Annotated in this window: 88 protein-coding genes, 1 tRNA gene, 3 rRNA genes and 1 pseudogene (1 of these 93 only partly in view); 63 read left to right on the forward strand and 30 right to left on the reverse strand. The window is 70.4% G+C overall.

Annotated features, from left to right (window positions below):
• The 3 genes from G9272_RS32500 to G9272_RS32510 all read right to left on the reverse strand — a co-directional run.
• Positions 1-1026, reverse strand: the 5' portion of a protein-coding gene (locus G9272_RS32500; protein ID WP_171399811.1) for a sulfotransferase family protein. Its footprint begins 162 nt before the window's first position; only the first 1026 of its 1188 coding nucleotides appear in the window; the start codon lies at positions 1024-1026; its stop codon lies beyond the left edge, outside the window.
• A 162-nt stretch (positions 1027-1188) separates the two neighbouring features.
• On the reverse strand, positions 1189-3231 hold the full coding sequence (locus G9272_RS32505) for a glycoside hydrolase family 31 protein (RefSeq protein WP_171399812.1): 2043 nt from the start codon (positions 3229-3231) through the stop codon (positions 1189-1191).
• Between the two features lie 75 nt (positions 3232-3306).
• Positions 3307-4320 carry a LacI family DNA-binding transcriptional regulator gene (locus tag G9272_RS32510; protein WP_171399813.1) on the reverse strand — a complete coding sequence of 338 codons (1014 nt, stop codon included), beginning with the start codon at positions 4318-4320 and terminating at the stop codon, positions 3307-3309.
• Positions 4321-4733: 413 nt separating this feature from the next.
• Between G9272_RS32510 and G9272_RS32515 the strand changes: the two genes are divergently transcribed.
• Positions 4734-6668, forward strand: a complete 1935-nt coding sequence (locus G9272_RS32515) for an acyl-CoA dehydrogenase family protein (RefSeq protein ID WP_171399814.1) — start codon at positions 4734-4736, stop codon at positions 6666-6668.
• A 38-nt stretch (positions 6669-6706) separates the two neighbouring features.
• Here the strand turns inward: G9272_RS32515 and G9272_RS32520 are convergent, their stop codons facing one another.
• Genes G9272_RS32520 through G9272_RS32540 form a run of 5 tightly spaced genes read right to left on the reverse strand, consistent with a single transcriptional unit; the run spans position 6707 to position 9963 of the window.
• Positions 6707-7426, reverse strand: coding sequence for a hypothetical protein (locus G9272_RS32520; protein ID WP_171399815.1), 720 nt, complete (start codon positions 7424-7426; stop codon positions 6707-6709).
• On the reverse strand, positions 7423-8439 hold the full coding sequence (locus G9272_RS32525) for a hypothetical protein (protein WP_171399816.1): 1017 nt from the start codon (positions 8437-8439) through the stop codon (positions 7423-7425). Before G9272_RS32525 ends, G9272_RS32520 begins: the two co-directional genes overlap by 4 nt.
• A gap of 11 nt (positions 8440-8450) precedes the next feature.
• Positions 8451-9308, reverse strand: coding sequence for a ThiF family adenylyltransferase (locus G9272_RS32530; protein WP_171399817.1), 858 nt, complete (start codon positions 9306-9308; stop codon positions 8451-8453).
• A gap of 33 nt (positions 9309-9341) precedes the next feature.
• Complete coding sequence (locus G9272_RS32535) at positions 9342-9782, reverse strand: ubiquitin-conjugating enzyme E2 (protein ID WP_171399818.1); 441 nt, start codon at positions 9780-9782, stop codon at positions 9342-9344.
• 1 nt (position 9783) lies between these two features.
• A complete protein-coding gene (locus G9272_RS32540) occupies positions 9784-9963 on the reverse strand; it encodes a hypothetical protein (RefSeq protein ID WP_020128630.1) in 180 nt (59 codons plus the stop codon).
• 244 nt (positions 9964-10207) lie between these two features.
• Between G9272_RS32540 and dxr the strand changes: the two genes are divergently transcribed.
• The 6 genes from dxr to G9272_RS32570 all read left to right on the forward strand — a co-directional run bounded on the left by dxr (position 10208) and on the right by G9272_RS32570 (position 17760).
• A complete protein-coding gene (gene dxr, locus G9272_RS32545) occupies positions 10208-11461 on the forward strand; it encodes a 1-deoxy-D-xylulose-5-phosphate reductoisomerase (RefSeq protein ID WP_171399819.1) in 1254 nt (417 codons plus the stop codon).
• Positions 11458-12762: a M50 family metallopeptidase gene (locus G9272_RS32550; RefSeq protein WP_171399820.1), complete on the forward strand. Its 1305-nt coding sequence runs from the start codon at positions 11458-11460 to the stop codon at positions 12760-12762. The genes dxr and G9272_RS32550 overlap by 4 nt, the downstream gene beginning before the upstream one ends.
• Positions 12763-12976: 214 nt before the next feature.
• A complete protein-coding gene (ispG, locus tag G9272_RS32555) occupies positions 12977-14134 on the forward strand; it encodes a flavodoxin-dependent (E)-4-hydroxy-3-methylbut-2-enyl-diphosphate synthase (protein ID WP_171399821.1) in 1158 nt (385 codons plus the stop codon).
• Positions 14135-14586: 452 nt separating this feature from the next.
• Entirely contained in the window at positions 14587-15435 is an 849-nt protein-coding gene (locus G9272_RS32560; RefSeq protein ID WP_171399822.1) for a GNAT family N-acetyltransferase, read from the forward strand.
• A gap of 21 nt (positions 15436-15456) precedes the next feature.
• On the forward strand, positions 15457-15987 hold the full coding sequence (locus G9272_RS32565) for a GNAT family N-acetyltransferase (RefSeq protein WP_171399823.1): 531 nt from the start codon (positions 15457-15459) through the stop codon (positions 15985-15987).
• A 72-nt stretch (positions 15988-16059) separates the two neighbouring features.
• Positions 16060-17760, forward strand: coding sequence for a proline--tRNA ligase (locus G9272_RS32570; protein WP_171399824.1), 1701 nt, complete (start codon positions 16060-16062; stop codon positions 17758-17760).
• Positions 17761-17805: 45 nt separating this feature from the next.
• Here the strand turns inward: G9272_RS32570 and G9272_RS45535 are convergent, their stop codons facing one another.
• Entirely contained in the window at positions 17806-18336 is a 531-nt protein-coding gene (locus G9272_RS45535; RefSeq protein ID WP_253268005.1) for a hypothetical protein, read from the reverse strand.
• A gap of 15 nt (positions 18337-18351) precedes the next feature.
• Here G9272_RS45535 and G9272_RS32580 point away from each other — a divergent pair, with 15 nt between their 5' ends.
• The 5 genes from G9272_RS32580 to G9272_RS32600 are packed head-to-tail and all read left to right on the forward strand — an operon-like array spanning position 18352 to position 21827.
• Entirely contained in the window at positions 18352-19326 is a 975-nt protein-coding gene (locus G9272_RS32580; RefSeq protein WP_171399825.1) for an FAD:protein FMN transferase, read from the forward strand.
• Positions 19323-19904, forward strand: coding sequence for a ferric reductase-like transmembrane domain-containing protein (locus G9272_RS32585; protein ID WP_171399826.1), 582 nt, complete (start codon positions 19323-19325; stop codon positions 19902-19904). The genes G9272_RS32580 and G9272_RS32585 overlap by 4 nt, the downstream gene beginning before the upstream one ends.
• Positions 19901-21118, forward strand: a complete 1218-nt coding sequence (locus G9272_RS32590) for an NADH-ubiquinone oxidoreductase-F iron-sulfur binding region domain-containing protein (RefSeq protein ID WP_171399827.1) — start codon at positions 19901-19903, stop codon at positions 21116-21118. Before G9272_RS32585 ends, G9272_RS32590 begins: the two co-directional genes overlap by 4 nt.
• A gap of 3 nt (positions 21119-21121) precedes the next feature.
• Positions 21122-21337 (forward strand): ferredoxin, encoded by a 216-nt coding sequence (locus G9272_RS32595; RefSeq protein WP_171399828.1) that lies wholly within the window; start codon positions 21122-21124, stop codon positions 21335-21337.
• Between the two features lie 55 nt (positions 21338-21392).
• Positions 21393-21827, forward strand: coding sequence for a VOC family protein (locus G9272_RS32600; RefSeq protein ID WP_171399829.1), 435 nt, complete (start codon positions 21393-21395; stop codon positions 21825-21827).
• Between the two features lie 66 nt (positions 21828-21893).
• Here G9272_RS32600 and G9272_RS32605 read toward each other — a convergent pair whose 3' ends face one another.
• The 3 genes from G9272_RS32605 to G9272_RS32615 are packed head-to-tail and all read right to left on the reverse strand — an operon-like array spanning position 21894 to position 23921.
• Positions 21894-22793, reverse strand: coding sequence for an aminoglycoside phosphotransferase family protein (locus tag G9272_RS32605; RefSeq protein WP_171399830.1), 900 nt, complete (start codon positions 22791-22793; stop codon positions 21894-21896).
• A gap of 28 nt (positions 22794-22821) precedes the next feature.
• Positions 22822-23340, reverse strand: coding sequence for a ferritin-like domain-containing protein (locus tag G9272_RS32610; RefSeq protein WP_171399831.1), 519 nt, complete (start codon positions 23338-23340; stop codon positions 22822-22824).
• On the reverse strand, positions 23337-23921 hold the full coding sequence (locus G9272_RS32615; RefSeq protein WP_171399832.1) for a hypothetical protein: 585 nt from the start codon (positions 23919-23921) through the stop codon (positions 23337-23339). Before G9272_RS32615 ends, G9272_RS32610 begins: the two co-directional genes overlap by 4 nt.
• A 225-nt stretch (positions 23922-24146) precedes the next feature.
• Here G9272_RS32615 and rimP point away from each other — a divergent pair, with 225 nt between their 5' ends.
• From rimP to G9272_RS32660, 9 genes are all read left to right on the forward strand, one after another.
• Positions 24147-24704, forward strand: coding sequence for a ribosome maturation factor RimP (gene rimP / locus G9272_RS32620; RefSeq protein ID WP_171399833.1), 558 nt, complete (start codon positions 24147-24149; stop codon positions 24702-24704).
• Between the two features lie 2 nt (positions 24705-24706).
• Positions 24707-25693 (forward strand): transcription termination factor NusA, encoded by a 987-nt coding sequence (gene nusA / locus G9272_RS32625; protein WP_171399834.1) that lies wholly within the window; start codon positions 24707-24709, stop codon positions 25691-25693.
• 124 nt (positions 25694-25817) lie between these two features.
• Positions 25818-26114, forward strand: coding sequence for a YlxR family protein (locus G9272_RS32630; protein ID WP_171399835.1), 297 nt, complete (start codon positions 25818-25820; stop codon positions 26112-26114).
• Between the two features lie 147 nt (positions 26115-26261).
• Positions 26262-29411 carry a translation initiation factor IF-2 gene (infB, locus tag G9272_RS32635; protein ID WP_171399836.1) on the forward strand — a complete coding sequence of 1050 codons (3150 nt, stop codon included), beginning with the start codon at positions 26262-26264 and terminating at the stop codon, positions 29409-29411.
• 187 nt (positions 29412-29598) lie between these two features.
• The gene (locus tag G9272_RS32640) at positions 29599-29892 is read left to right on the forward strand and encodes a DUF503 domain-containing protein (protein WP_062641530.1); all 294 of its coding nucleotides are present in this window, start codon (positions 29599-29601) and stop codon (positions 29890-29892) included.
• Between the two features lie 44 nt (positions 29893-29936).
• A complete protein-coding gene (gene rbfA / locus G9272_RS32645; RefSeq protein WP_054239652.1) occupies positions 29937-30386 on the forward strand; it encodes a 30S ribosome-binding factor RbfA in 450 nt (149 codons plus the stop codon).
• On the forward strand, positions 30386-31291 hold the full coding sequence (gene truB, locus G9272_RS32650) for a tRNA pseudouridine(55) synthase TruB (protein WP_171399837.1): 906 nt from the start codon (positions 30386-30388) through the stop codon (positions 31289-31291). Before rbfA ends, truB begins: the two co-directional genes overlap by 1 nt.
• 349 nt (positions 31292-31640) lie before the next feature.
• On the forward strand, positions 31641-35456 hold the full coding sequence (locus G9272_RS32655) for a trypsin-like peptidase domain-containing protein (RefSeq protein ID WP_437184326.1): 3816 nt from the start codon (positions 31641-31643) through the stop codon (positions 35454-35456).
• 157 nt (positions 35457-35613) lie between these two features.
• Complete coding sequence (locus G9272_RS32660) at positions 35614-36558, forward strand: bifunctional riboflavin kinase/FAD synthetase (RefSeq protein ID WP_171399839.1); 945 nt, start codon at positions 35614-35616, stop codon at positions 36556-36558.
• A gap of 76 nt (positions 36559-36634) precedes the next feature.
• On the opposite strand, the gene G9272_RS32665 is transcribed toward G9272_RS32660, so the two are convergent.
• The 4 genes and pseudogenes from G9272_RS32665 to eccE form a co-directional block, all read right to left on the reverse strand.
• On the reverse strand, positions 36635-39553 hold the full coding sequence (locus G9272_RS32665) for a MinD/ParA family ATP-binding protein (protein ID WP_171402266.1): 2919 nt from the start codon (positions 39551-39553) through the stop codon (positions 36635-36637).
• A gap of 810 nt (positions 39554-40363) precedes the next feature.
• Positions 40364-40444: pseudogene (locus tag G9272_RS46465) on the reverse strand (SCO5717 family growth-regulating ATPase); the annotation flags it as partial.
• A gap of 321 nt (positions 40445-40765) precedes the next feature.
• Positions 40766-41542, reverse strand: a complete 777-nt coding sequence (locus tag G9272_RS32670; protein WP_171399840.1) for a hypothetical protein — start codon at positions 41540-41542, stop codon at positions 40766-40768.
• On the reverse strand, positions 41539-42843 hold the full coding sequence (eccE, locus tag G9272_RS32675) for a type VII secretion protein EccE (protein ID WP_437184327.1): 1305 nt from the start codon (positions 42841-42843) through the stop codon (positions 41539-41541). Before eccE ends, G9272_RS32670 begins: the two co-directional genes overlap by 4 nt.
• Positions 42844-43066: 223 nt before the next feature.
• Here eccE and eccB point away from each other — a divergent pair, with 223 nt between their 5' ends.
• The 12 genes from eccB (at position 43067) to G9272_RS32735 (ending at position 53845) form a co-directional block, all read left to right on the forward strand.
• Positions 43067-44593, forward strand: coding sequence for a type VII secretion protein EccB (gene eccB / locus G9272_RS32680; protein ID WP_171399842.1), 1527 nt, complete (start codon positions 43067-43069; stop codon positions 44591-44593).
• Between the two features lie 125 nt (positions 44594-44718).
• Positions 44719-45951, forward strand: coding sequence for a type VII secretion-associated serine protease mycosin (gene mycP, locus G9272_RS32685; RefSeq protein ID WP_171402267.1), 1233 nt, complete (start codon positions 44719-44721; stop codon positions 45949-45951).
• 66 nt (positions 45952-46017) lie between these two features.
• The gene (locus tag G9272_RS32690; RefSeq protein ID WP_171399843.1) at positions 46018-46584 is read left to right on the forward strand and encodes a hypothetical protein; all 567 of its coding nucleotides are present in this window, start codon (positions 46018-46020) and stop codon (positions 46582-46584) included.
• 281 nt (positions 46585-46865) lie between these two features.
• Positions 46866-47411, forward strand: coding sequence for an SAV_915 family protein (locus G9272_RS45540; protein WP_253268007.1), 546 nt, complete (start codon positions 46866-46868; stop codon positions 47409-47411).
• Entirely contained in the window at positions 47408-47710 is a 303-nt protein-coding gene (locus G9272_RS32700; RefSeq protein WP_171399844.1) for a DUF6317 family protein, read from the forward strand. The genes G9272_RS45540 and G9272_RS32700 overlap by 4 nt, the downstream gene beginning before the upstream one ends.
• Positions 47710-48984, forward strand: coding sequence for a WXG100 family type VII secretion target (locus tag G9272_RS32705; RefSeq protein ID WP_171399845.1), 1275 nt, complete (start codon positions 47710-47712; stop codon positions 48982-48984). Before G9272_RS32700 ends, G9272_RS32705 begins: the two co-directional genes overlap by 1 nt.
• Positions 48962-49501 (forward strand): hypothetical protein, encoded by a 540-nt coding sequence (locus G9272_RS32710; protein ID WP_171399846.1) that lies wholly within the window; start codon positions 48962-48964, stop codon positions 49499-49501. Before G9272_RS32705 ends, G9272_RS32710 begins: the two co-directional genes overlap by 23 nt.
• Before the next feature lie 162 nt (positions 49502-49663).
• Positions 49664-50098, forward strand: a complete 435-nt coding sequence (locus G9272_RS32715) for a hypothetical protein (RefSeq protein ID WP_253268008.1) — start codon at positions 49664-49666, stop codon at positions 50096-50098.
• Between the two features lie 71 nt (positions 50099-50169).
• Positions 50170-51810, forward strand: a complete 1641-nt coding sequence (locus G9272_RS32720; protein WP_171399847.1) for a WXG100 family type VII secretion target — start codon at positions 50170-50172, stop codon at positions 51808-51810.
• A 124-nt stretch (positions 51811-51934) separates the two neighbouring features.
• Positions 51935-53110 carry a S8 family serine peptidase gene (locus G9272_RS32725; RefSeq protein WP_253268009.1) on the forward strand — a complete coding sequence of 392 codons (1176 nt, stop codon included), beginning with the start codon at positions 51935-51937 and terminating at the stop codon, positions 53108-53110.
• Between the two features lie 42 nt (positions 53111-53152).
• Positions 53153-53491, forward strand: a complete 339-nt coding sequence (locus tag G9272_RS32730; protein ID WP_171399849.1) for a WXG100 family type VII secretion target — start codon at positions 53153-53155, stop codon at positions 53489-53491.
• Positions 53492-53542: 51 nt separating this feature from the next.
• On the forward strand, positions 53543-53845 hold the full coding sequence (locus tag G9272_RS32735) for a WXG100 family type VII secretion target (RefSeq protein ID WP_020128583.1): 303 nt from the start codon (positions 53543-53545) through the stop codon (positions 53843-53845).
• A 54-nt stretch (positions 53846-53899) separates the two neighbouring features.
• Here the strand turns inward: G9272_RS32735 and G9272_RS32740 are convergent, their stop codons facing one another.
• The 5 genes from G9272_RS32740 to eccCa form a co-directional block, all read right to left on the reverse strand.
• Positions 53900-54496 carry a hypothetical protein gene (locus tag G9272_RS32740; RefSeq protein ID WP_171399850.1) on the reverse strand — a complete coding sequence of 199 codons (597 nt, stop codon included), beginning with the start codon at positions 54494-54496 and terminating at the stop codon, positions 53900-53902.
• Positions 54496-55068: a hypothetical protein gene (locus G9272_RS32745; protein ID WP_253268010.1), complete on the reverse strand. Its 573-nt coding sequence runs from the start codon at positions 55066-55068 to the stop codon at positions 54496-54498. Before G9272_RS32745 ends, G9272_RS32740 begins: the two co-directional genes overlap by 1 nt.
• A 66-nt stretch (positions 55069-55134) precedes the next feature.
• On the reverse strand, positions 55135-57420 hold the full coding sequence (locus tag G9272_RS32750) for a DUF6571 family protein (RefSeq protein ID WP_171399851.1): 2286 nt from the start codon (positions 57418-57420) through the stop codon (positions 55135-55137).
• Entirely contained in the window at positions 57420-57938 is a 519-nt protein-coding gene (locus tag G9272_RS32755) for a hypothetical protein (protein WP_171399852.1), read from the reverse strand. The genes G9272_RS32750 and G9272_RS32755 overlap by 1 nt, the downstream gene beginning before the upstream one ends.
• 253 nt (positions 57939-58191) lie before the next feature.
• The gene (gene eccCa / locus G9272_RS32760) at positions 58192-62157 is read right to left on the reverse strand and encodes a type VII secretion protein EccCa (RefSeq protein WP_171399853.1); all 3966 of its coding nucleotides are present in this window, start codon (positions 62155-62157) and stop codon (positions 58192-58194) included.
• A gap of 287 nt (positions 62158-62444) precedes the next feature.
• Between eccCa and eccD the strand changes: the two genes are divergently transcribed.
• On the forward strand, positions 62445-63956 hold the full coding sequence (eccD, locus tag G9272_RS32765) for a type VII secretion integral membrane protein EccD (protein ID WP_171399854.1): 1512 nt from the start codon (positions 62445-62447) through the stop codon (positions 63954-63956).
• 149 nt (positions 63957-64105) lie between these two features.
• Here eccD and G9272_RS32770 read toward each other — a convergent pair whose 3' ends face one another.
• Entirely contained in the window at positions 64106-64402 is a 297-nt protein-coding gene (locus tag G9272_RS32770; protein WP_171399855.1) for a DUF397 domain-containing protein, read from the reverse strand.
• 370 nt (positions 64403-64772) lie between these two features.
• On the opposite strand from G9272_RS32770, the gene rpsO reads away from it, so the two are divergent.
• The 5 genes from rpsO (at position 64773) to G9272_RS32795 (ending at position 70334) form a co-directional block, all read left to right on the forward strand.
• Positions 64773-65060 carry a 30S ribosomal protein S15 gene (gene rpsO / locus G9272_RS32775; protein WP_020128575.1) on the forward strand — a complete coding sequence of 96 codons (288 nt, stop codon included), beginning with the start codon at positions 64773-64775 and terminating at the stop codon, positions 65058-65060.
• Positions 65061-65476: 416 nt separating this feature from the next.
• Positions 65477-67696 carry a polyribonucleotide nucleotidyltransferase gene (locus G9272_RS32780; protein WP_171399856.1) on the forward strand — a complete coding sequence of 740 codons (2220 nt, stop codon included), beginning with the start codon at positions 65477-65479 and terminating at the stop codon, positions 67694-67696.
• Positions 67693-69072, forward strand: a complete 1380-nt coding sequence (locus tag G9272_RS32785; protein ID WP_171399857.1) for a M16 family metallopeptidase — start codon at positions 67693-67695, stop codon at positions 69070-69072. Before G9272_RS32780 ends, G9272_RS32785 begins: the two co-directional genes overlap by 4 nt.
• A gap of 46 nt (positions 69073-69118) precedes the next feature.
• Positions 69119-69871: a 4-hydroxy-tetrahydrodipicolinate reductase gene (gene dapB / locus G9272_RS32790; RefSeq protein WP_171399858.1), complete on the forward strand. Its 753-nt coding sequence runs from the start codon at positions 69119-69121 to the stop codon at positions 69869-69871.
• A 7-nt stretch (positions 69872-69878) separates the two neighbouring features.
• Positions 69879-70334 (forward strand): hypothetical protein, encoded by a 456-nt coding sequence (locus G9272_RS32795; protein WP_020128571.1) that lies wholly within the window; start codon positions 69879-69881, stop codon positions 70332-70334.
• 87 nt (positions 70335-70421) lie between these two features.
• Here G9272_RS32795 and G9272_RS32800 read toward each other — a convergent pair whose 3' ends face one another.
• Together G9272_RS32800 and G9272_RS32805 are read right to left on the reverse strand one after the other, a co-directional pair.
• The gene (locus G9272_RS32800; RefSeq protein ID WP_171399859.1) at positions 70422-70973 is read right to left on the reverse strand and encodes a hypothetical protein; all 552 of its coding nucleotides are present in this window, start codon (positions 70971-70973) and stop codon (positions 70422-70424) included.
• A 90-nt stretch (positions 70974-71063) separates the two neighbouring features.
• Positions 71064-71300: a hypothetical protein gene (locus G9272_RS32805; protein ID WP_171399860.1), complete on the reverse strand. Its 237-nt coding sequence runs from the start codon at positions 71298-71300 to the stop codon at positions 71064-71066.
• Between the two features lie 188 nt (positions 71301-71488).
• On the opposite strand from G9272_RS32805, the gene thyX reads away from it, so the two are divergent.
• The 8 genes from thyX to G9272_RS32845 all read left to right on the forward strand — a co-directional run bounded on the left by thyX (position 71489) and on the right by G9272_RS32845 (position 81778).
• A complete protein-coding gene (gene thyX, locus G9272_RS32810; protein WP_171399861.1) occupies positions 71489-72229 on the forward strand; it encodes an FAD-dependent thymidylate synthase in 741 nt (246 codons plus the stop codon).
• Between the two features lie 217 nt (positions 72230-72446).
• Positions 72447-73346 (forward strand): 4-hydroxy-tetrahydrodipicolinate synthase, encoded by a 900-nt coding sequence (gene dapA / locus G9272_RS32815; protein WP_171399862.1) that lies wholly within the window; start codon positions 72447-72449, stop codon positions 73344-73346.
• A 127-nt stretch (positions 73347-73473) separates the two neighbouring features.
• Complete coding sequence (locus tag G9272_RS32820; protein WP_171399863.1) at positions 73474-75159, forward strand: ribonuclease J; 1686 nt, start codon at positions 73474-73476, stop codon at positions 75157-75159.
• 522 nt (positions 75160-75681) lie between these two features.
• Positions 75682-77207, forward strand: a 16S ribosomal RNA gene (locus G9272_RS32825).
• 313 nt (positions 77208-77520) lie between these two features.
• Positions 77521-80643 (forward strand): 23S ribosomal RNA (locus G9272_RS32830).
• 90 nt (positions 80644-80733) lie between these two features.
• A 5S ribosomal RNA gene (gene rrf / locus G9272_RS32835) occupies positions 80734-80850 on the forward strand.
• Together the 16S, 23S and 5S rRNA genes form the textbook arrangement of a ribosomal RNA operon.
• Before the next feature lie 114 nt (positions 80851-80964).
• Entirely contained in the window at positions 80965-81627 is a 663-nt protein-coding gene (locus G9272_RS32840) for a DegT/DnrJ/EryC1/StrS family aminotransferase (RefSeq protein ID WP_171402271.1), read from the forward strand.
• A gap of 75 nt (positions 81628-81702) precedes the next feature.
• Positions 81703-81778, forward strand: a tRNA-Thr gene (locus G9272_RS32845).
• Positions 81779-81837: 59 nt separating this feature from the next.
• Here the strand turns inward: G9272_RS32845 and G9272_RS32850 are convergent.
• A complete protein-coding gene (locus tag G9272_RS32850) occupies positions 81838-84579 on the reverse strand; it encodes a SpoIIE family protein phosphatase (protein WP_171399864.1) in 2742 nt (913 codons plus the stop codon).
• 374 nt (positions 84580-84953) lie between these two features.
• On the opposite strand from G9272_RS32850, the gene G9272_RS32855 reads away from it, so the two are divergent.
• The 9 genes from G9272_RS32855 (at position 84954) to G9272_RS32895 (ending at position 99452) form a co-directional block, all read left to right on the forward strand.
• Positions 84954-90416: a HAMP domain-containing protein gene (locus G9272_RS32855; RefSeq protein WP_171399865.1), complete on the forward strand. Its 5463-nt coding sequence runs from the start codon at positions 84954-84956 to the stop codon at positions 90414-90416.
• A gap of 279 nt (positions 90417-90695) precedes the next feature.
• Positions 90696-91385, forward strand: coding sequence for a response regulator (locus G9272_RS32860; protein ID WP_171399866.1), 690 nt, complete (start codon positions 90696-90698; stop codon positions 91383-91385).
• Between the two features lie 164 nt (positions 91386-91549).
• Complete coding sequence (locus tag G9272_RS32865) at positions 91550-94273, forward strand: DNA translocase FtsK (RefSeq protein ID WP_171399867.1); 2724 nt, start codon at positions 91550-91552, stop codon at positions 94271-94273.
• Positions 94274-94528: 255 nt separating this feature from the next.
• The gene (locus G9272_RS32870; RefSeq protein ID WP_171399868.1) at positions 94529-95368 is read left to right on the forward strand and encodes a helix-turn-helix domain-containing protein; all 840 of its coding nucleotides are present in this window, start codon (positions 94529-94531) and stop codon (positions 95366-95368) included.
• 89 nt (positions 95369-95457) lie between these two features.
• Positions 95458-96927, forward strand: coding sequence for a 30S ribosomal protein S12 methylthiotransferase RimO (gene rimO / locus G9272_RS32875; protein ID WP_171399869.1), 1470 nt, complete (start codon positions 95458-95460; stop codon positions 96925-96927).
• Positions 96924-97742: a CDP-diacylglycerol--glycerol-3-phosphate 3-phosphatidyltransferase gene (pgsA, locus tag G9272_RS32880; RefSeq protein WP_171399870.1), complete on the forward strand. Its 819-nt coding sequence runs from the start codon at positions 96924-96926 to the stop codon at positions 97740-97742. The genes rimO and pgsA overlap by 4 nt, the downstream gene beginning before the upstream one ends.
• On the forward strand, positions 97739-98284 hold the full coding sequence (locus G9272_RS32885) for a CinA family protein (RefSeq protein ID WP_171399871.1): 546 nt from the start codon (positions 97739-97741) through the stop codon (positions 98282-98284). The genes pgsA and G9272_RS32885 overlap by 4 nt, the downstream gene beginning before the upstream one ends.
• A 109-nt stretch (positions 98285-98393) precedes the next feature.
• Complete coding sequence (locus G9272_RS32890) at positions 98394-98774, forward strand: helix-turn-helix domain-containing protein (RefSeq protein WP_171399872.1); 381 nt, start codon at positions 98394-98396, stop codon at positions 98772-98774.
• A gap of 207 nt (positions 98775-98981) precedes the next feature.
• The gene (locus G9272_RS32895; RefSeq protein ID WP_171399873.1) at positions 98982-99452 is read left to right on the forward strand and encodes a Dps family protein; all 471 of its coding nucleotides are present in this window, start codon (positions 98982-98984) and stop codon (positions 99450-99452) included.
• A 1231-nt stretch (positions 99453-100683) separates the two neighbouring features.
• Here G9272_RS32895 and G9272_RS32900 read toward each other — a convergent pair.
• The 3 genes from G9272_RS32900 to G9272_RS32910 form a co-directional block, all read right to left on the reverse strand.
• On the reverse strand, positions 100684-101448 hold the full coding sequence (locus tag G9272_RS32900; protein WP_171399874.1) for an SDR family NAD(P)-dependent oxidoreductase: 765 nt from the start codon (positions 101446-101448) through the stop codon (positions 100684-100686).
• Positions 101449-101555: 107 nt separating this feature from the next.
• Entirely contained in the window at positions 101556-102398 is an 843-nt protein-coding gene (locus G9272_RS32905; RefSeq protein WP_171399875.1) for an Fpg/Nei family DNA glycosylase, read from the reverse strand.
• Between the two features lie 44 nt (positions 102399-102442).
• Positions 102443-107437 (reverse strand): ATP-dependent helicase, encoded by a 4995-nt coding sequence (locus G9272_RS32910; protein WP_171399876.1) that lies wholly within the window; start codon positions 107435-107437, stop codon positions 102443-102445.
• A gap of 174 nt (positions 107438-107611) precedes the next feature.
• Between G9272_RS32910 and G9272_RS32915 the strand changes: the two genes are divergently transcribed.
• The 3 genes from G9272_RS32915 to G9272_RS32925 are packed head-to-tail and all read left to right on the forward strand — an operon-like array spanning position 107612 to position 109547.
• Positions 107612-108586: an AraC family transcriptional regulator gene (locus G9272_RS32915; protein WP_171399877.1), complete on the forward strand. Its 975-nt coding sequence runs from the start codon at positions 107612-107614 to the stop codon at positions 108584-108586.
• Positions 108487-109242 carry an AzlC family ABC transporter permease gene (locus G9272_RS32920; RefSeq protein ID WP_171399878.1) on the forward strand — a complete coding sequence of 252 codons (756 nt, stop codon included), beginning with the start codon at positions 108487-108489 and terminating at the stop codon, positions 109240-109242. The genes G9272_RS32915 and G9272_RS32920 overlap by 100 nt, the downstream gene beginning before the upstream one ends.
• Positions 109239-109547: an AzlD domain-containing protein gene (locus tag G9272_RS32925; RefSeq protein ID WP_171399879.1), complete on the forward strand. Its 309-nt coding sequence runs from the start codon at positions 109239-109241 to the stop codon at positions 109545-109547. Before G9272_RS32920 ends, G9272_RS32925 begins: the two co-directional genes overlap by 4 nt.
• A 54-nt stretch (positions 109548-109601) precedes the next feature.
• Here G9272_RS32925 and G9272_RS32930 read toward each other — a convergent pair whose 3' ends face one another.
• A complete protein-coding gene (locus tag G9272_RS32930; RefSeq protein ID WP_171399880.1) occupies positions 109602-110546 on the reverse strand; it encodes a hypothetical protein in 945 nt (314 codons plus the stop codon).
• Between the two features lie 79 nt (positions 110547-110625).
• Between G9272_RS32930 and G9272_RS32935 the strand changes: the two genes are divergently transcribed.
• Both G9272_RS32935 and G9272_RS32940 read left to right on the forward strand, forming a co-directional pair.
• The gene (locus G9272_RS32935) at positions 110626-110820 is read left to right on the forward strand and encodes a DUF3046 domain-containing protein (RefSeq protein WP_171399881.1); all 195 of its coding nucleotides are present in this window, start codon (positions 110626-110628) and stop codon (positions 110818-110820) included.
• Between the two features lie 60 nt (positions 110821-110880).
• Entirely contained in the window at positions 110881-112134 is a 1254-nt protein-coding gene (locus G9272_RS32940; RefSeq protein ID WP_171399882.1) for an AI-2E family transporter, read from the forward strand.
• A 13-nt stretch (positions 112135-112147) separates the two neighbouring features.
• Here G9272_RS32940 and G9272_RS32945 read toward each other — a convergent pair whose 3' ends face one another.
• Entirely contained in the window at positions 112148-113002 is an 855-nt protein-coding gene (locus G9272_RS32945; protein WP_171399883.1) for a hypothetical protein, read from the reverse strand.
• Between the two features lie 356 nt (positions 113003-113358).
• Here G9272_RS32945 and recA point away from each other — a divergent pair, with 356 nt between their 5' ends.
• Both recA and recX read left to right on the forward strand, forming a co-directional pair.
• Positions 113359-114489 (forward strand): recombinase RecA, encoded by a 1131-nt coding sequence (gene recA, locus G9272_RS32950; RefSeq protein ID WP_171399884.1) that lies wholly within the window; start codon positions 113359-113361, stop codon positions 114487-114489.
• A 3-nt stretch (positions 114490-114492) separates the two neighbouring features.
• Complete coding sequence (gene recX / locus G9272_RS32955) at positions 114493-115284, forward strand: recombination regulator RecX (RefSeq protein ID WP_171399885.1); 792 nt, start codon at positions 114493-114495, stop codon at positions 115282-115284.
• The last annotated feature ends 59 nt before the right edge of the window (positions 115285-115343 follow it).

Below are 115343 nucleotides of genomic sequence, written 5' to 3' on the forward strand. Positions count from 1 at the left end.
GCGGGCGCCGACGGCCGCGTAGAGCTTCGGGGCGCCGGCGGCCGGAACGGAGCCCAGCCAGGAGTAAGGGACGTCCACGAGCGCCTCGCGGGCGACGGCGGCCCGGGCCGCGAGGCCGCGCCGCACCGAGCGGCTCAGCAGCTCCAGCCAGGTGGCCCCGAGCCCGTGCAGGTCGAGGGGGCGCAGGGTGATGGCCATCCCGTGCTCGATCAGGCTACAGAAGGACGCCACGACGGCGGCCGGGTCGCGGTGGGTCCACACCAGGGTGGCGTCCGGGAAGACCGTGAGCAGCGCGTCGAGGTTCCCGGTGTGCAGGGGCGACTTCAGCACCCAGCGGCGGCGGGGCCGGCCGTACTGGAGCACCTGGTAGATCTGCTTGAGGTACGCGTAGTCGGGGACGTAGTCCCGCTCGTCGAGCGCGGCCCGGTAGGCCGGGATGCGGGCCTGGGACAGGGGCATGACGGTGTGCGGGAGGGCGAAGGTGCACTCCTCGGGGCCCTCGGCGACCAGGGGGTGGATGTCGCGGTAGCGCGGGGCGAACAGGTCGATGCCGCCGACCATCAGACGCGCGGCGGTGACCGCCTTCCCGCGCAGCCGGGCCGGTCCCTCCAGGTCCGGTGTCAGTAACTCCCACAACAGGGGACATCGGTGCTGCTCCGAGAGGGACAGCACGCCGTGCGTGAGGGTGGTGGCGGTGCGTGGCAGGCCCACCACGAACACCGGCCTCTCGATGGGCTCCCGTGCGATCCCGGGGTGCTCGGCGATGAGCCGCCGGACCCGGGCGCGGTTGGCGAGATGCCTGCGGACATGGCCCTGCGCGGACCACCAGCCGACCGGCGTGAGGTTCTCGTCCCGGGACCAGTGGCGCAGCAGCAGCCGGAGGTCGTCGACGAACCGCTGATCGCCGTCGGCCTGTCCGGTCCCGGCGAGGAGTCGGCCGAAGGCGCGGTCGGGGGTGCGACGGGAGCCGTGGCCCGGCCGGAGCAGCAGATTGGCCAGGGTGAGGGCGAGCGGGGGTGAGGACATGGGCGGGACACCCTTCGAAGCGGGGACGGGCAGTGGACGGGGGTCCCTTACCCAGCCAACTCACCTTTGCTTCAACGGGAGTTCACCGATGACTCAGGTTTTACGGACGGCCGGTCCCTCCCCTGGACCGGACCGGCCGCCCGTGTTCCCTTCCCCCTGCGGCTACTCCGCCACCGGCAGCCGCGCCCCGTCCCGCAGGAACAGCGGGAGGCGGTCCAGCGGGGCGTCGACCGTCACGGCCGCGCCGCCCTCGTACGTCTCGCCCGTCCACGCGTCCGTCCAGGTGGCGCCCGCCGGGAGGTAGGCCGTGCGGGCCGTGGCGCCCGCCGTCAGTACCGGGGCGACGAGCAGGTCCCGGCCGAAGAGGTAGGAGTCGTCCACCGACCAGGTCGCCTGGTCCTCCGGGAACTCCAGGAACAGCGGCCGCATCGGCGGCAGCCCCTCCTCATGGGCCTCCCGCATGACCGTCAGGACGTACGGCTTGAGCCGCTCGCGCAGCCGCAGGTACTTCTCCAGGACCGCGCCGGCCTCCTCGCCGTACGACCACACCTCGTTCGGGCCGCCGGTCATGTCCGGGCCCAGCGGCATGCCCGGGTCGCGGAAGCCGTGCAGCCGCATCAGCGGGGACAGCGCGCCGAACTGGAACCAGCGGACCATCACCTCCTGGTACGCCGGGTCGCTCGGGTCGCCGCCGTGGAAGCCGCCGATGTCGGTGTTCCACCACGGGATGCCCGACAGCGCGGTGTTCAGTCCGGCCGCGATCTGCCGGCGCAGGGTCGCGAAGTCGGTGCCGATGTCACCGGACCACAGGGCCGCGCCGTAGCGCTGGCTGCCTGCCCACGCCGAGCGGTTGAGGCTGATGATCTCCTCCTCGCCGGAGGCCCGCAGACCCTCGTAGAAGGTGCGGGCGTTCTCGGCCGGGTAGATGTTGCCGACCTCCAGGCCCGGACCCGCCCAGTAGCGCAGGTTCTCCTGGAAGCCGGGCTTCAGCTCCGGCTCGCAGGCGTCCAGCCAGAAGGCCGTGATCCCGTACGGGGCCAGGTAGTTGTCGCGGATCTTCGACCACACGAACTCCCGGGCGTCGGGGTTCGTCGCGTCGTAGAACGCCACCTGGACCGTCGACGCGACGCCCTTGTCCGGCCAGTCGGCGTGGGCCATCGGGCCGTACTGGGTGCCGATGAACCAGCCGCGCTGCTCCATCACCGGATGGTTCTCGCTCAGCGGCGACACCGACGGCCAGACGCTCACCACCAACTTGACGCCCAGCTCCTCGAGTTCACGGACCATCGCCGCCGGGTCGGGCCACTCGGCCAGGTCGAACTTCCACTCGCCCAGGTGGGTCCAGTGGAAGAAGTCGCAGACGATGACGTCGAGCGGCAGGCCCCGGCGCTTGTACTCCCGTGCCACGCCGAGGAGTTCGTCCTGGGTGCGATAGCGCAGCTTGCACTGCCAGAAGCCCGCCGCCCACTCCGGCAGCATCGGGGTACGGCCGGTGGCCGCGCTGTAGCGGCGCTGGGCGTCGGCCGGGGCCCCGGCGGTGATCCAGTAGTCGATCTGCCGGGCCGAGTCCGCGACCCAGCGGGTGCCGTTGCCGGCCAGCTCGACCCGGCCGATCGCCGGGTTGTTCCACAGCAGGGTGTAGCCACGGCTGGAGGTGAGCACCGGGATGCCCACTTCGGCGTTGCGCTGGACCAGGTCCAGGACCAGGCCCTTCTGGTCCAGGCGGCCGTGCTGGTGCTGGCCGAGGCCGTACAGCTTCTCGTCGTCGTAGGCGGCGAAGCGCTGCTCCAGGCGGTGGTGGCCGTTGCCGACGGCCGTGTAGAGGCGGGTGCCCGGCCACCAGAAGTGGGCGCGCTCCTCGGCCAGGATCTCGGTGCGGTCGTCCGTCCGCAGGAACCGGATCACGCCCTCGGCGTTCACCTCGACGGTGAGGGCGCCGACGGTCAACTGGCCCTCGGCGTCGGTGATCTTGACGCTGCTCTCGGTGGCCGGCGGCTCGTCGAGGAGCGCGCCCGGCAGCCCTTCGAGGATCGGCCCGCCGAGCCGGGCGCGCACCCGGACGGCGTCCGGACCCCACGGCTCGACCCGCAGGGTCTCCTGGCGGCCGCTCCACTCCAGCGCGCCGCCGTGCTCACGGAAGGTGCCGACCGTGGGCGACGACTGCGCGAGGCTGACCTGAGGCTGGTTTTCGGCAGGCTGGTTCATGTGAGGTGCTCCTTGAAGGAGTGCAGACATGGCGGTGCCCTGGCAACGGGCGCGACGGCGGAAGAGCGGGGTGGGTCAGGAGACGGTGGGCGCCGGTCCGGTGCTCGCCCGGACCGTCAGCTCGGGCGCGATCATCACGACCTCGTCGCTGCCGTGCCCCTCCAGCTTGGCGACGAGGCGTTCCACGGCGTGCCGGCCCATCTCCTGCGCGGGGATGGCGACCGACGTCAGCCGCACCGAGGCCTGGACGGCGACCTGGTCGGGGCAGATGGCCACCACCGACACGTCCTCCGGTACGGCCCGGCCCTGCTGGCGCAGCAGGGCGAGCAGCGGCTCGACCGCCGACTCGTTCTGTACGACGAACCCGGTGGTGCCCGGACGCTCGTCGAGGACCCGGGCCAGGGTCACGGCCATCGCGTCGTACCCGCCCTCGCACGGGCGGTGCAGCAGCCGCAGGCCCAACTCCTTCGCCCGGTGACGGAGTCCGTCGAGCGTGCGCTCGGCGAAGCCGGTGTGCCGTTCGTAGACGGCCGGCGCCTCGCCGATGACAGCGATGTCACGGTGCCCCAGCATCGCCAGGTGCTCCACGCAGAGCGCGCCGGTCGCCGCGAAGTCCAGATCGACGCAGGTCAGACCGGAGGTGTCGGCGGGCAGCCCGATCAGCACGGACGGCTGGTCGGTGGAGCGCAGCAGCGGCAGCCGCTCGTCGTCGAGCTCGACGTCCATCACGATCATCGCGTCGGCGAGCCCGCTGCCGGTGACGCGGCGGACGGCGTCGGGACCCTCCTCGCCGGTGAGCAGCAGGACGTCGTACCCGTGTGTGCGCGCGGTGGTGGCCACCGCGATGGCGATCTCCATCATCACCGGCACATACATGTCGGTGCGCAGCGGGATCATCAGCGCGACGATGTTCGACTTGCTGCTGGCCAGTGCGCGGGCGCCCGCGTTCGGGTGGTAGCCGAGCTCCCGGATGCTCTGCTCGACCCGCTGCCGGGTGGTCGTGGAGATGGACCGCTTGCCACTGAGGACATAGCTCACCGTGCTCGCCGAGACTCCGGCGTGCTGGGCGACCTCGGCGAGGGTGACCATCCAGCTCTCCAAGTTTTGTGAAGCGCTTCGACAGTGCGCAGGGCGAACACGGGCGGGTGAGGGTGGTTCGACAGTAGCTCTAGCGGGGGTGGGTGTCCATAGGTTGTCGAAGCGCTTCGACAGCGAGTTGTGGGGGATTGGTGGAGAAGAGTACGGCAAGCTTTTCCGGCCCCGCGGCCACCACTCGTTCGGCGCAGGCTCCGCACCGGCGACGGGCGCGTCCCCGGCGCCGGAGCCGGTGCCGGGACCTCGAAGGGAACAGGCCACCCGGACCGCGGCCGTGAGCGGCCGGCACCGGCCGGACGCACGCGCGTGGGGTGGCCACCTCGCCCCGGATCGGGTACCAACGATCGAGTAGCACCCATCGGTGACCAATGTGGCCCGAGATCCCGATTCGCGGCGAGGTGAGCCTCATGTCCGCACCACCCCTCAAGAAACCCACTGTCACCGAGCGTGAGGCGCGCCAGGTCGCCGAGGCCGCTCGGGAGCAGGACTGGCGCAAACCCAGCTTCGGCAAGGAACTGTTCCTCGGCCGCTTCCGGCTGGACCTCATCCACCCCCATCCGCTGCCCACCGACGAGGCCGTCCGGCGCGGTGAGCAGTTCCTGACGAAACTCCGCGCCTTCTGCGAGACGAAGGTGGACGCGGCCCTCATCGAGCGTGAGGCCCGCATCCCCGACGAGGTGATCAACGGGCTCAAGGAGCTCGGCGCCCTCGGCATGAAGATCGACCCCAAGTACGGCGGCCTCGGCCTCACCCAGGTGTACTACAACAAGGCGCTGGCCCTGGTGGGCTCGGCCAGCCCCGCGGTCGGCGTGCTGCTCTCGGCGCACCAGTCGATCGGCGTACCGCAGCCGCTGAAGCTGTTCGGCACCCCGGAACAGAAGCAGCGGTTCCTGCCGCGCTGCGCCCGCACCGACATCAGCGCCTTCCTCCTCACCGAGCCGGACGTCGGCTCCGACCCGGCGCGCCTCGCGACGAGCGCGGTGCCGGACGGGGACGACTACGTGCTCGACGGGGTGAAGCTGTGGACCACCAACGGGGTGGTCGCCGACCTGCTGGTCGTGATGGCCCGGGTGCCGAAGAGCGAGGGCCACAAGGGCGGTATCACCGCCTTCGTCGTGGAGGCGGACTCGCCCGGCATCACCGTCGAGAACCGCAACGCCTTCATGGGCCTGCGCGGCATCGAGAACGGCGTGACCCGCTTCCACCAGGTGCGGGTCCCGGCCGCGAACCGCATCGGCCCCGAGGGCGTGGGTCTGAAGATCGCCCTGACCACGCTCAACACGGGCCGTCTCTCGCTGCCCGCGTCCTGCGTGGCGGCCGGCAAGTGGTCGTTGAAGATCGCCCGTGAGTGGTCCGCGGCCCGAGAGCAGTGGGGCAGGCCGATCGCCCACCACGAGGCCGTCGGCGCGAAGATCAGCTTCATCGCGGCGACCACCTTCGCCCTGGAGGCGGTGCTCGACCTCTCCTCCCAGATGGCGGACGAGGACCGCAACGACATCCGGATCGAGGGCGCGCTGGCCAAGCTCATCGCCTCCGAGCTGGGCTGGCGCATGGCCGACGAGCTGGTCCAGATCCGCGGCGGCCGCGGCTTCGAGACGGCGGCCTCGCTGGCCGCCCGGGGCGAGAAGGCCGTCCCCGCCGAGCAGGTCCTGCGCGACCTGCGGATCAACCGCATCTTCGAGGGCTCGACGGAGATCATGCACCTGCTCATCGCCCGCGAGGCCGTCGACGCCCACCTCTCGGTCGCCGGTGACCTGATCGACCCCGACAAGTCCCTCCAGGACAAGGCGAGGGCGGGCGCGAACGCGGGTGTCTTCTACGCCAAGTGGCTGCCGAAACTGGTCGCGGGGCCGGGCCAACTGCCGTCCTCCTATGCGGAGTTCAAGCATGGCGTCGACCTCTCCCCGCATCTGCGGCACGTCGAGCGGCACTCCCGCAAGCTCGCCCGCTCCACCTTCTACGCCATGTCCCGCTGGCAGGGCCGGATGGAGACCAAGCAGGCCTTCCTCGGCCGGATCGTCGACATCGGCGCGGAGCTGTTCGCGATGAGCGCGGCCTGCGTGCGCGCCGAACTGCTGCGCTCGCGCGGCGAGAACGGCCGGGAGGCCTACCAGCTCGCCGACGCCTTCTGCCGCCAGTCGCGGATCCGCGTCGACGAGCTCTTCGGCCGGCTGTGGAGCAACACCGACGACGTGGACGGCAAGGTCGTCAAGGGTGTCATGGCCGGCACCTACGAGTGGCTGGAGCAGGGCATCGTCGACCCGTCCGGGGAAGGCCCCTGGATCGCCGACACCACACCGGGTCCCAGCGAGCGGACGAACGTCCACCGGCCCATCCGCTGAGCGGGCGCCGGGACGTGTGTCCGCCACGGTGCGCGGGCTCACGTCCCGGCGGCTGCGCCCCCGCCTCCCGGTGCTCTCCTGGTCAGCACCCGGACCACGTTCGTGGGCACGGTGATCACCCGGCTCCTGGCCCGGGCGGTCACCGCCAGTTCGACCCAGCGCGGCATCGGATCCGGCGGCAGGGCGGCACCGGCCCGCAGCTCGAGACGCCTGATGAGCTGCGACTCCAGCTGCCACAGCGCGATGTCCAGGCCGCCCTCGGGGACGTCGTACGACAACGTGCGCGTGAACTCGGACTCCGTGTTCACCGAGATGGTCGACCTGGTGAGCCGGGACCACTGCGCGCTGGCCTGCGCGGCGAGGAACGGGATGTCCAACTTCGCCTCGAGACCGATGGTGGTCGCCAGCTCCCGGGTGGTCTCCTCGCTGACGCCCACGCGCACCGTCCGCTCATCGGTGAACTGGCTGGGCCCGTCGGTGGACACCACCCACAGCAGCCGCCAGCGCTGCACATGGCCCAGCCGGAACGTCAGTACCTCCGAGGCCGCGCCCAGCTGCGACGACGCCAGACTGCCGAAGCCCGGCTCCCGCTCGAGCAGCCGACGGGTGAACGCCGGGGCGGAGATGCTGCGCGAGACCAGCCAGGCGGACTGGCGGTGCTGGAGCGCACCGAGCGCCGAGCCCACCGACTCGCCCAGGAAGGCGGGCGGTTCGCGATGGGTCAGGGCGATCGTGCGCCGGTTCGTGGTCGTGCTCATGGCCGGGGTCCGCTCTGCCCGCCCCGGCCGGGCGGCCCGGGGGACCGGTGCAGTGTCTGGTGGTCGATGTCGGCCGCGCACTGCGCGATGGATTCCACCGCCTTGAGCGCGAAGGCGAGATCGCCGGACCGGTCGCCGGTCAGACTGACCTCGAGGGTCTGGCTTCCCGCGACGGTCACCTTCAGCAGCCCGTCGGTGGTGTGCGCCGAGGACGGGTACAGCACATGCAGGGTCACCGGGACCCGGCCGGCCCAGACCACCTGGCCGGTCACCGCGATCCGGTCCGAGCGCACGACATGGCGCAGCCCGCTGTACTTCGCTATCAGGTCCCGGTCACGGGCCAGCCGTTCCTGGCCCTGGGGCGAGTCGGTCCAGCCCGGCACCGACAACTGCACGGGCCCCTGCGTCGCCGGATCGGGGACCGCGACGGCCCCGCCCGCCGGGCCCGTCGGTCCCGGCGGCCCCTCGGCCACGATCAGGTTCTCTCCCGCCAGTTCGTAGTAGTGCCGGTCGCCCCGGACGAAGAGGAAGTGCCGGGCCGACGCGAATCCACGGCTGTCCGTGCCCAGGCTGGCGAAGAAGAAGTCGTGGTTGTGACCCTGGGCGTTCACCGTGTCCCGGTATCCCTCGATGTCCCCGGAACTCAGGTTGCGCAGCTGGTTGGGATGGTGACTGTGCCAGCTGCCCAGATGCTCGATCTCGGGGTACCGCTTCTCCAGCCGCCGGAACTCCTGGATCTGGAACTCGGTGTCGCCGCGGTGGAACGTGGGGGTGCGGTCCGCCCGCGGCCCGTCGTCGATGTAGTCCACGACGTGCAGCTCCAGCCGTTCCATCGCCTCATGGCGCTCGTCCAGGCGTTCGGACCGCTTCGTGCCCCGGATGAACCCGACGTACTTGCCGCCCACCTCCACCGTCGGATGGCTGAGGATCTCCTGCGTGAAGCGATGCGTCACCCGGGGCCGTACGAAGACCCGCAGCGTGGCTGGGCATTTCTTCCGGGCTGTTCCGAACATCTCCACCGTCCTCACTCGCTGCCCGTGTCGGGCTCGGTGGCCGGCCCACAGGCGAGATGGCACCCGGTGAGCGGCCGGAGCAGGATGCGCGTGTTGTCGTACGAATTGCCGAAGAGGCCTTCGGCCCGGCGGATGCCGACGGTCAGCCAGTTGAAACTCGGCTGGAGCAGATACCGCGAACGGCGGCCGCCGAGCAGCGAGAGCACGTAGTGGGCGTGGTACGAGGCCACGATGGAGATGTCGGCGGCCAGCCCGGAAGCCGCGAAGTCGGTCTCGCCCAGGCCGTAGATCCGCTGCTGTTCCTCGTCGGTGAGTTCCAGCCAGTCGTCGAGGTCCAGGCCCCGGTCCATGCAGAACTTCAGCTTGCAGTCGTGGCAACCGGTCTCGCCCGGAAGATAGGCGTAGACCTCGCCGCCCAGTCCGGTGCGGAACACCATGCCGAAGACACACGGGACGCGGCTGCGCACACACAGCTCGTTGACGTAGTTGCGGGCCACGGCGTCGTCGACCGCGCACACCACCAGGGTCGCCCCGGCGATCGCCCGCTCGATCTCGGGGGACCTGGTCACGTCGTGCGCGAAGGGATCGACCCGGCTCGCCGGGTTGCGGTCCACGAGCCATTCCGTGGCGATGTCGGTCTTGAGCCGCCCGAGGTCGCTGCGCCGCGCCGGATGTTTGACCAGGTTCTCCGGCTGGAGCACATCGGGGTCGAACAGCGCCCAGTCGCGGATGCCGCACATGGCCAGGCGCTCCATGACCACGGTGCCTCCGCTCCCCAGGCCGACCAGGACGATCCTGGCCCGGCCCAGTTCGGAGGTGTCGAGGAGATAGTCGATGCGGGATGTGTCGAGCACCGCGTCAGCGGTCATACCAGGACCTCCTCAGATGCCCGGTGGCCCCTGTCAGTGGGGCTGCTGCGGGCCCGGCCATACCTGCCGCTCGACCCAGATCTCGTACTTGTTGAGCCAGATCGCCGCCTTCGCGACCACGGCGGCCGCCGAGAAGAAGGAGGACCACTGTCTGCGACGCATCACACAGATCGTGCCGTCCGCGTACATGTGCGGGTTCTTCACCGGCGTCCAGCCGTGCGGCCAGACCTGCGGAAGGCTGTGCGGATAGCCGTCGGGCAGATCGATCCAGATGTCGTACCTGGTGCCGGCGAACGTCCGCAGCGGGCCCCTGGCGACCGCCCACGTACCCGCGCGCGGAGTCGTGGAGTCCAGGACGAACCTGGGGAAGTGCAGCGCCAGGATGCGTCTCTCCTCGGCCAGCCGGCCGCCCACCGGATCGGCGCCGATCACCAGGCTGCGGGTGACCTTGATGTCCCTCGCCTCGCCCGGCATGTCAGGACCGGCCCGTCCGGGAGTACTCCCCCTTCTGGTCGGCGATGCCGACGATCGGCTTGTTGATGAACCCGGCGGGTGACTTTCCGGCGGCGTAGATGTTGCCGTCCTCACCGACCTCCACGAGGTCGTTGTCACCCAGCGAGGACAGCAGTTGCTCCGCCTCTGCGCGGCTCGTCATCAGAACCCCCCGATCGATCCGCAGATCCTGCGCCGAAAGCTAGCGGCACAGATAGGTGAAGTACCAACGAAAAAGACGAAGTGCTCTGTACGGGAAACAATGCGAAAAACTCCGCGCATTGGACGCTACGAGACGCACATGGCCGACCATGTTCGGCCACGCACGGTGGGGTCTACGCGACCGATGCACGTTCCCGGGGGACACCCCGGTCCTGCCGCGCACCCGTTGCGGCAACAATGGGGGGATGAGTGACAGTCCAGCCCCCCTCGCCGACCCGCACCTCGTCTACGACCCGGTCGCGGGCGACGGTCCGAAGGACGTGGTGATCCTCGGCTCCACCGGTTCGATCGGCACCCAGGCCGTCGACCTCGTGCTGCGCAACCCGGACCGCTTCCGGGTGACCGGCCTGTCCGCCAACGGCGGCCGGGTCGCCCTCCTCGCCGAGCAGGCCCGCAGGCTGCGGGTACGGACCGTCGCGGTCGCCCGCGAGGACGTCGTGGCGGCCCTGCGCGAGGCACTCGCCGCCGAGTACGGGACGGGGGAGCCGCTCCCCGAGATCCTGGCCGGCCCGGAGGCCGCCACTCAGCTCGCCGCCTCCGACTGCCACACCGTTCTCAACGGCATCACGGGCTCCATCGGCCTCGCGCCCACCCTCGCCGCCCTGGAGGCGGGCCGCACCCTCGCGCTCGCCAACAAGGAGTCGCTCATCGTCGGCGGCCCGCTGGTCAAGGCGCTCGCGAAGCCCGGCCAGATCATCCCGGTGGACTCGGAGCACGCGGCCCTCTTCCAGGCTCTCGCCGCCGGCACCCGTGCGGATGTCCGCAAGCTGGTCGTCACCGCCTCCGGCGGCCCCTTCCGAGGCCGCACGAAGCAGCAGCTGGCGAACGTGACGGTCGAGGAAGCCCTCGCCCACCCCACCTGGTCCATGGGCCCGGTGATCACGATCAACTCCGCGACCCTGGTCAACAAGGGCCTGGAAGTCATCGAGGCGCACCTTCTCTACGACATTCCCTTCGACCGCATTGAGGTCGTCGTGCATCCCCAGTCGTATGTCCACTCGATGGTGGAGTTCACGGACGGATCGACGCTGGCCCAGGCGACGCCCCCCGACATGGGAGGGCCGATCGCCGTCGGTCTGGGCTGGCCCCGGCGTGTCCCCGACGCGGCGCCCGCCTTCGACTGGAGCACGGCGTCGACGTGGGAGTTCTTCCCGCTCGACAACGAGGCCTTCCCCTCGGTGAACCTCGCCCGGCACGTGGGCGAGCTCGCGGGCACGGCCCCGGCGGTGTTCAATGCCGCCAACGAGGAGTGTGTGGAGGCGTTCCGCAAGGGCGCCCTCCCGTTCAACGGGATCATGGAGACCGTCACCCGGGTCGTGCAGGAGCACGGCACGCCGGCGACGGGAACTTCACTCACCGTGTCGGACGTCCTCGAAGCGGAGACCTGGGCACGGGCCCGGTCCCAGGAACTGACGGCTACCGCGGAGGCGCGTGCATGACAGCCCTGATGATGATCCTCGGCATAGTCGTCTTCGCGGTCGGCCTGCTGATCTCGATCGCCTGGCACGAGCTGGGGCACCTGTCCACGGCCAAGCTCTTCGGCATCCGGGTACCGCAGTACATGGTCGGCTTCGGCCCGACGATCTTCTCCCGGAAGAAGGGCGAGACCGAGTACGGCGTCAAGGCGATCCCCTTCGGCGGCTACATCCGCATGATCGGCATGTTCCCGCCGGGCGACGACGGCCGGATCACGGCCCGCTCCACCTCACCCTGGCGCGGCATGATCGAGGACGCCCGCTCGGCCGCGTACGAGGAGCTCCAGCCGGGCGACGAGACGCGCATGTTCTACACGCGCAAGCCGTGGAAACGGGTCATCGTGATGTTCGCGGGCCCCTTCATGAACCTGGTGCTCGCGGTGGGCCTGTTCCTCACCGTCCTGATGGGCTTCGGCATCCAGCAGCAGACCACCACCGTCAGCTCGATCTCCCCCTGCGTCATCTCGCAGAGCCAGAACCGCGACGAGTGCAAGTCGTCCGACCCGGCCTCCCCGGCCGCGGCCGCCGGCATGAAGCCGGGCGACAAGATCGTCTCCTTCGCCGGGGAGAGGACGGACGACTGGAACACGCTCTCCGACCTGATCCGGGTCAGCGCCGGCAAGGACGTGGCCATCGTCGTCGACCGGGGCGGCAAGGAACTGACCCTGCACACGACGATCGCCACCAACCAGGTCGCCAAGAAGGACTCCGACGGGACCTACGTCCAGGGCGAGTACATCAAGGCCGGCTTCCTCGGCTTCAGCGCGGCCACCGGCGTCGTCAAGCAGGACTTCGGCGACTCCGTGTCCTGGATGACCGACCGGGTGGGCGAGGCCGTCGACTCCATCGCCGCCCTCCCCGGCAAGATCCCGGCCCTGTGGAACGCCGCCTTCGACGGCGCTCCCCGCGAGCCCGACTCACCCATGGGCGTGGTCGGCGCGGCCCGCGTCGGCGGCGAGATCTTCACCCTGGACATCCCGGCCTCGCAGCAGCTGGCCATGGCCGTGATGCTGGTCGCGGGCTTCAACCTCTCCCTGTTCCTCTTCAACATGCTCCCGCTGCTGCCGCTGGACGGCGGGCACATCGCGGGCGCCATGTGGGAGTCCCTGCGCCGCAATCTGGCCAAGGTCCTGCGCAGGCCGGACCCGGGCCCGTTCGACGTGGCGAAGCTGATGCCGGTGGCGTACGTGGTGGCAGGCATCTTCATCTGCTTCACGGTGCTGGTCCTCATCGCGGACGTGGTGAACCCGGTGCGCATCTCGTAGCCACCTGCTCGTCACACGTGGTTCGCGGCGGCCCGGGACGATATGTTCCGGGCCGCCTTCCGTCGAGTGGGTTCGACGGCGGTGGAGGTCCCCCCGCCGAGTGGTTTCGAGGTGGGGGAGTGCTCGCGCCTGGGCCGGTGCCGTAATCTCGAAGCCTGGAACCCGCCTACGACGGGACCTGGGCCTTGATCCACGACTTGGGGTTGCACAGCAGATGACTGCGATTTCTCTCGGCATGCCGTCCGTTCCGACCAGGGTTGCCGAGCGCCGGAAGAGCCGGCAGATCCAGGTCGGATCCGTGGCGGTCGGCGGAGACGCCCCGGTGTCCGTGCAGTCGATGACCACGACCCGTACCTCCGACATCGGCGCCACCCTCCAGCAGATCGCCGAGCTCACCGCGTCCGGCTGCCAGATCGTCCGCGTCGCCTGCCCCACGCAGGACGACGCGGACGCCCTCGCGACGATCGCGCGCAAGTCGCAGATCCCGGTGATCGCGGACATCCACTTCCAGCCGAAGTACGTGTTCGCCGCGATCGAGGCGGGCTGCGCGGCGGTCCGGGTGAACCCCGGCAACATCAAGCAGTTCGACGACAAGGTCAAGGAGATCGCCAAGGCGGCGAAGGAGCACGGCACCCCGATCCGCATCGGCGTCAACGCCGGCTCGCTGGACCGGCGCCTGCTCCAGAAGTACGGCAAGGCGACCCCCGAGGCCCTCGTCGAGTCCGCCCTCTGGGAAGCCTCCCTCTTCGAGGAGCACGACTTCCACGACATCAAGATCTCGGTCAAGCACAACGACCCGGTGATCATGATCGAGGCGTACCGGCAGCTCGCCGCCCAGAGCGACTACCCGCTCCACCTCGGCGTCACCGAGGCCGGCCCCGCCTTCCAGGGCACGATCAAGTCGGCGGTCGCCTTCGGCGCCCTCCTCTCCCAGGGCATCGGCGACACGATCCGCGTCTCGCTGTCGGCCCCGCCGGTCGAGGAGGTCAAGGTCGGCAACCAGATCCTGGAGTCCCTCAACCTCAAGCAGCGCGGCCTGGAGATCGTCTCCTGCCCGTCCTGCGGCCGCGCCCAGGTCGACGTGTACAAGCTGGCCGAAGAGGTCACCGCGGGTCTCACGGGCATGGACGTCCCCCTCCGCGTCGCCGTCATGGGCTGCGTCGTCAACGGCCCCGGCGAGGCCCGCGAGGCCGACCTCGGCGTCGCCTCCGGCAACGGCAAGGGCCAGATCTTCGTGAAGGGCGAGGTCATCAAGACCGTCCCCGAGTCGAAGATCGTGGAGACCCTCATCGAAGAGGCCATGAAGCTGGCCGAACAGATGGAGGCATCCGGCACCCCGTCCGGCGAGCCGTCGGTCTCGGTCGCGGGCTGACTGTCCGGAACTTCAGGTCAAGGCCGGGCAAACCAGCCCGGCCGTGCCGATCGCCTGCGCCGGGCCAGGCGAACTCAGCCCGTCCGGCGTTCGGGGACGGGCCGGTCCCGAGCTTCTGCGCTGGGCCAGGTGTATTCAGCCCGTCCGGCGTTCGGGGTCGGGCCGGTCCCGAGCTTCTGCGCTGGGCCAGGTGTATTCAGCCCGTCCGGCGTTCGGGGACGGGGCCTGGCCGTGCCGATCGTCTGCGCCGGGCCAGGTGAACTCAGCCCGTCCGGCGTTTGAGGACGAGGCCGTTCAGGCCGACAGCGGGGGTCTGGGGGCGGCAGCCCCCAGGGGACGGCACGACACCCGACGGTCACAGCAGACGAACGCCAGCTGAACACAGGTCGGCACCGCCCAGCTTCCGCAGGTACAGTGCGGGGATCAGCAGACCTGAGTGTGAGGCCCCGCGCGTGTTGACCCAGACCACATCCCGGGTCCTCGAACCGAGCGACCTGGACGCCGCGCTCGCCGTCCTGGACCGCGAGCCGGTCGCCAACGCCTTCGTCACGTCCCGCGTACAGGTCGCGGGCCTCGACCCGTGGCGGCTCGGCGGCGAGATGTGGGGCTGGTACGAGGACGGCATGCTGACGTCCCTCTGCTACGCGGGCGCCAACCTCGTCCCGATCTGCGCGACACCGAGAGCGGTGCGGGCCTTCGCCGACCGCGCCCGCCGGGCGGGCCGCCGCTGCTCCTCGATCGTCGGCCCCGCCGAGCCCACGACCCAGCTGTGGCGCCTCCTCGAACCCCACTGGGGCCCGGCCCGCGAGGTCCGCGCCCAACAGCCCCTCATGGTCACCGACCGCATGCCCACCGACATCGCCCCGGACCCCTACGTCCGCCGGGTCCGCAAGGACGAGATGGACACGATCATGCCGGCGTGCGTGGCGATGTTCACCGAGGAGGTCGGCGTCTCCCCGATGGCCGGCGACGGAGGCCTGCTCTACCAGGCCCGGGTGGCCGAACTCGTCGGCTCCGGGCGCTCGTTCGCCCGCCTCGACGACCGGGGCAGGGTCGCCTTCAAGGCGGAGATCGGCGCGGCGACCTCCCACGCCTGCCAGATCCAGGGTGTGTGGGTGGCCCCGGAGTACCGGGGCCAGGGCCTGGCCGCCCCCGGCATGGCAGCGGTCCTGCGCTACGCCCTGGCCGACGTGGCCCCGGTGGTCAGCCTCTACGTCAACGACTTCAACACCACGGCGAGGCGCACCTACAGGAGGGTGGGCTTCCAGGAGGTCGGCGCTTTCATGAGCGTCCTCTTTTAGTGCCCCTGTAGGCTCCCCGCCATGGACCTCGTGATCGGCCCCTTGGACCTCCCCGCCCATGTGGACGAGGCCCTGGCCGTCCAAGCGATCGCCTTCGGACTGGGCCCCGACGAGGTGGCCGTCCGCCGGCAGATCGTCCTGCGCCACATGGCGCACCCGGGTGCGAGAGCCTTCGGCGCGACCGTCGCAGAGCGACTCGTCGGCTTCGTCTACGGCATGCCCAACGACCGCACCCACTGGTGGTCCACGGTCGTCCAGCCCTACCTCCGGGCCCAGGGCAACGAGCACTGGCTGGACGACTCCTTCGTGATCACGGAACTGCACGTCCACCCCGCCCACCAGAACCGCGGCGCGGGCCGGGCCCTGATCACCACGATCACCGACACCGCGACCCAACCCCGCTCGATCCTCTCCGCGATCGACACCGAAAGCCCCGCCCGGGCGCTCTACCACTCCCTGGGCTACCAGGACCTGGCCCGCCGGGTGCTGTTCCCCAGCGCCCCCCGCCCGTACGCGGTGATGGGCGCCCCGCTGCCCCTCCTGCGCGGGTAACGGATTTCCGGCCCGCCACGCTCCCGGCTAACCTCCTAGCCACCACCCTTTTCCGGCAGGAGTACGAGAACCATGGCGAACGCACCGGTCCAGCGCATGTCCCAGTTGATGGCGAAGACGCTGCGCGACGACCCTGCGGATGCCGAGGTCCTGAGCCACAAGCTCCTCGTCCGCGCCGGCTACGTCCGCCGCACCGCCGCCGGCATCTGGTCCTGGCTGCCGCTCGGCAAGAAGGTCCTCTCCAACGTGGAGCGCATCGTCCGCGAGGAGATGGACGCGATCGGCGCCCAGGAGGTGCTGCTCCCCGCCATCCTGCCCCGGGAGCCGTACGAGGCGACCGGCCGCTGGGACGAGTACGGCCCGGAGCTGTTCCGCCTCAAGGACCGCAAGGGCGGCGACTACCTCCTCGGCCCCACCCACGAGGAGATCTTCACGCTGATCGTGAAGGACCAGGCGTCCTCCTACAAGGACCTGCCGGTCATCCTCTACCAGATCCAGAACAAGTACCGGGACGAGGCCCGCCCCCGGGCCGGCGTCCTGCGCGGCCGCGAGTTCCTCATGAAGGACTCCTACTCCTTCGACACCGAGGACGAGGGTCTCGCGCAGTCCTACGCCCTGCACCGCCAGGCGTACCAGAAGGTGTTCGAGCGCCTCGGCCTGGACTACCGCATCTGCGCGGCGACCGCGGGCGCGATGGGCGGCTCCAAGTCGGAGGAGTTCCTCGCCCCGGCCGGCGCCGGCGAGGACACCTTCGCCGACTGCCCGAACTGCGACTTCGCGGCCAACACCGAGGCGATCACGTACGAGTTGAAGCCCGTGGGCGCCGACGGCGTGGCCGCTCTCGAAGAGATCCCGACCCCGGACACCCCCACCATCGAGACCCTCGCCGCCCACCTGGGCGTCCCGGCCTCGGCCACCCTGAAGAACCTCCTGGTGAAGGTCGACGGCGAGATCGTCGCCGTCGGCGTCCCCGGTGACCGCGAGGTCGACCTGGGCAAGGTCGAGGCGCACTTCGCCCCGGCGGCCGTCGAACTGGTCACCGCCGAGGACTTCGTGGGCCGCCCGGACCTGGTCCGTGGCTACGTCGGCCCGCAGGGTCTGGACAAGGTGAAGTACATCGCCGACCCGCGCGTGGCCCCGGGCACCGCCTGGATCACCGGCGCCAACAAGGAGGGCCTGCACGCGAAGAACGTCGTCGCGGGCCGGGACTTCGAGGTCGGCGAGTACGTCGACGTCGTGGTCGTCCAGGAAGGCGACCCCTGCCCGAAGTGCGGCACCGGCCTCAAGCTGGACCGCGCCATCGAGATCGGCCACATCTTCCAGCTGGGCCGCAAGTACGCCGACGCCCTCAAGCTCGACGTGCTCGGCCAGAACGGCAAGCCGGTTCGCGTGACCATGGGCTCGTACGGCATCGGTGTCTCCCGCGCGGTCGCCGCCCTCGCCGAGCAGAGCGCCGACGAGAAGGGCCTGTGCTGGCCCGCCGAGGTCGCCCCGGCCGACGTACACGTCGTCGCGGCGGGCAAGGCCCTCCAGACCGAGCTGGCGCTCGACGTCTCCGAGAAGCTGCGCGCGGCCGGTCTGCGCGTCCTGGTCGACGACCGGGCCGGCGTCTCCCCGGGCGTGAAGTTCACCGACTCCGAGCTGATGGGCGTGCCGAAGATCCTGGTGGCGGGCCGTCGCTCGGCCGAGGGCGTCCTGGAGCTGAAGGACCGCAGGACCGGCGAGCGCGAGGAGCTCACGGTCGACGAGGCGATCGCCCGGCTGACGGCGTGATTTAAAGCAACGTCTCAGAGAGTTCTGTCGGGGCGTATGGCTGCCTCACAGACTTCTCTCAGGCCGTTCCCCGACCGTAGGACGTGACAGAACGTCACTGCGGAGGGGAACGGTCATGGCGACCAGGGAAGAGGAACGGGGGGCCGCGGCAGCGGTCCGCAGAGGTGCGCGGCGTACGGCCGCCCTGGCCGCGGCGGTCACGCTCGCGGCGGCGGCCGGGGTGTTCGCCCTGGTCGGCACCATGCAGGCCGACGCCGAGACGACGGCGAGCAGCACGACCAGCAACTCCAGCTCCAGCTCCGGTTCCAGCTCGAGCTCCTCGGACACCAGCTCCACAGACACGAGCTCCACAGACACGAGCTCCACAGACACGAGCTCCACAGACACGAGCTCCACAGACACGAGCTCCACAGACACGAGCTCCACGGACACCGGCACTACCGGCAGCAGCAGCACCGACAGTGGTACGGACTCCTCGTCGAGCAGCTCGTCGAGCGGCTCGTCGTCCTCCGACAGCAGCAGCTCCTCCTCGGACAGCGGTCTCACCTCCTCCTCCGGTGGCTCCACCGACTCCACCTCGGGAGCGTCGTGATGAGCGCCTCCCTCGAGACCCGCACCACGGCCGCCGCGGAGTGGCGGGCCCTCGGCACCACGGTCCGCCTGGTCGTCACCGACCCGGCCCTGCTGGAGTCGTGCAACCTGCTCCTCGCCCGGCACCTCGCCGAGGTCGACGCGGCGTGCAGCCGCTTCCGCGCGGATTCCGAACTGGCCGCCCTCGACGGCACCGCCGGCCGCCCGGTCCGGGTCAGTCCGCTGCTCGCCGAGGCCCTCGACGTGGCCCTGCGCGCGGCCGAGGCGACCGACGGGACGGTCGACCCCACCGTCGGCTCCGCGATGGACGCCCTCGGCTACGACCGCGACTTCACCCTCGTCCGCGAGGACGACCGCCCGGTCCGGCTCACGGTCCGGCGCACCCCCGGCTGGCGCACCGTGCGCCTGGACCGGGCGACCGGCACGGTGGCCGTCCCCGAGGGCATCCGCCTCGACCTGGGCGCCACCGCCAAGGCGTGGGCCGCCGACCGGGCCGCGGGGACGCTGGCCGCGGCGGCCGGCTGCGGAGTCCTGGTGAGTCTGGGCGGCGACACGGCCGTCGCGGGGGAGCCGCCGGCTGGCGGCTGGCAGATCCGGGTCCAGGACGTCACGGGATCCGTCGACGAAACCCCCGCCGAGGGCCCCTACGACTCCGTGGGCCTGCGCGGTGGAGGCCTGGCCACCTCGGGCACGACCGCCCGGCGCTGGCGGCGCGGCGGTCACGATCTGCACCACATCGTCGACCCGCGTACCGGCCTGCCGGTCCGTTCGCCCTGGCGCACGGTCTCCGTCGCCGCCGCGACCTGCGCCGACGCCAACGCGGCGAGCACGGCGGCCCTGGTGAAGGGCGCGGGCGCGGAGCGGTGGCTGCAACGGCGGCGGCTGCCGGCGCGTCTGGTGGCCCAGAACGGCACCGTCGTCACCACGCCGGGCTGGCCCACCCAGGTCGCTCTGGAGCGGGAGCCGGCCGCGTGACCTCCGAGACCCTCTGGTACGCCAACCGTGCCACCGGCGCCGTCTGCCTCGTCCTCTTCACGGTCGTCGTCCTGCTCGGCGTCGCGGTCCGCTCGAGAACCCGGCTTCCGGGGCTCCCCCGTTTCGGCACGATGAGCCTGCACCGCACGCTCGCCCTCTCCGCGACCGCTTTCCTGGCCCTGCACATCACCGCCGCGGTCGTGGACGGCTACGTCGACATCACCGTCGTGGACGTCCTCGTCCCCTTCGTCGGCGACTACCAGCCCCTCTGGCTCGGCCTCGGCACGGTCGCCCTGGACCTGATGCTCGCCGTCCTGGTCACCAGCCTGCTGCGGGAACGCCTCGGCCACCGCGCCTGGCGGACCGTCCACCGGCTGGCGTACGCCTCCTGGCCGGTCGCGCTCGTCCACGGCATCGGCATCGGCACGGACACCGGCGCCGACTGGATGACCTGGCTGACCGTCGCCTGCGTGGCCACGGCGGTCGCCGCCTTCGCCGCCCGCCTCGCACACGCCGTCCGCGCCGGCCGCCGCACCCCCGCGGCCCTCCTGCGCACCGCCGAAGGAGCCCGACCGTGACCGCCACCTTCCCGGACCTCCACATGCCCCCACGTCTCCTCGCCCCCGGCGCCACCCCGGCCGACCTCGCCACCCACCACCAGCGCTACGGCCCGCTGTCCCACGACGACCCCGAGAGCCTGCTCCGCACGGTCGCCGAGTCCGGCCTCACCGGGCGCGGCGGGGCCGGCTTCCCGACGTACCGCAAGCTCGTCTCCGTCGCGGAGGCCGGCCGGCGAACCGGCCGCGCTCCCGTCGTCGTGGCCAACGGCGCCGAGGGCGAACCGGCCAGCCGCAAGGACAAGGCCCTGCTGCGCCTGTCACCCCATCTCGTCCTGGACGGGCTCCAGTTGGCGGCCCGCACGGTCGGCGCGGGGGAGGCGTACCTCGCCGTGGAGGACGGCGCGACCTGGCTGGAATCCGCCCTTGCCCAGCGCACCGCGGACCCGCTGCCGGTGAAGGTCGTCCGCCTGCCCAAGTCGTTCCTCTCCGGCCAGGCCGCGGCCCTCGCCCGGTACGTCTCCGGCGGCGTGGCCCTGCCCACCCATCAGCGCCCGCCGGTCCGCGAGCGCGGAGTGCACCGGGCCCCGACCCTCGTCCAGAACGTCGAGACCCTGGCCCACCTCGCCCTGGTCGCCCGCTACGGCGCCGACTGGTACCGCACGGCCGGTACCCCGACCCAGCCCGGCAGCGTGCTGTGCACGGTCCATGTGCCGGGCCGCGAGCCCCGGGTGGTGGAGGCGCCCTACGGCCTGCCCCTGGGTCGGCTGTTGCCGCTGGAAGGCGCCCAGGCGGTGCTGGTCGGCGGCTACCACGGCACCTGGATCCCCGCCCCGGAGGCGGGTCAACTGACCCTGGACAGCGGTTACCTGGGCGCGGGCGTGCTCGCCGCGCTGCCCGGCGACCGCTGCGGCCTCGCCGAGACCGCGCGCGTCCTGCGCTATCTCGCCCTCCAGTCGGCCGGCCAGTGCGGTCCCTGCCTCAACGGCCTGCCCCGCATCGCCACCGCCTTCCGCACCCTCGCCGCTCCCGGCCCCCAGGGCACCGTCCGCGCCGATCTGGCCCGCTGGTCGGGCCTCGTAGAGGGCCGGGGCGCCTGCCACCACCCCGACGGCACCGTCCGCCTGGTCCGCAGCGCCCTGACCACCTTCGCCGCCGAGGTCGACGCACACGCCCGGGGCCACTGCACCGCGACCGACCACTCGCCCCTGCTGCCCGTCCCCGAGGAGGGCTGACCCATGAGCACGGACCAGCACATCGACATCGACTGGACCGCCTGCCAGGGCCACGGCCTCTGCGCGGAACTCCTACCGGAACACATCACGCTGGACGAGTGGGGCTACCCGTTGGTGGACCGCACTCCCGTCCCGGCGCGCACGGTGAAACGAGCCCGCAGAGCGGCGGCCGACTGCCCCGTGCTGGCCCTGAGAATGACGGCCGGCGCAACCCCCTGAAGTGCGGATCCCCATCGGGAAATGAACGACGGCGTGCCCCTGCTAGGGTGCGCCGATGTCCTCGATCAAGCAGTTCCAAGTCACCTTCGACTGCGCAGAACCCGAGCGCGTCGCTCGCTTCTGGTGCGAGGTGTTGGGGTACGTCGTACCGGCGCCGCCGGAGGGGTTTGCCACGTGGGACGATTTCGATCGCTCGCTGCCGCCTGAGCGGCAGGGCGCGTCGTTCGCCTGCGGTGATCCGTCAGGCGTGGGCCCGCGGCTGTACTTCCAGCGCGTCCCCGAAGGCAAGGTCGTCAAGAATCGGGTGCATCTCGACGTGCGAGTCGGTACCGGGCTCGTGGGTGAACAGCGCCTGGCCACGCTCGAGGCCGAGTGCACACGACTGGTCGCGCTCGGCGCGACACGCGTGCACGTGCTGCTTGCCGACGACCACAACGAGTCGTGCATCCTGATGCGGGACATCGAGGGCAACGAGTTCTGTCTCGACTGAGCGTCGCGTCCTCCGAGACGGCGAGGCTGCGAAGTCGGGCGATGCGGAGCATCGCGGTGTGACCCCTCAGAGCCACCCGGCGAACTCCAGCAACAACTCGGCATCCCGGGGTCGTCCCACCCGAAGCGCCCGCAGACCCGACTCCACCGCCCGGAACAGCGTCCAGCCGCGCAGCCGCTCCTGGTCCAGCTCCAGCGACTCCGCGAGCCGCTTCACCCGGCGCCGGGTCGTCGCCGCCCCGGACGGCGAGGCGATCAGGTCCTCCACCCGGTCGCGGACCAGCCGGGCCAGGTCGAAGGCGCACTCGCCGACCACCGGATCCGGCCCCACCGCCAGCCACGGCACCCGCTCGCCCGCCAGCACCTTGCTCTGCCGGAACGTGCCGTGCAGCAGCCGGTGTTCGGGCGGTTCCGCCAGCAGCTCCGTACGGGCGGCGAGCGCCGCGTCCACCAAGGCGGCCACCTCGGGCTCGGCCTCGGCGCTCGCCCGCATCGCCTGCGCCTGCCGCCCGGTCCGGTCGGCCACGGACTCGAAGGAGTGGCCGGCCGGTGGCTCCACCCACAGCCGCCGCAACGTCCCCGCCGCCTCCAGCAGGGCCTTCGCCTCCGCCAGCGACCGCACCGACACATCGGGATGCAGCCGCTCGAGCAGCAGTGCCCCCGCAGTCTGCGGCCCTTCCAGCAGCTGGACGGCGCCCAGGCCGTCCCAGTGCGCCAGCGCGGCCCGCTCCGCCTCCGGCCGGAACCGGGGTGGGGCCAGCTTCAGCACGGCCGGTGTCCCGTCCGCGCGCCGCACGAGCACGACCAGGCTGGTCCGGCCGCCCGGTACCTGCACCCGATCGACCGTCAACTCGCGTAGAGCGACGGCCTGTCGGGCCGCCTCCGGCAGCTTCTCCAACCAGCCGTCACCGTCCGGTGCCGTCTCACCGAGCGCCCTGACCAGACGCTGCGGCGGTTCGAAAGCCATGCGCGAGTCGTTCCCTTCCTGCTTCGGGTCAAGCCGCTGGTGTGCCCGAGGGCGCTGCCGCCGCCGGAGGCGTGGCCCCTGCCGGTGCGGACGCCGAGCCCGTGGCCGGATCCGTACCGGTCCGCTCGGCGAGACCTGGGAAGGCTACGCTCCCGCCGCGCCAGCGCACCGCACGGACCGCCGCTTCGCGCAGCGCGCCCGCGGCCTCCCGGCGTCGTGCGTCCCCGGCTGCCCGCACCAGGTCGGAGTACACCCCGGCCACGCGCTCCTCCAGCTCGGTCGCGAGCCGGACCGCCGCCGCGGAGTCCGGCACCGGGAACGGCAGCGCGTACCCGGCACTCGCGGCGACCGGCTCGGCCCCCAGGTCGCGCACCTCGCGCACCAGCGCGTCCCGGCGCGCCCGGTGCGCGTCGTAGGCCGCCCGTGCCTCGGCGTTCCGGCCCTCTTGGATCCGTCCACCGACGACCCCGTACCCGTACACGGCGGCATGTTCGGCGGCCAGCGCCGCCTGGAGTGCCGTCAACTCCGCGCTCGTGGCCTCACTCATCGCGTCCCCTCCGTCAGCAGATAGGCGTGCGCCGCACCGGCCGCCGCCACCGAGGCCAGCAACCGGGCCAGTTCGCCCGGGACGTCCAGCAGTTCCGTGGCCCTGCGGTCGGCGAGCGCGCGCTCGGCGGCGGCCAGCGCGGCGAGCGCGTCCGTGTCGGTGATCGGCACGGCGGACGGCACGGCCGAGGGATCGGCCGGCGGAACCGAGGCGGAGTGCGTCGAGGAAGCCGTGGGGGAGACGGGGGAGCCGGTGGCGGACTTCGTGGCGGAGGGGGACTCCGTTGCGGCGCCTCCGAAGGCCTCCACGTGCCGTACGACCTCCGCCCGCAGCGGCCCCAGCCGCCCCGCCAGCGCCGGAAGGACGGCGAGCACGGCGTCGTACCGTGCCACCAGCCCGCCGCTCTCCTGGGCCGCACGCGCGCGTGCCCGCTCGGTGGCCGACGGGCTGCCGCTCGCGCTCTCCTCGGACTCCTCCGTACCGGACGAGCAGCCCACGAGCAGCGCGGCTCCCGCGGCCGACGCGAGCAGGGATCTTCTGCGCGGCCCCGAGGGGGTGCGCGAGGGGAGGGGCAAGGGCACGGCAGGCGTCCTCGGGGAACTCGTACGGAACTGGCGTCCTGGTGGGCGGCGGGCCCGTGATCACCGTACCCGCGCGGCCGCCCCGTACCACTCAGCGGCACCGCCCCGCGAGGGGCCGCCACCCTCCGTGCACAGGTGGACGGCAACACACCTTGCGACCGGATACCCTTTGACCAGACACGCGCCCCATCCCACAACAGCACACGCGGCCGAGGAGTCACCCGGATGAGCACCACCCAGAGCGAGAGGCTGCGAGAGCTCCTGGAACCGCTCGTCGCCTCCCAGGGACTGGATCTCGAAGAGATCACCGTGGACTCCGTCGGACGCAAGCGGGTGCTGAGCGTCGTCGTCGACTCCGACTCCGGAGCGAACCTGGACCAGATCGCCGATGTGAGCCGCGCGCTCTCGGCGAAGCTCGACGAGACGGACGCGATGGGCGAGGGCGAGTACACCCTCGAGGTCGGCACCCCCGGCGCGGAGCGCGCGCTCACCGAGCATCGCCACTACGTACGCGCCGTCGACCGGCTGGTGCGGTTCCAGCTGACCGAGGGCGGCGAGCTGGTCGCCCGGATCCTGACGGTCGACGACGAGGGACTCGATCTCGAGGTCCCCGGCGTGAAGGGCCGCAAGGCCACCGCCCGCAGACTCTCCTACGGCGACATCGACAAGGCCCGCGTGCAGGTCGAGTTCAACCGCAAGGACAAGAGCGACCGGCACGCCGAGAACGAGAACGACCAGAACGAGAACGACGAGAACGAGAACGAGATGGAAGAGGAGGCGTAGCCGTGGACATCGACATGAGTGCCCTGCGGGGCTTGGTGCGGGAGAAGGAGATCTCCTTCGACCTGCTGGTCGAGGCGATCGAGTCGGCCCTCCTCATCGCCTACCACCGCACCGAGGGAAGCCGCCGTCACGCGCGCGTGGAGCTCAACCGGGAGACCGGACATGTGACCGTGTGGGCGAAGGAGGACCCCGAGGACCTCGAGGAGGGGCAGGAGCCCCGCCCGTTCGACGACACCCCGTCCGACTTCGGCCGCATCGCCGCCACCACGGCCAAGCAGGTGATCCTCCAGCGTCTGCGCGACGCCGAGGACGACGCGACGCTCGGTGAGTACGCGGGCCGTGAGGGCGACATCGTCACCGGTGTGGTCCAGCAGGGCCGCGACCCGAAGAACGTGCTCGTGGACATCGGCAAGCTGGAGGCCATCCTGCCGGTGCAGGAGCAGGTCCCCGGCGAGACGTACCCGCACGGCATGCGCCTGCGGTCGTACGTCGTCCGGGTGGCGAAGGGTATGCGCGGCCCGTCCGTGACGCTCTCCCGCACCCACCCCAATCTGGTGAAGAAGCTCTTCGCCCTGGAGGTGCCGGAGATCGCCGACGGTTCGGTCGAGATCGCCGCCATCGCACGTGAGGCCGGTCATCGTACGAAGATCGCCGTCAGGTCCACCCGTTCGGGTCTGAATGCCAAGGGTGCCTGTATCGGCCCCATGGGCGGCCGGGTGCGCAACGTGATGGGCGAGCTGAACGGCGAGAAGATCGACATCGTCGACTGGTCGGACGACCCGGCCGAGATGGTGGCGAACGCGCTGTCCCCGGCCCGGGTCTCCAAGGTCGAGGTCGTCGACCTCGCGGCCCGCTCCGCGCGCGTGACGGTGCCGGACTACCAGCTGTCGCTGGCGATCGGCAAGGAAGGGCAGAACGCCCGGCTCGCCGCCCGGCTGACCGGCTGGCGCATCGACATCCGTCCGGACATCGAACAGCCCACCGAGTAGCCCGGCGAGCAGCGAAGGAATAGATCTCGGCCTGCCGGGGCTCAGATCACGACAGATGTAACGCGGCAACTGTTCGAATCCTGACCCAAAGGGGTGAGGTCGCCGCGGGGAGGTAGACTTAACAGTGTCTGGCCGGACGCACGCCGGAGTATGCCCTGAACGCACCTGTGTGGGGTGCCGGGAGCGGGCGGCCAAGACGGAGCTGCTGCGCATCGTGGCGATCAAGGACGCATGCGTCCCCGATCCACGCGGTACGCTGCCCGGCCGGGGTGCGTATCTGCATCCCGCCCCGGTCTGTCTCGACCAGGCGGTACGCCGCCGGGCGTTCACGAGGGCGTTGCGAGCCCCGGGAGCGCTCGACACAAAGGCGTTGCGCCAGTACGTCGAGCAGACGACCGTTGCCGAACAGGCAACACCGTAAGAAGGCGTCGCACGGAACCTCCGTGCGGCTCTGGTACCCCGCGAGTTGGAAGTAGGTCGAGATTGCGATGAGCACTCGATGAGCACGCGATGAGTACGCCCATGAAGTAGCGACGGTCCGGACACACCCGGACCTAAAAGGAGCGAAGTGGCTAAGGTCCGGGTATACGAACTCGCCAAGGAGTTCGGGGTGGAGAGCAAGGCCGTCATGGCCAAGCTCCAGGAACTCGGTGAATTCGTCCGTTCGGCGTCTTCGACCATCGAAGCGCCCGTTGTCCGCAAACTGACAGACGCCTTCCAGGGCGGCGGCAAGCCCGCCCCGCGCAAGGCAGCCCCCAGGCCCGGCGCGCCTTCCCCGGCGCAGTCGGCCCGTCCGGGCCCGGCCGCACCGCGGCCGGCCGCCCCCAAGCCTCCCGCGGCGCAGACGCCCGCGGCTCCGGCGGCCCCCGCCGCCCCGTCGGCTCCGGCCGCCCCGTCGGCCCCCGCGCCGGCGGCTTCCGGCCCGCGTCCGGGTCCCAAGCCCGCGCCGCGTCCCGCGCCGGCCGCCCCGGAGTTCACCGCTCCGCCGGCCGCTCCGGCTGCTCCGGCCGCCTCGGCCGCTCCGGCCCAGTCGTCCGGCCCGAGGCCGGCCTCCCAGGGTCCGCGCCCCGGCGCGCCCCGTCCCGGTGGCCGTCCCGCGCCCGGTCAGGGCCAGGAGCGCGGTGACCGTGGTGACCGCGGTGACCGCGGTCAGGGTCGTCCGGCCGCCGCGCAGGGCCAGCGCCCCGGTGGCGCCGGTGCCCCGCGTCCGGGCGGTGCCCGTCCGTCGGGTCCGCGTCCGGGCAACAACCCCTTCACGTCCGGCGGCAACGCCGGTATGGCGCGCCCGCAGGCGCCCCGTCCGCAGGGCGCCCCGCGCCCCGGCGGCCCCGGTGGCGCTCCCGGTGCAGGTCCCCGTCCGCAGGGCCCCGGTGGCCAGGGCGGCGGTCCTCGTCCGCAGTCTCCGGGCGGTGCCCGTCCGTCTCCGGGCGGCATGCCCCGCCCGCAGGGCGCAGGCCCCGGCGGTCCGCGTCCCGGCGGCGGTCCGCGTCCCAACCCCGGCATGATGCCGCAGCGTCCCGCTGCCGGCCCGCGTCCCGGCGGCGGCCCCGGCGGCCGCGGTCCGGGCGGTGGCGGCGGTGCGGGTCGTCCCGGCGGCGGCGGTCGTCCCGGTGGCGGCGGCTTCGCAGGTCGTCCGGCCGGTCCCGGTGGCGGCGCCCGTCCCGGTGGCGGCGGCGGTTTCGCCGGTCGTCCCGGTGGCGGTGGCCCCGGCGGCGGTGGCGGCGGCTTCGGTGGCGGCGGTGGCCGTCCCGGATTCGGCGGTCGTCCCGGCGGTCCCGGTGGCCGTGGTGGCACGCAGGGCGCCTTCGGTCGTCCCGGCGGTCCCGCGCGTCGCGGGCGCAAGTCGAAGCGTCAGAGGCGCCAGGAGTACGAGGCCATGCAGGCCCCGTCGGTCGGCGGCGTCATGCTGCCTCGCGGCAACGGACAGTCCGTCCGTCTGTCGCGCGGTGCCTCGCTCACCGACTTCGCGGAGAAGATCGGCGCCAACCCCGCGTCGCTCGTCGGCGTGATGATGAACCTCGGCGAGATGGTCACTGCCACGCAGTCCGTCTCCGACGAGACGCTGAAGCTCCTCGCGGACGAGATGAACTTCGTCCTCGAGATCGTCAGCCCCGAGGAGGAGGACCGCGAGCTGCTCGAGTCCTTCGACATCGAGTTCGGCGAGGACGAGGGTGGCGAGGAGTTCCTCGTCGCGCGTCCGCCGGTCGTGACCGTCATGGGTCACGTCGACCACGGTAAGACCCGACTGCTCGACACCATCCGCAAGACGAACGTCATCGCGGGCGAGGCCGGCGGTATCACGCAGCACATCGGTGCGTACCAGGTCGCCACCGAGGTCAACGGTGAAGAGCGCAGGATCACCTTCATCGACACCCCGGGTCACGAGGCGTTCACCGCCATGCGTGCCCGTGGTGCCAAGTCGACCGACATCGCGATCCTCGTGGTGGCGGCCAACGACGGTGTGATGCCCCAGACGATCGAGGCGCTGAACCACGCCAAGGCGGCCGACGTGCCGATCGTGGTCGCGGTCAACAAGATCGACGTCGAGGGCGCGGACCCGACCAAGGTGCGCGGTCAGCTCACCGAGTTCGGTCTGGTGGCCGAGGAGTACGGCGGCGACACGATGTTCGTCGACATCTCCGCCAAGCAGGGCCTCAACATCGAGAGCCTGCTGGAGGCCGTGGTCCTGACCGCGGACGCCTCGCTCGACCTGCGGGCCAACCCGGAGCAGGACGCGCAGGGCATCGCGATCGAGTCCCACCTCGACCGTGGCCGCGGCGCCGTCGCGACCGTCCTGGTTCAGCGAGGCACCCTGCGGGTCGGCGACACCATGGTGGTCGGCGACGCGTACGGCCGTGTCCGCGCGATGCTCGACGACAAGGGCGAGAACGTGGAAGAGGCGGGTCCCTCGACTCCGGTCCTCGTCCTCGGTCTCACCAACGTCCCGGGCGCCGGCGACAACTTCCTCGTCGTCGACGAGGACCGTACGGCCCGCCAGATCGCCGAGAAGCGTGCCGCTCGTGAGCGGAACGCCAACTTCGCCCGCCGGGGTGTCCGGTTCTCCCTGGAGAACCTGGACGAGGCCCTCAAGGCCGGTCTGGTGCAGGAACTCAACCTCATCATCAAGGGCGACGCGTCCGGTTCGGTGGAGGCTCTCGAGTCCTCGCTGCTCCAGCTCGACGTCGGCGAAGAGGTCGACATCCGCGTCCTGCACCGCGGCGTGGGTGCGGTCACCGAGTCGGACATCGACCTGGCGACCGGCTCCGACGCGATCGTCATCGGCTTCAACGTCCGCGCTGCGGGCCGCGCGGCGCAGATGGCGGAGCGCGAGGGCGTCGACGTCCGGTACTACTCGGTGATCTACCAGGCCATCGAGGAGATCGAGGCGGCCCTGAAGGGCATGCTGAAGCCGGAGTACGAGGAGGTCGAGCTCGGCACGGCGGAGATCCGCGAGGTCTTCAAGTCGTCCAAGCTGGGCAACATCGCCGGTGTCCTGGTCCGCTCGGGCGAGGTCAAGCGCAACACCAAGGCGCGCCTCATCCGCGACGGCAAGGTCATCGCGGAGAGCCTCACCATCTCCGGGCTGCGTCGCTTCAAGGACGACGTCACCGAGATCCGCGAAGGCTTCGAGGGCGGTATCAACCTCGGAAACTTCAACGACATCAAGATCGACGACGTCATCGCGACGTACGAGATGCGGGAGAAGCCGCGGGTGTAAGCACCCATGGTTCGTACCGGCCGGCGGGGGATCGTTCCCCGCCGGCCGGTACGGCGTCCGGCGGACGCATGAGCGAGGTAAAACCCCGTCGAGCCAACGCCAGGATCGTTGTACCGTTCTTGATGTCCCTGTCCCATGGACGGGCAGGGCCATCGATCCCGTACCGGCGGGTGAACCGGTTACACACATGTACGTGGGGACTCTGTCCTTCGACCTGCTCCTCGGCGACGTACGGTCGCTGAAGGAGAAGCGCTCCGTCGTCCGTCCGATCGTCGCCGAGCTCCAGCGCAAGTTCGCGGTGAGCGCGGCCGAGGTGGACGACCAGGACCTCCACCGCAGGACCAAGATCGGTCTCGCCGTGGTCTCCGGTGACGCGGAGCATCTGACCGATGTACTGGACCGGTGCGAACGGCTGGTCGCCGGCCGCCCCGAAGTGGAGCTGCTGTCGGTCAGACGCCGCTTCCACGGCGAAGACGACTGACCGACCACAGAACGCAAGACGAAGACAGAACGGGAGACGGACCAGTGGCCGACAACGCGCGCGCCAAGAGGCTGGCGGACCTCATCCAGCAGGTGGTGGCGCAGAAGCTTCAGCGCGGGATCAAGGACCCGCGTCTCGGCTCCCACGTCACCATCACGGACACCCGGGTGACGGGTGACCTCAGGGAGGCGACGGTCTTCTACACGGTGTACGGGGACGACGAGGAGCGGGCGGCCGCGGCCGCCGGGCTGGAGAGCGCCAAGGGCGTCCTGCGCTCCGAGGTGGGCCGCGCGGCGGGCGTGAAGTTCACGCCGACGCTGGCCTTCGTCGCCGACGCCCTGCCGGACAACGCCCGCACCATCGACGACCTCCTCGACAAGGCGCGTGCCGCCGACGAGAAGGTCCGAGAGGTGTCCGCGGGCGCCGGGTACGCCGGCGATGCCGACCCGTACAAGAAGCCCGGTGACGAGGACGAGACGGACGACTCCGCCTGATGAACGTCAAGCAGACCCCGCCCGACGGCCTTGTCATCGTCGACAAGCCGTCGGGCTTCACTTCGCACGACGTCGTGGCCAAGATGCGGGGGATCGCCAAGACCCGCCGCGTCGGCCACGCCGGCACGCTCGACCCGATGGCGACGGGCGTCCTCGTCCTCGGCATCGAGAGGGCGACAAAACTCCTCGGGCACCTGGCGCTCACCGAGAAGGAGTACCTGGGCACGATCCGGCTGGGCCAGACGACCCTGACGGACGACGCGGAGGGCGAGATCACGGGGTCCACGGACGCCTCGAAGGTCACCCGGGACGCGATCGACGCGGGCATCGCCAAGCTGAGCGGCGCCATCATGCAGGTGCCGTCCAAGGTCAGCGCCATCAAGATCAACGGAGTCCGCTCCTACAAGCGGGCCCGCGACGGCGAGGAGTTCGAGATCCCGGCCCGCCCGGTCACCGTCTCCTCCTTCTCCGTGTACGACGTGCGTGACGCGGTCGCCGAGGACGGCACCCCGGTCCTGGACCTGGTCGTGTCCGTCGTCTGCTCCTCCGGCACCTACATCCGGGCCCTCGCCCGCGACCTGGGCGCCGACGTCGGCGTCGGCGGCCACCTCACCGCCCTGCGCCGCACCCGCGTCGGCCCCTACAAGCTGGACTCGGCGAAGACGCTCGACCAGCTCCAGCAGGAGCTGAGCGTGATGCCGATCGCCGAGGCGGCCACCGCCGCGTTCCCCCGCTGGAACGTGGACGCCAAGCGGGCCCAGCTGCTCACCAACGGCGTACGCCTGGAGATGCCCGACGCGTACGTCGGCGCGGGCGCCGTGGCCGTCTTCGACCCCGAGGGCCGGTTCCTGGCCCTGGTCGAGGAGCAGAAGGGCAAGGCGAAGAGCCTGGCCGTGTTCGGCTGAGGCTCGAGACGCGTCGCGTCGTGCCCGTGGAGCGGCGAACACGGGGTTGTGCTGCGCCGCCGCTCCACGGTCCCCCCCTCGGTTCCCCCACCCCTAGGGTGTATCCAGAGGCTCCCGTTCATTCACCCGTCCGGGCAGGCGCTCGGAGTGAACCGAGGGAGTGCAGGGGGGCGCGTTCGCTCCGTGAGCTGTCCCGCTGATCATCCCGCCCCTACCGTCGGACACAGGGCACGCGGGCGCGGCGGGAGGTACGACGATGGCGGGACGAGGCCCGCGGACACCGCGGCACGACTCTCTGCGACGCACGACCGGGAACCGCCCGGCGGATCCCCCGGGCCCCTTGGATCCCATGGCTCCCATGGCTCCCCCGGATACCTCGGATGTCCCGGCTCCCCGGGACGCGGCCTTCGCCTCGGACTTCGCCGCTGACGCCGATGCCTCGCTCGTCCGGATCCGCGACCTCGCCGGCCGGCCGCGCGGCACCGGGTTCGTCGCCGACCACCACGGCACGGTCGTCACCAGCCATGAGGCGGTCGACGGCCTGCCCCGGCTCGTCCTGTACGGCGTCGGCGACCGCAGCTGCGTGGTGACCGACGACGCGGTCACCCCCCTCCCGGAACTCGACCTGGCCCTTGTCCGCACCGAGGGCCTCGGCGGGGTCCCGCTCCCGATGACCGTGCGGGACGGCGTCGAGACCGGCCGGTACGTCCGGCTGGCCGCCGGCTGCTGGCGCGAGGCGCGGGTGCTGGCCGAGACGTCCGTGACGTACACGGCGACGGACCGCTTCCACCTCCTCGACGACGCTCTGGAGCTGGCGATCGGCACGGCGGGCCGGGACGCGCTGCGGCTCGGCGGTGGCGCGGCCGGGGGACCGGTCCTCGACGCCGAGACCGGCGCGGTCGTCGCCGTCCTCGGCACCGCCCTCCAGTCCGGCCACCGCGACGTCGGCTTCGCGGTGCCGCTGCGCCCCCGGATCCCGACGACCGACGGCATTCCGACGATCGACGGCAGCCTGCTGACCGACGACGTGCCGACGGCCGACGACAACCCTGTGGGCCTGCCGCCGAGCGACCACGTGAGCGACGGCGAGGCGATGACGGCGCCGCCCGCGGGAGTGGGTGAGGCGATTGCGGGTGCCGACGCCACTCGCGGTGGCGGTGGCGGTTCTGCGGGGACGGGGGCCGGGTCGTGGGTGGCCGCGGCCGGGGCCGGGGCGGGGAGTGCGTCCGATGGCCCGCTGGCCGAACTGCTCGCCCGTAACGCGGCCACCGTGCCCGCCTACGGCGCCGACCTCAACCTGGCCGGTCTCCTCGAACTCACCGCCACGTCGGTCGGTTCGGACGGCCCGCCCGGAGCGCTGTCCGGCCCCCTCGGCCGTACCGCGACCGACTCCTTCGCAGCCTCGGCCGATCCGATCGAACGCGCCGTCCCGGCAAGGGAGTTCGCCGCCTTCGTGACGAGCCCGGCGGCCGTCCTCGGCCTCGTCGGCGCACCGGGCAGCGGTCGTACGACGGAACTCGCCGCCCTCGCCGCGCGCCGCGACCGGGGCGCACGGCCGGCCCCCACCCTGTGGCTGCGCGGCGCCGATCTGAAGGCCGGGGACGACTCCCTCGCCGACGCGGCCCGCCGCGCGCTGAGCGGCGCGGCACGCATCGTGGCGGCCTCGGGTTCGGCCTCGGCAGCGGGTTCGGCAGCGGTTCCGGGGCGGGGGCCGGGGGCCGATTTGTTCGGGTCGTCCAGCCCCGGCGGCCTCGGTGATGTCACCCCCGAGCGGCTCGCCCACCTCGCCCGGGCCGTCGGACGCCCCCTGCTGCTGCTTCTCGACGGGCCCGAGGAGATGCCCCCGGTCCTCGCGCACCGGCTCGCCGAGTGGACCGAGGGCACGGCCGAATGGTTGCGGGAGACGGGCACGCGGCTGGTGGTGGCGTGTCGGGGGGAGTACTGGGAACGCGCCGGCGCGGAGTTCCCGCCGGAGCTGCTGTACGGGGCCACGGTGGCCGGGGACCCGCTCCCGCCGTGCGTCCGCCTCGGTGATCTCACCGCCGACGAGGCGCGCGAGGCCCGCGTCCGCTACTCCGTACCCGAGGGCGCGCTCGCCGCCCCCGACGACCGGCACCCGCTCACCCTCCGTCTCCTCTCCGAGGTGCGTGCGGCCCTCCCCGGCCCGCAGGGCCCGGCGCCCGTCGACCGCGACGACGTCCTGTCCGCGTACCTCGACCTGATGTGCCTGCGCGTCGCGGTGCGCCTCGCCGCCGAGAACGGGCTGCGCGGCACCGCCGTACGCCGTCTCGCGGCGAAGGTCTCCGGCCAGCTGCATGAAGCCGCCCGCCGCAGTCTCGGGCCCGGCCAGGGCGAACTGGACCGGGCGTCGTTCGAGGCGGTGTTCCCCTGGGGCCAGGCGCCGGCCCGCCTCGGCGGCGGTGCCGGCTGGGCGTCCGCCGTCCTCACCGAGGGCCTCCTGGTGCCCGCGGGCCGCGGCTACCGCTTCGCCCACGAGGAACTCGCCGACTGGATCCAGGGCATCCACCTCGACCTGGACGAGGCCCTGCGCGCCCTGTTCCACCGCCGTCGCGCGCCCGACGGGGGACATCCGCTGCCCGTCCCGCACCACCGGGTCGGTCCCGTCGTCCAGGCTCTGCTGCTCCTCGCCCGCCAGCAGGGCCCGCACCGACTCGCGCTACGGCTGCGGGAGTTGGTCCACGCCCTGGATGCCGACCCGGACTCGTGGTGGGCCGCCCGGCTGCTCACCGAGACCCTGCTGCGCGTCCCGGACGCGACGCCGTACACGGGCGTCCTGCGCCTGCTGGCGGACCTGATCGGCGCGGGGGCCCAGACGCACGGCCGGTTCGTGGACTTCGGCCCCGCGTTCTGGACCGGGCTCGCCCTCCCCGCCGACGCCCGACTCGACCTGCTGCGCCGTCTGGTCCTCGCCGACTGCGCCCCGCACGACGCGGACGCGCCCCGCTACCTCGACGCCGTCGCCCGGCTCCTCGCCGCCGACCCCGCCGCCGTACAGCCGTGCCTCACCCACTGGTTCGACGACGAGCGGCCGCTGCCCGCGACCCCGCACGCCACCGTGGCGACGGCGGCGCAGGCGCTGCTGCACACCCATCGGCACCGGGCGCTGGACGACCTCACGGAGGCTCTCGTCGACTGCGCGCACCCCCGCGCCGACGAGCTGCTCGCCGTACTGGCGGAGGAGGAGCCGTCCGCGCTGTGCCGGGCCGTCGACCGCTGGGCGCACGACGAGCGGCAGGCCCGGTGGGTCGCGGCGATGACGTACGGACTGCGCGTCGCCCCGCACATCCGGACGGAGGCCGACCACCGGCTGCTGCGCTACGCGGCCCTCGTCCTGCTGGCCCGCCCCGCCGACCGCGCCCCGCACGGTGGCGCGCTCGCCCTCCTCGTCCGGGACCCTGAGACCCGCTCCCGGTACCTCCCGCAGGCGCTGGAGCGGTTCACGGCGGGGGACCCGCAGCTGCCGCCGAGCGCACTGCTCGCCGCCCTGGGGACCCACCCCGAGCCGGTCCTGGACGCCTTCCGGTCCCGTCTGTGCGGCCCCGACCGCGCGGACACCGGCAGCGTCCTGCGCGCCCTCGCCGACGTCACCACGCCCGCCCTGGCCCAGCGGGCCGCCGCTCTCGTCCGGGAGGTGGTCGAGCGGCGACCGGAGGCCGCCGGGCATGTGGCCGCGTACGTCGACCGGCGCCTCGACCACGACCCTGCCGCCCGGGCCGTCCTCCTGCCGCTGGTCACGGGACTGCTGGAGGACGGCGGGCCCGAGCAGGTGCGGGCCGCGCTGGCGGGCGTACTGGCCGCCCCCGGTGCCCCGGAGTCCCGTCCCCTGCGTGACGAACTGCTGGAGCACCTCCTCACCCGCGAACGCGCTCCGGAGGTCCTGGACGCCGTACTGCACGGTGCCGCCGGGCGTGGCGGCGAGGACCTGCGGGCTCTCGTCCACCGCACCGGCCTCCTCCTGGTCCGCACCCCCGACGGCGCGACCCGCTTCGACCGCGGTCTGGTCGAGTTGGCCCGGCACGTCCCGGGCTTCGCCGCGCGGGTGGTGGACTGGCTCACGGACGCGCCGGGGGAGTGGGCTGCTGTGGTCGGCCCCAGCGCCCGCCGGACGATCGAGAACCTGGCGGGGGTGCGGGTGCCCGCGTGACGCGTCGGCCGTGTGACGCGTCGCCCACGTGGCCCGACTCACGTGGGTCGGGTCACAGCCCCCATGCCGATGCGGGCCGGAAGCACCCGGCATGGCACCCTTAGTCCTGCGTAAGAGGCAATGGTAGATACGGACACGGGTTCGAGGAGCGGTCACAGTGCAACGCTGGCGTGGCTTGGAGGACATCCCCGAGGACTGGGGACGCAGCGTCGTCACCATCGGCTCCTACGACGGGGTCCACCGCGGGCACCAGCTGATCATCCGGCACGCCGTGGACCGCGCCCGTGAACTGGGCGTTCCCGCCGTCGTCGTCACCTTCGACCCGCACCCCAGCGAGGTCGTCCGCCCCGGCAGCCACCCGCCGCTGCTCGCCCCGCACCACCGCCGCGCCGAGCTGATGGCCGAACTGGGTGTGGACGCGTTGCTGATCCTCCCCTTCACCACGGAGTTCTCGAAGCTGTCCCCGGCGGACTTCGTGGTCAAGGTCCTGGTCGACAAGCTGCACGCCAAGGCGGTCGTCGAGGGTCCCAACTTCCGCTTCGGTCACAAGGCGGCGGGCAACGTCGAGTTCCTCACCGAGCAGGGCAAGGTCTACGACTTCGACGTCGAGGTCGTCGACCTGGTGCTGTGCGGTGAGGCGGGCGGCGGGCAGCCGTTCTCCTCGACGCTTACCCGGCGGCTGGTCGCCGAGGGCGATGTCGCGGGCGCCGGGGAGATCCTCGGCCGCCCGCACCGGGTGGAGGGGATCGTGGTGCGCGGGGCGCAGCGGGGCCGGGAACTCGGCTTCCCGACCGCCAACGTCGAGACCCTGCCCCACACCGCGATCCCGGCGGACGGCGTCTACGCGGGCTGGCTGCACGCGAACGGCGAGGCGATGCCGGCCGCGATCTCCGTCGGCACCAACCCGCAGTTCGACGGCACCGAGCGCACGGTGGAGGCGTACGCCATCGACCGCGTCGGCCTCGACCTCTACGGCCTGCACGTCGCCGTCGACTTCCTCGCCTTCGTGCGCGGCCAGGCGAAGTTCGAGTCGCTGGAAGGGCTGTTGGAGCAGATGGCCGAGGACGTGAAGCGCTGCAAGGAGCTGGTGGCGGCGCGGTAGCCGCCCCGCCCCGGCTCGACCGACGAACGCCCGAAGGGCGGCCGGTGTCCCAGGACACCGGCCGCCCTTCGCGTTTTCACTGCTGCGGAGGCTGCCCGGGCTGAGGGGCCTGGGGGGCCTGGTGGGCCTGAGGGTGCTGCGGGTAGCCGTAGCCGTCCGGGGGATACCCCGGGTTCTGCTGCTGCGGCGGCTGCGGCTGGGCGTACGGATCCTGCCCCGGCTGGGGTTGCGGCTGCGGATACGGCTGCCCCGGCTGCTGCTGCGGATACGGCTGTCCCTGGGGCTGACCCTGCTGCGGGGGGTACGGCTGCCCGGGGCCGGGCTGGGGCGCCTGCGGGTACGGCTGGCCCGCCTGCGGCGGATACGGCTGCCCGGGCACCGGCTGGCCCGGCATCTGCTGGCCCGGCATCGGCGGGGCGGCCACCGGCGGCGGGTTGCCGTCGCTGGTCCACAGGCCCTGGCGCTGCTGGTGGCGGATGAAGTCCTCCGCGACCATCGCCGTGAGATTGAAGTACGCCTCCCGGACCTTCGGCCGCATCATGTCGAGGTCGACCTCGGCGCCCGCGGCCAGGTGCTCGTCGAACGGCACGACGACGACACCGCGGCAGCGGGTCTCGAAGTGCGACACGATGTCGTCGACCTTGATCATTTTGCCGGTCTCGCGCACCCCGGAGATGACGGTGATGGACCGGGAGACGAGCTCGGCGTACCCGTGCGCGGACAGCCAGTCCAGCGTCGTGCTGGCGCTGCTCGCCCCGTCCACGGACGGCGTGGAGATGATGATGAGCTGGTCGGCGAGGTCGAGCACCCCGCGCATGGCGCTGTAGAGCAGACCGGTACCGGAGTCGGTGAGGATGATCGGGTACTGGTTGCCGAGCACGTCGATCGCGCGCCGGTAGTCCTCGTCGTTGAAGGTCGTGGACACGGCCGGGTCGACGTCGTTGGCGATGATCTCCAGGCCGGACGGCGCCTGGGAGGTGAACCGCCGGATGTCCATGTACGAGTTGAGGTACGGGATCGCCTGGACGAGGTCACGGATCGTCGCCCCGGTCTCGCGCCGCACCCGGCGGCCGAGCGTGCCGGCGTCCGGGTTGGCGTCGATCGCGAGGATCTTGTCCTGGCGCTCGGTGGCGAGGGTGGAGCCGAGCGCGGTGGTGGTCGTGGTCTTGCCCACGCCACCCTTGAGGCTGATGACGGCGATCCGGTAGCAGGACAGCACCGGCGTGCGGATCAGCTCCAGCTTGCGCTGCCGCTCGGCCTCCTCCTTCTTGCCACCGAGCTTGAAGCGGGAGGAAGCGGCGGCGGGCCGCCCGCTCTTCGCCTTCTGCCGCTTGTTGTTGAGCAGCCGGTCGGAGGACAGCTCCACGGCGGCCGTGTAACCCAGCGGCGCCGCACCGGGGTTGACCGGCTGCCGCTGGTCGTGCTGGATCGGCTGCGGCCAGGCGGCCCCGGCCCGGGGGTCGACGGGCGGCTGGGGCTGCTGGGGCGGCTGCGGGCCCTGCGACGCGTCGGGGACGGCCGCGTGCGGTGCCTGGGGCTGGGGCTGGGGCTGGGGAGGCTGCCCGGGGAAGCCCTGAGGCGCACCCTGTGGGGCTCCTTGCGGGAACCCTTGGTAGGCGGCCGCCGGGGGCTGCCCGTCCGCCTGCTGCGGGATGCCCGGCTGCGGGAAGCCGGGGTGCGCTTGCGGGGCCTGCGGCTGCTGGGGCTGCGGTGCCGGTGGCTGCGGGAAGCCGTAGCCGCCGGGGGCGGGCGGTGCGTCGGCGGGGTGAGGGAAGCCGTAGCCGGCGGGGGCATGGGCGTCGGTGGGCGGTTGGGGTGCCGGGGCGGCTGGTTGCGGCGCGGGGGCTGCGGGTCCGGTGTTCTGCTGCGGGAAGCCGTAGGCGCCGGGGGCGGGCGGCGCGTCGGTGGGCGGGGGGAAGCCGTAGCCGGCGGGGGCGTGGGCGTCGGTGGGCGGTTGGGGTGCCGGAGGGGCCGGTTGCGGCGCGGGGGCGGGTGCTGTGGGTCCGGTGTTCTGCTGCGGGAAGCCGTAGGCGCCGGGGGCGGGCGGCGCGTCGGTGGGCGGGGGGAAGCCGTAGCCGGCGGGCGGCTGGGGTGCCGGGGCGGCCGGTTGCGGCTGAGGGGCGGGGGCCGGAGCGCCACCGGGGTGCGGGAAACCGTAGCCCGGCTGCGGGGCAGGAGGCTGCTGGGCCGCCGGGGCGGGAGCGGGGGGCTGCGGGAAACCGTAGCCCGGCTGCGGTGCGGCCGGGGCCGGCTCCGGGGTCGGCGGGTTCCAGCCGACCGGCGCGGGCGGGACTGCCTGCGGCTGGACGGGCGGGTGAACGGGCGGCTGTTGGACAGGCGCCGCAGGCGCGGGAGCGGGCGTAACGGCATCGGCGGGCTGTGGCTGTGCCGGCCACTGGGCCGCTGGTGCGGGTGCCGCGGGCTGGTACGACGGCGGCAGCGGAGGCAGCTCGCTCTGCGGGGCCGGCGGAGGAGTCCAGGCGGGCTGCGCGGGGGGAACGGCGTCCGGGGGCACGCTGCCCTGCGGCTCGGCGGGGCCCGTGGGGACGGCGTCCGAGGGCTCCTCGACGGCGGAGCCGTTCTGCGGGGCCGCGTCCTCGATGACGGCGGCGCTGTCGGGTGCGGGGCCCGTCACGGCCTCGGCGTCCTGGATCGCCGCCTCGTCGCCCGCGGGAGCCTCGGAGACGCCTTCCCCGTCCGGTGCGGTGCCGCTTTCGTCGGCCGTCCCGTCGGATGGGACTTCTGCCTCGGCCTCGGCGGCAGCCTCAGTCTCGGCACCGGTCTCGGCGGCAACGGCCGTAGCTTCGTCGCCGTCCGATACGCCCGCATCGGCGGATGCATCCGACGCATCCGCGTCCTCGGACGGCACAGAGCCGGTGGTCGAGGAGGGATCGGCGGCCTCGGCCTCCGGCTCCACGGGCGTCTCGGGCTCGCCCTGTACGACGGCGGCGTTCTCCGCGATCTCCCGCTTGAGGGCGGCCGCGGAGAAGCGCATGGTCGCACCGCTCTCCAGGTCCCCGTTTCCGGAACCGCTCTCCTCGTCACCCGCCGAAGCCCCCGTGGCTCCCCACTGGGCCTCGGCCTGCTGCTGGTGAGGCTGCGGCTCGAACCCGCTGCCCGCCGGAAGGCCCGGCACGGCGACCGACCCCGCGCCGGGAGGCACGGCGGGAGCCGCTGGAACGGGCGGAGCAGGGTGAACGGGCGGCGCAGGCGGAGCCACCGGAGTGACCGGCACGCCCGGCGCAGCCAGGGGGAAACCCCCGTCCGGCGCGGGCGGTGCAGCAGGGCTGAACGGAGTTTCAGGCGCGGGCGCTGCCTGCGGTGCAGCCGGGGCGAACGGAGCTTCCGGCGCGGGCGGCGTGACCGGGGTGAACGGAGCTTCGGGCGCGGGCGGTGCTGGGGGCGCGACCGGTGTGAACGGAGTTTCAGGCGCGGGCGCTGTCGGCGGTGCAGCCGGTGTGAATGGAGCTTCGGGCGCTGGCGGTGCTGGGGGCGCGACCGGGGTGAACGGAGTTTCAGGCGCGGGCGCTGCCGGCGGTGCAGCCGGCGTGAACGGAGCTTCGGGCGCGGGCGGTGCCGGGGGCGCAGCCGGTGTGAATGGAGCTTCCGGCGCGGGCGCTGCCTGCGGTGCAACCGGCGCGAACGGAGCCTCCGGCGCGGGCGGCGCGGGCGGCGTGACCGGCGCTCCGGGTGTACCCGCCGCCCCCGGGCCGGCTTCCGTGCCGGGTGCCGGACCCGAACCGCCGCCCGTGTTCTGCGTGTACCAAGCCGGCGGCGCGTAGTCGATGGTGAACTCGCCCGTCGCCTCGACAGAGGACTCCGCGTCGGGCTGGTCATCGCCGGGTGTGGCCCAGCCCCCGCGGTTCCCGTCCCGATCGCTGCTCACAATTCCTCCTGATGTGGTCGAGCACCCTCATGCCGTGCCGGGGCGACCGTTCGCTTGTCGTCCTTGAATGGTTCGAGGCCGTCTGACGTCGTCCGATGCGGCTTTCCCCCGGGAGACGCCGACGTCCACCCCATGGTTTCCGGCATCGCGCCCCGTACCAGCCTAATCATCAGACGGCCCACCTCGGCAGGCCCGCCCACCCCTCAGCATCAGTCCACCACGTCACGCACCCCCGAAAGGGCCGCACACGCGCTTCAGGACACTCGGCAAAACGGCCATAACAGCCGAAGTGCCGCACAGATGAAGGGAGAAGCCGCCGCGTCAGTCCATCCGTCTCGGGGTGCCCAGCAACCCGATCTCCGCATCCGTGGGTTGCGTCATCACGTACTGCCGGTCGCGGTCGGCACACCACAAGGTGAACCCGTCGGTGAGCGTGGGCAGCGCCTCCACGTCCCCGCGGGGCAGTGACAGCGCGCGGCCCAGTTCCGCGGCCTCGTCCGGCGAGATCCGCTGTACGCCGACGAGCCGGGCCTGCCGGACCAGCCGCGGGGCGACCGGACTGAGATACGGCAGCAGCGTCAGCACGGACTGCCAGGGCCCGGAGGTGACCCGGCCGCGCGGCGGGCGCATCCCGCAGTCCCGCACCACCAGCACGGGCGTACCCGCCGAAGCGCCCTGCGGAGGCACCCGGCCGACCTCGTACACGGCAAGTCCGTTCTGCCCGCCGCCCATCGCGTGCACCATCTGCACCCAGGCCTGCGGCCGCCCCGTCTCCACGGCCACCCGGGCCCCGGTCGCCGCCGTCCTCAGTGCGAGGACCTGCGCGGTCCACAGCCCGCCGATCAGGACGACGTCGTACGGCGTGGGCCGGTTGATCCCCAGCACGGCCGGCCGCCCCTCGGCGCCGACGCCGATGACGACACCGTCGTCCCCGATGGGCAGGGCGAGCGCGGCCAGTTGGTCCGCGGACACCGAGTGCCGGCCGTGCCGCGGCCCCCTCAGGCCGAAGCCGCTGCGCGGCGAGCGGCGTCCGGGCCGGCCGGCGGACGGCTCCGGTTCGCCGGAAGCCGAGGCTCCGCGTGTCGTCGTCGCCGTCACCGAGCACCTCCGAGCGGCAGCGTCGCGAGCATGCCGGGCACCTGCTCCCGGTCGAGACGGGCGAGCCCGGCGCCGGTGTGCCGGGCCGCGCCCTGCACCGCCCGCCGGGCCGCCACGAGTTCGTCGTCGCTGCGCCCCGTCACCCGGATGTGCCCGGACAGCGACACCTCCTGCCGGTCACCTCGCGCGAGGGTGACGCTGAACGTGGTGGCGAGCGCGGGAACGGCCGTGACCAGGGCGACGAACTGGGGGAGCGACGGGCCGTCGCCGCCCACCGCGGGCCACCGGCGCAACCAGTACGTGGTGTGACGGCGGTTGTCGCAGCGCCAGCTCCGGCTGGTCTCCTCGGTCCGCCGCTCCACCGTCCCGGTCCGCCCGGCCTCCGCCGTCACCAGCGGGTTGGCGCAGGCGGACGTGGCGAAGGCGGTCGTGAGCTCCTCCTCGTCGAGGACGGTCGCCCGGAATCCGGCGCCGGTCAGCCGGCTCGCGAGGTGATCCACCGCCCGTACGACGCACTTCTGCGCCCCGATCGCACCGCCGCCGCGGACGGCCACGGCCTCCGGACACAGTTCCGGATCCAGCTTCAGGGCGATCCAGGTGATGCGTACCGCCGGTGCTCCGGTCTGTTCCTGCAAGGGCGTGTAGTTGGCCACGGCCACGGACTGCGGGGGCAGGTGCAGAGCGGGCGCGGGCTGGGTGTGCAGCACGATCTGCGCGGACTCCAGCCGGATCCCGTCCACCTCGAGGGCGTCCCGTACCAGGGCGAGCGGCAGTGGTTGCCGGCCGCGCTCGGCCCGCATCGCGGTCGTGTCCGCCTCCACCTGGAGAACGGCGGTGACGAACGTGCCGTCCCCGACGATCCCCACGGGCCGCCGGTCCCGGCCGCCGTACGCGTACGTCCGCAGCCCGGGATCGCATTCCACGGCAGGCCCGAACCCCGGTTCCGTCCCCGGCGGTATCTCCAGCCGCGCGGCCAGCCGTCGACGGGACTTCAGCTCCCGTGCCGTGGCCAGCCACTGCGGAAGCGAGCGGCCGCGACGGCGTACGAAGGCGAGGGCCACCAGCAGAGCGGCGACCACCACCGCCGCCACGAGCACCACAGGACCGCTCACCCAGCCGACGATCAGGACGGCGGCCGCGATCTCCAGCAGGACCAGGCGTTGCAACCGGAATGCCCCGCCCTGCCCTGCGCGCGTCCTGAGGTGCGGAGTGCCCGGCGCCGACGGCCGTTCGGACCGCTCGGGAGGCCGCTGACCGGTCGACGAGGAACCGCGCGTCCGCGATCGGCCGACGGAGCGCACGCCCGTACCCGAAACCCTCACTCCGTCCCCCCGTTCCGCTCACAACCTGGCCGTGTTCCAGCGCCGCACAGGGCACTCGACGGCCCGGGAACCCTACCCGCTCCTCAAGTCCCCATGGTTACCGGGCATAGTAGGTGGCCGCTCTGACATCGGAGACGGGGAACCGGTCAACCGCGCTGCGGACCACGCGGATCGGCCGGAAATCGGGGAGAGACGGGCACAGATGGCATCTCGGCGGGACCAGCTCAACGCCTACACCTTCGCGAAGCGCCGGATGCTCGCGGCCTTCCTCCAGTCGTCGCCCGACGGCTCGGAGGAGGGAGCGCCGCGGCCGTTGCGCTCGATCCTGCCCGGAATCGTCGTCGGGGTGCTCGTCATGGCCGTCTTCGGGGCGTGGGGCATGTTCCGACCGACCGCGCCGAAGGGCTGGGACGCGCCCAACGCCAAGGTGATCGTCGCGAGCAAGTCGACCACCCGCTATGTGGTGCTGCGGACCGGCGACGAGGTCCAGCTGCACCCGGTCCTCAACATGGCCTCCGCCAAACTGCTCCTCGAAGAGGGGCAGGGCGAGGTGGTGACCGTCTCGGAGTCCGTCCTCGACAGCGGCAAGATCCCGCACGGCGTCACCGTCGGCATCCCGTACGCCCCCGACCGGCTGCCCTCGGCGTCCGAGGCGGGCAAGGCGAAGCGATGGGTGGTCTGCGAGCGGCCGAGCGCGGGGGGCGGGGACTCCGTCCAGAAGGCGGCGCTGGTCCTCGCCGCCCGCGAGAAGGACGCGACCGAGGGTGCGGGGCGTCTGCACGACGGCCAACTGCTCTATGTGGCGGACCCGGACGGCAGACGCTACGTCGTGGACGCGGGCGGCACGGCCTACCCGATGGGCAAGAGCGACGAGTTGCTGCTGCGCGCGGTGGTCGGTTCCGGCCGGGAGCCCCAACGGGTGTCGGCGGAGTGGCTGGCGACCCTGCACCAGGGCGACCCGATCGCCTTCCCGGACGTCCCCGGACAGCCGGGCGAGGCAGCCGGCGCACCGGGTCAGCTGGACACGTCGGCCGACCGGGTCGGCATGGTGCTCAAGGCGTTCGACAACAACACCGAGCAGTACTACGTGGTGTTGAGCGGCCGCGTCGCTCCCGTGTCCGCCTTCGCCGCCCAACTGCTGCTGTTCAGCAAGGAGTTGGCGCCCCTCGGTCAGGCCGGGCACGCCCGCGAGCTGAGCCCCGGCGCGATCGTGCCGGGCGAGGCCTTCGGCACCGAGCACCGCTGGCCCACCGGTGACCCCGAGCCGGTCAACGAGGCGTCGGGGGCCGCCGGGAGCCGCAGCACGATCTGCAACGTCCTGCGCGGCGTGAACTCCGGCTCGGGCGCCACGACCCTGAGCACCTGGGCGGGTACGGACTTCCCGGCCAAGCTGCCCACCGGCTCCTCCAGCGCCTATGTGACGCCGGGCTCCGGCCAGCTCTACCGCCAGTTCCAGGGTGAGGCGACCACGACCGGCCCGGTCTTCCTCGTCACCGACACGGGCCTGCGCTACGTCCTCCAGTCCAACGGCGACAGCGCGACGGACGACGCGGGCATCGGCACCACCGCCCAGCAGCGCGAACAGCAGCAACAGGAGGCCCAGCAGGCCCAGACCCTGTTGGGCTACAAGGACATCGACCCGGCGCCGATCCCGGCCGCCTGGTCGGAGTTCCTGCCCACCGGCCCCCGCCTGTCGACGGCGGCGGCCCGCCAGCCGCAGGGCTCGTGAGGAGGAGGACGACAGTGCAGCGGACGGCGACGACGCCTCGGACGGCTCTGGTGCCGCGGACGGCCTCGGTGCCGCGGACGACCCCGGTGCTGCGTACCGCTCCGGTCCTGCGTACCGCTCTGGCCCTGCGTACCGCTCTGGTGGCGACCGCGACCCTCCTCACCACGGCGACGGTCCTCACGCCCCCCGCGTCGGCGGCGGACAAGCTGCCCTACTCGGACCAGTGCACGTTCCCCAACGGCGAGTACCCGGGCCGCCCCTGGGCCCTCCAGCGGGTCCTCCTGGACGAACTGTGGAGCCGCTCCAAGGGCAAGGGCGTCCGCGTGGCCGTCATCGACACAGGCGTGGACGTGAAGAACCCGCAGCTCACCGCAGCGGTGGACACGAAGGCCGGCCGCAACCTCCTCCCGAAGAACCTCAAGGACGACGACGGCGACCCGATCGAGCGCGGCGCCGAGAACGGCACCACGGACACCGTCGGGCACGGCACCAAGGTCGCCGGCATCATCGCGGCCCGCCCCCTCGACGGCACCGGCTTCGTGGGGCTGGCCCCCGAGGCGACCGTCATCCCGATCCAGCAGAACGACGCCGAGGGCCACGGCGACACCAAGTCCCTGGCCGCGGCGATCCGCTACGCCGTGCAGGCCGGGGCCGGGGTCATCAACATCTCCCAGGACACGTCCAACGCGGTCCGACCCACCTCCGACCTGGAGCTGGCCGTCGACGAGGCCCTGGACCGGAACGTCGTGGTCGTGGCGTCGGCGGGCAACGACGGCCTGGGCGGCAACGTCAAGGAGACCTACCCGGCGTCCTACGAGGGCGTCCTCGCGGTCGCCGCCTCGGACCGCAACAACGAACGCGCCTCCTTCTCCCAGTCCGGCGATTTCGTGGGCGTGGCCGCCCCCGGCGTCGACATCGTCTCCACGGTCCCCCAGGGCGGTCACTGCTCCGACAACGGTACGAGCTTCTCGGCGCCGTACGTGGCGGGCGTGGCGGCGCTGCTCAAGGCGAGGCACCCGGACTGGACCGCGCGCGAGATCGTCGCCCAGATCGAGCAGACCGCGGAACGCACCATCGCGGGCCACGATCGACTCGTCGGCTGGGGTGTCGTCGACCCGGTCCGCGCCCTGACGGAGGACGACCGCCCCATCGAGTCCCCGAGCCCCCGGAACGGCCTGGGCGGCGCCGAGGCCCCGAGCCCCGCGAAGTTCCACACCGGCGAGACCCCCGACGAGCGCAACACCCGCCTCGCCACCTATGTCGTCGTCGCGGCGGCGGTCCTGGCGGCGGGTCTCGGCGGCACGGCGGTGGCGATCCGAGACGCACGGAGACGGGCGCGGAGGGTCGCGGGGGCATGAACCGAACCTGGACCCACCGGTCGTGGTCCCGACGTCCACGCCCCGATGATGAGTGAGGAGACAGCGGTGGCCGAAATCGACGAGCGTTCGTGGTCCGATGCGATCGACATGTACGAGCGCCGGGCGACCATCGCCAAGGTGACGAGCAGGGAGCACGAGAACTGGGTGCTCGACCTGTCCACCCTCATGCGCGGTGACACCCGCGACGCCCGCGGCTGGCGCACGGTGGACATGTGGGAGGGCGAACTCGAAAGGCTCGACGAACCGTCCTACCCCTTCGTCATGCCTCCGGAGGTCGTCGCGACGGCGGACGCCTGGAAGCCCTACCTGCATGAGATCTCGCGTTCTCAGGCTCTACGCTTCCTCGTGGCCCTTTCCACGCCATGGATCGATGTCACAAAGGAACCGGATTTCGAGGAGCGCAGGGAGTCCCTCGAAGCGAAGGCCCGTGTCGTCCTGTCGCGCTTCCCCGAAAGCTCGCACTTCTATGCGAACACCGGGCGTCGCGGCAGTGATACCCGCGACTACTACCAGCGGGTTTCCGGGTGGAACTCCTTTTCCGTGCGCACCTTCGACTTCGGCTTGGTACTCGTGTCGGAGACGGAAGTCGGGATGGTCTGGTCATTCCGCTGATGTGACGCGATCCACCGTGCTGCCCCCGACCCGCCGTTCCACCTACGACAGTCCACCCGGCAGCGGCTGGTGATCGAGGCGTCGTGGGCCGAACCAGGGCCCGGAACGCCACCCCCTGGTCATCCCCCGGTCAAGCACTGACCGCACCCCGGCCAAACACCCGTATGAGTTCCGCATGCCCCTGCTCCGGCAACCTGAAATAGCCGGACTTGCCCGAAAGTTCCCTGGCTACGGTGGTGCCGCCACATCATCCGCGGGTCCACGGGGAACAGGAGACGGCGGTGGGCATACCGATCCGTTCGCGCCTTCTCGACTATGCCGACTGCGCCGACCACGCCGACCGTGTCGAGGCGGAGCCGCCCGGAGACCCTGCCTCGGCTCCGGCGCCTCCGTCGGCACAGGAGCCCCGCAGGTCACGCATCCTGGAGTACGTCGAAGCCGACGCGGCCGTCGAGCCGGAACCGCCCGTGCGACCCGGCCCCAGACCCGGCGTACCCGCGTACCACGCCACGGTGTTCGTCCCGGCCCACCCCCGCCACACGCCGACCACGGACCCGACCGGCGCACCCGCCCTGATCCCCCTCATCACCTACGAACTCTTCGAGCACCCCACCGACGGAACCGTGGCCCTCGCCTTCACCGCCCTGGACGGACTCGTGGCCGCTCTGGGTGAGGCGCAGCCGTGGGCCGCGACCTCGCTCGGGCCGCTGGCCGAGGTCGTGGGGGAGCTGGGCGTCACGGTCCACGTCGACCCGTGGATCGCGCCCGGGCGGCACAACTGGCAGCCGGCCGACCTGGCCGCCTTCGCGCGGGAGGCGCGCCGATGACGGTGGACTTCAAGGCGGTGCTGAGCGACCTCACTTCCATGTCCAGGACCTTCCACGACGAGGCCGTCAACTACCGCAAGCTGCACGCAGACGTGGCCCCGCCCGTCGTCGAGGGCGGTGACGCGGGGCTCGACCACGCCGTCAAGGAGGTCGCCGACCTCATCGTCGCCCTGCACATCGGCTTCGCCGACCGGCTCGACGACCACGGCGACAAGGTGACGTACGCCCGCGACTCCTTCCGACGGCACGACATCGACGTACACGGACTGTTCGAGGACCTGATGGCGGGTGACGGCTGATGGCCGACAGCTGGGTCGGCGGCGACATCGGCGGACTGCGCACGATGGCCGACACGTACAAGAACGCCAAGTGCAAGCTGGAGGACGTCGTCCACCCGCTCGGCCAGGCCGTCGAACGGCTGGTCGGCGACACGAGTTGGAAGGGCGAGGCGGCCGAGACCTTCCGCGCCACCTGGAGCGAGGACGCGCTCGCCGCAGGCGCCTTCGCGAGCCTCGTGCACAGCGCGGGCGACATCCTCGACACGCTCGTCGGCGCGCTCTCCGCCTGCGAGACGGCGCTCCAGAACGCCGAGCACGTCGCCGCGGGCAAAGGCGTGCCGATGGGGGACAAGGGCGTCCCGCTGGACGTCCTCACCGCCGACCCGCCCAGCGCCGACGACCGGAAGACGATCGCCGCGCTCGGCGAGTACGGCACGGTGCGCGACGAGATCCTGCACACCGCCCAGCACGCACGGCTGGTCGCCGCGGACGGACTGCGGGGCCTGTACGCGCAGGTGACGGCGCCGGTCTCGACCGGCGACAAGATCACCCTCGCCGACGCCCTGCGGGGCCTCTACGCCTACGACGCCGAGGACGCCCGGGCCGGCGGCAAGGAGGCCCGCAAGCTGATCGACGGCGCGAAGGCCGAGGAGCGCGCCGCCAAGAAGGAACTGCGCGCCGAGCGCAAGGCGTTCCAGAAGGCGGGCCGCGCACTGCCCGACGACCTCCCCGCCAAGGGCGCCTACCGCGACGCGGCGGTGCAGGTGGACTCCCTCGAGGACGCCATCGCCCGAGCCGACCACGGCAGTACCGCCCTTCCCTACGACCGGGCCCTCAACGTCAAACTGGCCGACGCGGCGGACGCGCTGCGCCTGGGCGAAGGCGTGGGCAAGCTCCCGGAGTTCCTCAGGGAGATCCCGGTGCTGGACGTCGCCGCGGCCGCCGCCTGCGGGCTGGTGGAGGCGAAGGACGACCACGACAAGGGCTGGTCCTGGCAGCACTCGGTGGTCGTCGACGGCGGTGTCGCGCTCGGCGGCGTGGCCGTCGGCGCGGGGGTGGTGGCCGCCCTGCCCGTCGAAGGCGCGGCCGCGGTGGCCGTGGTCGGCGTCGGGTCGGCGATCCTCGCGACAGACGTCCTCGACCACTCCTTCCACGAGCACTGGAGCGAGGACATCCACGACCACGGAGTGGTGGGCGGCGTACTGCACGGCACCGGCAACGTCCTGTCGGAGACCGGGGACGACTTCGTACGACTGAAGGATGACGTGTGGCATGGCATCAAGAGCATCTTCTGACGTTCCCGTCTCCGAGGCCTCCGCGCGGATCCCGAAACTGCCGGGCCTCGGCACCGGTTGGTACGAGCGAGGCGCGCGCTACTGGGCGTACCGCGTCCGTACGGCTGTCCTCGTCCTCCTCGTCCTGGCCTTCTACTGCTACATCGCGCTGAGGCTCTACCTCGGAGTTCCGCGCAGCGATCTGCCGCCGACGGTGCGTACCGCGTGGGACTGGACCCAGGTGGCCGCGTCCGGTGTCGCGGTCGTCGGGGGGTGGGTGAAGCAGCGCCGGGACCACCGCGGGAAACTCCTCGACCCTCCCACTCCCCAGCAGATGTGGCAGGCCAAGCGCGGTGCGAGCGGACGCGCACCGGGGCTGGCCCGGGCCGGAATCCTCCCCTTGCTGATCGCGGCGCCGGTCCTGCCGGCGATCGCCGCGTGGGGCGTCGGCTGGTTCGTGGCCATGCTCACGGTCCGCGAATACCCGAGTGAGGTCGGGGCGCGGCGCTGGGTGCAGGAGAAATCACCCCGAACGTGAGGAATGGGCCGCTCGCGCTCCAGTGGTGGCAGGGTTGTTGCATAAGGCAGTTGGGGCTGTCAGAGGGAGTCATTACAGTGGTTGCGTTGCGGTCATGAACACTTGAAAGGCGTGTGCGGTTCCGCCCGGGACGGGCGGCGGGAAACGGGGAGAGTGGTTGTCGTGATTCCTGCGGACATGGGCGGGGGCTCCACCGACGTACGGCGCGGATATATGGCGCTCTCGACGTTCAAAAAGCGGGTGGACGACCTGCTCACGGCCTTCGAGAAATCCGCCGGCGGCTCGGCGAAGGTGGCGGACCACAGCCTTGCGGAGCACACCTTCGGCGCGGGGAACTTCCCGGAGGCAAAGACGCTCCACCTCCAGTACGAGCGCGTCCACGAACGCATCACGAGCCTCTCCAAGTCGCTGGGCCTCCAGTTGGAGGCCATGCAGATCGCCGTGCACGGCGTGGACGTCACCTTCGACAACCTCGAAGAGGACCTGCGGTACCGGTTCCACGAGATCCGGACCGAGGTCAACCGCGACCGGGAAGAGGCGCTGAACAAGCCGACCGAGCGGACCAACGACGCCGACCACACCGACGCGGGGTACTGATGGCCGACCACAAGAAGAAGTCGGACCACTACCAGACGGAACGCCAGGACGCCGCCCAGCAGAACAGCGGCGTGGACGACGCGGTGAACAAAGCCGTGGTGATCAGCCCCGGGTCCCTCAGCAGTCCTGGCGGCTTCGGCAACACCAGCTTCGAGGGCTACGACCTCAACGCCATGATCGACATCGTCGAGTCGGCGAACCCGGAGACCATGGAGAGCGCGGCCACGGCCCTGGTCGACGCCCGGGACGCCATCAACGACGCCGCGAACGAACTCAGCCGCAACCTGGGCGACGTCGACTGGGAGGGCGAGGCCCACACCGCCTTCTACACCTGGGGCATGAACCTCACCACCACCGCCCTCGCCCTGGCCGGCTACGCCGACGAGGTGGGCACCCAGGTCCTGGCAGCAAGCTCCGGCCTCGCCTCCGTACGCAAGTCGATGCCGCCGCGCGACAGCCGCATCGTCCCCAAGAAGGTCGACGACATCCCGACGCCTCAACGAGTCGACGGCAACGAGGAGTACACGGCGGCGGTCAAGGCCGAGAAGGACCGCCAAGAGGCGATCAACCAGATGTACCGGCTGGCGTCGTTCTACACGGTGTCGAGCGGGATGATGGAACTGGCGGAGGAGCCGGTGTTTCCGGAGATGCCTGCGGTGGGGGTGCCCCCGCCATTGCCGATTGACCACCTCGACGAGGGCAAGCCCCTCCCGGGTTCTCTGGCGGATGCGAGTAACTCCGGAGCCACAGGCCACCACTTGGCGGAATCGGCGGCGACGCGACCGCGAGCGGAGGACTTGCCGCAATCCCCCAAGAGCGGGGCGGAGACCGCCAGGCTCCCCGAACGGCATGTGGGAACGGAGATCGACGGCGTCGGTACTTTGCCGCCTCAGGACACTGTGAAGCCAACGACTGGCACACCACCCTCGACGGCAGGTCCGAACGCAACTCCTGCGGGAACGCTTCCTCCCTACGCCCCCGCCGGCGTGCCCCCTACATTCCGAGGGCCGGCCGGGCGTACCTCAGGGTTCGGCGGCGTGCCGGGAACCAGGGTTCCCAACTCTGCGCAGGGGCGCGTCGGCGGTATGCCGGGCGGTACCTCAGCAGGGCGTGCGGGGGCCGGCCCCGTGGGGCAGACGGGACGTACCGCCGCAACAGGGAAGACAGGCGGCCGCACCACTGGCCCCATGGGACGAGGTGTGGTCGGCGGGATACCGAAGACTGGCGGGCCGGCGGCCGGACGTACCGGCAGTGTCCCACGCAGTCCCGTCACCGGCATGGGTGCCACGAACCCCGGACGTCCGGGCGCTGCACGTACCGGCGCCGGACGTACGGGCGATGGCATTGTCGGCGGGAGGCCTGTCACCGGGGGCGCCCCCGGTGTCAACGGTTCGAGGTTGCCGCGCGGTACGGTCGTCGGCGGCGAGGGCGCATCCACCTCGCGTGCCGCTGGTGAGAAGCCCGGCCAGCGTGGGGTGATCGGAACACCCGGCTCCACGACGGGAAAGGGCGCGGGGCAGTCGGCTCGCCGTCCCGTCGGCAGTCCTGACGGTGCGGTTGGAACGCCGAAGGGACGACCTTCCGGAAGCAAGACCAAGGGAAACACACCCGGTGGCCCGGGCGCGGCGCGTGGTTCTGCGCGCAACCCGGGTCCCGGTGAAACACGTTCGCGCCGTGACGAGCGGCGCGACGACGCGTCGGCGACCGACTGACCGGACAACAGCGAGGACAGACAGAGGCATGGTGGCAGGCAGCAGCCGACGCGGCGGGCGGAGCGCGTCTTTCGCGGAACGAAACAGGAGACGGGTTTCCGCCGTCTGTTCAGCGCTCGGCGCCTTGGCCGTCCTCTTGGTAGGGGCTCCGAGCGCGTCGGCCGCCGACGTCCAGTCTCAGCAGTGGTACCTGACGGCGATGAAAGCCGACGAGATGTGGAAGTCGAGCACCGGTAAGGGCATCAAGGTGGCCGTCGTCGATTCGGGGGTCAACCCCGACACGGCTTCACTGAAAGGGCAAGTGCTCGCCGATGAGGTGCCGAAAGCTGTCGCTTACAAGGCGACTGAGGACTACGACGGTCACGGCACAAGCATGGCGGAGCTCATCGTCGGCACTGGCGCTGACGGCGGCCTGAAGGGACTCGCGCCGGGGGCGAAGATCGTTCCTTATCGGATAGCCACAACCGAACTGACGGACAAGAGCGAATCGAGCAAGGCCCCTCAGGTGGCGGCAGTGATCCGGGCTGCTGCTGACAGCGACGCCAAGATCATCAGCATGTCCTTCGGTGAAGACGTCGAAAGGCCGGATGTTCTTGCAGCCGTCAAGTACGCACAGTCCAAGGGTAAGTTGATGGTTGCGGCCACTGGCAATGACGCCCAGGAGAAGAACTTCATCGGGTACCCGGCGGCCTACCCCTACGTAGTCGGTGTTGCTGCCTCGGACCAGTCCGGAACCGTCGGAAAATTCTCGGAACACGGCAACTACGTCGACCTGGCTGCACCCGGTCTAGACGTCCCCACCTGGTGCGACAACACGTTCCGCTCCTACTGCACCAGCCAGGGCACCAGCCAGGCCACTGCCATCGCGTCTGCCTCCGCAGCCCTAATCTGGTCCGCCCACCCCAACTGGACCGCCAACCAGGTCCTAGCCAGCCTGATCGACACCGCCGGTCGCGACTGGGCCAAGGACGACCCGAGCACGTACCTCGGCTACGGACTGATCCGCCCCCGCATGGTCCTGGAGCAAAGCAACTTCAACCCGGGCCCGGCCAACACCGACCCCCTCGCCAGGGAGAACGCGACGGGCGTCACTGACGCGGCGGGCAACTCGCCCTCCGCGTCGACACCGCCCTCTCCCCAGCCCACGAAGGCCACCGCAGGAGGTAAGACCTCGGCGGCAGCATCAACCTCGGACACCTCCGACAACACCACGATGTGGGTTGCGCTCGGAGCGGCGGCGGCAGTCCTGGTGATCGGAGGCGGCGCTTTCGCTGTTCTCCGCTCACGGCGTGCCACATGACCCACACATGACGAACCACAGCTCACGAAAGGGAGTGCCGAAATGGTCGACCGCAAGCTAAACGACGGCGACGTACAGAAGCTCCAGAAGGAAGTCATCGACCGCTACGACAACATCCGGGGCTCCCTCGCGAAGTTGCAAGGCACGATCGACATGATCGAGAGGGCGTGGACGGGCCAGGGTGCCAACGCCTTCAACGTCAAGCAGACGGAGATCAACGGCCACATGGTCGCGATCGGCAAGATGCTCGACGACTTCCTCGAGGGCATCCACATGACCAAGACCGACAAGCAGAACCTCGAAGACCAGATCACCGCCGACATGAACAAGATCTCGGTCGAGGATCTGGGCGGAAAGACTTCGGCGCTCAACAGCTACTGACCATCATTCCGGCGAAGTCCGGCTGAAGTCTTCACAGAAACGAGGGGAATCATGTCCGGAGCCCATTACGAGGAACTCGCCGTCACCTACGGCACCATGGACGCGCTCGCCACCGAGCTGGGCGACCAGGCCAGGAAGCTCGAGGAGGACCTCGAAGCGCTGAGGCAGGCGGTGCTCAACGTGTCCTCGGGCTGGGGCGGCGAGGCGTTCCAGCAGTTCCAGAGCAAGAGCGAGGAGTGGAACAAGCACGCGCGTGGCATCCACGCGGCGCTGCTCCAGATCTCGCACCAGGTCCACGGCGCCGGCGGTGACTACCGCGGCGGCGACCTGAAGGGCGCCAGCTACTTCATGTAGCAGCACGTACTCCGCAACACCAGGGTGGGCACGCACGGGAGGTGCCCACCCTGTTTACTCGGCTCCTGCCTTGCACTCCGCCGATTTCTCTACCGAGCCGGTGAAAGACAGGATGAGGCGCTTCATGGCCTCGGCATCCCCGTGTTTGGAGCCCTCTGCGCGGATCACCGTGAACAGCTCCTGCTTGTATTTGGTGTCGACGCAGGTGCGTGTCTTGCCGAATGCCTCGTAACTCGAGTACACGAACCGCCCGTTCTCCGCCGTGTGGTCCGGGTCGTCAAGGGACTGTCGGGCTGCGACAAAGGCTGTCGTTGTGCCCTCTTGCATCCATATTTGAGTAGTGGTCACTATCAGTTTATTGTCGACGATGACCTCGCACCCCTTGCTGCCCGAGTAGGACCTGTCCTTGACGGTGATTTCTCTTCCTGCCGGAAGGAAGGGAGAGAGAGCGTCGGTTTCGACAGCCGTTCCACACAATGTGCCAGGAACCGCGTACTCGCGTTCCCGACCGTCACTGCTGCACCCTGCCAGGAGAATGACAAGTGATGTGAGCACCGTGACGGAGACCCTGTGGACCCTGTGGACCTTCCGTGCAGTAGCTCGGTGGGACTCGTCTCCTGATCTATCGATGATCTGCTGCTCCCGCTGCATCACGCAGACTTGAACGCCATGTCGCACAGCGCTTTGTCATGAGCGAATGACCCGGCGCTCCTGACCAAGTCGATCAGCGCGTTGCGAGTCGCGGAAGCGCTCGAGTCCCCTGTCTGCTTCAGCTCCACAGAGACGCTGAGGTTGTACTGACCGCCTGGAATCTTCCCCTCGGAGGTGCAGGGCACGAAGACGGCCGCGAACCTGTCGGACGCGACCGCCGTCTTGCCCGTGGCGAAAGGCTTGAGCGACGCGACGGATGCGTCATTCGCGGCTGTCCCCTTGACCCACTGTGTCCAGCTCGTCTCCGACTCGTCCTCCATCAGGCTCGTCTTGGCCACCAGCAGTTGCTCGCCACCCCCGGAGACGAAGCAGGAGGACTCGTAATCCGTGTCCGTGACATCGACGCGGAGTTTCACGTCGTTGTCGAACGAGTAGGAGGATTCCTCGGGCAGCACGTTGCGCAAGGAATCGGCAACGCTGGACGAGGATCCCAGGGAGGCGCAGATGTCGTCTGCCTTGATCTCACCCTTCTCCTCGAAAGGCGAGAGCTTGAAAATATATACGGCGCTCACCAGGAGGGTCAGCGAACAGACAACTCCGGCAGTGAGGAGAACCTTGGAGCGAGCGAGTTTCAACTGTCAGCCTTCCGAGTCAAGTTGCCTGGGAATTCCCTCGCCGTCGAGGTAGTCGTGGATTTTCGTGCCGGCGCTGTCGAATCCACTCTCCGCTGATGTGCCCACGGAAGCCTCGATGAGCGGATAGCTGTGGCCGGAGTTCTTCCCGGCCTTCTGCGCCGCCGCTTCAACCGCCGCGTAGGTCGAGGACCTGGTGCCCTCGATCTCCTCACCGTTACGGAAGACGACTTCTTCCGAACTGTCCTTGAGAGACCCCTCTGTAATGCCACTGATGATCTCGTCGGCGGCAGTGCCGGCCAGGTCTCCGATGATGGCGCCACCCGGCCCGGTGAGTGGTGCCGTGGCCATACCGACCCCGATGCCGATGGCTGTGCCGCCCCACGTGCCGATACTTTCGATCTTGGCGTTGTAGTCGGCGTCCTTCTGACCGCCCTCGATCTCGCCCTCGTAGGCGCGCCCGGCCCCGATCATGCCCTCGACCTGGCCCGCGGTACGGGCGATGTCGTCGATGCCCTGCTTGAGACGGTCCTCCTGGCCGAATGCGGGGTCATTGGCGTACACGTCTGGATGCTCGAAGTGATACTGCATCAGTTGCGTGGTGTAGCTGGTCTGCCCGAGATTCACCGCTGCATAGCTCTCGGGGTTGCGGCCGAGCGTGTAGAGAAGGCGCGTGGTGTCCCGTTCGCTGAATTCCGCTGCTGAGCCCGCGATGGGGAACAGCTTTGCCTCGCCCGCGGTCCCGGGGTGCAGTCCACGATGAATGTCCGGCATGTATTCGGCGGCGATCTGGCCCATGCTGTCGGACATGTAGCTGTTCTCGGTGAGGCGTGACGGCTTTTCCGAGATGGACGCCACCAGGCTCTGTGTGAGCTTTGCCTGTTCGGCATTGTGCGGCGGTGTGTCCGCTGTGGGCAGCTCTCCGGCGGGATGCCCCGTGGTAGCCGCCTCCAGCGCAAGAGCCAGGTTGTTCCGACCGGCGATGCTGTCCTCGCCCTTGGCGTCCTGGTCCTGCGGCCAGTCGCGTTCTTCGAAGAGGTAGTCGAAGTTGGTCAGCGACTCCGGCTTGCCCTTGTCGTCCTTGAAGTCGTGGTCCTCGTCCTTGGTGACGAAGGTGTCGTTGAAGAACTCCGTGGCCGCGTCCGGACTGTTCGAGAGGGCTTTGAGGTAGCCGGTCATCGGGTCCCAGCCCGAGTCGGTCCCCGTGCGGTTGAGGAGAGGGTCCATGCCGGTGCGCGTCCAGGCACCATGCCGGCCGTTACCCGTGAACTTCTTCTCCGTCTCCATCAGCTTGTCGCCGTAGTCGACGAGGAACCGGTCGTCGAAGTCACCCCACCGCATGAGGTTGGTCATGACCTGTCCGCCGAGGGGGAAACCACCGTTGCGGCCGACCGGCTTGTCGACCAGGTCGATCATCGTGGACTTCCACTGGGTCATGTCGGCGTTGTCGCTCTGCGACGCAGTGGCGAGCGTGAGACTGAGGTTCTTCTGGAGGTCGTCGTACTGGTCGACCCGCTGTTGTCCGATCTTCCAGGCGCTGTGCGGGTCGTTGATGCCTGTCCAGAAGTCGAGGGTTCCCTGCGGTCCCAGGCGCGTGGCGAAGCGCTCCGCGAACAGTGGGTCGTCGGCGTACTCCTTCAGCCCCTTGTCGAGCCGGTCGAACTCCGCGACCGACAGGTCCTCGGGCTTCTGCTTCGCCAGGTCTGCCAGCTCCTCGGCGTCCTTCAGCGCCTTGGCCGCGGAGTCCCGGTCGGCGTAGTCGACGTCCGAGAAGCCCAGTCTGCTCTGGTCGGCGATCGCCATGAGGACGGCGTTGGCCGAGGTGTCGCTCGTGGTGGCCTGTTCCAAGATCTTCTGGATCTCGTCCCGCAGGGCGGTGATCTCGCCCTTGTTGTCCTGGTCCTGTTGAGCACGGCCCTCCGGCGGGACGTTCGTCGTGACCGTGAACCCGCCCTCGTAGCCGATGACCGTGAGGTTCTTCTGACGGCCTCGCTCGATGGCGTCGCCGAGTTGCCCCTTGTACGTCTTCAGCTCGTCCCGGGTGTCCTGGAGGATCTTGTGGATCGACGAAGCCTGGCTGTGCGCGTCCGTGAACTCCCCGGCCGTCTTGCCGATGAACTCCTTGGAGACGGTGGCGTTGTACCCCGCCCAGCTCGCCTTGTTCGCGGCGCCGTGCAGGCCCTTCTCGGCCGCGTCCATCAAGGTCTCCAGATCGCCGACCATCGTCGACCAGTCTTCGACCGCGTCGTCCAACAGGCTGAGGTCGGCGTTGCGAAGGGCGTCGAGATCCATCAGCTCTTGCCCTTCTTGTCGTCCTTCTCGCCGTACACCGGATTGTGCTTGCCGGGTTCACCGACGCGTTCGTCGAAGCCCGCGTCCAGCACGTCGATGCTGCTCATCTGACGGCGGATGTAGTGGTCGTCGCCGGCATGCAGCTTCTTCGTGACGGTCATGTGGTTCGAGATGTGCGCGCACGCGTCCCTGAGGGAACCCAGCTGCTCGTCCCAGCGCAGCGCCACATGCTGGAGGGCGCTGCCCAGGGCGAACCCGCCCTTGCTGAGGGCCCCGGCGGCGCTTTCGCTGGTGGGCACCGCCCTGCGACCTTTGTCCCAGAGGTCGTTGTACAGCTTGAACGCGGTGGTGCCGATCTTCGCAAGATCACCCTGGTTGGCCCTCAGCTCGCCGTACTGACCGGGATCCGGCGCGGGGCGTACCGGACCGCTCCCGGGATCCAGCTGGTTCAGCCGCATGTGGGGCGCGGCGCCCGAGGCCGCATCCGCCTTCAATTGCTCCCACTCGTCCCACGCCACGCGCGAACCCCTTCCCCGTGTCCCCGTGAAGCCCGTCCGACGGACGTGAAGCCCGGCCGTCCGACGGGACAGTTCCGTCGATCCACCAACAGCCCAGATCCATGAACCCCGTTCAAGGGAGTTCACGGATCTCACCCTACTTTCCTCAATTCACCGCCGTCCGGCTTGACGGCGGCGCAGCGGAGACCGCCAACTCCGGTGCCCGCCAAGTCCCTTCGGGACGGCGGGTACGCCCCCTCATCCCGCCCGCTCATCACGCCCCCTCCGGCGCCAATCCCACCTGCACCAACGGCTTCCCCCGGCGCCGTGAGACGAAGATCCCCCGTCCCGCGGGCATCGGCCGAGGCCGTACCCCGCCGAGGAGGTCCCCCTCTCCGGGGTCGCCCGCCAGTACGACGCCCTGGGCGCCCAGCTCCTTGATCCGCTGCATGAACGCCTCGTACGACGCCCGCCCCGCACCCGCCGTCGAGCGCGCGATGATGAACCGCACGCCGACGTCCCGCGCGAACGGCAGAAGTTCCGTCAGGCCCGCCAGTGGATTGCCGCTCGACGTCGCCACGAGGTCGTAGTCGTCGATGACGACGAACACCGTCGGTCCACGCCACCAGCTGCGGTCCCGGAGTTGCCGTGCCGTCACCTCGGCCGTCGGGGTCCGGCGCTTCATCAGGTCGGCCAGCGCGGCCATGTGGTGGTCCATGGCGTTGGACATCGGGATGTACTCGGCCAGGTGGGACTCCGGCGTCACGTCCAGCAGGGAACGCCGGTTGTCGACCACGAACAGCTTGCACTCGTCGCCCGAGTAGCGCTGGGTCAGTTGCCTGATCAGCAGCCGCAGCAGGTTCGACTTGCCGGACTCGCTCTCGCCGAAGACGAGGAGGAACGGATCCTGCTCGAAGTCGACGTAGACCGGCTCGAGCCGGTCCTCGTCGAGGGCGAAGGCGACCCCGCGGCGCGGGAAGCGGTCGCCCGGCGGCAGCGAGCCGGCCGGGAACTCCCGCGGCAGCAGCCGTACTTCCGGCGCGGGCGCCGCCTGCCACTGCCGGGAGACCTCCGCGGTCAGGGCCTGTGTGGCGTCCGCGAGGTCCGTGTCGGAGGCGAGGCCGTCGATGCGCGGCACCGCCGCCATGAAGTGCTGCTTCTGCGGCGACTGACCACGGCCCGGGACGCCCGCCGGGACGTTCGCGGCGACCTTGCGGTCGATCTCGGAGTCCATCGTGTCGCCGAGCCGAAGCTCCAGCCGGTTCATCAGCTGGTCCTTGAGAGCGGCCCTGACCTCCATCGAACGCGAGGCCGTCAGCACCAGGTGGACGCCGTAGCCGAGCCCGCGCGCCGCGATGTCGAGGATCACCTGGTCCATCGCCTCGTACTCGGACCGGAAGTTGCCCCACCCGTCGACGACCAGGAACACATCACCCCAGGGCTGGTCCGTCACCGAGATGTCCCCGCGGGCCCGCCTGGCCCGGAACTCCGCGATCGACGGGATGCCGGCCGAGCGGAAGTACTCCTCACGGCGGGTCAGCACGCCGTACACCTCGGCCACCGTGCGCCGTACCCGCTCCGGGTCGAGCCGGGAGGCGACCCCGCCCACGTGCGGCAGGCCGGCCACCGACGCCATCGCGCCGCCGCCGAAGTCGAGGCCGTAGAACTGGACCTCGTGCGGCGTGTGGGTGAGGGCGAAGGCACAGATCAGCGAGCGCAGCAGGGTCGACTTGCCGGACTGCGGGCCACCGACGATCTGCATATGGCCCGCGGCGCCGGAGAAGTCCACCCAGAGGGAGTCACGGCGCTGCTCGAACGGCTTGTCCACCAGACCCACCGGCACGACCAGCCGCCCCGCGCCCTCGTAGCCCGGCTGGGTGAGGCCGCGGCCCGGCACCGCCGTGAGCCCCGGCAGCAGCGCGTCCAGCGACGGCGGGCTGTCCAGCGGCGGCAGCCACACCTGGTGCGCCGCCGGGCCCTGCGCCTCCAGCCGGCGCACGATCACGTCGAGCACGGTGTCCGCCAGCGCGTCGTCGACCTCCGCATCGCCGGACGGGCGGGCCTGCGGCACGGCCGCGTACCGCACCGGCACCTCCGCCGAGGTGAACAGCACCGGCCGCCGGTCCACCGGCAGCGGGCCGCCCCCCGGCGCCGTCCGCTGAGCGCCCGAGCGGTAGACCCCGGACACGTACGCCGCCTTGAACCGCACCATCTCGTCCGTGCCGAACTTCAGGAAGCCGGAACCCGGCACGTTCGGCAGCGAGTACGCGTCGGGCACGCCGAGCGCCGCCCGCGACTCCGCCGCCGAGAAGGTGCGCAGACCGACGCGGTACGACAGATAGGTCTCCAGGCCGCGCAGCCGGCCCTCCTCCAGGCGCTGCGAGGCCAGCAGCAGGTGCACACCGAGCGAGCGGCCGATCCGGCCGATCTGCACGAACATCTCGATGAAGTCCGGCTTCGCCGTCAGCAGCTCGCTGAACTCGTCGATCACCAGCACCAGGGAGGGGATCGGCTGGAGGGCGGCTCCCGCGGCCCGCGCCTTCTCGTAGTCGTGGATGTTGGCGTAGTTGCCCGCGTCCCGCAGCAGCTCCTGACGGCGGTTGAGCTCACCCCGGATGGAGTCGCCCATCCGGTCCACCAGCGTCAGGTCGTCCGCCAGGTTGGTGATCACGGCCGCCACGTGCGGCATCTGCGCCATGCCGGCGAAGGTCGCGCCGCCCTTGAAGTCGGCGAGGACGAAGTTCAGGGTCTCGGAGGAGTGGGTGACCGCCAGGCCCAGCACCAGGGTGCGCAGCAGCTCGGACTTGCCGGAACCCGTCGCGCCCACGCACAGACCGTGCGGGCCCATGCCCTCCTGCGCCGCCTCCTTGAGGTCCAGCATCACCGGACGGCCGTCCTCGCCCACCCCGATCGGCACCCGCAGCCGCTCCGCCAGCGAACGCGGCCGCCAGGTGCGCCGGGTGTCCACGGACGCCGCGTCCCCGAGGTTCAGCAGGTCGGTGAACTCCAGGTTGGCCAGCAGCGGCTCGTCGTCGTCCCCGCCGGACGCCATCCGCAGCGGGGCGAGCTGCCGGGCGAGCGCCTCGGCGGACTCCGGGGAGAGCGCGTCGGGCGTCCCCTCGTAGACGGCGCCGTGTCCCGACTCCAGCCGCAGCGCGCCGGGCTGTACGACGATGTCGAGCTCGCCGCCGGCCCCCGTCGGCTCACCGGGGACGATCTCGAGGACCGTCACACCCTGGAGCCCCTCGGGATTGGCCAGGACCGAGTCCGGGGGGAGGGAGACGCCGTCGAGGACGACGACGATGTGCGGCTCGTCGGGCAGCGGCGTCGCGTGCGGATGGAACCGCGGGCGGCCCGTCAGCCGAGCCCCGAGCAGGTTCTCCAGCTCACGGGGGTCGGCACCGATCAGCCTGCGGCTGCCCGCCCCGTCCACGGCCCCGGACGCCTGGACGTGCGGCAGCCACTTCGCCCACTCCCAGTGCGGCAGCTCCTCCCGGCCCGCCGCGACGACGAGAACCAGGTCCTCGGACGAGTGCAGCGCGGCCAGCGAACCGGCCAGGGCACGGACGCAGGAGCGCACCGACCGCGGCTCACCGCTGACCGTGACGTGGTAGAAGGCGCGCAGCGAGACGGCCATCGGCAGGTCGTCGAGGCTGTCGTGGACGGCGAGGAAGCGCTGGAGCGCGCCCGCGGTCAGCGGCTCCAGCTGCTCCACCGGGCCGGTCTCGGGAGCGATCAGCGGGGTGGCGAGGGCCTGGGCACCGAGGCCGACGCGCACCTGGGCGAAGTCCTCGTCCCCGGGCCGCCGTTCCCACACCCGGCTGCCCTCGGCGACCAGCGCCCACAGCTGCTCGGGGGAGGGGTGCAGGTAGTACTGCGCGTCACGCTGCGCCCGCGCGGTGTCGAGCGCGGTACGCCGGGTCTGCGCCAGATAGCTCAGGTAGTCACGGCGCAGATCCGCCAACTGCCCTTGCGACCCGCGCCGGAAACGCACCACCATCGCGATCGACATGGCCACGGTCGAGGCGATCATGACCATGCCCATGATGCGCATGAACGGCTGCCCGCTCGTGAAGAAGAAGACCACCGAGCCGCCCATGCCGAGCGTCGGCAGCAGTTGCATCAGCACGCTCTCCTGATGGCCCCGCGGCAGCTCCGGCGGAGGCTGGAGAACGACCTCGCCGGTGGGCACTTCGGACGGCAGCGCCCGTGGCTGGCGCTTCACGACGATGTGGCTCACTGCTCACCAATCCCCTTGCGAGGCCCCGAATCCCCTTGCGCGACCCCGGAGGACTTCGTCCGCCGCCCCGTGCCGGACGGACGCGGGCCGCCGCGTGATCCTACTGACTGCCGGTACGACCAAGGGGCGGTAGGGTGCCGGATGTTCGCGTGAGCACACCCGCGGGCCGCGCCGCGCACCATCCGGCACGGAACCTTCACACCGCCGACCGACGCCGAACACGCCGACGCCGAACACGCCGACACCGAACACGCCGACGCGGAACCATCACTGAGGGGGAGCAGCAGGTGAGTATCGCGGCCTCCGCGGCAGCCACCGGAGAAGGGCGCGGCCCCGGAGCCGCTCCCGCGGCCGGGACGGGGCTCGGCTTCTGCCGGGTCACCATCGTCGCCCCCGACAGCCGGATCGACGTGGCGCTGCCCGACGACGTCCCCGTCGCCGACATCCACCCGGAGATCCTCAGGCTCTCCCGGCAGAGCCCCGCCGAGGGCGCTCCGGTCGGCTACCACCTCGTCCGCCGGGACGGCACCGTCCTCGACAGTTCCCGTTCGTTCGCCGCCCAGCACATCCTCGACGGCGAGCTCCTCACGCTGCGCCCCTTCTCCGAGTCGCTGCCGCCCGCCGTCTTCGACGACGTGTCGGAGGCGGTCGCCTCGGCCGTGACCCGCGAGCACACCCTGTGGAGCGGCGAGCTGACCCGCGCCGCGGGCCTCGTCGGCGGAGGCGTCCTGCCGGCCCTGCTCGCCTTCGTGGCCTGGAGCGGCGACCCGCGTCACGACATGCACGGCCTGCCCGGCATCCTCGCCGCGGTCGTCGGCGTCCTGCTGGTCGCCCTCGCCTGTGTCCGGGCCCGCGTCTACGACGACCGGGGCTCCGCCGTCGCCCTCGGGCTCGGCGCGCTGCCCAACGTGGGCGTGGCGGGCTCCGGACTCCTCCCGCTCGCCGACGGCCAGGGCATCGGCAGGCTCCAGTTCCTGCTGGCCTGCGCCGCGGTACTGCTCGCCGCGGTGCTGCTCACCCTGTGCTCCCCCCGCGGGGACGGCCCGTTCGTCGCCTTCGTGGTCGCCTCCGGCGCCGGCCTGGCGGCGGTGTTCGCGGCGATCCTCGCGCACTGGACACCGGCCGAGACCGCCGCCCTGTGCGCCCCCGTCGGTGTGGGCGCGCTGGCCTTCCTGCCCGGCCTGTCCATGCGCTTCGCCCGGCTGCCGATCGGTTTCGACGCCCCGGCCACCGCTCCGCGCAGCGCGTACGGCGCCGATCCCACCCCGCGGGAGCCGGTGGACGCCGAGCGGATCGCCGCCCAGGCGCGCCGCGGACACGAACTCCTGGTCGGCCTGGTGGGCGGCTGCGCGGTGATCACGGTCGGCGCCTGCGCGGTTCTCGGGTTCTCCGACGACGTCTGGGCCCGGCTCCTCGCCCTGGCCGCGGGCATCGCTCTGCTGATGCGCGCCCACCTGTTCCGCTACACCGCCCAGGTCGCCCCGGTACTGGCCGCGGGCCTCGGTTCCCTCGTCCTGCTCGGACTCGGTCTGGCGCTGAACCCGCCGCACTCGGTGATCCGCGACGCGCTGACGGGCGACCGCACCGACCTGGACATCCGCACCGTCTGGCTCGTCGCGGCGATCGCGGCGGCGTCCGCGATCGTCACCGCGATCGGCCTGATCAGCTCGCGGGGCGGCCTCACGCCGTTCTGGGGCCGCTTCATGGAGCTCGCCGAGGGCTTCGTCCTGCTGACGCTCGTCCCGCTGGCCCTGGCCGTCTTCGACGTGTACGCGGCGGCCCGGTCGATGACGGGCTGACCCGCGGACGGCCGCGAGGCGACGTCGAGCGCGAGCTTCGGCCCGCCCCGCTCGTCCCTACCGGCCTTGGCTCCGGCCTCGGCTCCGGTCCGGGCGCACCGCCGCACCCGGTGCGGCGGCCGACCCGTACCGGCCGGCCGCCGGCCCGGCTACCGCGCGGCGGACCCTCCGTTGTGCGGCGCCGGCTCCAGATCGAACTCGCCGTCGCGGGCGCCCAGCACGAAGGCCCGCCACTCCGCCTCCGTGTAGCGCAGCACCGTCTCCGGGTCGAGCGACGACCGCATCGCGACGGCCCCCGCGGGCAGGTGGGCGATCTCGACGCGCTCCTCGTGCTCCTCCGTGCCCGGGGCGCACTGCCACTCGACGCCGGAGATGTCGAGCGCGTACAGCTCGTCCCGCTCCCGCTCCTTGCGTGCTTTGACGTCTTTGTCCTCGGCATCGGCCATGTCGGCTCCGACCCTTTCCCCTGAGTTCCCGCTGTTCCAACGAGCTGTGGCGCCACCCTACTTGCCGACGTTCCCCCAGCTCAGAGGTTCTTCTTTTACGTTCCGGCCCGGCGCCGTCGCCCGTACACTGCCCCCGCGCGGGGCGGTACGGCCCGACCGTCCGCTGCGATATCCCGAACAGGCCCGACGCCCCGGCCTGCTACCCTGGCTTTCGGCCGTTTGTGTACGCACCCCCGGAAACACCCTCAGGGAGTCCCTGAAGGTTCCGGAGGCCGCGCTCAGCGGATCCCCGCCACCCGAGTAACGGAAGCTCCCCCGAGACCAAGACCGGGGGCACTCGGTGGCCACTCAAAGACTACGAGGAGTACGCGTGCCGCTCGACGCCGCTACGAAGAAGCAGCTCATCACGGAGTTCGGCCAGAAGGAGGGCGACACCGGCTCCCCCGAGGTCCAGGTCGCCATGCTGTCGCGCCGGATCTCGGACCTGACCGAGCACCTCAAGACGCACAAGCACGACCACCACTCCCGTCGTGGTCTGCTGATCCTGGTCGGTCAGCGTCGCCGCCTTCTCCAGTACCTGGCCAAGAAGGACATCCAGCGCTTCCGTGCGCTGGTCGACCGCCTCGGCATCCGCCGCGGTGCGGCGGGCGCCAAGTAGAACGCCGTGAGGGGAGCGGTTCCCGGACCATCGGGACCGCTCCCTTTTGCCGTATACACCGGTACACACCGGTACGTACCGGCGCATACGGATACGCGCCGGTGACGGGGTCGTCGTACACCCTGACGCCGTGCGGAAACGTGCGGAGTGTCACCAACGCTTTGTAGTGTGGTAGCACAACGCCATACGTACGACACAGCGTGATGACGTGTACTCGCTGCGGGTAAACGTCACCACGCCCACCGAACGAGGAGAAGCGCGCCTAGCCGCCGCCGGTCCTCGGTAGTGGCCCCCGGGAAAGAGATCCCCGGGTGCTTCGATCGAAGACCGGCCCGCACCGAGCGTTTCTCCGCCACCGTCCCCCTGCCACACGGGCAGCGAGGGACGAAAGACGACAAGTAACGGAGAAAATGCTAGTGGAGAACGAGACCCACTACGCCGAGGCCGTCATCGACAACGGCACCTTCGGCACCCGCACCATCCGCTTCGAGACGGGCCGCCTGGCCAAGCAGGCCGCCGGCTCCGCCGTGGCGTACCTGGACGACGACACCATGGTGCTGTCGGCCACCACCGCCTCCAAGAACCCCAAGGACCAGCTCGACTTCTTCCCCCTCACGGTGGACGTCGAGGAGCGGATGTACGCCGCCGGCAAGATCCCCGGCAGCTTCTTCCGCCGTGAGGGCCGTCCCTCCGAGGACGCCATCCTCACCTGCCGCCTGATCGACCGCCCGCTGCGCCCGTCCTTCAGGAAGGGCCTGCGCAACGAGATCCAGGTCGTCGCCACGATCATGGCGCTCAACCCCGACCACCTGTACGACGTCGTGGCGATCAACGCCGCCTCCGCGTCCACGCAGCTGGCCGGTCTGCCCTTCTCCGGCCCGATCGGCGGCGTCCGCGTCGCGCTGATCAACGGCCAGTGGGTCGCGTTCCCGACGCACACCGAGCTCGAGGACGCAGTCTTCGACATGGTCGTCGCCGGTCGCGTCCTGGAGGACGGCGACGTCGCGATCATGATGGTCGAGGCCGAGGCCACCGAGAAGACCATCCAGCTGGTCGCGGGCGGCGCCGAGGCGCCGACCGAGGAGGTCGTCGCCTCCGGTCTGGACGCCGCGAAGCCCTTCATCAAGGTGCTCTGCAAGGCCCAGGCCGACCTCGCCGCCAAGGCCGCGAAGCCGACCGGCGAGTTCCCGGTCTTCCTCGACTACCAGGACGACATCCTGGAGGCGCTGTCCGCCGCCGTCCGCCCGGAGCTCGCCTCCGCGCTGACCATCGCGGGCAAGCAGGACCGCGAGGCCGAGCTGGACCGCGTCAAGGTGCTCGCCGCCGAGAAGCTCCTGCCGGAGTTCGAGGGTCGCGAGAAGGAGATCTCCGCCGCGTACCGCTCGCTCACCAAGCAGCTGGTCCGCGAGCGCGTGATCAAGGAGAAGAAGCGCATCGACGGCCGCGGCGTCACGGACATCCGTACGCTCGCCGCCGAGGTCGAGGCCATCCCGCGCGTGCACGGCTCGGCGCTGTTCGAGCGTGGCGAGACCCAGATCCTGGGCGTCACCACCCTGAACATGCTCCGGATGGAGCAGCAGCTGGACACCCTCTCCCCGGTGACCCGCAAGCGCTACATGCACAACTACAACTTCCCGCCGTACTCCGTCGGCGAGACCGGCCGCGTGGGCTCCCCCAAGCGCCGCGAGATCGGCCACGGCGCCCTCGCCGAGCGCGCCATCGTGCCGGTCCTGCCGACGCGCGAGGAGTTCCCCTACGCGATCCGTCAGGTGTCCGAGGCCCTCGGCTCCAACGGCTCGACGTCCATGGGCTCGGTCTGCGCCTCCACCATGTCGCTGCTGAACGCCGGTGTGCCCCTCAAGGCCCCCGTCGCCGGTATCGCCATGGGCCTGATCTCCCAGGAGATCAACGGCGAGACGCACTACGTCGCCCTCACCGACATCCTCGGTGCGGAGGACGCCTTCGGCGACATGGACTTCAAGGTCGCCGGCACCAAGGAGTTCGTCACCGCCCTCCAGCTCGACACCAAGCTGGACGGCATCCCGGCCTCCGTCCTGGCCGCGGCCCTCAAGCAGGCCCGCGACGCCCGCCTCCACATCCTCGACGTGATGATGGAAGCGATCGACACGCCGGACGAGATGTCCCCGAACGCCCCGCGGATCATCACCGTCAAGATCCCCGTGGACAAGATCGGTGAGGTCATCGGCCCGAAGGGCAAGATGATCAACCAGATCCAGGAGGACACCGGCGCCGAGATCACGATCGAGGACGACGGCACCATCTACATCGGTGCCCAGGTCGGCTCGCAGGCCGAGGCCGCCCGCGCCACGATCAACGGCATCGCCAACCCGACCATGCCGGAGGTCGGCGAGCGCTACCTGGGTACGGTCGTCAAGACCACCACCTTCGGTGCGTTCGTGTCGCTGCTCCCGGGCAAGGACGGTCTGCTGCACATCTCGCAGATCCGCAAGCTCGCCGGCGGCAAGCGCGTGGAGAACGTCGAGGACGTGCTCGGTGTGGGCTCCAAGGTCCAGGTCGAGATCGCCGAGATCGACTCCCGCGGCAAGCTCTCCCTGATCCCCGTGATCGAGGGCGAGGAAGCTGATGAGGACACGAAGGACGACACCGACAAGTGACGTCGAGTAGCTCCCAGGCGACGGCCCGCACCTCTTCGGAGGCGCGGGCCGTCGCCCGTACCCAAACTCTGATCAAGGGCACGGCCGGCATCGGTGTCGTCCGCAAGACCACCCTCCCGGGTGGTCTGCGCATCGTCACCGAGACCCTCCCCTCGGTCCGCTCCGCCACCTTCGGCATCTGGGCGCACGTCGGTTCCCGCGACGAGACGCCGTCCCTGAACGGCGCCACGCACTACCTGGAGCACCTCCTCTTCAAGGGGACGAACCGCAGGTCGGCGCTGGACATCTCGTCCGCGATAGACGCGGTCGGCGGCGAGATGAACGCGTTCACGGCGAAGGAGTACACGTGCTACTACGCACGCGTGCTCGACGCCGACCTGCCGCTCGCCATCGACGTCGTCTGCGACATGCTCACGGGCTCCCTCATCCGCGAGGAGGACGTCAACGTCGAGCGCGGCGCGATCCTCGAGGAGATCGCGATGACCGAGGACGATCCCGGCGACTGTGTGCACGACCTGTTCGCGCACACGATGTTCGGCGACAACGCCCTCGGCCGCCCGGTTCTCGGCACCGTCGACACGGTCAACGCCCTCACCGCCGACCGCATCCGCCGCTTCTACAAGAAGCACTACGACCCGACCCACCTCGTGGTCGCGGCCGCCGGCAACATCGACCACAACAAGGTCGTACGCCAGGTCCGCGCGGCCTTCGAGAAGGCGGGTGCCTTCAAGAACCCCGACGCCACGCCCATCGCCCCGCGCGACGGCCTGCGCGCGATCCGCTCCGCCGGCCGCGTCGAGCTGATCGGTCGCAAGACGGAACAGGCGCATGTCGTCCTCGGCATGCCGGGTCTGGCCCGCACGGACGACCGGCGCTGGGCGCTCGGCGTGCTGAACACGGCCCTCGGCGGCGGCATGTCCTCCCGCCTCTTCCAGGAGGTCCGCGAGAAGCGCGGCCTGGCCTACAGCGTGTACTCGTACACCTCAGGCTTCGCCGACTGCGGCCTCTTCGGCGTGTACGCGGGCTGCCGCCCGAGCCAGGTGCACGACGTGCTGAAGATCTGCCGGGACGAACTCGACCAGGTCGCCGAGCACGGCCTGTCCGACGAGGAGATCGTCCGCGCCATCGGCCAGCTGAGGGGCTCCACGGTCCTCGGTCTGGAGGACACCGGCGCGCTCATGAACCGCATCGGCAAGAGCGAGCTGTGCTGGGGCGAGCAGATGTCGGTCGACGACATGCTGACCCGGATAGCGGCGGTGACCCCGGACGAGGTCCGCTCGGTGGCCCGCGACATCCTGGGACGGCGCCCGTCGCTGTCGGTCATCGGCCCGCTCAAGGACAAACAGGCCTCCCGGCTGCACGACGCGGTCGCCTGACCCTCTTCGGCAGGCCTTCGGCAACTTCGGTAAGGAAGCACAAGAGATGAGCAAGCTGCGCGTGGCGGTCCTCGGCGCCAAGGGCCGGATCGGTTCCGAGGCGGTACGGGCGGTCGAGGCCGCCGAGGACATGGAGCTGGTGGCCGCCCTCGGCCGGGGCGACAAGCTCGAGACGCTGGCCGAGAGCGGCGCCCAGGTCGTGGTCGAACTGACCACGCCCGCCTCGGTCATGGACAACCTCGACTACTGCGTACGGCACGGCATCCACGCCGTGGTGGGCACGACCGGCTGGACCGAGGAGCGCCTCGCGCACCTGACGGGCCGGCTGGCCGAGTCCCCGGGGACGGGCGTGCTCATCGCGCCCAACTTCTCCATCGGAGCAGTCCTGACCATGAAGTTCGCGCAGATCGCCGCGCCGTACTTCGAGTCCGTCGAGGTCGTGGAACTGCACCACCCCAACAAGGTGGACGCGCCCTCCGGCACCGCCACGCGCACCGCCCAGCTCATCGCCGAGGCCCGTCGCGAGGCGGGCACGGCCCCGGCGCCGGACGCCACGGAGACGGGCCTGGACGGCGCGCGGGGCGCGAACGTCGACGGCATCCCGGTGCACGCCGTCCGGCTGCGCGGGCTGCTGGCCCACCAGGAGGTGCTGCTGGGCGGCGAGGGCGAGACCCTCACGGTCCGCCACGACTCGCTGCACCACAGCAGCTTCATGCCGGGCATCCTGCTGGGCGCCCGCCGGGTGGTGTCGACTCCGGGCCTCACCTTCGGCCTGGAAAACTTCCTCGACCTCGGCTGAGGCTGACATGCGCGCCAAGCTCTCGTACGCCGTCACGGCCGCCGTCCTGGTCTTCTACTTCGCCCTGGTAGGCAGCCGCGGCGTCATGCTCATCCAGGCCGGCACACTCCTGACCGTCACCTTCGGCGTGGCGGTGCTGATCCTGCCGGTCATCGGCGTCTGGTTCCTGTGGAAGAACACCCAGTTCGTCCGCCGGGCCAACGCCCTCGCCGCCGAACTCGACGCCGAGGGCGGACTGCCCGTCGACGAACTGAAGCGCACCGCGAGCGGCCGCGTCGACCGCGACTCCGCCGACGAGGTCTTCGACCGGCGCAAGGCCGAGACCGAGGCGGCTCCCGACGACTGGCGCACCTGGTTCCGCCTCGCCGTCGCCTACCACGACGCCCGGGACACCCCGCGGGCCCGCAAGGCGATGCAACGCGCGATCAGCCTGCACGACGGCAAGCCGGTGCAGACCGTCTGAGCCGTACGCCGAAGGGGCCGGCCCGCACCTGTGGCGGACCGGCCCCTTCGCGTGTCTGACCGGATGCCGGATCCGGTGTCCGGGGGATCAGCCGCGCCGGTTCTCCGCGGCCCACGCCTCGACCGCGTCCGCCGCCCGGTCGAACGCCTCGGCACGGGCCAGGAAGTCCGCGCCGTGCGTGGTCAGCAGCTGCGTGGCCTCCTCGGGGCGGTCCCGCCGTCCGACGGTCAGGGCCTGCCCCTGGACGGTCCGCGGCAGCCCCAGCCAGCGCACCGGCTGCTGCACGGTCCGCACCGCCACGACCCGCTCCCAGGGCAGCGTGCGGGTGAGGAGGAACCGCACGTGCCGCAGCCCGCGGTCGCTCACCCACACACCCATACGCAGCAACCGCAGGGCGGCGGCGATCACGAGCAGGGAACAGCCGAAGACGGCACCGGCCTCGGACGCCGACCCGGTCAACGCGATGATGACGGCCGCGAACAGCACGTACGAGGCGAGCAGCAGCGCCAACGCGGCCACCCCGACCCGCCAGGGTCCGGGCCGGTAGGGGCGCCGCCAGCGCTCCCGGTCCTCGAAGGGCAACGCGACGTCGTCCGCCGCCTCGAATGCGCGGTCGGCCGTCAGGAAGGGCAGGGGCACGGCTGGTCCTCACTCGTCCATGCGTGGGCTGTGCCCGGTGAGGTTATCCGCCTGTGTCCCGGCTCACCACCATCGGGGGGCCGGATGTCGTCAGTGCCCCTGGGACGCCTGCGACTGCCCAGTCTCCGCCGAGTGGTCCAGGCTCAGCGCCGGCATCCCGATGACCAGGGAGCCCACCAGCGCGGCCACGACGGTGAGTCCCAACAGCCAACGCCCGGCTATCTGACCGGCGGACGAGTGCTCGGAGGGCGGGGGAGTGACATTGCTACGGAACCTGTCGGCCTCGGCGAGAAAGGCGAAGGGTACGGGCTCGCGCCGGCGGAACATGATGGGTACGTCCTCCTGGGGCTTTCGATCGGGCGCTTTCACTGATACAGACGAGCGAGTGCCCGAAAACGTGCCCCATATCAGCAGACGTCCCGCACGAATCCCGCGGCACGCCCGTGGACGTCCGGCTCGGCGGCCCCCGTAGAGTTGGCGCCGCTCCGAAGACGCGATGGAAGGACCCCCGCACAGTGACCGACAGCCCCGCCGACGACCTCAAGCCCGGCTTCCGCAGCGACGTCACCGTCGAACTGGTCAAGCACACCGCGTCCGACGCCGACGTGCTCTTCGCCGCCCGCGTCTCGACCGCCGGCGAGCAGTCCCTGGACGAGCTGGGCAAGGACCCGGAGCGCTCCAAGGGCCTGATCAACTACCTCATGCGGGACCGGCACGGCAGCCCCTTCGAGCACAACTCGATGACGTTCTTCATCAGTGCCCCGATCTTCGTCTTCCGCGAGTTCATGCGCCACCGCGTGGGCTGGTCGTACAACGAGGAGTCCGGCCGCTACCGCGAGCTCCAGCCCGTCTTCTACGTCCCCGGAGAGTCCCGCAAACTCGTTCAGCAGGGCCGTCCCGGCAAGTACGTCTTCGCCGAGGGCACGCAGGCCCAGCAGGAGCTCGTCGGCCGCACCATGGAGGAGTCCTACCTCCGGGCCTACGAGGCCTACCAGGAGATGCTCTCCGCCGGCGTAGCCCGCGAGGTCGCCCGCGCGGTCCTCCCGGTCGGCCTGTTCTCGTCGATGTACGCCACCTGCAACGCCCGCTCGCTGATGCACTTCCTCGGCCTGCGCACCCAGCACGAGCTGGCGAAGGTCCCGTCCTTCCCGCAGCGGGAGATCGAGATGGTGGGCGAGAAGATGGAGGCCGAGTGGGCCGGTCTCATGCCTCTCACGTACGCGGCCTTCAACGCCAACGGCCGAGTGGCGCCCTGACTGACAGCGCGACGGGGACGAGCGACGGAGACGTATGTACGGATCATCCGCGCGAAGTGTCCGTATTGCGGCATTTGGAGAAGTTCATCTAGCCTGATCAAACGGACCCGGCACTGCTTGAACCCCCGAGCAGGCAGTGCCGGGTTCCATCTTTGTCATGACTTTCCGCACCCCCCGTGGGCAGACCACACGGTGAGCAACGAGTAGCGTGTTACCCATGGCTCCGACCTCCACTCCGCAGACCCCCTTCGGGCGGGTCCTCACCGCCATGGTCACGCCCTTCACGGCGGACGGCGCACTCGACCTCGACGGCGCACAGCGGCTCGCCACCCACCTGGTGGACGCAGGCAACGACGGCCTGATCGTCAACGGCACCACCGGCGAGTCCCCCACCACCAGTGACGCGGAGAAATCGGACCTGGTACGAGCCGTCCTGGAGGCCGTCGGAGACCGTGCCCACGTCGTCGCCGGCGTCGGCACCAACGACACCCACCACAGTGTCGAACTCGCCCGCGCGGCCGAGAAGGCGGGTGCGCACGGCCTCCTGGTCGTCACCCCGTACTACAACAAGCCCCCTCAGGAGGGCCTGTACCGGCACTTCACCACCGTCGCCGACGCGGCCGAGCTGCCGGTCATGCTCTACGACATCCCCGGCCGCAGCGGCGTCCCGATCAGCACCGAGACCCTGGTCCGCCTGGCGGCGCACCCGCGGATCGTCGCCAACAAGGACGCCAAGGGCGACCTGGGCCGCGCGAGCTGGGCCATCGCACGCTCCGGTCTGGCCTGGTACTCCGGTGACGACATGCTGAACCTGCCGCTGCTCTCCGTGGGCGCGGTCGGTTTCGTCTCCGTCGTCGGCCACGTGGTCACCCCGGACCTGCGCGCCCTCGTCGAGGCGTTCACCGCCGGGGACGTCCAGAAGGCGACCGAGATCCACCAGAAGCTGCTCCCGGTCTACACGGGCATGTTCCGTACCCAGGGCGTGATGACCACCAAGGCGGCGCTCACCCTGCTGGGCCTGCCCGCCGGCCCGCTGCGCCCGCCCATGGTCGAGTGCTCGTCGGAAGAGATCGAACAGCTCAAGATCGATCTTGCGGCGGGCGGGGTACAGCTCTGACAACAGACTTCACAACTGAATAGCAGGCCACCGGTGCCTGCAATCCACAACGACAACTGCTACTGCACGAACGTCATGCGCGCCACGTGCCCACCGGTACGTGGCGTGTGTGGTTGAGGAGAGTCTTTTGAGTCATCCGCATCCCGAACTTGCCCCGCCCCCGCCGCTCCCGGCGGGCGGCCTCAGGGTCACCCCGCTCGGCGGTCTCGGCGAAATCGGCCGGAACATGACGGTCTTCGAGTACGGCGGCCGCCTGCTGATCGTCGACTGCGGCGTGCTTTTCCCCGAGGAGGAGCAGCCCGGAATCGACCTGATCCTGCCGGACTTCACGTCCATCCGGGACCGCCTCGACGACATCGAGGGCATCGTCCTCACCCACGGTCACGAGGACCACATCGGTGCCGTCCCCTATCTCCTCCGGGAGAAGCCGGACATCCCGCTGATCGGCTCCAAGCTGACCCTCGCATTCATCGAGGCCAAGCTCCAGGAGCACCGGATCCGCCCGTACACCCTCGAGGTGACGGAGGGACACCGTGAGCGCATCGGCCCCTTCGACTGCGAGTTCATCGCCGTCAACCACTCGATCCCGGACGCCCTCGCCGTCGCCATCCGCACGCCGGCGGGCATGGTGGTCCACACGGGCGACTTCAAGATGGACCAGCTCCCGCTGGACGGCCGTCTCACGGATCTACACGCGTTCGCACGTCTGAGCGAGGAGGGCATCGACCTCCTTCTCTCCGACTCCACGAACGCCGAGGTCCCCGGTTTCGTGGCGCCCGAGCGGGACATCTCCAACGTCCTGCGCACGGTCTTCGCGAACGCCCGCAAGCGGATCATCGTGGCCAGCTTCGCCAGCCACATCCACCGCATCCAGCAGATCCTGGACACGGCGCACGAGTACGGTCGCCGCGTCGCCTTCGTGGGCCGCTCGATGGTCCGCAACATGGGTATCGCCCGCGACCTGGGTTATCTGAAGGTCCCGCCGGGCCTGGTGGTGGACGTCAAGACACTCGACGACCTGCCCGACCACGAGGTGGTCCTGGTCTGCACGGGCTCCCAGGGCGAACCGATGGCGGCCCTGTCGCGCATGGCCAACCGCGACCACCAGATCCGCATCGTCCCCGGCGACACGGTGATCCTGGCGTCGTCGCTCATCCCCGGCAACGAGAACGCGGTCTACCGCGTGATCAACGGCCTGACCCGCTGGGGCGCGCACGTCGTCCACAAGGGCAACGCCAAGGTGCACGTCTCGGGCCACGCGTCCGCGGGCGAGCTCCTGTACTTCTACAACATCTGCCGCCCGAAGAACCTGATGCCGGTCCACGGCGAATGGCGCCATCTGCGCGCCAACGCCGAGCTGGGCGCCATGACCGGCGTCCCGCACGACCGCATCGTGATCGCCGAGGACGGCGTGGTCGTCGACCTCGTCGAGGGCAAGGCGAAGATCTCCGGCAAGGTCCAGGCGGGTTACGTCTATGTCGACGGCCTCTCGGTCGGCGACGTGGGCGAGCCGGCCCTCAAGGACCGGAAGATCCTGGGCGACGAGGGCATCATCTCGGTGTTCGTCGTCGTGGACTCCTCCACCGGCAAGATCACCGGCGGCCCGCACATCCAGGCCCGCGGTTCGGGCATCGACGACTCGGCCTTCTCGGCCGTCGCCCCGAAGATCGCCGAGGTCCTGGAACGCTCCGCCCAGGACGGCGTGGTCGAGCCCCACCAGCTCCAGCAGCTCATCCGCCGCACGCTGGGCAAGTGGGTCTCCGACACCTACCGCCGCAGGCCGATGATCCTCCCGGTCGTGGTCGAGGTCTGAGCGACGTACGGCTCCTCGTACGCGTGAACCTGGAGCGGGGCTCCTCGATTTGCATCGAGGAGCCCCGCTCCAGTACGTTTACGTCTCCGCCTGAACGGGAACCCGGTACACCTCGTGCCCCGGGAGCAGTATCCGGAGGGGGCGGGAAAACCGACTCAGAACTTCTGATAAAGTCGGAACCGCCGGAAAGGAAACCGCGAAACAAAAGCGGGAACCTGGAAAGCACCGAGGAAATCGGGTCGAGAAAAGATCTGATAGAGTCGGAAACGCAAGACCGAAGGGAAGCGCCCGGAGGAAAGCCTGAGAGAGTCTCTCGGGTGAGTACAAAGGAAGCGTCCGTTCCTTGAGAACTCAACAGCGTGCCAAAAATCAACGCCAGATATGTTGATACCCTGTCCCCGGCAGTGATAGCCGAGGATGAGGTTCCTTTGAAACAAAACACAGCGAGGACGCTGTGAACGGCCGGGCTTATTCCGCCTGGCTGTTCCGCTCTCGTGGTGTCGACCGGATTACCGGTAAACATTCACGGAGAGTTTGATCCTGGCTCAGGACGAACGCTGGCGGCGTGCTTAACACATGCAAGTCGAACGATGAACCACTTCGGTGGGGATTAGTGGCGAACGGGTGAGTAACACGTGGGCAATCTGCCCTTCACTCTGGGACAAGCCCTGGAAACGGGGTCTAATACCGGATAGCACTTCCACTCGCATGGGTGGAGGTTGAAAGCTCCGGCGGTGAAGGATGAGCCCGCGGCCTATCAGCTTGTTGGTGAGGTAATGGCTCACCAAGGCGACGACGGGTAGCCGGCCTGAGAGGGCGACCGGCCACACTGGGACTGAGACACGGCCCAGACTCCTACGGGAGGCAGCAGTGGGGAATATTGCACAATGGGCGAAAGCCTGATGCAGCGACGCCGCGTGAGGGATGACGGCCTTCGGGTTGTAAACCTCTTTCAGCAGGGAAGAAGCGAAAGTGACGGTACCTGCAGAAGAAGCGCCGGCTAACTACGTGCCAGCAGCCGCGGTAATACGTAGGGCGCAAGCGTTGTCCGGAATTATTGGGCGTAAAGAGCTCGTAGGCGGTCTGTCACGTCGGATGTGAAAGCCCGGGGCTTAACCCCGGGTCTGCATTCGATACGGGCAGACTAGAGTGTGGTAGGGGAGATCGGAATTCCTGGTGTAGCGGTGAAATGCGCAGATATCAGGAGGAACACCGGTGGCGAAGGCGGATCTCTGGGCCATTACTGACGCTGAGGAGCGAAAGCGTGGGGAGCGAACAGGATTAGATACCCTGGTAGTCCACGCCGTAAACGGTGGGAACTAGGTGTTGGCGACATTCCACGTCGTCGGTGCCGCAGCTAACGCATTAAGTTCCCCGCCTGGGGAGTACGGCCGCAAGGCTAAAACTCAAAGGAATTGACGGGGGCCCGCACAAGCAGCGGAGCATGTGGCTTAATTCGACGCAACGCGAAGAACCTTACCAAGGCTTGACATACACCGGAAAGCATTAGAGATAGTGCCCCCCTTGTGGTCGGTGTACAGGTGGTGCATGGCTGTCGTCAGCTCGTGTCGTGAGATGTTGGGTTAAGTCCCGCAACGAGCGCAACCCTTGTTCTGTGTTGCCAGCATGCCCTTCGGGGTGATGGGGACTCACAGGAGACTGCCGGGGTCAACTCGGAGGAAGGTGGGGACGACGTCAAGTCATCATGCCCCTTATGTCTTGGGCTGCACACGTGCTACAATGGCCGGTACAAAGAGCTGCGAAACCGTGAGGTGGAGCGAATCTCAAAAAGCCGGTCTCAGTTCGGATTGGGGTCTGCAACTCGACCCCATGAAGTCGGAGTTGCTAGTAATCGCAGATCAGCATTGCTGCGGTGAATACGTTCCCGGGCCTTGTACACACCGCCCGTCACGTCACGAAAGTCGGTAACACCCGAAGCCGGTGGCCCAACCCCTTGTGGGAGGGAGCTGTCGAAGGTGGGACTGGCGATTGGGACGAAGTCGTAACAAGGTAGCCGTACCGGAAGGTGCGGCTGGATCACCTCCTTTCTAAGGAGCACTTCTTACCGAGTTCGCTCGGTCAGAGGCCAGTACATCGGCGTACGTCCGATGCTGGTTGCTCATGGGTGGAACGTTGATTATTCGGCCGGGTTTCCGGGTCGGAGGCTGCAAGTACTGCTCGTAAGGGCGTGGAAAGCATGATCTTCGGACGGGAGCTGGCCGGGCACGCTGTTGGGTGTCTGAGGGTATGGCCGTATGGCTGCCTTCAGTGCCGGCCCCAGTGCACTCGAAACCGTAGGGTTTCGGGGTGATGGGTGGCTGGTCGTTGTTTGAGAACTGCACAGTGGACGCGAGCATCTGTGGCCAAGTTTTTAAGGGCGCACGGTGGATGCCTTGGCACCAGGAACCGATGAAGGACGTGGGAGGCCACGATAGTCCCCGGGGAGTCGTCAACCAGGCTTTGATCCGGGGGTTTCCGAATGGGGAAACCCGGCAGTCGTCATGGGCTGTCACCCGCTGCTGAACACATAGGCAGTGTGGAGGGAACGCGGGGAAGTGAAACATCTCAGTACCCGCAGGAAGAGAAAACAACCGTGATTCCGGGAGTAGTGGCGAGCGAAACCGGATGAGGCCAAACCGTATACGTGTGAGACCCGGCAGGGGTTGCGTGTACGGGGTTGTGGGATCTCTCTTTCACAGTCTGCCGGCTGTGAGACGAGTCAGAAACCGTTGATGTAGGCGAAGGACATGCGAAAGGTCCGGCGTAGAGGGTAAGACCCCCGTAGTCGAAACATCAGCGGCTCGTTTGAGAGACACCCAAGTAGCACGGGGCCCGAGAAATCCCGTGTGAATCTGGCGGGACCACCCGCTAAGCCTAAATATTCCCTGGTGACCGATAGCGGATAGTACCGTGAGGGAATGGTGAAAAGTACCGCGGGAGCGGAGTGAAATAGTACCTGAAACCGTGTGCCTACAAGCCGTGGGAGCGTCGGACGGAGAGCTTGCTCTTCGTCTCGTGACTGCGTGCCTTTTGAAGAATGAGCCTGCGAGTTTGCGGTGTGTTGCGAGGTTAACCCGAGTGGGGTAGCCGTAGCGAAAGCGAGTCCGAATAGGGCGTTTCAGTAGCACGCTCAAGACCCGAAGCGGAGTGATCTAGCCATGGGCAGGTTGAAGCGGAGGTAAGACTTCGTGGAGGACCGAACCCACCAGGGTTGAAAACCTGGGGGATGACCTGTGGTTAGGGGTGAAAGGCCAATCAAACTCCGTGATAGCTGGTTCTCCCCGAAATGCATTTAGGTGCAGCGTCGTGTGTTTCTTGCCGGAGGTAGAGCACTGGATAGGCGATGGGCCCTACCGGGTTACTGACCTTAGCCAAACTCCGAATGCCGGTAAGTGAGAGCGCGGCAGTGAGACTGTGGGGGATAAGCTCCATGGTCGAGAGGGAAACAGCCCAGAGCATCGACTAAGGCCCCTAAGCGTACGCTAAGTGGGAAAGGATGTGGAGTCGCACAGACAACCAGGAGGTTGGCTTAGAAGCAGCCACCCTTGAAAGAGTGCGTAATAGCTCACTGGTCTAGTGATTCCGCGCCGACAATGTAGCGGGGCTCAAGCGTACCGCCGAAGTCGTGTCATTGCAGCAATAGGGCCAACGCCCGCTGTGATGGGTAGGGGAGCGTCGTGTGCCGGGTGAAGCAGCACCGGAAGGTAGTTGTGGACGGTTCACGAGTGAGAATGCAGGCATGAGTAGCGATACACACGTGAGAAACGTGTGCGCCGATTGACTAAGGGTTCCTGGGTCAAGCTGATCTGCCCAGGGTAAGTCGGGACCTAAGGCGAGGCCGACAGGCGTAGTCGATGGATAACCGGTTGATATTCCGGTACCCGCTGTGAAGCGTCAAACATCGAACCAGGCGATGCTAAGTCCGTGAAGCCGTTCCGGACCCTTCGGGGAAAGGAAAGTGGTGGAGCCGGCGAACCAGACTTGCAGTAGGTGAGTGATGGGGTGACGCAGGAAGGTAGTCCATCCCGGGCGGTGGTTGTCCCGGGGTAAGGGTGTAGGACGAACGGTAGGCAAATCCGCCGTTCATATAGTCTGAGACCTGATGCCGAGCCGATTGTGGCGAAGTGGATGATCCTATGCTGTCGAGAAAAGCCTCTAGCGAGTTTCATGGCGGCCCGTACCCTAAACCGACTCAGGTGGTCAGGTAGAGAATACCGAGGCGTTCGGGTGAACTATGGTTAAGGAACTCGGCAAAATGCCCCCGTAACTTCGGGAGAAGGGGGGCCACGTCTGGTGAGAGCACTTGCTGCTCGAGCTGGGGGTGGCCGCAGAGACCAGCGAGAAGCGACTGTTTACTAAAAACACAGGTCCGTGCGAAGCCGTAAGGCGATGTATACGGACTGACGCCTGCCCGGTGCTGGAACGTTAAGGGGACCGGTTAGTCAAGATTCGTCTTGGCGAAGCTGAGAACTTAAGCGCCAGTAAACGGCGGTGGTAACTATAACCATCCTAAGGTAGCGAAATTCCTTGTCGGGTAAGTTCCGACCTGCACGAATGGCGTAACGACTTCTCGACTGTCTCAACCATAGGCCCGGTGAAATTGCACTACGAGTAAAGATGCTCGTTTCGCGCAGCAGGACGGAAAGACCCCGGGACCTTTACTACAGTTTGATATTGGTGTTCGGTTCGGCTTGTGTAGGATAGGTGGGAGACTTTGAAGCGGCCACGCCAGTGGTTGTGGAGTCGTCGTTGAAATACCACTCTGGTCGTGCTGGATGTCTAACCTGGGTCCGTGATCCGGATCAGGGACAGTGTCTGATGGGTAGTTTAACTGGGGCGGTTGCCTCCTAAAGAGTAACGGAGGCGCCCAAAGGTTCCCTCAGCCTGGTTGGCAATCAGGTGTTGAGTGTAAGTGCACAAGGGAGCTTGACTGTGAGACCGACGGGTCGAGCAGGGACGAAAGTCGGGACTAGTGATCCGGCGGTGGCTTGTGGAAGCGCCGTCGCTCAACGGATAAAAGGTACCCCGGGGATAACAGGCTGATCTTCCCCAAGAGTCCATATCGACGGGATGGTTTGGCACCTCGATGTCGGCTCGTCGCATCCTGGGGCTGGAGTCGGTCCCAAGGGTTGGGCTGTTCGCCCATTAAAGCGGTACGCGAGCTGGGTTTAGAACGTCGTGAGACAGTTCGGTCCCTATCCGCTGCGCGCGCAGGAATATTGAGAAGGGCTGTCCCTAGTACGAGAGGACCGGGACGGACGAACCTCTGGTGTGCCAGTTGTTCTGCCAAGGGCATGGCTGGTTGGCTACGTTCGGGAGGGATAACCGCTGAAAGCATCTAAGCGGGAAGCCTGCTTCGAGATGAGTATTCCCACCCCCTTGAGGGGTTAAGGCTCCCAGTAGACGACTGGGTTGATAGGCCGGATGTGGAAGCCCAGTAATGGGTGAAGCTGACTGGTACTAATAGGCCGAGGGCTTGTCCTCAGTTGCTCGCGTCCACTGTGTTGGTTCTGAAACCACGAACGGCCCCATGCCATGGTCACGGCATGGTGCGGCTGGACAGTTTCATAGTGTTTCGGTGGTCATAGCGTGAGGGAAACGCCCGGTTACATTCCGAACCCGGAAGCTAAGCCTTACAGCGCCGATGGTACTGCAGGGGGGACCCTGTGGGAGAGTAGGACACCGCCGAACAATCATTCAAAGGGTTGGTCTCTGAACTTCGGTTCAGGGACCAACCCTTTTTTGTTTTCGGCCACTTGAAGTTCATGTTCCGCCTCCAGCATCCACGGCATGGGTACTGCTGCAATGCTCAGGGCCGCAGGCGTCGGACTCGGTGACGAGGTCATCGTGTCGGCCTTCGGAAACGTGGAAGTCGCCGGAGCAGTCGCCCTGGCGGGGGCGCTTCCGGTGTTCGCCGATGTCGATCCGGTGACGTACTGCCTGGACCCGGCCGCCGTCGAAGCGGTCGTAACTCCGCGCACCGCGGCGGTTGTTGTCGTGCATCGCTTCGGTCGGCCGGCGGATGTCGGGCGGTTGCACGGAGTGGGGCAGCGGCACGGGCTGCTGGTGTTGGAACAGGGGGAGTCCGAGGCGCCGTACGACGAGATCGCGCAGCGTCGGGAGCGGGCGGCTTACCTGGACGGGCGGTTGCGCGGGGTGCGGATGCCGGACGGCGGGGACGGACACACGTATCAGCAGTACGTCGTACGGGTGCCGGGGAACGGTCGGCCCGACCGGGACGCCTTCGCGCGGGCCTTGCGGGGGAAGGGAGTCGAGTGCCGAGTGCCGGTGAAGACTCCGTTGCACCGGCTGCCCGAGTTCCGCCGGTGTGTGTCGCTGCCCGAGACCGAGCTCGCGGCGGACGAGACCCTCGCGCTGCCGGTGGACGCCTCGTTGACGAAGCGGGACATGCAGCGGATCGTGTCCGCCTGCAACGCACTCGGCGGACTGCTTCAACCCGCCTTCTGAACGAGTTTGGGAACACCGGCCAGTTCGGGGTACGATCTGTTCTGTCGCCGCGAGGGAAACCTCGAAAAGCGACCGGCCCTCTTAGCTCAGTCGGTAGAGCGTCTCCATGGTAAGGAGAAGGTCAACGGTTCGATTCCGTTAGAGGGCTCCACAAAGAAGCCCCCGCCCTTTCGGGCGGGGGCTTTCTTCATGTCCTGTCCTGCCTTTTCCTCACGCCACTCGCATCGCCAGGATCGCCATGTCGTCGGAAGGGGCGTCGGACGCGAAGCGTTCCACCGCGCGCATGATGCGGGCCGCGACCGCGCCTGCGGTGAGACCCGTGCAGGTGGTGAGGACGTCGGCGAGACCGTCGTCGCCCAGCATGCGGGTGCCCTCACGGCGCTCGGTGACGCCGTCCGTGACGCAGAGCAGGACGTCGCCCGGATCGAGGGTGACCGTCTGCTCGTAGAGCTCCAGGTCCTCCATGACGCCCAGCAGCGGCTGCGGCTCGGCGGCCGCCTCGACGGTGCCGTCCTGGCGTAGGCGCAGGGGGAGCGGGTGGCCGGCGCAGACCACCTTCAGCTCGGCGCTGCCGTCCTCCTGCGGACGCATCTCTCCGTAGAGGAGGGTCAGGAAGCGGCTGCGGGCGCCCTCGTCGAGGATGGCCGAGTTGAGGCGCTCCAGGACGGCCGGGCCGCTGAGGCCCTCGCGGGCCAGGAGGCGCAGGGCGTGGCGGGCCAGGCCGGTCACCGCCGCCGCGTTCGGGCCCGTGCCGCAGACGTCGCCGATGGCGAAGCCGTACGCGCCGTCGCTGATGGGGAAGACGTCGTAGAAGTCACCGCCGACCTCGTTGCCCTCGCCGGCCGCGCGGTAGATGACCTCGACCTCGACGCCGTCGATCTCGGGGAGCTCCGGCGGCAGCAGGCTGCGCTGGAGGGCCTGGCTGATGGCTGTGCGCTCCGAGTAGAGGCGGGCGTTGTCGAGGGCGAGGGCCGCTCGGCGGCTCAAGTCCTCGGCCAGTTCCAGGATCTCCTGGCGGAAGTGTTCGTCGGTGGGCTTGCCGAGGGTCAGCATGCCGATGACGCGGTTGCGGGCGACCAGGGGGAGGACGACCGTCTCGCCGCCCACCGCCGAGGCGGTGGCGAGCGTGGGGCCGATGCCGGACGCCACCTGGTGCGTCGGGCCGCCGGTCAGGCCGAGGCTGCGCATGGAGCTGCGCAGGGCCGCGTCGTGCGCGGCGGCGGCCGGGGCCGCCCAGACCCGGGCGCCAGGGGTGGGGACCGGGTCGGGCGGTGCGATCTTCGAGAGCAACGACTTGATGCCGTCGATGAATTCCTCGTCCTCGTGCAGGACGTACGACAGGTAGGGGTCGGAGGCCTGGTCGGCGATCGTGTAGACCGCGCACCAGGTGGCCAGGGTCGGAACCGTCATCTGGGCCATCAGGGCCAGGGTCTGGTCGCGGTCCAGGGTGCCCGCGAGGAGGTCGGAGGCCTCGACGAGGAAGCTGAGAGAGCCTCGGCGCAGGCGTTCCAACTCGCCGAGGCGGGCCGACTCCACGGCCAGGGCGATGCGGTCGGCCGCGAACTGGAGGCGCAGCGCCTCCTCGTTGGAGTAGCGGCCGGAAGCCTCCGCCGCCACGCCCAGGGAGCCCGTCAGGCGGCCCTCGACCTTCAGCGGGACCGTGACGACCGAGCGCATGCCCGTGCCGTTCAGCAGGGGTACGGCGCCGGGGACGGCCAGAAGGTCCTCGTGGACGGCCGGCATGCGGGCCGAGCCGTAGCGGCCGGGGCCCGCCTCGACGGGCACGCGCGCGAAGCGCTGGCGGGCGGAAGGCAGGCCCGTGGAGGCGCGGACCTCCAGCTCCGTCTCGTCGTCGGTCGCCAGGAGGAGGAAGGCGGAGTCGCCGTCGAGCATGTCGCGGGCGCGCTCGACGGTGCGCTGGAGGAGACCGTCGAGGTCGTCCGGGGCGGGGGAGCCGATGAACACCTCGAAGGGATCGGTGTTCTGGCCGTCCGATGTGGTGGCCGGGTCGGTGGCCGGGCCGCGCGACGGGGTCTGGAGGACCGCGCGTTCGTGGTCGCGGACGAGAAGGCAGACCGTGGAGGGCTCGCCGTCGGTGTCGCGGACGCGGAGGTGGGAGGCGTACACGGGTGTGACACGGCCGCTGGCGCCGCGGATGCCGTAGCTGCCCTCCCAGCGGGAGAGCTGGAGGGCTTCGACGATGCCGGTGCTGGTGCCGGGTGTGTGCGGCCAGGCGGCGAGGTCGGTGAGGGGTTTGCCGGTGACCTGGTCGGCCGAGTAACCGAAGAGCTCCTCGGCGTCCTCGTTCCAGGCCGAGATGGCGCCCGTGCGGTCGATCTGGACGACCGCCACGCGCACCCGGCTGTCGGCGAGCGGGAGGAGGTCGGCCGGGAGGGAGGGGCCGGCCGTGCGGGTGCCGACCGGGCGGTCGGGGAGGTCGAGCTGGAACCAGACCTGCTTGTGGGTGGGGGTGTACTCGACGCCCCAGCGGCCGGCGATGGCCGCGCACAGCTGGAGGCCGCGGCCGCCTTCGCGGTCCGGGCTGCCCATGGTGGCGAGAGAGCCCTGGAGGGGAATCTCACGTTCGGGATACCGGTCGGACACCTCGATGCGTACGCCGTCGGCGCTGCGCAGACACAGGACGTCGGCGTGAGTCCCCGCATGGACGACCGCGTTGGTCACCAGTTCGCTGGTGAGGACCACGGCGTCGTCGATGATGTCGGCGAAGCCCCAGCCCTGGAGGGTGTCGCGGACGAAGGAGCGGGCGGTCGCCACCGATCTCCCGACGGGCTCGAAGCTGGCAGCCGCGCGCGCGGTGATCACTGGACTCCTCGGCCGGTCGTCGACGTGCAGGGCTCCCTGGCCGGTCAGGTCGCCTCGCTGGTGGGGCGGGCGCGTGCTGGAAGCCCGGGGGTCCGGGGTCTGTCCCCCCGGGATCAGTCCGGTGGTCATGTGTGCGGCCGCCCCTCCGATGCCCGCTCGTGCTCGTGCCACCGCCCAGGCCGGTCGGACCGGCGTGGCTGGACAGCCTCGTGCAAGGTTACTTACCTTCCCGGTCCGTACGGATGCCGGTCGCCAGTGTTTCCGCCCGAGGGTGTGCGGACGATGTGCGAAGCTGCCGAACTGTTATGGCCTGGTTCGGCAAGGGTGAAACACTGGGCAGGCTTCTTGTGAAGGTCCGGGCAGACTGGGTGTCTTCTGAGTACAGGGGGCAGCAGCCCCCCGGGTCCGCCTGATTACATCGGGCGGAATCCGAGTGGCAACAGGTATGGCGAGCAGTAGCACCCAGGCACAGCGGTAACGGTCGACCCCTGCGGGAGGGACAAGTGGAGTCTGGCGCAGCGACGCGGGGCACTAAGGCGCGCGCGAAAGGCGGACAGTCTCTGAGCAGGCCGCGTACACCAGGTGGTGGGACGACCGTCGTGGACACGGCGGCCCTGAACCGGCTGCTGGGGGCCCTCGGCTCCATGCGGGACGGTAATTTCCGCAAGCGGCTCACGGTGTCCGGCGACGGCGTGATGTCGGAGATCGCGGCCGTGTTCAACGAGGTCGCGGACCGGAATCTGCATCTCACGGGCGAGCTGTCGCGGGTCCGGCGCATGGTGGGACGTGAGGGAAAGCTCACCGAGCGCCTGGAGACGGGCGCCTGCGAGGGATCCTGGGCGACGGCCGTCGACAACTCGAACGCGCTGGTCGACGACCTCGTACGGCCTGTTTCCGAGGTCGGGCGGGTGCTGTCGGCGGTCGCCGAGGGTGATCTGTCGCCGCGGATGGAGCTCAGGACGCACACGCCGGAGGGGGCCGGGCATCCGCTGCGCGGTGAGTTCCTGAAGGTGGGGCGGACGGTCAACAACCTCGTGGACCAGCTCTCCACGTTCACCGACGAGGTCACGCGGGTGGCCAGTGAGGTGGGGACCGAGGGCAAGCTGGGCGGTCAGGCCCAGGTGCGCGGTATGTCTGGTTCGTGGAAGGACCTGACGGAGTCCGTCAACACGATGGCGTACCGGCTGACGGCGCAGGTGCGGGACATCGCGCTGGTGACGACGGCCGTGGCCAAGGGTGATCTGTCCCGGAAGGTGACGGTTCACGTCGAGGGCGAGATGCTCGAGCTGAAGAACACCGTCAACACGATGGTGGATCAGCTCTCCGCGTTCTCGTCCGAGGTGACGCGGGTGGCCCGTGAGGTGGGTACCGAGGGCATCCTGGGCGGTCAGGCGCAGGTGTCCGGCGTGGACGGGGTGTGGAAGGAGCTCACCGATTCGGTGAACACCATGGCCGGGAACCTGACGGCCCAGGTGCGCGGGATCGCGGAGGTGACGACGGCGGTCGCCAACGGTGACCTGTCGCAGAAGGTGACGGTGTCGGCGCGCGGTGAGGTCGCGCAGCTCGCGGACACGATCAACCAGATGACCGAGACGCTGCGGACCTTCGCCGACGAGGTCACGCGCGTGGCCAACGAGGTGGGGGCCGCGGGGCAGCTGGGCGGTCAGGCGAACGTGCCGGGCGCGGCGGGCACCTGGAAGGACCTGACGGACTCCGTCAACACCGTCTTCAGGAATCTCACCACGCAGGTGAGGGACATCGCCGCCGTGACCACGGCTGTGGCCAGCGGAGATCTGTCGCAGAAGGTCACGGTGGACGTGGCCGGCGAGATGCTGGAGCTGAAGAACACCGTCAACGGGATGGTCGACCAGCTGTCGGCCTTCGGCGCCGAGGTGACCCGCGTGGCGCGGGAGATCGGGGTCGAGGGTGAACTGGGCGGTCAGGCGCAGGTGTCGGGCGCGGCCGGTACATGGAAGGACCTGACGGACTCCGTCAACACGGCGTTCCGGAATCTCACCGGACAGGTGAGGAACATCGCGCAGGTCACCACGGCCGTGGCCAACGGCGATCTGTCGCAGAAGGTCACGGTGGACGTCTCCGGCGAGATGGCCCAGCTGAAGAACACCGTGAACACGATGGTGGACCAGCTGTCGTCGTTCGCCGACCAGGTGACCCGGATGGCCCGGGACGTGGGCACCGAGGGCCGGCTGGGCGGGCAGGCCCGGGTGGACGGTGTGTCCGGCACCTGGAAGGAGTTGACGGACTCCGTCAACTCGATGGCCGGGAACCTGACCTCCCAGGTGCGCAACATCGCGCAGGTGACGACGGCCGTGGCCCGTGGTGACCTGTCGCAGAAGATCGACGTCGACGCGCGCGGGGAGATCCTCGAGCTGAAGAACACCATCAACACGATGGTCGACCAGCTCTCCGCCTTCGCCGACCAGGTGACCCGGGTGGCGCGGGACGTGGGTACCGAGGGCCGGCTGGGCGGGCAGGCGCAGGTGCCCGGCGTGGCCGGTGTGTGGCGGGACCTGACGGACTCGGTGAACGGCATGGCCGGCAACCTCACCGCTCAGGTGCGCAACATCGCCCAGGTCGCCACCGCGGTGGCCCGTGGTGACCTCTCGCAGAAGATCACCGTGGACGCGCGCGGGGAGATCCTCGAGCTGAAGAACACCCTGAACACGATGGTCGACCAGCTGTCGTCGTTCGCCCAGGAGGTCACGCGTGTGGCCCGTGAGGTGGGTACGGAGGGGCAGCTCGGCGGACAGGCCGAGGTGCAGGGTGTCTCCGGCACCTGGAAGGACCTCACCCAGTCGGTGAACTTCATGGCGAACAACCTGACGATCCAGGTGCGTCAGATCGCCGAGGTCACGACCGCGGTCGCCAAGGGCGACCTGTCGAAGAAGATCACGGTCGACGCCAAGGGCGAGATCCTGGAGCTCGTCACCACCGTCAACACGATGGTGGACCAGCTGTCGTCGTTCGCCGAGCAGGTGACCCGGGTGGCCCGCGAGGTGGGCACCGAGGGCATCCTGGGCGGCCAGGCGCACGTGCCGGGCGTCACGGGCATCTGGAAGGACCTCAGCGGCAACGTCAACCTGATGGCCAAGAACCTGACCATGCAGGTGCGCAACATCTCCCAGGTCGCGGCGGCCGTCGCCAACGGCGACCTGACGCGGCAGGTGACGATCGAGGCGCGCGGTGAGGTCCAGCAGCTCGCCGACACCTTCAACACCATGGTGAAGACGCTGAGCTCGTTCGCCGAGCAGGTCACCAAGGTGGCCCGCGAGGTGGGCACGGACGGCATCCTGGGCGGTCAGGCGCACGTGCCGGGTGTGGCGGGCACGTGGAAGGACCTCACCGACTCGGTGAACGGCATGGCGTCCAACCTGACCGGTCAGGTGCGCAACATCGCCATGGTCACGACGGCCATCGCCAAGGGTGACCTGACGAAGAAGATCGACATCGACGCGCGCGGGGAGATCCTCGAGCTGAAGACGACCATCAACACGATGGTCGACCAGCTGTCGTCGTTCGCCGAGGAGGTCACCCGGGTCGCCCGCGAGGTGGGTACCGAGGGGCAGCTGGGCGGTCAGGCACGCGTGCGTGACGTCGACGGCACCTGGCGCGACCTGACCGAGTCCGTGAACGAGATGGCCGGGAACCTGACCCGGCAGGTGCGTGCCATCGCGCGCGTGGCGACCGCGGTGACCCGCGGTGACCTGAACCTGAAGATCGACGTGGACGCGTCCGGGGAGATCCAGGAACTTCAGGACTACATCAACAAGATGATCGCCAACCTGCGCGACACCACGATCGCCAACAAGGAGCAGGACTGGCTCAAGGGCAACCTCGCGCGCGTCTCCGCCCTGATGCAGGGCCGGCGCGACCTCCAGGACGTGGCCTCGCTGATCATGAGCGAGCTGCCGCCTCTGGTGGCCGCGCAGCACGGCGCGTTCTTCCTGGCGATGCCGCCGGCCGAAGGCGACGCGGACCTGTACGAGTTGCGGATGCTGGGTTCGTACGGCTACTCGATGGGCTCCATGCCGACGTCGTTCCGGCCCGGTGAGGCGCTGGTCGGGACGGCGGCCGAGGAGAAGCGGACGATTCTCGTCGCGAACGCCCCGACCGGCTATCTGAAGATCTCCTCGGGGCTCGGCGAGGCGCCGCCCGCGCAGGTGATCGTGTTGCCGGTGCTGTTCGAGGGCCAGGTGCTCGGGGTGATCGAGCTGGCGTCGTTCACGCCGTTCACGCAGATCCAGAAGGACTTCCTGAACCAGCTCGCCGAGATGATCGCGACCAGCGTCAACACGATCTCCGTCAACACCAAGACGGAGCAGCTGCTGAAGCAGTCGCAGGAGCTGACCGAGCAACTGCGGGAGCGGTCGGCCGAGTTGGAGCAGCGGCAGAAGGCCCTTCAGGCGTCCAACGCCGAACTGGAGGAGAAGGCCGAGCTGCTGGCCCAGCAGAACCGCGACATCGAGGTGAAGAACACCGAGATCGAGGAGGCGCGGCAGGTCCTTGAGGAGCGCGCCGAGCAACTCGCGGTGTCGATGCGGTACAAGAGCGAGTTCCTCGCCAACATGTCGCACGAGCTGCGCACACCGCTCAACTCGCTGCTGATCCTGGCCAAGCTGCTCGCCGACAACGCGGACACCAACCTGACGCCGAAGCAGGTCGAGTTCGCCGAGACGATCCACGGCGCCGGGTCCGACCTGCTCCAGCTGATCAACGACATCCTCGACCTGTCGAAGGTCGAGGCGGGCAAGATGGACGTCTCGCCGACGCGTATCGCGCTCGTCCAGCTGGTCGACTACGTGGAGGCCACCTTCCGTCCGCTGACCGCGGAGAAGGGCCTCGACCTGTCCGTGCGGGTGTCGCCGGAGTTGCCGGCCACGCTGCACACCGACGAGCAGCGGCTGCTCCAGGTGCTGCGCAACCTGCTGTCCAACGCGGTGAAGTTCACCGACTCCGGGTCGGTCGAGCTGGTCATCCGGCCGGCCGGGGCGGAGGTGCCGGTGGCGATCCGGGAGCAGTTGCTGGAAGCCGGTTCGCTGACCGACGCGGACGCGCCGCTGATCGCGTTCTCGGTGACCGACACCGGCATCGGGATCGCGGCGAGCAAGATGCGGGTGATCTTCGAGGCGTTCAAGCAGGCGGACGGCACCACCAGCCGTAAGTACGGCGGTACCGGCCTCGGGCTGTCGATCTCGCGGGAGATCGCGCAGTTGCTCGGCGGTGAGATCCACGCGCAGAGCGAGACGGGCCGTGGCTCGACGTTCACGCTCTACCTGCCGCTGCACCCGAGCGAACTGCCGCCGCAGGGCTACCAGCAGGTCGTGCCCGCCCTGGAGGCCGGTGACCTGGTGGCTTCGGAGAACGGGGCGCGCGAGCTGTCGGAGCTGTCCGACGCGGAGATCGAGATGCCGGCCGAGGTGCGGTCGTACCAGGACGCGCAGAACGGGCCGGCGGCTCTCTTCCGGCGCCGGCGCCGCCTGGTGAGCGGCGGCGAGCAGGTGGGGCGGCCTGAGCAGTGGCCGGCCCGCGTGCAGGAGGCTGGGGCGCCCGCGCGCGAGGGCATCCGGTTCGGTGGTGAGAAGGTGCTGATCGTCGACGACGACATCCGCAATGTGTTCGCGCTGACCAGCGTCCTGGAACAGCACGGCCTGTCGGTGCTGTACGCGGAGAACGGCCGTGAGGGCATCGAGGTCCTGGAGCAGCACGACGACGTGGCGGTCGTCCTGATGGACATCATGATGCCCGAGATGGACGGCTACGCGACGACCACGGCCATCCGCAGGATGCCGCAGTTCTCCGGGCTGCCGATCATCGCGCTGACCGCGAAGGCGATGAAGGGCGACCGGGAGAAGGCGATCGAGTCGGGTGCCTCCGACTACGTGACGAAGCCGGTCGACCCCGATCACCTGCTGTCGGTGATGCGGCAGTGGATGCGGGACGAGTGAGGGGACCTGCGGCGTGTCAGGAACCTTCGGCGTGACGGGAACCTTCGGGTGGCGCCCGGAGTTGCTGACTCAGGGTGTCCGTTGTCGTGTAGCGGGGCGGAATTCGGGGAACCTTCTGGTCTCCTGCTGCGTTCCTGCTACGTGCACAGTGACATCACGGTGACAGGGTGTGGCGAAGGTCGGGGTGCGGCTACCATGACCGGCACAAGGAAGGGCGGCGCAAAGGAGTCGTCCCCAGGGGCGGCGCCCGGTGCACTGCCGGGGCGAGGAGGGCGGGCCATGGTGCAGAAGGCCAAGATCCTCCTGGTCGATGACCGGCCGGAGAATCTGCTGGCGCTGGAGGCGATCCTCTCTGCGCTCGATCAGACGCTGGTGCGGGCATCGTCCGGGGAAGAGGCGCTGAAAGCACTGCTGACGGACGACTTCGCGGTCATTCTGCTGGACGTTCAGATGCCGGGAATGGACGGCTTCGAGACGGCCGCGCACATCAAGCGGCGGGAGCGGACCAGGGACATCCCGATCATCTTCCTCACCGCGATCAATCACGGGCCGCACCACACCTTCCGCGGGTACGCGGCGGGCGCGGTGGACTACATCTCCAAGCCGTTCGATCCGTGGGTGCTGCGCGCGAAGGTCTCGGTGTTCGTCGAGCTCTACATGAAGAACTGCCAGCTGCGCGAGCAGGCGGCGCTGTTGCGGTTGCAGTTGGAGGGTGGCGGCGGCAAGGCTTCCACGGGCGGTGGCGTCAAGGAGTCGGCGGGGCTGCTCGCCGAGCTCTCCGCGCGGCTCGCTGCCGTCGAGGAGCAGGCTGAGGCGCTGTCCAAGCAGTTGGACGACGAGTCCGCGGACGCGGCGGCGGTGGCCACGGCGGCGCACCTGGAGCGCAAACTCACCGGTCTGCGCCGGGCGCTGGACGCCCTGGAGCCGGGAACCGGCAGCGGCCCGGCCGCGGTGCCGTCGCCGAACTGAACGGAACTGACGCGTGCGACGCATCGAGTTGTGCATGAGGGCGCGTCAGTTCCACTTCCACCGAAGGCGGACGTGTCAGTTCCGCGCCTTCGGGAGAGCGACACGAACGGGTGAAGCAGTGGGCACACGTGTCCGCTGTGGTCTCCACCGGTAACCTCACACCCATGGCCTCACGTCCGTCCGCAGCCAAGAAGCAGCCCGCCAAGAAGGCGGCTGCTCCCGCGAAGGCTCCGGCGAAGAGGGCCGCCGCCAAAAAGGCCCCCGCGAAGAAGGCGCCCGCCAGGAAAGCCGCCGCCAAGAAACCCGTGCCCGCGCCGGCCCCGAGTCCCACGGGTGGCGTCTACCGGCTGGTGCGCGCCATCTGGCTCGGACTGGCGCACGCCGTCGGCGCCGTGTTCCGCGGCATAGGGAACGGCGCGAAGAACCTCGACCCGGCACACCGCAAGGACGGCGTCGCGCTGCTGCTGTTCGGCCTCGCGCTGATCGTCGCCGCCGGGACCTGGGCCGATCTGCGCGGCCCTGTCGGCGACCTCGTCGAGATCCTGGTGACCGGCTCCTTCGGGCGGCTCGACCTGCTGGTGCCGATCCTGCTGGCGGTCATCGCCGTGCGCTTCGTCCGGCACCCCGAGAAGCCCGAGGCCAACGGCCGTATCGTGATCGGCCTGTCGGCGCTCGTCATCGGTGTGCTCGGCCAGGTCCACATCGCCTGCGGCGCGCCCGCCCGCAGCGACGGCATGCAGGCGATAAGGGACGCGGGCGGACTCATCGGCTGGGGTGCGGCGACCCCGCTGACGTACACCATGGGCGAGGTTCTCGCCGTACCGCTGCTGGTGCTGCTCACGGTCTTCGGGCTGCTGGTCGTCACGGCGACCCCGGTCAACGCCATCCCGCAGCGGCTGCGGCAGCTCGGGGTACGGCTGGGTGTGCTGCACGACCCGGCGGCGGACGAGTACGACGACCTCGACGACGACGCGCGCTACGACGAGCAGTGGCGCGAGGCGCTGCCCGGGCGCCCCCGACGGCGCTCGGGGGCCGTCCAGGCGTACGACCCCGGGGACGCCGAGCAGGAGGCGCTCTCCCGGCGGCGCGGCCGCCCCAGGCGCTCCGCGGTACCGCAGCCGTCCATGGACCGGCGGATGGACGCCGTGGACATCGCCGCGGCTGCCGCGGCCGACCTCGACGGCGCCGTCCTGCACGGCATGCCGCCTTCGCGGATCGTCGCCGACCTCACCCAGGGGGTGAGCGGCGGCGACGGGGAGCCGACCACGCCGACGCCCGTTCCGGCACCGGCCGCCCGGCCCAAGCAGGAGAAGCTCAAGACGGGTGGGGGAGCGGTCCCCGACCTGACCAAGTCGGCCCCGCAGGAGACGCGCGAGCTGCCGCCGCGCGCGGAGCAGCTCCAGCTGTCCGGCGACATCACCTACTCGCTGCCCTCGCTCGACCTCCTGGAGCGCGGCGGCCCCGGCAAGGTGCGCAGTGCTGCCAACGACGCGGTCGTCGCCTCGCTGACGAACGTCTTCACCGAGTTCAAGGTCGACGCCGCCGTCACCGGCTTCACACGCGGGCCGACGGTCACCCGCTACGAGGTCGAGCTCGGCCCCGCCGTGAAGGTCGAGCGGATCACCGCGCTCGCGAAGAACATCGCGTACGCCGTCGCCAGCCCCGACGTGCGGATCATCAGCCCGATCCCCGGCAAGTCCGCGGTCGGCATCGAGATCCCGAACACCGACCGGGAGATGGTCAACCTCGGCGACGTGCTGCGGCTCGCCGAGTCCGCCGAGGACGACGACCCGATGCTGGTCGCCTTCGGCAAGGACGTCGAGGGCGGCTATGTCATGCACTCGCTGGCCAAGATGCCGCACATGCTGGTCGCCGGCGCCACCGGCTCCGGCAAGTCGTCCTGCATCAACTGCCTGATCACCTCGGTCATGATCCGGGCGACCCCCGAGGACGTCCGGATGATCCTGGTCGACCCCAAGCGCGTCGAGCTCACCGCCTACGAGGGCATCCCGCACCTCATCACGCCGATCATCACCAACCCCAAGCGGGCCGCCGAGGCGCTCCAGTGGGTCGTACGCGAGATGGACCTGCGTTACGACGACCTCGCCGCGTACGGCTACCGGCACATCGACGACTTCAACCGCGCGGTGCGCGAGGGCACCGTCAAGCCGCCCGAGGGCAGTGAGCGTGAGCTCCAGGCGTATCCGTACCTGCTGGTGATCGTCGACGAGCTCGCCGACCTGATGATGGTCGCGCCGCGTGACGTCGAGGACTCCATCGTGCGCATCACGCAGCTCGCGCGCGCGGCCGGCATCCACCTGGTGCTCGCCACCCAGCGCCCGTCGGTCGACGTCGTCACCGGCCTGATCAAGGCGAACGTGCCCTCGCGGCTCGCCTTCGCCACCTCCTCGCTCGCCGACTCGCGCGTCATCCTCGACCAGCCGGGCGCCGAGAAACTGATCGGCAAGGGCGACGGGCTGTTCCTGCCGATGGGCGCGAACAAGCCGACCCGTATGCAGGGCGCCTTCGTGACCGAGGCCGAGGTCGCGGCCGTCGTGCAGCACTGCAAGGACCAGATGGCGCCGGTCTTCCGGGACGACGTCACGGTGGGCACCAAGCAGAAGAAGGAGATCGACGAGGACATCGGCGACGACCTCGACCTGCTGTGCCAGGCGGCCGAGCTGGTCGTCTCGACCCAGTTCGGATCGACGTCCATGCTCCAGCGCAAGCTGCGCGTCGGCTTCGCCAAGGCCGGACGGCTGATGGACCTCATGGAGTCGCGGAACATCGTCGGGCCAAGCGAGGGTTCCAAGGCGCGTGACGTTCTCGTGAAGCCGGACGAGTTGGACGGCGTGCTCGCCGTGATCCGGGGGGACTCTGGGGGGTAGACGTCAGTCAGGGAAGTGGAGGCCGGCCGTGACTCACCCGTTAGAGAGCAGTGGGCAACCGTTTCCCTTTGGCATACGTCCAGTTGAGCGAGAGGACAGGTGCGGCTCCCCGCCGGGGTCGTAACCGGCCCGTCATCGGTGTGACCGGCCATACCGATGGCGTACAAAGTCGTACCGCCCGGTTGCCCCTCCCTTTGGCACCCCCCCTAGACTGAACCTCCAGCACAGGTGGCTACACGCTCGAAAGGCGCCCCCGTGTCCATCGGCAACTCCCCTGAAGACGAGCGTCCGTTCGAAGACCCGTCCGAGGAAGCCCCCTTCTCCATCGGCCGCGCCCTGATGCAGGCCCGTATCGCGGCCGGGCTGACCGTCGATGACGTCAGTTCCGCCACCCGGGTCCGCATCGTCATCATCCACGCCATCGAGTCGGACGACTTCGCCCCCTGCGGCGGGGACGTCTACGCCCGCGGGCACATCCGGACCCTGGCCAGGGCCGTCCACCTCGACCCCGCCCCGCTGATCGAGCGGTACGACGACACCCACGGCGGCCGGCCGGCACCGACCCCGGCCGCGCCCCTGTTCGAGGCGGAACGAATCCGCCCCGAGCGGCGCGGGCCGAACTGGACCGCGGCCATGGTCGCCGCGATCGTCGCGGTGGTCGGCTTCGTCGGCTTCACCGCGTTCACGGGCGGCGACGACGACGGGTCCAAGGAGCAGGTCGCCGACGGCGCCACCCCCGCGACCGGCAAGACCGCCTCACCCACGACGAAGACCGACAAGCCCGTCGACGAGAAGCCGGAACCCTCGGACAGCGCCATCGCCGCGGCCCCCCAGGACAAGGTGACCGTCCAGGTCAGCGCCACCGACGGCCGCAGCTGGGTCGCCGCCAAGGACCACAACGGCCGGCTGCTCTTCGACGGTCTGCTCAAGAAGGGCGACTCCAAGACCTTCCAGGACAGCGAGAAGATCAACCTCGTCCTCGGCGACGCCGGCGCGATCGATCTCTACGTCAACGGCAAGAAGCTCGACGACGACTTCCGGCCCGGCGCCGTGGAGCGACTGACCTACACGAAGGGCGACCCCCAGGTCGGATAGGCGGGGCGTGCCTTCGGGTATACGGGGTTGGCGAAGATCGCCAACCCCGTCGACGTTCGGTGTCGGTGGGACAAAGTAGTCTTGAGCCCATGCCTGAACGCCGTACCGTCGCACTCGTCACCCTTGGCTGCGCCCGTAACGAGGTGGACTCGGAGGAGCTCGCAGGCCGTTTGGAGGCGGACGGCTGGCAGCTCGTGGAGGACGCCGAGGACGCGGACGTAGCCGTCGTCAACACCTGCGGCTTCGTCGACGCCGCCAAGAAGGACTCCGTCGACGCCCTGCTGGAGGCCAACGACCTCAAGGGGCATGGCAGAACCCAGGCCGTCGTGGCGGTGGGCTGCATGGCCGAGCGGTACGGCAAGGAACTCGCCGACGCCCTGCCCGAGGCCGACGGTGTGCTCGGCTTCGACGACTACTCCGACATCTCCGACCGCCTCCAGACCATCCTGAACGGCGGCATCCACGCCTCCCACACTCCGCGCGACCGGCGCAAGCTGCTGCCGATCAGCCCGGCGGAGCGGCAGGAGTCTGCCGCCTCGGTGGCCCTGCCCGGCCATGGACCGAACGACCTTCCCGAGGGTGTCGCCCCGGCCTCCGGCCCGCGCGCGCCCCTGCGGCGTCGGCTCGACGGCGCCCCGGTCGCCTCGGTCAAGCTCGCCTCCGGCTGCGACCGGCGCTGCACCTTCTGCGCCATCCCGTCCTTCCGCGGCTCCTTCATCTCGCGGCGGCCGAGCGACGTGCTGAACGAGACACGGTGGCTGGCCGAGCAGGGCGTCAAGGAGATCATGCTGGTCTCCGAGAACAACACCTCCTACGGCAAGGACCTCGGCGACATCCGGCTGCTGGAGTCGCTGCTGCCCGAGCTGGCGGACGTCGACGGCCTCGAGCGGGTGCGGGTCAGCTACCTCCAGCCGGCCGAGATGCGGCCCGGCCTGATCGACGTGCTGACCTCGACGCCGAAGATCGCGCCCTACTTCGACCTGTCCTTCCAGCACTCCGCGCCCGGTGTGCTGCGCGCGATGCGCCGCTTCGGCGACACCGACCGCTTCCTGGAACTGCTCGACACCATCCGCAGCAAGGCGCCCCAGGCGGGTGTGCGCTCCAACTTCATCGTGGGCTTCCCCGGTGAGTCCGAGGCCGACCTGGCCGAGCTGGAGCGCTTCCTGAACGGCGCGCGCCTCGACGCGATCGGCGTCTTCGGCTACTCCGACGAGGACGGCACCGAGGCCGCGACGTACGACGACAAGCTCGACGTCGACGTCGTCGCGGAGCGGCTCGCCCGGGTCTCCCGGCTCGCCGAGGAGCTCGTCTCGCAGCGGGCCGAGGAGCGGGTCGGCGAGACCGTGCACGTACTGGTCGAGTCGGTGGACGAGGAGGGCGTGTACGGCCGTGGGGAGCACCAGGCTCCGGAGACGGACGGCCAGGTGCTGCTCACATCGGGCGGAAACCTGAGCGTCGGTCGTATGGTCGAGGCGAAGGTGGTCGGTACCGAAGGTGTCGACCTGGTGGCCGAGCCCCTGCCGGGCTCGTTCGGGTGTAGCGAGGAGGCGGGCAGATGACGGGTGTTCCGGCATCGGCTGCGGGCGGCTCCTCACAGGCCTCACCGGCGTCGCAGGCCACACCGGCTTCGCAGACCTCACCGGGTTCCCAGGCTTCGCAGGCCGCACCGGCGGCGGGCGCCGTGGTGGCTCCTTCGGGAGTGACTGCCGACGCCGCCGCGATCGCCGACCCGGAGGGTGCCGGCAAGCCGCCGCGGGGCGCGAAGCTGGCGGCCGCCGCCGTCAACCAGGCCAGCGTCTGGAACATCGCCAATCTGCTGACGATGCTTCGGCTGGTCCTGGTGCCCGGCTTCGTCGCGCTGATGCTGGCCGACGGCGGCTACGACCCGGCATGGCGTGCGTTCGCCTGGGCGGCCTTCGCGATCGCCATGATCACCGACCTGTTCGACGGGCACCTGGCGCGGACGTACAACCTCGTCACCGACTTCGGGAAGATCGCCGACCCCATCGCCGACAAGGCGATCATGGGAGCGGCGCTGATCTGCCTCTCCTCGCTCGGCGACCTGCCGTGGTGGGTGACGATCGTGATCCTCGCCCGGGAACTCGGGATCACGCTGATGCGTTTCGTAGTCATCCGGTACGGGGTCATCCCGGCGAGCCGGGGCGGCAAGCTGAAGACGCTCACGCAGGGCGTGGCGGTCGGGATGTACGTCCTGGCGCTGACGGGCTGGCTGGCCACTCTGAGGTGGTGGGTGATGGCCGCGGCGGTCGTCCTGACCGTGGTGACCGGGCTCGACTACGTAAGACAGGCCGTTGTGCTGCGCAGGCAGGGAATCGCCGAGCGCAAGGCCGCGTTGGAGGAGACGCAAGCGTGAATTCCCCGGCCACCGACGTGGTGCGACTACTCACGGTGAAGGAAGAGACTCTCGCCGTGGCCGAGTCGCTGACCGGTGGCCTGGTTGCGGCGGAGATCACAACGATCCCCGGCGCGTCCAAGGTCTTCCGTGGTTCCGTCACCGCCTACGCCAGCGACCTCAAGCACGCACTGCTCGCGGTGGACGCGGACCTGCTGGCCGCGCGCGGGGCCGTGGACGCGCAGGTCGCGGCCCAGATGGCCGCCGGAGTGCGGAAGGCGCTGGGGGCCGACTGGGGCATCGCGACCACGGGCGTCGCCGGCCCCGACCCCCAGGACGGACAGCCGGTGGGGACGGTTTTCGTGGCGGTGGACGGCCCGATCGGGGCGGGTTCCGGTTCTGCCGGCGGCGGAAAAGTGGAGGCCCTGCGGTTGAACGGCGACCGGGCGGAAATTCGTAGAGAGAGTGTACGGAGCGTACTCGCACTGCTCCTGACAGAGCTTGCGGGCGAACACACCGGGAATGAGCGGGCACAGGATACGGAACAGAACGGGGGGTTTTGATGTTTGCAGCCCTGAGTGAACACGACATCGCTCCCCGCACGGCCGCAGCGCAAGGCGGTACGGTGGGGCGTGAAGGATGCGGCTACGCGGTCCGAGGAGGGAGCCACCGATGATTCTGCTCCGTCGCCTGCTGGGTGACGTGCTGCGTCGGCAGCGCCAGCGCCAGGGCCGTACTCTGCGCGAAGTCTCCTCGTCCGCCCGAGTCTCACTCGGCTATCTCTCCGAGGTGGAGCGGGGGCAGAAGGAGGCTTCCTCCGAGCTGCTCTCCGCCATCTGCGACGCGCTGGACGTACGGATGTCCGAGCTCATGCGGGAAGTGAGCGACGAGCTCGCTCTCGCCGAGCTGGCTCAGTCTGCTGCCGCCACCCCCAGCGCGCCTGTACCGGCGTCGGTTCGTCCGATGCTGGGTTCCGTGTCGGTGACCGGTGTGCCACCGGAGCGGGTGACCATCAAGGCACCCGCCGAGGCGGTGGATGTGGTCGCCGCGTGACATTCACGCGCGCGGGCGTGTGACGCGTGCGCGTGTGACGCGACGCAGGCACGTAGGAAGGCATGTGTGAGGCCCCGGCCGGGGCTTCTCCGGGAAGACCCGGAGAAGGTGCGGTCGGGGTTTTTCGCGTCTGTCGTCCGTTTGCCGGTGCGGGGTGCCGAGGTCATCGTGGAGGGGCACGTCGGGGGTCAACCACCGGAGGTACCGATGTACGTCGTGAAGAGTCCCCTGTCCGACGCCGACCTGAAGACCGTCTCGGAGGCGTTGCAGGGCGCGCTCGTCGACCTGGTCGACCTGTCGCTCGTCGCCAAACAGGTCCACTGGAACGTCGTCGGGCCCCGTTTCCGGTCCGTCCACCTCCAGCTCGACGAGGTCGTGGACGTCGCCCGCGCCCACTCCGACACCGTGGCGGAGCGAGCCTCGGCGCTGGGCGTCTCACCGGACGGACGTGCGGCGACGGTGGCGGCCGGCAGTGGGATCAGTGCGGTGGCGGGGGGCTGGGTCAAGGATGCCGACGCGGTGGGCACGCTCGTCGCCGCTCTGGGCGCGGTGATCACCCGGATGCGGGAGCGGGTGATGGCCACGGGTGACGCGGATCCTGTGAGCCAGGACATCTTCATCGGGATCACCGCCGATCTCGAGAAGCATCACTGGATGTTCCAGGCGGAGAGCGTGTGAGGCGGCGGGGGCGCGGGTGGCGGATCGGCTCGACTGATGCGCCGATGTGCCGCCCGTGCGCCCTGCCGGGGGTGAGGGCGGGCGTCTAGCGTCGGCTTCTGCGGAGGCGCGGGGGGTTACTGGGTGCCGTGGTGAGGCTCGGGCTGGAGGTGACGGCCATGGTGGGGCGAATAGCGGGGCGTGGGGCCGTGCTGGGGCTCGGCCTGGGGTTGGGCACGGTGTGGTGGTGGGCCGTGCTGAGGCTCGCCGTGGCGTCCGACGCCGGGGTGCTGGAGGGAGCGGTCGCCGCGGGAGGGTGGGGGCTGAGCCTGCTACCGGTGCACTGTGTGGCCAAGGCGCGTGCGGTGGGGGCGGTCGGGGAGGGGCGATGGAGGGCTGCTTGGCGGGGGGTCGCGGAGGGCGGAAGAGCCGGTGGTGGGGGCGCGGGGGGTGGGGGCGGCGCTGCGGGGGAGGCACGGGGGTAGGGGTCCGTGGGCGGGGGCTGGGGGCCTTCGGCGGGGTGAGGAGGGGGCTGGGCTGTGCCGTCCTCGCGCTCGGCGTGGCGCTGGGTCCGATGCTTGGCCCGATCCTTGGGGCGATGATCTTCGCCCACGGCTGGAACAAGGTGGCGGGGCCGGGCGGGCTGGAAGGGGGTACCGGCGGCTGGGAATGCTGGCTGGGGCCTGGGGGCCTGGGGGCCTGGGTGCTGGGTGCTGGGTGCTGGGTCCCGGGTGACCGCCGTGGGCGTGGCGAGAGGGCTGGGTGCCCGGGCGACCGCTGTGGAAGTGGGGCCTGGAGGAGGCCGAGGCTGTCTCGGGTGGGGGCTGTGCTGTGCGGACGGCGTTGGTTTGGGTGGGGCCTCTGGCGGTGCGGTGGGGCCGAGGTGCGGTTGTGAGGCCGGGGAGGGGCGAGGCGGGGCGGGGTGCGGGTGCGGCGGGCTTGAGAGACGGGGTCGGGGTGGGGTGGGGTGCAGGCGTGGTGGGGCCTGGGAGGGGCGAGCCGAGGTGCGGGGGTGCGGGTGCGGCCGGCTTGAGAGACCGGGGTCGGGTGTGGGGTGGGGTGCAGGCGGGGGGCGAGGCGGGGCGCGGGGTGAGGCGGGCCTGGGATGCCGGGTTCGGGGCGGGGTGTGTGCAGGCGTGGTGAGGGCTGCGAGGGGGCGAGGTGGGGGCTGGGAGGCGGGCGTGGTGGGGCTGGGAGGGGATGGGAGCGGAGGGCGCCGAGGGGGTCCGTCAAGGTGTCCGTGGGGTGGCGGTTACCAGGGCATTGCCACGCCGCCGTTCGGGCGGAGGATTTGGCCCGTTGTGAACGCCGACGCGTCCGAGGCCAGGTGGAGTACGGCGTGGGCGATGTCCTCGGGTTCGCCGACCCGGCCCAGGGGCGACATACGGGCCATGAGCGCCTCGGTGTGCGCCTGTGCGCCGGCGTCATGGCGGTCGGTCATGGGCGTGCGGATCCAGCCCGGGGCGACGGCGTTGACACGGATGCCGTGCCGGCCGACCTCCGTCGCCAGCGTCTTCGTCAACTGGACTACGGCCGCCTTGGCGACGCCGTAGCAGAGCAGACCGGGGCCGCCGGTGTCCACGGCGCCCGACGCCATGGTGACGATGCTGCCGCCGGTGTCGCGCGCCAGCATCAGGCGGGCCGCCTCCTGGCAGGCGTACAGCACTCCCTTGAAGTTCACGGCCAGGACCCGGTCGAGGTCCTCGTCCCGGGTCTCCAGGACCGGACTGCTGTGCATGATGCCGGCGACGGCGGCCATGACGTCGAGTCGCTCGCAGGACTCGACGGCCTGCCGGACCTGGACGCGGTCGGTGACGTCGAGATGGTGGGTGCGGGCCGTGCCGCCCCGGTCCTTGATCAGCGTCGCCGTTTCGTGCAGGCCCTGCTCGTCGCGGTCCGCGCCGTGCACGGTGGCGCCCGCCTGGGCGAGCAGCACGGCGCAGGCGCGGCCGATTCCGCTCGCGGCGCCGGTGACGAATGCGGTGCGTCCGGTGAGGTCGTACGCCTTCACGGCCATGAAGGGACGGTACGAGGGTTTCTGACGGTCCGTCAATTGTGATGGGCTTGTTCGGGTGTTGCGGGCGGCTCGTCAACGAGGTTCCGGGGAGCGGTCGTTGAGGGGCGTCACCGGATGGTGCGGGGGCGGATACGGCGCGTAGGCGGGGAGCCCGGTGCCGGGGCGGGGCCGGTCTGGCAGACGGGGCACCAGTAGGTCGGACGCTCGCGGGAGCCGTCGCCCTGGTCGGCGACCCGGACCTGTGTTCCGCAGCGCAGGCAGGGGCGGGGTGCGCGGCCGTAGACGAACAGGTTCTGGCCGCGGCGGCCCGTCGTGTTGCGGACCGGGTGGTCGCGGTTGGCCTCCAGGAGCTTCTGCGCGAGGGCGGGCAGCTTCGCGGCGCGGTCGGCGGGGAGCGCGCCGACGGGGAGCCATGGGGTGACGCCGAGGAGGAAGCAGAGCTCGCTCTTGTACACGTTGCCGATGCCGGCGAGATTGCGCTGGTCGAGGAGGGCCTCGCCGAGGGAACGGGCGGGGTCCGTGAGGAGGTTGGCGAGGGCTCGATCGGGGTTCCAGTCGGGGCCCAGCAGGTCGGGGCCGAGGTGGCCGACGGCTCGTGGCTCGTCGGCGGTGCGCAACAGGTCGAGGACGGGGAGGCGGTAACCGACGGCGGTGCGGTCGTGGGTACCGAGGATCGCCCGGATCTGGTGCGCCGGGCCGCCGGTCCAGCGCTGGTCGTTCGTGAACACCTTCCACGAGCCGTCCATCCGCAGGTGCGAGTGGAGCGTCAGGTCGCCTTCGATGCGGGTGAGGAGATGCTTGCCGCGCGGAGTGACGTCCAGGACGGTGCGGCCGGTGAGGTCGGCGGTGGCGTACTTGGGCACCCGGAGATCCGAACGGGTCAGCACCTTGCCCGCGAGGGCGTCGTTCAGGCGCCTCGCGGCCTGCCAGACCGTGTCACCTTCGGGCATGGGTCAAGGGTGACATGCGAGTCGCTCCGGGCGCGGTGTGGCGCTCATGCACGCAGCCGCAGGCCGCGAGGGGTCGCGATGAAGCCCGCTCCTTCCAGGAGGGCGCCGATGGGGGAGGTGAGAGCCGAGGTGCCGTTGACGCGCTCCACCGTGACCGTGCCGAGAGAGCCCGCGCGCGCGGCCTCCGCGAGGGCCTGCGCGGCGGTGTGCAGGCGCGGGTCGTCGGTGGGGGTGTCCTCGCCGTCCGGGGTGGACGGCCAGGCCAGCAGGGTCTTGCCGCCGCGTTCCATGTAGAGCGTCAGTTCGCCGTCCACGAGCACCACCAGGGAGCCGGCCTTGCGGCCCGGCTTGTGCCCGGCGCCGCTCGGTGGCTCGGGCCAGCCCAGGGCGGCGCCGTATGCGTTCGCAGGGTCGGCGGCGGCGAGGACGACGGCGCGGGAGACGCCGGATGCGGTGCCGTAGCGGTTGCGGTGCTGGGCGCGCAGGGGGTTGTGGTGGTCGGGGAAACCTGAGCCGGCCGGGAAGCCCGAGCTGTTCGGCCTGCCTGTGCCGTCCGGACCGTCTGAGCCGTTCGGGAAGCCGCTGCCCCCGCGTGGGCCACCGGCGCCCGGGGAGGCGAAGTCGCGGGGGGAGGCGTACTCGTCCGGCGAGGCGGGGGCCGCCGGGGCGTCGAAGGGGGAGGGCGGGCGGGCGTCGAGGCCGGGGACGTCCCAGGTGTCGTCTGCCGGGAAGCCGTCGGGGAAGGCGAAGCCGTCCGAGGGGCTCGCCGCCGGGTTCGGGCCGGGCGGCGGCTCGCCGCGGTCGCGGGCGTTGGCCACGGCGCGCAGTCGGTCCACGGCGCCGTCCATGGCGAACTGCGCCGCGCCGAGGCCTTCGACGACATACCCGCGACGGGCCTGACCGCTCTCCTCGAAGACGGACAGGATGCGGTACGTCGCCGAGAAGCCGCCTTCGACGCCCTCGGCCGCGACCGCGCCCCGCGTCACCACGCCGTGCCGGTCGAGGAGCGTACGGGCGAGGGCGTGGGCGCGGACCGTGGGGTCGGACTCGTGGGCCGGCAGCAGGGACCAGCGTCCGGCGACGGTCGGAGGGCCGCTGCGGGAAGCGGGGCGGGCCGCTGCCGTCAACGAGCCGTAGCGGCCGCGCGGGACGCTGCGCTTGGCGCGGTGGGCCGTGGAGCCGGCCGTGCGCCCCGAGCCCAGCAGGGCGCGCAGGGGGGTGAGCGTGTCGTTGGTGAGCCGACCGGACCAGGCCAGGTCCCAGACGGTGTCGGCGAGCTGCGGGTCGGTGGCGTCGGGGTGCGTGGTGGCGCGGACCTGGTCGGCGATCTGGCGGAAGAACAGGCCGTAGCCCCCGGAGAGGGCGTCCAGGACCGACTGGTGCAGTGCCGTCAGTTCCAGAGGGTGGGGCGGCGGCAGGAGCAGGGGCGCCGCGTCCGCCACGTACAGGGAGATCCAGCCGTCCTTGCCGGGGAGGGCGCCCGCTCCGGCCCAGACAACCTCTCCGGAGGCGGTGAGTTCGTCCAGCATCGCCGGGGCGTAGTCCCGCACGCGGGACGGCAGGACGAGCTTCTCCAGGGCCGAGGCGGGCACCGAAGCGCCCTGGAGCTGTTCGACGGCGCGCACCAGTCCGTCGGTCCCGCGCAGGGAGTGGCCCTTGCCGATGTGCTGCCACTGGGGCAGGAACTGGGCCAGCGCGGGCGGCGGTACCGGCTCCAGTTCGTGCCGCAGGGCGGCCAGGGAGCGGCGGCGCAGCCTGCGCAGGACCGTTGCGTCGCACCACTCCTGGCCGATGCCGGCCGGGTGGAACTCGCCCTGGACGACGCGCCCGCCGGCCGAGAGCCGCTGGAGGGCGCCCTCGGTCACCGCCACGCCGAGGCCGAAGCGGGCGGCGGCGTCTGCCGAGGTGAACGGGCCGTGGGTGCGTGCGTAACGCGCGAGGAGGTCGCCGAGCGGGTCCTTGACCGGCTCCGTGAAGGCTTCCGGCACACCTACCGGGAGCGCCGTGCCGAGCGCGTCGCGCAGCCGGCCCGCGTCCTCGATCGCGGCCCAGTGGTCGGCGCCCGCGATACGGACCCGGATGGCACGGCGGGCGGCGGCCAGCTCCTGCGCCCAGTGCGGTTCGGCGCCGCGCTCGGTCAGCTCGGCGTCGGTGAGCGGACCGAGCAGGCGCAGGATGTCCGCGATGCCTTCGGTGTCCTTCACCCGGCGGTCCTCGGTGAGCCACTGGAGTTCCCGCTCCAGTTCCGTGAGGACCTCGGCGTCGAGCAGTTCGCGCAGCTCCGCCTGGCCGAGCAGCTCGGCCAGCAGGCGCGAGTCCAGGGAGAGGGCGGCCGCGCGGCGCTCGGCGAGCGGGGAGTCTCCTTCGTAGAGGAACTGGGCGACGTAGCCGAAGAGGAGGGAGCGGGCGAAGGGGGACGGCTCCGGGGTGGTGACCTCGACCAGGCGGACCTTGCGGGCCTCCAGGTCACCCATCAGTTCCACGAGTCCGGGAACGTCGAAGACGTCCTGGAGGCACTCGCGCACCGCTTCCAGGACGATCGGGAACGAGCCGAACTCGCTCGCCACCTGGAGCAGTTGGGCGGCGCGCTGGCGCTGCTGCCACAGCGGGGTGCGCTTGCCGGGGTTGCGGCGCGGCAACAGCAGCGCGCGGGCGGCGCACTCGCGGAAGCGGGCCGCGAACAGGGCCGAGCCGCCGACCTGATCGGTGACGATCTGATCGACCTCGCCCTTGTCGAAGACGACGTCGGCCGCGCCGACCGGTGCCTGCTCGGCGTCGTATTCCGTGCCGGCCTTCGAAGGCTCCTGGTCGAGCAGGTCCAGGCTCATGAGGTCGGCGTCCGGCAGCCGCAGGACGATGCCGTCGTCGGCGTGCATGACCTGGGCGTCCATGCCGTAGCGCTCGGAGAGTTTGGCGCCCAGCGCGAGGGCCCAGGGGGCGTGGACCTGGGCGCCGAAGGGGGAGTGGACGACGACCCGCCAGTCGCCCAGTTCGTCCCGGAAGCGCTCCACGACGATCGTGCGGTCGTCCGGGACGTGTCCGCAGGCCTGGCGCTGCTCGTCCAGGTAGGAGAGCACGTTGTCGGCCGCCCAGGCGTCCAGGCCCGCGGTGAGCAGCCGGAGCCGGGCGTCGTCCTTGGGCAGGGAGCCGACCTCGCGCAGGAACGCGCCCACCGCGCGGCCGAGCTCCAGCGGGCGGCCCAGCTGGTCGCCTTTCCAGAACGGCAGACGGCCCGGGACGCCGGGGGCGGGGGAGACCAGGACGCGGTCGCGTGTGATGTCCTCGATGCGCCAGGAGCTGGTGCCGAGCGTGAAGACGTCGCCCACGCGCGACTCGTACACCATCTCCTCGTCGAGCTCGCCGACCCGCCCGCCGCCCTTCTTGGGGTCGGCGCCCGCCAGGAAGACGCCGAACAGGCCCCGGTCGGGGATCGTGCCTCCGGAGGTGACGGCGAGACGCTGGGCGCCGGGACGGCCGGTGATCGTGCCGGCGACGCGGTCCCACACCACACGCGGGCGCAGCTCGGCGAACGCGTCGGACGGGTAGCGGCCGGCCAGCATGTCCAGGACCGCCGTGAACGCGGACTCCGGGAGTGACGCGAACGGGGCGGCGCGGCGGACCGTGGTGAGCAGGTCGTCGACCTGCCAGGTGTCGAGCGCGGTCATGGCGACGAGCTGCTGCGCCAGGACGTCCAAGGGGTTGGCGGGGACCTTCAGGGACTCGATCGAGCCCGTGCGCATCCGCTCGGTGACCACTGCCGCCTGGACGAGGTCACCGCGGTACTTCGGGAAGACCACACCGGTGGACACGGCGCCCACCTGGTGTCCCGCGCGGCCGACGCGCTGGAGGCCCGAGGCCACGGAAGGCGGTGATTCCACCTGGACGACGAGATCCACCGCGCCCATGTCGATGCCGAGCTCGAGGCTGGAGGTCGCCACGACGGCGGGCAGCCGGCCCGCCTTGAGGTCCTCCTCCACGAGTGCGCGTTGTTCCTTAGAGACCGAGCCGTGGTGGGCGCGCGCGATGACGGGCGGAGCGCCCTGGGTCGCACCCGAGCCACCCATGAGCTCTGCGGGCGAGTGGTGCTCGTCCAGCGGCTCGCCGGTGGCCCGCTCGTAGGCGATCTCGTTGAGCCGGTTGCACAGGCGTTCGGCGAGACGGCGGGAATTGGCGAACACGATGGTGGAGCGGTGGGCCTGGACGAGGTCGGCGATCCGCTCCTCGACGTGCGGCCAGATCGACGGGCGCTCCGCCCCTTCCGAGCCTTCGGCGACCGGGGAGCCGCCCAGCTCGCCCAGGTCCTCCACGGGGACGACGACCGAGAGGTCGAACTCCTTGCCGGACTTCGGCTGGACGATCTCCACCTTGCGGTGCGGGGACAGATACCGAGCCACCTCGTCGACCGGCCGGACCGTGGCCGAGAGGCCGATGCGGCGGGCGGGCTTCGGCAGCAGTTCGTCCAGCCGCTCCAGGGAGAGCGCCAGGTGCGCGCCGCGCTTGGTGCCCGCCACCGCGTGCACCTCGTCCAGGATCACCGTCTCGATGCCCGTCAGCGCGTCGCGCGTGGCCGACGTGAGCATCAGGAACAGCGATTCGGGGGTCGTGATCAGGATGTCCGGGGGGCGGGTGGACAGCGCGCGGCGCTCGGCGGGCGGGGTGTCGCCGGAGCGGATGCCGACCTTGATCTCCGGCTCGGGCAGGCCGAGACGCACGGACTCCTGGCGGATGCCGGTCAGGGGGCTGCGCAGATTGCGCTCCACGTCGACCGCGAGGGCCTTGAGGGGGGAGACGTAGAGGACCCGGCAGCGCTTCTTCGGGTCGGCGGGAGGGGGTGTCGAGGCGAGCTGATCCAGGGCGGCGAGGAAGGCGGCCAGGGTTTTCCCGGAGCCGGTCGGGGCCACCACCAGCACGTCCGCGCCCTCGCCGATGGCCTGCCACGCGCCCGCCTGGGCCGCGGTGGGCGCGGAGAACGCCCCCGTGAACCAGCCGCGGGTCGCGGGGGAGAAGCCGTCGAGGGCTCGGTGTGCGGAGCTGACCATGCGTCCATCCTGCACCCGGCCACTGACAATTGCTCTGACCTGCGCAGATGCGGTGTCACCCGTGCCTGGGCTGTCGGCGTTCGCCTTGCGGCGGGGCGGCGGGGCGGCGGGGCGGCGGGGCGGCGGGGCGGCGGTGGCGCGGTGGTCCGGTGGTGTGTCGCGGAGAATGGGTATGTGGCGCATTCGGGTTCTGGTTCGGGTGAGCTGGCGCGGCACTGGCGGTATGCGGAGCTGCCCGGTGTCGATCTGCTGCGGGCCCGGTATGTCCGCAAGACCTTCGTGCGGCACACCCACGAGCACTTCGTGATCGCTGCCATCGCCGAGGGGGTGGAGGTCTTTCACCACCGAGGGGCCGATCAGTACGCGGGGGCGGGGGCGCTCGCACTGGTCAACCCGGACACGCCGCACACCGGGCGGGCCGGGGTGCCGGAGGGCTGGCGGTACGGGGCCGTGTATCCGTCGCCCGACGTGGTGGCCGAGATCGCGGCCGAGACCACGACCCTTCGTGGCACCCCGGGTTTCGTCAGTCCCGTGCTGGACGATGCCTATGCCGTCGGGCTGGTGCATCAGGTGCTCCGAGCCGCTGAGGAGGGCAATGCGCTGGCCGCCGACACGCTGCTGCGGGTGGCGGTGACGCGGCTGCTGCGGCTCAACGGCGGACCGCTGCCGCAGCGGGAGGTGCGGTCGGCCGGGGCACGGATCGCCGCACGCGCGCGTGGCGTGCTGGAGGAGCGGTTGGCCGATCCGCCGACGCTGGAGGAGCTGGCCGCGGACCTGGGGACCAGCTCGTTCGCGCTGCTGCGGGCCTTCCGGGACGCGTACGGGCTGCCGCCCCATGCCTGGCTGACCGATGCCCGGGTGCGGCGGGCGCGCCGGCTGCTGGACGCGGGGATCGCACCTGCGGAGGCGGCCGTCACGGTGGGGTTCACCGACCAGCCGCACCTCAACCGCCACTTCGCCCGGATCGTCGGAGTCCCTCCAGGGGCGTACCAGCGTGAGCGCAAGAACGTACAAGACCCGCCCGGAGGGCTGCTCCTACCGTCGTGGTCGTGGCAGAACAGACAGCTCTCACGGACAGACGCGCCGACGGCGGGGGACGGCCGGACGCCGCCGTCGTACGGGACGCTCTCGGGGTCGGGATCGCCGTAGGACTCTCCGGGTTCGCCTTCGGGGTGACCTCGGCGGGCAGCGGACTCTCGGTGTGGCAGACCTGCGCGCTCAGTCTTCTCGTCTTCACGGGGGCGTCCCAGTTCGCGCTCGTCGGGGCGCTGGCGACGGGCGGCAATCCCCTGACGGCGGCCGCCGGCGCCTTTTTCCTGGGCGTGCGCAACGCCTTCTACGGACTGCGTCTGTCGCAGTCACTGGCGCTCCCGCGCGCGGTGCGCCCGTTCGCCGCCCAATGGGTGATCGACGAGACGGCGGCGGTCTCGCTCGCCCAGCCCGGAAGGCGTGCCGCGCGCATCGGCTTCGGCGTCACCGGGCTGACTCTGTACGTGCTGTGGAACCTCACCACGTTGCTGGGTGCCCTGGGCGCCGAGGCCATCGGGGACACGGACGCCTGGGGGCTCGACGCGGCCGGGCCCGCCGTCTTCCTCGCGCTGCTCGCGCCCATGCTCAAGACCACCGCCGAGCGGGCCGTCGCCGGGCTCGCGGTGCTCCTGGGGCTGGGCCTGCTGCCCGTGCTGCCCGCCGGAGTGCCCGTGCTGATGGCCGCGCTCGCCGCACCGGTCGTCCTGTACCTCGAGGGGCGGCGCCGGGCCGGTCGGGCGGCCGGTCGGGTCCACACGGGGGAGGAGGAGCGTTGAACACCTGGATCGCGATCGCCGCGACCGCTCTCGGCTGCTATGCCGTCAAGCTCGCCGGACTGCTCGTCCCCGCGGGCCTTCTCGAACGGCCGCTCGTCAGGCGGTTCGCCGCCCTGCTCCCCGTCGCCCTGCTCGCCGCCCTCACCGCCCAGCAGACCTTCGCGGACGGGCACGCGCTCGTGCTGGACGCGAGGGCCGCGGGGCTCGCCGCGGCCGTCGTCGCCCTCCTGCTGCGGGCTCCCTTCCTGCTGGTCGTCGCGGCCGCCGTGGTGGTGACGGCGGGGGTGCGGGCCCTGGGTGGGTGAGGGACGAGGAGGGCCGGTCCAGGTGATGGGCGGGCGCCGGCGGCAGGGGCGGGATCAGCCGATGGCGCGGCCGTAGGCCCTGAGGGTGCGCAGGGCCTCGATCGTCACCATGGGACGGGCCTCCAGGGCGGTGCCGGGTGCCCAGCGGCGCCACCGGATGGGCCAGCCGCCGTCCTGCTGTTGATCGTCGACGAGGTGGTCCAGGGAGCGTGCCATCTCGTCGTCGGTGAACCACGCCCGCGCGAGGGAGTGCGGTGTCCTCGCGAAGTCGTACGGGAAGTGGTGCTCGCCGGGGGCGTAGCCGGGTGCGACCGGATACGCGTCCAGGTGGTCCGGGTCCAGCGCGGCGAGCCGGTGCGCGCGCACCAGGCGGCCCAGCCGGTCGGCGGCCGCCTCCGCGCGCGGGCGGTCGGTGGCGGAGTCCAGGAAGGCCACGGCGGCCTGGACCTCGTACGGATGGGACCGCTCCAGGGAGTCGATCGCCTGCCAGCAGAAGTCGGTGGCCCTGAACAGCCAGGCGTGCCATACGTCGTTGCGGTGCAGCAGGCCCACCACCGGCCCGGTGGACAGGAGTTCGCTGGGCGGGTCGTCCACGATCGGGATGAAGGGGGCCGCAGGGTACCCGCGCTGGCTGGGATGGATCGCCGGCAGTGCGCCGTCGCCGGTGGAGACCGAGGTCAGGTAGCGGCACACCCGCTCCACGCGCCGGCCGCCGAGGCGACCGACGGAGTCCAGGACGCGCAGTGCCCGCACGGTGTGCAGGGGCTGGCTCACGGGGCCGCGCAGATCGGGCTCCAGCGCGTGGCCGTATCCGCCGTCCTCGTTGCGGTAGGCGTCGAGGGCGGTCTCGACGGGGTCGGCGGCGCCGTGCAGGAAGTCGTGCGCGAAGAGGCGCTGCTCCAGCACGCGCGCGGTGAGCCAGACGAAGTGCTCGGCGCGGAAGAGCGGGGAGCGCGCCGAGGGTGTCGGGGGGAGTGGGGATGCTCCGGATTCGGCCATGCGTCAGACCGTAGGGCGGAAAGCGGTCTCGGCAGGCGGTCCCGGCGAGGGGCACCCCCGCGCGCGGGATACTGGTGTCATGCGGTTGACGGTCTTCTGGCAGCGAATGGACGAGCACTTCGGCGCGGGGTACGCCGAGACGTTCGCGCGCGATCACGTGATGGCGGAACTCGGCGGACGCACGGTGCACGAGGCGCTGGCGCACGGCTGGGAGGCCAAGGACGTGTGGCGCGTGGTGTGCACGGTGATGAACGTTCCACAGGAGATGCGCTGATCCCACAAGAAGACCGCAGGCGGTTCTCCGATTGTCGGTGCCGTAGGTGAGACTTGGTCCGTGGCACCCACTGACGAGACCGGGCAGGTCGCCCGGCACACACCCCCGCTCGGCGCGACGCCGCCCACCGGGCCGCCCCCGGCCGACGACGGCGCCGGGCAGGGCGCGCGCATGCCGCGCTGGCTTCCGCGCGCCATGGTGCTCGCGCTCGCTCTCATCGGTGTGTTCCAACTGGGTCTGTGGGCCTTCCACCAGCTCATCGGTCTGCTGCTCAACATCCTGATCGCGTTCTTCCTGGCCCTCGCCATCGAGCCGGCGGTCAGTCGGATGTCGGCCCGCGGGATGCGCAGGGGGTTGGCCACCTTCCTGGTCTCCTTCGGCCTGCTGATCGTCGTCGCCGGCTTCTTCACGCTGCTCGGCTCGATGCTCGCGGGCCAGATCATCAAGATGATCGAGGGCTTCCCGGAGTACCTCGACTCGGTGATCAACTGGGTCAACACCACGTTCCACACCGACCTCAGGCGCGTGGACATCCAGGAGGGCCTGCTCCACTCCGAGTGGCTGAGGAAATACGCCCAGAACAGCGCCGCCGGGGTGCTGGACGTCTCCACACAGGTCCTCGGCGGCCTCTTCCGGCTGCTGACCATCGCCCTGTTCTCGTTCTACTTCGCCGCCGACGGACCGCGCCTGCGCCGCGCGCTGTGCTCCGTCCTGCCGCCCGCCCGGCAGGCCGAGGTGCTGCGGGCGTGGGAGATCGCCGTCGACAAGACCGGCGGCTATCTGTACTCGCGCGGGCTGATGGCGTTGATCTCAGGCGTCGCGCACTACGTGTTGCTCGAGGCGCTCGGCATCCCCTACGCGCCCGTGCTCGCCGTCTGGGTCGGCGTGGTCTCGCAGTTCCTCCCCACCATCGGCACCTATCTCGCGGGCGCCCTGCCCATGCTGATCGCCTTCACGGTCTCGCCCCTGTACGCGCTGTGGGTGCTCATCTTCGTCGTGGTCTACCAGCAGTTCGAGAACTACATGCTTCAGCCCAAGCTGACCTCGAAGACCGTCGACATCCACCCCGCCGTCGCCTTCGGCTCCGTCATCGCGGGCACCGCCCTCCTCGGCGCCGTCGGCGCACTGATCGCCATCCCGGCGGTCGCGACGCTCCAGGCGTTCCTGGGCGCCTACGTGAAGCGTTACGACGTCACGGACGACCCCCGCGTCCACGGACACCGGGAACGCGGGGAGGGACCGCTCACGCGCGCGCGGCGGTTGTGGGGGCGAGTGCGGCATCGGCGGGACGGGTCGCGGGCCGAGTCCGGCTGAGGGGGAGCGGCAGTCAGTACCTGAGCACCGCCCATACTCCGGCCGCGGCGACCGCGGCCGCGTAGCAACCCACCGCCGCGGCCACGATCCGCCGACGTACGGCCTCGCTCCAGGGCGTGCGGGACAGCAGCCAGGCCAGGGCGGGCAGCACCAGGACGGCGTGCAGGCTCACCCCGTGCAGGGGCTTGAGCGAGGCCGTCGAGTGGTACGCCGCCTCCTGGTGTCCGGTGCGGGTGAGCACGACACCGCGCGCGATCATCGCCGCCCCCGAGGCGAGCGCGACGAGCAGGATCGCGAAACCGGAGCGCACCGCCGGCGCCATCCCTGCCGGGCCCGTCGGCCGGTGCCGGAAGGATGCCACGGCGAACCCGGCGAGCAGCACCACGAGGACTCCGCCGCCGACCGCCAGCGTCATGGACACCGCCGTGTCGAAGGGCGTCTCCATGTCCAGGTGGGAGGGCACTCCGCGCCACGCCTGGAGGGTGATGCCCGCGACCTCCACGACGCAGTCGGCGGCGAACACCCCGAGCAGCGCGGCGCGCAGCCGTGGTCCGACACGCACATACGAAGTGACCCGGACGACCGCGAGGAGCGTCACCCCGAAGGAGAGCCCGAAGGTCACCGGCTTGCGCCAGGAGACGGGTCCGTTCCAGGGGCCGCCGTCGACGGCGAACACCGCGAGGTGGACGAGCCCGGAGAGGATCAGCAGGAGCGCCGTCACCTCGTAGAGGTGGTATCGGCGGTGTCGGGGGTACCGGACGTACGGGTCGTCCTGACCGTCCTGGCCGTCCTGGCCGTCCAGGGGGTGCGGGATCGGGTGCCCGGATTCCGCTGCGCCGCGGGCGTGCCCGGTCTTCTGCTGGTCCATGCACCGAGCGTCCCGGTCGTGTCGTACGCCGTCGTCGTCCCGCCGAATACACCCGCCGTACGCCCGGGGAAGTAGCCGGGAGCGTGTGGGACGGAGGCCCGCGTGAGAAGGACCGGGGGGTGTTGTCGGCGCGTGAACGTAGCCTCGGAAGTGTCGCGTGGTGCGCTTGACACGGAAATCGAACATCCGTTCTTATTAAGGCTCCGGTGAGACTCTGGTCGGGTGTTATGTCCAGGTTTGGACGGATGGACACCCGAGTTATCCACAGGCCGGACCGGCGTCGGGGCGCATTGTCAGTGGCAGGCGTTAGCGTCTTTGACGTGAAGCGATCGACTCAAGCAAACCGGGTGGAACCCATGGCAGGAACCGACCGCGAGAAGGCACTGGATGCCGCACTCGCACAGATTGAACGGCAGTTCGGCAAGGGCGCCGTGATGCGTCTCGGCGAGCGACCGAACGAGCCCATCGAGGTCATCCCCACCGGGTCGACCGCACTCGACGTCGCCCTCGGGGTCGGCGGGCTGCCGCGTGGCCGCGTCGTGGAGGTGTACGGCCCGGAGTCCTCCGGTAAGACGACACTGACGCTGCACGCCGTGGCGAACGCGCAGAAGGCCGGCGGACAGGTCGCCTTCGTGGACGCGGAGCACGCTCTCGACCCCGAGTACGCGAAGAAGCTCGGCGTCGACATCGACAACCTGATCCTCTCGCAGCCGGACAACGGCGAGCAGGCCCTCGAGATCGTGGACATGCTGGTCCGCTCCGGCGCCCTCGACCTCATCGTCATCGACTCCGTCGCCGCGCTCGTCCCGCGCGCCGAGATCGAGGGCGAGATGGGCGACAGTCACGTCGGTCTCCAGGCCCGTCTGATGAGCCAGGCACTGCGGAAGATCACCAGCGCGCTCAACCAGTCCAAGACCACCGCGATCTTCATCAACCAGCTCCGCGAGAAGATCGGCGTGATGTTCGGCTCCCCGGAGACCACGACCGGTGGCCGGGCGCTGAAGTTCTACGCCTCGGTGCGCCTCGACATCCGACGCATCGAGACCCTGAAGGACGGTACAGACGCGGTCGGCAACCGCACCCGCGTCAAGGTCGTCAAGAACAAGGTCGCGCCCCCCTTCAAGCAGGCCGAGTTCGACATCCTCTACGGGCAGGGCATCAGCCGCGAGGGCGGTCTGATCGACATGGGCGTGGAGAACGGCTTCGTCCGCAAGGCCGGCGCCTGGTACACGTACGAGGGCGACCAACTGGGGCAGGGCAAGGAGAACGCCCGTAACTTCCTGAAGGACAACCCCGACCTCGCCAACGAGATCGAGAGGAAGATCAAGGAGAAGCTGGGCGTCGGCGTGCGTCCGGAGGAGCCCGCCGCCGAGCCGGCCGCGGTCGCCGCGGCTACCGCGGGCACGCCCGCGGACGACGCCGCCAAGGCGGTTCCGGCTGCCGCGGCCAAGACGGCCAAGACCAAGGCCGCGGCTGCCAAGAGCTGATCCGTGACGCGACGAACGGACTGGGCCGACTACGTCTACCCCGACACCCCCCGGGGGGCGGGGGGCGGGGCCGACGACGGCCCCGCCCAGGCCGGCGACGACCGGCCGGAGGGCGGCTCGCACCGCGGTGAGGGGACGGACGGCGACGACCGGCCCCGTGGTGGCCGGGCGCGGCGCGGCGGCGATGGAGGTCCACGTGGTGGGCGTGGGCGCCGTCGGCGCGGCTTCGGAGAACCGTCCGCCGAGGACGAAGGCCCCTCCTCCTCGTCGAGGGCCGAGCGGGGGGAGTCTTCAGGGGACCCGGCTGAGCGGGCACGGGCGATCTGCCTGCGCCTGCTCACCGGGACCCCGCGCACCCGGAAGCAACTCGCCGACGCCCTGCGCAAACGGGAGATCCCGGACGACGTGGCGGAGGAGGTGCTCTCGCGGTTCGAGGAGGTCGGGCTGATCAACGACGGCGCCTTCGCGGACGCCTGGGTGGAGTCCCGGCACCACGGCCGGGGGCTGGCCCGGCGAGCGCTCGCCCAGGAGCTGCGGACCAAGGGGGTCGATTCGGAGCTGATCGAGGAGGCCGTCGGCCGGCTCGACTCCGAGCAGGAGGAGGAGACGGCGCGCGAGCTCGTCGCCCGCAAGCTGCGCTCGACCCGTGGCCTCGACCGCGACAAACGGCTGCGGCGCCTCGCCGGCATGCTCGCACGCAAGGGCTATCCCGAGGGTATGGCCCTGCGGGTGGTCCGACAGGCGCTGGAGGAGGAGGGTCAGGACACGGAGTTCCTGGACGGCGAGAGGTTCTGAACGAGGTGCTCTGAACGAGGGGTTCTGAGCGCAGGATCTCCCGTAGCGGGGTGGGGACA

It is taken from the genome of Streptomyces asoensis, from assembly GCF_013085465.1.
Lineage (GTDB): Bacteria > Actinomycetota > Actinomycetes > Streptomycetales > Streptomycetaceae > Streptomyces > Streptomyces cacaoi_A.

Excerpts from the sequence above, each read along its gene's own strand:
- G9272_RS32535 (WP_171399818.1), bottom strand. The coding sequence starts at position 9,782 with ATGCCGGGCGAGGCGAGGGACATCAAGGTCACCCGCAGCCTGGTGATC.
- G9272_RS32750 (WP_171399851.1), bottom strand. The coding sequence starts at position 57,420 with ATGGATCTCGACGCCCTTCGCAACGCCGACCTCAGCCTGTTGGACGAC.
- G9272_RS32930 (WP_171399880.1), bottom strand. The coding sequence starts at position 110,546 with ATGGCCGAATCCGGAGCATCCCCACTCCCCCCGACACCCTCGGCGCGC.
- G9272_RS32550 (WP_171399820.1), top strand. The coding sequence starts at position 11,458 with ATGACAGCCCTGATGATGATCCTCGGCATAGTCGTCTTCGCGGTCGGC.
- G9272_RS32710 (WP_171399846.1), top strand. The coding sequence starts at position 48,962 with ATGGCATCAAGAGCATCTTCTGACGTTCCCGTCTCCGAGGCCTCCGCG.
- G9272_RS32890 (WP_171399872.1), top strand. The coding sequence starts at position 98,394 with ATGATTCTGCTCCGTCGCCTGCTGGGTGACGTGCTGCGTCGGCAGCGC.
- G9272_RS32910 (WP_171399876.1), bottom strand. The coding sequence starts at position 107,437 with ATGGTCAGCTCCGCACACCGAGCCCTCGACGGCTTCTCCCCCGCGACC.
- G9272_RS32525 (WP_171399816.1), bottom strand. The coding sequence starts at position 8,439 with ATGTTCGGAACAGCCCGGAAGAAATGCCCAGCCACGCTGCGGGTCTTC.
- recA (WP_171399884.1), top strand. The coding sequence starts at position 113,359 with ATGGCAGGAACCGACCGCGAGAAGGCACTGGATGCCGCACTCGCACAG.
- pgsA (WP_171399870.1), top strand. The coding sequence starts at position 96,924 with ATGACGGGTGTTCCGGCATCGGCTGCGGGCGGCTCCTCACAGGCCTCA.
- G9272_RS32610 (WP_171399831.1), bottom strand. The coding sequence starts at position 23,340 with ATGAGTGAGGCCACGAGCGCGGAGTTGACGGCACTCCAGGCGGCGCTG.
- truB (WP_171399837.1), top strand. The coding sequence starts at position 30,386 with ATGAACGTCAAGCAGACCCCGCCCGACGGCCTTGTCATCGTCGACAAG.
- G9272_RS32515 (WP_171399814.1), top strand. The coding sequence starts at position 4,734 with ATGTCCGCACCACCCCTCAAGAAACCCACTGTCACCGAGCGTGAGGCG.
- G9272_RS32945 (WP_171399883.1), bottom strand. The coding sequence starts at position 113,002 with ATGGACCAGCAGAAGACCGGGCACGCCCGCGGCGCAGCGGAATCCGGG.
- G9272_RS32510 (WP_171399813.1), bottom strand. The coding sequence starts at position 4,320 with ATGGTCACCCTCGCCGAGGTCGCCCAGCACGCCGGAGTCTCGGCGAGC.
- G9272_RS32705 (WP_171399845.1), top strand. The coding sequence starts at position 47,710 with ATGGCCGACAGCTGGGTCGGCGGCGACATCGGCGGACTGCGCACGATG.
- G9272_RS32860 (WP_171399866.1), top strand. The coding sequence starts at position 90,696 with ATGGTGCAGAAGGCCAAGATCCTCCTGGTCGATGACCGGCCGGAGAAT.
- G9272_RS32795 (WP_020128571.1), top strand. The coding sequence starts at position 69,879 with ATGCGCGCCAAGCTCTCGTACGCCGTCACGGCCGCCGTCCTGGTCTTC.
- dapA (WP_171399862.1), top strand. The coding sequence starts at position 72,447 with ATGGCTCCGACCTCCACTCCGCAGACCCCCTTCGGGCGGGTCCTCACC.
- G9272_RS32655 (WP_437184326.1), top strand. The coding sequence starts at position 31,641 with ATGGCTCCCATGGCTCCCCCGGATACCTCGGATGTCCCGGCTCCCCGG.
- G9272_RS32540 (WP_020128630.1), bottom strand. The coding sequence starts at position 9,963 with ATGACGAGCCGCGCAGAGGCGGAGCAACTGCTGTCCTCGCTGGGTGAC.
- rimP (WP_171399833.1), top strand. The coding sequence starts at position 24,147 with ATGAGCACCACCCAGAGCGAGAGGCTGCGAGAGCTCCTGGAACCGCTC.
- G9272_RS32605 (WP_171399830.1), bottom strand. The coding sequence starts at position 22,793 with ATGGCTTTCGAACCGCCGCAGCGTCTGGTCAGGGCGCTCGGTGAGACG.
- G9272_RS32900 (WP_171399874.1), bottom strand. The coding sequence starts at position 101,448 with ATGGCCGTGAAGGCGTACGACCTCACCGGACGCACCGCATTCGTCACC.
- G9272_RS32730 (WP_171399849.1), top strand. The coding sequence starts at position 53,153 with ATGGTCGACCGCAAGCTAAACGACGGCGACGTACAGAAGCTCCAGAAG.
- G9272_RS32805 (WP_171399860.1), bottom strand. The coding sequence starts at position 71,300 with ATGTTCCGCCGGCGCGAGCCCGTACCCTTCGCCTTTCTCGCCGAGGCC.
- G9272_RS32700 (WP_171399844.1), top strand. The coding sequence starts at position 47,408 with ATGACGGTGGACTTCAAGGCGGTGCTGAGCGACCTCACTTCCATGTCC.
- G9272_RS32640 (WP_062641530.1), top strand. The coding sequence starts at position 29,599 with ATGTACGTGGGGACTCTGTCCTTCGACCTGCTCCTCGGCGACGTACGG.
- G9272_RS32530 (WP_171399817.1), bottom strand. The coding sequence starts at position 9,308 with ATGACCGCTGACGCGGTGCTCGACACATCCCGCATCGACTATCTCCTC.
- G9272_RS32505 (WP_171399812.1), bottom strand. The coding sequence starts at position 3,231 with ATGAACCAGCCTGCCGAAAACCAGCCTCAGGTCAGCCTCGCGCAGTCG.
- G9272_RS32935 (WP_171399881.1), top strand. The coding sequence starts at position 110,626 with ATGCGGTTGACGGTCTTCTGGCAGCGAATGGACGAGCACTTCGGCGCG.
- eccB (WP_171399842.1), top strand. The coding sequence starts at position 43,067 with ATGGCATCTCGGCGGGACCAGCTCAACGCCTACACCTTCGCGAAGCGC.
- rimO (WP_171399869.1), top strand. The coding sequence starts at position 95,458 with ATGCCTGAACGCCGTACCGTCGCACTCGTCACCCTTGGCTGCGCCCGT.
- G9272_RS32840 (WP_171402271.1), top strand. The coding sequence starts at position 80,965 with ATGCTCAGGGCCGCAGGCGTCGGACTCGGTGACGAGGTCATCGTGTCG.
- G9272_RS32565 (WP_171399823.1), top strand. The coding sequence starts at position 15,457 with ATGGACCTCGTGATCGGCCCCTTGGACCTCCCCGCCCATGTGGACGAG.
- G9272_RS32520 (WP_171399815.1), bottom strand. The coding sequence starts at position 7,426 with ATGAGCACGACCACGAACCGGCGCACGATCGCCCTGACCCATCGCGAA.
- G9272_RS32865 (WP_171399867.1), top strand. The coding sequence starts at position 91,550 with ATGGCCTCACGTCCGTCCGCAGCCAAGAAGCAGCCCGCCAAGAAGGCG.
- ispG (WP_171399821.1), top strand. The coding sequence starts at position 12,977 with ATGACTGCGATTTCTCTCGGCATGCCGTCCGTTCCGACCAGGGTTGCC.
- G9272_RS32735 (WP_020128583.1), top strand. The coding sequence starts at position 53,543 with ATGTCCGGAGCCCATTACGAGGAACTCGCCGTCACCTACGGCACCATG.
- dapB (WP_171399858.1), top strand. The coding sequence starts at position 69,119 with ATGAGCAAGCTGCGCGTGGCGGTCCTCGGCGCCAAGGGCCGGATCGGT.
- G9272_RS32905 (WP_171399875.1), bottom strand. The coding sequence starts at position 102,398 with ATGCCCGAAGGTGACACGGTCTGGCAGGCCGCGAGGCGCCTGAACGAC.
- G9272_RS32570 (WP_171399824.1), top strand. The coding sequence starts at position 16,060 with ATGGCGAACGCACCGGTCCAGCGCATGTCCCAGTTGATGGCGAAGACG.
- G9272_RS32895 (WP_171399873.1), top strand. The coding sequence starts at position 98,982 with ATGTACGTCGTGAAGAGTCCCCTGTCCGACGCCGACCTGAAGACCGTC.
- G9272_RS32850 (WP_171399864.1), bottom strand. The coding sequence starts at position 84,579 with ATGACCACCGGACTGATCCCGGGGGGACAGACCCCGGACCCCCGGGCT.
- G9272_RS32770 (WP_171399855.1), bottom strand. The coding sequence starts at position 64,402 with ATGGCCGATGCCGAGGACAAAGACGTCAAAGCACGCAAGGAGCGGGAG.
- dxr (WP_171399819.1), top strand. The coding sequence starts at position 10,208 with ATGAGTGACAGTCCAGCCCCCCTCGCCGACCCGCACCTCGTCTACGAC.
- G9272_RS32665 (WP_171402266.1), bottom strand. The coding sequence starts at position 39,553 with ATGCGCTTCTCCGCGGCCGCCCTCAAGCGGGAGATCGCGGAGAACGCC.
- G9272_RS32740 (WP_171399850.1), bottom strand. The coding sequence starts at position 54,496 with ATGCAGCGGGAGCAGCAGATCATCGATAGATCAGGAGACGAGTCCCAC.
- G9272_RS32595 (WP_171399828.1), top strand. The coding sequence starts at position 21,122 with ATGAGCACGGACCAGCACATCGACATCGACTGGACCGCCTGCCAGGGC.
- G9272_RS32600 (WP_171399829.1), top strand. The coding sequence starts at position 21,393 with ATGTCCTCGATCAAGCAGTTCCAAGTCACCTTCGACTGCGCAGAACCC.
- G9272_RS32580 (WP_171399825.1), top strand. The coding sequence starts at position 18,352 with ATGAGCGCCTCCCTCGAGACCCGCACCACGGCCGCCGCGGAGTGGCGG.